The following is a 115343-nucleotide window of genomic DNA, read 5'->3' as shown; positions in this document are numbered from 1 at the left end:
CAGGCTGATCTCCCCCAAGAGTCCACATCGACGGGGAGGTTTGGCACCTCGATGTCGGCTCGTCGCATCCTGGGGCTGAAGTAGGTCCCAAGGGTTGGGCTGTTCGCCCATTAAAGCGGCACGCGAGCTGGGTTCAGAACGTCGTGAGACAGTTCGGTCCCTATCCGTCGCGGGCGTAGGAAATTTGAGAGGAGCTGTCCTTAGTACGAGAGGACCGGGATGGACTGACCTCTGGTGTACCAGTTGTTCCGCCAGGAGCACAGCTGGGTAGCTAAGTCGGGAAGGGATAAACGCTGAAAGCATCTAAGCGTGAAGCCCACCTCAAGATGAGATTTCCCATAGCATAAGCTAGTAAGACCCCTTGAAGAACACAAGGTTGATAGGTCAGAGGTGTAAGTATGGTAACATATTTAGCTGACTGATACTAATAGGTCGAGGGCTTGACCTAATTAACTTTATCTTAATGCTTAGTGTAGTTTAAAAAGAATATTTTTTAAATGAATATCTAGTGATTATGCTCTTTAAGGTAACACCCGTTTCCATTCCGAACACGAAGGTTAAGCTTTTAGAGGCCGATAGTACTGCATAGGGAACTGTGTGGGAGGGTAGGTGATTGCTAGGTTTATGTTCCTCTGTAGCTCAATGGTGGAGCACTCGGCTGTTAACCGATAGGTTGGAGGTTCGAGCCCTCTCGGAGGAGCCATATCTGGTGATAATGCGTTTTAAGGTAACACCCGTTTCCATTCCGAACACGAAGGTTAAGCTTTTTACGGTTGATGGTACTGCATGGGAGACTGTGTGGGAGAGTAAATGGTTGCCAGGTTTTAAAATTTATTTATATTAAAAATGTCTTGACAAAAATCATATTAATTAATATAATTTATAATGTGGTTTGTAAGGCTCGATAGCTCAGTCGGTAGAGCAGAGGACTGAAAATCCTCGTGTCACTGGTTCGATTCCAGTTCGAGCCACCATGGCGCTATAGCCAAGTGGTAAGGCAGAGGTCTGCAAAACCTTTATTCCCCAGTTCAAATCTGGGTGGCGCCTCCAAAAATCTCAGCTTAAGCTGAGATTTTTTGTTTTATAATAAATTATTATTTTTAACTTATTTAAATTTTTTATTTTAAGAGTTAGGATGCTTTCTATTTAAATATGGGCTCAATTGATATGATATTTTGCGAAAAATCTATTAAAATATTGCTTCCAAGTGGTAATGACACATTAGGATATGTATGACCGCTTGGAAAACCTAGTATAATAGGTTTATTTAAAGGTAAAAGTATGTTTTTTATTAAATTTAATGTATTGATATCATATGGGGTGAAATGTCCCAAAATAAAACCACAACATTTATCTAGCTTTTTAGACATAAGAAGTTGAGTTAGCATTCTATCTATTTTATATGCAGGTTCATTTATGTCTTCTAGCAAAAGAATTTTATTGTTCGTATCTATATCGTAAGGTGTTCCTAAAGCGCTACAAATCATAGAGAGATTTCCACCACATATTTTTCCGGTAATATTTCTACTGTTAAAAGTTTTTATGTTTTTAAAGTTTTTTAAGTTTATAGAAGTATATTTTTTAGTTAAAAGATTTAAAAAAAATGTTTGCGTTACAAAATCTTGAAGATTGGAATTTACCATAGGCGTGTGAAATGTAGGAATGTTTGATACCTTATTTATATAATTTAAGAGTAAGGTTATATCACTAAATCCACAAAATATTTTAGGATTGTTTTTTATTACATCCCAATTAACATAAGGCATCATTCGTATAGAGCCATAACCGCCTCTATAACACATGATAGCAGCTACTTCTGGGTCTTTAAACATATTCATAAAGTCAGATGCACGTTCTTTATCGGTGCCTGCAAAATAATTATTTATTTTTCTTAAATGTTTACCTTCTTTAATTTTAAAACCTAATTTTTTTAATTGATTTAAATTATAGTCTATTGAATTATTTTTTTCATAACCAGCTGGACTAATAACACCTATAGTATCATTAAATTTTAATTTATTTAATATATTAAAAACCTCCTTTTTATAGTTACTTGCATAAGATAAGATTATTTTAATTTTAGTAGTATTATATTATTTAATACTATATAAATAACACTTTATATTAAAATAAAAACTTATATTAAAAACTTATATAATAACAAGAAGTATAAATAAAATCTATAAATTCTATAACATGTCTTTTTTATAAAGTAGTAAGGCTACTAAAAAACATAATGCAAAAGATATACCCATAACTATAATAAAGGCATTAGGACTATCAGCAAAAGGAAGTTTAGATATGTTCATTCCATATATTCCAGAAACAACTGTAAAGATTGACATTAAAATAGTTACAGAAGCCATTACTTTCATAACAATATTTAAATTATTAGATATTACAGAAGCAAAAAAATCCATGGTACTTGAAAGAATGTTACCATAGATTTCAGTCATTTCTATAGCTTGTTTATTCTCTATTATTACGTCTTCTAGTATGTCTTTATCTTCTTCATATTTTTGAATTAGTTCTAATTTCAGCATTTTTTCTAACGTTATTTCATTAGATTTTAAAGATGTAGAAAAATATACCAAAGATTTTTCAAGCGAGTGTAATTGAATAAGTTCTCTATTTTTCATGGATTTATGGAGTCTTTTTTCTATCATTAAACTTTTTTTATCTATTTGTCTTAAATAAAGAAGATAATAGGTTGAAATTCTATTTAATATTTGTAAAGTAAATCGAGATTTTTTAAAAGTATAAAATGATTTTATTTTATTTCTAGTGAAATCTGTTAATATCTTACTATTTTTTAAACAGACGGTGATTAATACATTGCTAGTGTGAATTATAGATAATGGATAAGTATCATACGTTAATGAATTATCTTCCATCTCTGTAAAAGGAATATCAACAATGATTAAAAGATTTTCTCCTTCTATATCTATACGAGAAGTTTCTTCATCATCTAAAGAAGCTCTTAGAAACTGTAGTGGTATAGATGTTTTTTTAGAAATTAAAATTAATTCTTCTTGAGAAGGTGCAACTATATTAATCCAGCAACCATTCTCTATTGTGTCAATATTTTTTAATTCTCCAGTATTATTATAAGATTTATATATCTGAATCAAAATTTCACCTCCAACGTAATTATTATACTATTTAAATATTTATAGGTAAACATACTATCTAGAGTAAGTAGTATAATTAATTAAGTAATTTATCAGAAACATTTAATAAAAAAATAAAGGCAATATTAAATAAGTTTATTAATTAACATCGCTTTTATCTAGTATCACTTTATATAAAATTGATCTAAGTGTAATAAAAAAATAAGGATTTAGGTTATTAGTAAAGTGATGATTTCGCTTCATTTAACAGAGAATCATTTTCTATTAAATCTAAAGCAGTTTGAGCTAAGGCATAGGAAGCTTTTAATCCTTGTTCAAATCCAAAAGAAGATATTGTTTGTTCAGCGAATTCTTTGGTTCCGAAATAAATTACACCTTTTTCTATTATATTAATATAAGGATGAATACAGGGAACTATAGTACTTATGTTTCCAATACTTAATCTAGATTCTATATGTAAAGGAGGACATATTTCAATTACACCATTTTCTTTTAAATTATTTATAAAAAGCCTATTTAATGTTTTATTTGATAATAATTCTTCACTTGGGGGTTCATAAAGAGAATAGGAGCATTGAAGACCCATAAGTTTACTTACATACAGTGTTAGTTCTCTAATTCTTTCTTCAGCAAATTTGGCCATATCCATATTTTTAGCCTGTATATAAAATTTAGCTTCTGCCTCTTCAGGAACTAGCAAAGGTGTATTACATCCCCTAGATAGAATAAAATTTATAGATATATCTGGTGTTAAAGCTTTTAAAAGTGAATTTAATATATTAAATGATAATAGTATTCCATCTAAAGATGTATATGTTTTTGAATTTAGGAAGCTAAGTCCATTTCCACCTATAAATTTAACTTCTAAAGGAATAGTTGCTTTAGATAAGCCACTTTCTGCTGTGACTAATTCTGGTTGAACCATTAAAACTGCATCTATATTATCAAAAACTCCGAGTTTAGCAAAAATAGATTTAGAACCACCTAAGAATTCACCAGGAGAACCAATTACAGTTATGGTTCCAGTGAATTTATCTGTAAACTTACCAAGACCTATGGCTGATGAAATACTTATAGTGGTTAAAAGGTTATTGCCTGTAATATGACCTTGATCTTTTGTTGCATCATAATCACATAAAAAACAAATGTTAGGGTAACCTGAACCTTTAGTTGCTATGAAAGCAGTTTCAATATCGCAAAAATTTTTAGTAATATTGAATCCTCTTGTATTTAAAAAATCACAAATATATTTGCAAGATTCATATTCTTTATAACTTTCTTCAGGGTTATCATATAAGAATTTACATAATTTAAATAAGCTTTCTTTTTCAGTAGATAGATATGATAAGATTTCCTGTTTCATAAAAATTCCTCCTAAATTTTTTTATATTTAATAGTTTTATCAATAATAAAAAAAATATTTATTTTTATGAATAAAATCAAAAGTAAAGGAAAAAATTTTATATAAAAAGTATTTATTGTAAGGGTACAAACTATAAATTTAGGAGTGATTAAATGAGTAATAAAATATGTATTATATGCAAAAAACACGGATATGGTATAATTATAAAAGGTAAGCTTATTTGCAAAAGTTGTGAAACTAAAGTAATAGAATGTGATTTAGATAGTGAGTTTTATAAATTTTATAAAAACAGATTAAAAGAAGAAATTTACACTAGAAAATCTGTTTAATATACTAAAGAGGGGGATTTTATTTGAATAATGTTCCGATAATAAATAAAATCAGTGATTATCTAAAAGAAGATGTTGTCCCATTTTCTATGCCTGGTCATAAGATGGGAAGAGCGTTTAATGATGAATTAAAAAGCATTTTATTAGAAGGTGATTTAACTGAGGTTGAGGGATTAGATAATTTACATAACCCAGAGGGAATAATAAAAGATGCTCAGGATAAATTGACTCGATTATATAAAAGTAAACAAAGTTATTTTTTAATTAATGGAAGTACTTGTGGGAATTTAATAATGGTATTTTCAGCTTTTAATGAAGGAGATAAGGTTTTAGTCGAACGAAATTGCCACAGAAGCATAATGAACGGTGTAATACTTAGAAAATTAGAACCGATATTTATAAAGAATAAATATGATAAAAAATTAAAAGCACCTATAGGTATTGATTTGGATAGTTTAGATGAACTATTAAAGGTAGAAAATAATATTAAAGGAATAATACTAACGTATCCTAATTATTATGGTATAGGTCTTGGTATTGAAAATATAATAAAGTTGTGTAAGGAAAGAAACATAAAAGTTTTAATAGATTCGGCACATGGAGCTCATTATGGCTTTAATAAAAAATTACCTAAAAGTCCACAAGAATTAGGGGCGGATATGGTTATTATGAGTGCACATAAAACATTGCCAAGCTTAACTCAAACATCTTATCTTCATGTTAATAATTTAAAATATATAGGGAATGTAGAATTTTACAAGGGTATATTTATGAGCACTAGTCCATCATATATGCTTATGATGAGTTTAGATTATGCTAGAAATTATTTAGAAAATCATGGAGAGAATGATTATAATAAGTTAATAAAAATTATTAAAGAATTTAGGGAGAAAATTAAAGACATAAGTTATTTAAATATTGTAGATAAAGAATTTATATGTGAAAATTGCGAGGATGACAAGAATAAAGCATGTAGTCGATGCAATCTTCAGCATGACTTTAGTAGGATAGTTATAAATTTAAAATATGGTTATAATGGAAACAAGCTTTTAAAATATTTAAGGGAAAATCGTATCCAATGCGAAATGAGTGATAATAAAAATATAGTTTTAATACCAACACCTTTTAATAAGAAAGAAGATTTTGATATTTTATACAAGGTTCTTTTAAATTGTGATGTTGAAATGATAAAGTCAAAGGAACAAAATTTTTATAATATTGATATTCCCAAAAGAAAATTTATCCCTTATGAGATAATTGGAAAAGAAAGTGAAGAAGTGTGTTTAAGTGATTCTTTGGGAAGAGTTGTATTTGAAAATATAATACCTTATCCACCTGGAGTACCTATATTGCTTTCAGGAGAAATAATAGAGCAAGAACATATAAAATATATAGAAAATTATATAAATGAAGGTACAAATATCATAGGGGTTAACAACCATTATATAAAAGTGATAAAATCAGATGATAAAGTTTAGATATTGTGGGGGAAATGTAATGGGAAAAGTTTTTTGTATAATGGGTAAAAGTGGCTCAGGAAAAGATACTATTTTTAAAGAAATTATTAAAGATAATTCTTTAAATTTAAAAAAAATAGTTGGATACACTACTAGACCTAAGAGAGTGGAAGAGAACGATGGTGTAGAATATAATTTTATAGATGATAATATGATAAATAAATTTATACAAAAAAATAAAGTTATTGAACTTAGAAAATATGATACTGTAAATGGAATTTGGTATTATGGAACAATGGATGATGGGCAAATAAATTTACAGACTAATAGCTATATAGTTATATCAACTTTAGAATCTTATAGTAGTTTTAAAAAATATTTTGGATCTAATAATGTTATTCCTCTATATATAGATGTTGATGATGGAATAAGACTTCAAAGAATTTTAAATCGTGAGATGAGTGAGGATAGTCCAAACTATAAAGAGATTTGTAGAAGATTTATAGCAGATTCAGAGGATTTTAGCAATAAAAATTTAAAATTAAATGGTATTGAAAAAATATATTCAAATAATAATCTTGTAGAATGTATCGCAGATGTAAAAAATAATATTATTAAATACATAAAATAGGGATATATGATAAAATATCAACAAGTAAATACTGTTGATATTTTATTTTTCCTGTAGTTTATAAGCATGGATGTTATAATATTTGTAATAGAAATAATTTTAAGATTGTTTTTATAGTATTATTCTATTTTGGTTTAATGAGATAAAAATTTAAGATTAAATAAATATAAGAGGATTTTTATATGAAAATTATAGGTCATAAAGAAGTTATAAATAGTTTTAATAATGCTTTAAAAAATGATATGATTTCACATGCTCATCTTATAATTGGAGAAGATGGAATTGGAAAAAGTTTAATAGCTAAAAAATTTGCTATGAATATATTAGGAGTTAAAGTAGAAAAAAGTTATATAGATATAATAGAGTATAAGACTAATAAAGAGTCTTTTGGGATTGATAATGTTCGAGAAATAATTAATGAAGCTAATAAAAAACCTTATGAATTTGATAAAAAAGTAATAATAATATATGGTGGAGAAAAATTAACCAGTCAAGCTCAAAATGCTTTATTAAAAACAATAGAAGAGCCACCTAAAGGTGTATTTATAATATTGTTGTCTAACAATAGCGAAAGTATTCTAGATACTATAAAGTCAAGATGTCAAATTTATAGGCTTTGGCCTTTAAGCAAAGATGAAATGTATGAATTTATAAATATTAGTTATAACGATATAAAGACTGAACAAGCTGAGGTTTTATTATCGTTTTGTGAAGGTATTCCCGGAAGAATAGAAAAATTAATAAATGATGAATCTTTTAAGGAGATAAGATTAATTGTAGTAGAATTATTAAAAGAAATATCAACTAATAATTCAGAACTTGTATTAAAATATTCTGATATTTTTTGTAAATTTAAAGGAAGAGAAAATGATATTTTATCTGTTTTTAAAACTTTTATAAGAGATATAATTGTATACAAGGAAATCAAAGGTCATATGGATATATTAAATTTAGATAAAATAAATGACATTGAAGAGATAGCAAGTGTTATTTCTTATAAAAAGTTAGAAAAAATATCACAAATAATAGATAAGACAAGAAAAGATTTAAAGAGTAATATAAACTTATGGGCTGCATTTAGTAGCATGTTGATTAGCATATTGGAGGAAGAAAAATGGTAAATGTAATAGGGGTAAGATTTAAAAAAGCGGGGAAAATATATTATTTTGGACCTGATAAATACGACATAAATAAAGGAGATTTTGTTATAGTAGAGACTGCTAGAGGTATAGAATTTGGTGAATGTGTTATAGGAATAAAGCAAATTCCAGAAGAAAGTATTATATCTCCTCTAAAATTAGTATTAAGAATTGCAACTAAAGATGATATAAAAAAACATAAGGAAAATAAAGAAAAAGAAAAATCAGCATTTAAAATATGTTTAAATAAAATATCAGAACATGGACTTAATATGAAGCTTATAGATGTAGAGTATACATTTGATAATAATAAGGTGATATTTTATTTTACTGCGGAGGGAAGAGTTGATTTTAGAGATTTAGTAAAAGATTTAGCAACTATATTTAAGACTAGAATAGAACTTAGACAAATAGGGGTTAGAGATGAGGCTAAGATGTTAGGTGGTCTTGGACCATGTGGAAGACCACTTTGTTGTTCTACATTCTTAGGAGACTTTGCTTCTGTATCAATAAAAATGGCAAAAGAGCAAAATCTATCATTGAATCCCACTAAAATTTCTGGAATATGTGGTAGACTTATGTGCTGTTTAAATTATGAGCAAAGCACCTATGAGGATATAAGAAAGAGGCTTCCAAAGGTTGGATCATTAGTGGAAACTGAAAGGGGAAAAGGTGAGGTAGTAAGCAATAATTTATTAAAGGAAAAGGTAGCAGTTAAATTTAAGATTTCAAAAAATGAGGATGTAGTAGAAGATTTTAGAATAGATAATATAAAACTTATATCAGGTGGATATGAAGATGATATTGAAGATTCTGATATAAAATTAGAAATAGAAGATGAGGCAGATAAAAAATTGGTTAGGGATTTATTTAAGGGTAATTAATTTTATGACAATTTAAAAATTTCGCCAAACGCTTTTAAATGTTATTTAAATGTGGTAATATAGAGTTTGTACGAAGAACTATTTTTAAGGAGGTGTTTTTAATGGCATACAAAATAGAAGATTCATGCGTAAGCTGTGGAGCATGCGCTGCTGAATGTCCAGTTGAAGCTATATCTCAAGGAGATACTCAATACGTTATAGATGCTAGCACTTGCATTGATTGCGGAACTTGCGCTAACGTTTGTCCAGTTGGAGCACCAGTTGCTGAATAATTTATAAAAAAAGCTATCTTAAGAGGATAGCTTTTTTTATTATGTAATTTAATTAGAATAAATATCTATTAATATAATTTTTGATTTTGTGTGTAGTCCATCTTTATTTATTGAAAAGGTAGATACATTTTCAACTGGATACTCTTTCATCTCCATAAGAAATTTATCAACTCCTGCTAAAGGAATATTTAGTAACTTTGTTTTATAATGCATAGGAATTATGAATTTAGGATTTATCTTTTTTACAACTTTTGCAGCAGTTTTAACATCAAAAGTATATGTTTCTCCCACAGGAACAAAAAGAACATCTATTTTACCTAGTTCTTTTAGAGTTTCTTCATCTAAGTCATGCCCTAAGTCTCCTAAATGGCAAAGTGTTACAGAATCGATAATGTATTTAAATATTATGTTATCTCCTCTCTTAGTCCCGTTTGTTTCATCGTGGAAGGATTTTATTCCTGTAATTTCACAAAAATCACTATTATAATTTCCTAAAGATTTAATTATAGTAGGATTGTTTTTAATAAGTTTTGTAAAGTTATGATCATAATGGTCATGACTAATTGTTACTAAATCAACAGAACCCTCAAATGGTGTATAGCCTATACTATCATTAAATGGATCTATAAGAAGTCTTTTACCATTGCTTGTTTTTATTAAGTAAGAAGCTTGACCAAGCCAATAAATATTCATTAATATTTTCCTCCTAAATTAATTATAAATTTAATAAAATTGTAACATAAATTTAAAAAAATTATAACATAAGTTTAAAAAAGGTATTATATATGAGTTGAAAATACTTTTTGTGGATATAATCACTAATAAAGTTAATGTGTTTAAATATGATATAGGAGGATTAGAATGCTTTTCGATAAATTTACAGAACGAGGTAAGAAAGTAGTATTAAGAGCTAAGGAAAGTTCTAAGGAGCTTAAGCATGGATATATAGGAACGGAACATATATTAATAGGTTTACTAAAAGAAGGAGGGCAAAGCAAGGAATTATTAATAAGGTATGGAATAACAGAAAAAAAAGTATTAGAACTTATAAAGAAATTCTTAGGTGTTGGGGAAATTGAATATAATCAAGATGAAATACCAGTTACGCCAAGAGTTAAAAGTATATTAGAAGACGCGTCTTATGAAGCAAAATCCATGGGACAAAATTATGCAGCTCCTGAGCATATATTATTGTCTATGTTAAAGAATAATGATAGTTTAGGTTTTATAATTATATCTAAATTATTTAATGGAAACATAAAAACTTTAATAGAAATGATTACAGAGGATATTAAGAAAAATTATTATCAGCAAAATATAAATCAAGATAAATTAGATAGAAAGTATAACAGGGATAAAAGAAATGATACGCCTTCTTTAGATATGTATGGTGTAGATTTGACATGTATGGCAGAGGATGAAAAGCTAGACCCTGTTATAGGGAGAGATGATGAAACTCAAAGGCTTCTTGAAATACTTTGTAGGAGAGTTAAAAATAATCCATGCTTAATAGGAGAACCTGGGGTTGGTAAAACGGCAATAGTAGAAGGATTAGCTAGAAAGATAGTTGAAGGAAAGGTACCAGAAATACTTAGAGATAAAAAAATAGTTTCTTTAGATTTAACATCTATGATTGCTGGATCTAAATATAGAGGAGAATTTGAGGATAGATTAAAAAAGGTTATAAATGAACTTAAACAAGTAAATAACACAATATTGTTTATAGATGAAATTCATACAATTGTTGGAGCTGGAGGAGCAGAAGGGGCTATAGATGCATGTAATATACTAAAACCAGCTTTAGCTAGAGGGGAAATTCAATGCGTAGGAGCAACAACCATAGATGAATATAGAAAATATATTGAAAAAGATACAGCATTGGAGAGGAGGTTTCAACCTATAAAAGTTGAAGAGCCTTCAAAAGATGACGTTTTAAAAATATTAAAGGGAATTAAAAGCAAATATGAGATTCATCATAAGGTTGAAATAACAGAAAAAGCATTAAGTGGTGCTATATATTTATCAGATAGATATATAACAGATAGATTTATGCCAGATAAAGCTATTGATCTTATAGATGAAGCATCGGCAAGAGTTAGAATAAATAGTTTGAATACTCCAGAGTATATAGAAGATTTAGAGGAAGAATTAGAACTTTTAATAGCTGAAAAACAATGTGCTATAGAAAAACAAGATTTTGAAGTTGCAGCAAAGCTTAGAGATGAAGAATCAAAATTAAAATCAGAATTGGAATATGAAAAAAATAGATGGTTAGACGAAAACTCTGTAAATGTTGAAACTGTTGATTATGAAGATGTTGTAAATATAGTTTCTAGATGGACTAAGATACCTTTAGAAAAGATAAATGAAAGTGAGACGGATAGGTTATTAAATTTAGAAGATAGACTTAAGAAGAGGGTTGTTGGTCAAGAGGATGGAATAAAGGCTTTGGCAAAAGCTGTTAGAAGGGCTAGAGTTGGATTAAAAAACCCTAAAAGACCAATTGGATCATTTATATTTTTAGGGCCTACTGGAGTTGGAAAAACGGAGCTTTGCAAGGCTTTAGCAGATGTTATGTTTGGAGATGAAAATAATTTTATAAGAATTGATATGTCAGAATATATGGAACAGCATGGAGTATCTAAACTTATAGGTTCGCCACCAGGTTATATTGGGTATGAAGATGGAGGTCAGTTGACTAAAAAAGTTAGAAGTAATCCTTATTCTGTTATATTGTTTGATGAAATTGAGAAAGCAAATCCAGATATTTTAAATATACTTTTGCAAATATTAGATGATGGTATATTGACAGATGGAAAAGGAAAAACTGTAGATTTTAAAAATACGATAATAATAATGACCTCTAATATTGGTGCAGAGTGCTTAAAGAAAAAAAATTCTTTAGGATTTTCAATATTAGAAGAAGGTGAAGATGAGAGATATGAAAAGATGAAAAATGAAATGATTGAAAAGTTAAAAAAATCTTTTAGAGATGAGTTTTTAAATAGGGTAGATGATATAATAGTTTTTCATCAATTGCAACATAGGCATTTATTAAAAATTGTCGATATAATGTTAACAAATACCAAAGATATATTAAAATCAAAAGATATGGATTTAAATTTTACTGATGAGGTTAAGCAATTTTTAGTTGAAAAAGCTATAGATACAAATTATGGTGCAAGACCATTAAGAAGAGCTATAACTAAAAACATAGAAGATAAATTAAGTGAGGAAATATTAAAAGGAAATGTAACTAAAGGAAGTGTTTTAAAAGCTATCATTGAGAATAATGAAGTTGGTTTTATTAAAAATTAAAATTATAAGATAAAGATTTTCATAATTTATGAAAATCTTTATCTTATATTATTTAGAGCTTTGTCTATTTCTTCTTGTTTAAAGCCTATTATAATTTCATTATTTATTTCAAGTACAGGAACATGACCTTGTTTTGTTTTTTTAATCATTTCATTTCTAGCTTCCATGTCAGATTGAACATTTAGTTCCTTAAAATCAATGTTTAAAGATTTTAAATATTCCTTTGCTTTGGTACACCAAGGGCATGTACTTGTAGTATAAATTTTAACCATTATAGTATCACTCCTAAATTTTATTATGTATTATATCTTCATTACTAATCTTATCATTAATTAGTAAATTTGTCATAGAATCATAATCATTAACTGTATTAAACATATTGTTCTTATAATTTCTTAATGGATTTGATTTTATTTTTTCGGGATTATAGTTGTTGTATAATTTATCTTTAATATTCAATAATATCAACTCCTTATTAAAATAAAATTTAATATAATTTTAGTATTGTTAAAAGAGTTAAAAATATTCATTATGTACTTAATATAAAAGTACTATTGGCATTTATAAGATATAAAAAATTTTATTATATCTTGTAAATAAAAAAACATATATTTGATAAATAAAGGAAAATATAAAGAATAGTAAAAATTATATATAAATAGTCGTAACTATGTGCTATTATTAGTTTTATAGAAATTTTAATAAATAAGTATTTAATTTATGGTAAAGTTATTTTAATGTGATTTAAATTAATTTTATTTAAAATATAGTATTAGATAATGGTTATTTTAAGGGGGTTAACATAAGTGGCTAAACAAAAGAGTATATTTATATGCCAAAACTGCGGATATGAATCTCTTAAATGGCTTGGAAAATGTCCAGATTGTAATAGCTGGAATACAATGGTTGAAGAAATAAAAGATAATAATTTAAAATTTACTAATATTAATATAGAAAAAAAACTTGATGCAGTAAAAAAGATAGGTGAAATAAAATCAGGAGAGAAGGAGAGATACAATACAAAGATTACTGAGCTTAACAGGGTATTGGGTGGAGGTCTTGTTAAGGGATCTATGATACTAATATCAGGAGATCCTGGAATTGGAAAGTCAACATTGCTTTTACAAACTGCAAATAATATATCTAAAGAATATGGGAAGGTATTGTATGTTTCTGGAGAAGAATCAGAGGAACAAATAAAGATAAGGGGAGATAGATTAGGGATAGATGCAGATGAATTATATATAGTATCTGAAACAAATTTAGATGTTATTAATATATATATAGATCAAATTAAGCCTATTTTTGTTATAATAGATTCAATACAGACTGTATATAAAGATAGTGTTAGTTCTGCACCTGGAAGTGTTTCTCAGGTAAAAGAATGTTCGAATTCTATAATGAGAATAGTTAAGGGAAATAATATACCTCTTTTTATAGTTGCTCATGTAACAAAGCAGGGAGAATTAGCTGGTCCTAGGGTTTTGGAGCATATGGTAGATGCAGTATTATCATTTGAGGGAGAGAGAACAGAAGAATTTAGAATATTAAGAACTATGAAAAACAGGTTTGGAACGACATCAGAAATAGGGGTATTTGAAATGAGACAAGAAGGTCTTATAGAAATATATGATCCATCAAAAATGTTTTTAGAGGATACTTCGTTTAATCAAGAGGGCTCAATAGTAATTGGAATTATAGAAGGAACTAGACCTATTCTTGTAGAAATACAGGCCTTGGTGAGCGAAACCAAAGCCGTAATGCCAAGAAGAACAGCAGTTGGTATAGAGAATTCAAGATTAAGTTTAATTTTAGCTGTTCTAGAGAAAAAATTAAAAATTCCATTTTATAATACTGATATATATGTAAATGTAGTTGGTGGACTTGAGATAGAAGGTACTACCGCAGATTTAGGTATTGCAATAGCATTAATATCATCTGTTAGAGGTAGAGTGTCTAAATTGGAAAGATTATTAATTATTGGAGAAGTTGGATTAACAGGAGAAATTAGACCAATTGCCAATTGTGAAAGGATAATAAATGAAGCTGAGAAAATGGGATTTTTAAATGCCATAATACCTTATAGAAATTTAGAAAAAGTAAAGAATTCTAAATTAAATATAATTGGAGTTAAAACTTTAAAGGAAGCTATAAGTAAGATATTTTAATAGATAGGTGAGTATATGAGGATAGAACAAGATAGTGAAATAAAAAAAGTACTAAAGATAATAAGCCCTGGAACAGCGTTAAGAGAAGGTCTTGAAAATATTTTAAGAGCTAAAACTGGAGGACTTATTGTATTAGGGAATAATGAAAGTGTATTAGATATAGTGGATGGAGGATTTAATATAAATTCAGATTATAGTCCAGCTTTTATATATGAGCTTGCTAAAATGGATGGAGCGATAATTGTAAGCTCTGATTTAAAGAGGATATTGTATGCTAATACTCAACTTATGCCTAATCAATCAATTGCAACTTATGAAACGGGAACAAGGCATAGAACTGCCCAACGTGTTGCTAAACAAACGGGCAATATAGCTATTGCAATATCTCAAAGAAGAACAATGATAACAATATATAAAGGTGATATAAAATATGTGTTAAGAGATAGTAGTATTGTTCTAAGCAAAGCTAATCAGGCATTACAAACATTAGAAAAATATGTAGTTGTTTTAGATAGGGTAATAAATAATTTAAATATTTTAGAATTTCAAGATTTAGCTACATTATTTGATGTTACAACAGCTATTCAGCGTACAGAAATGATTATGAGAATAGTTCAGGAAATTGATGGTTATATTATAGAGCTTGGGAATGAAGGAAGACTTATATCGATGCAATTAAATGAATTGGTAAGAAATATAGAACAAGATGGATTGCTTCTTATAAGAGATTATTGTAGTAATAAAGATTTAGATTTAGAGGATATATATAAAAATATACAATTATTATCATCGGAAGATTTATTAGATTTAGAACAAATAGCTAAAGAACTAGGATATGTTGGAAAACCATTAATTGACACATTAGTGTCACCAAAGGGATATAGAATAGTCAATAAAGTGCCAAGAATACCTTCAAACGTAATAGAAAATTTAGTTAAGCATTTTAACAAATTAAAATACGTGTTAGAAGCAGGGACAGAAGAATTAGATAAGGTAGAGGGAATTGGTGAAGCGAGAGCAAAAGCTATAAAGAATGGGCTTAGAAGAATAAGGGAACAAGTATCTTTAAATAAAAATCTATAGCAAAAGTAGTGCTTGATAAATCAAGCACTAAAGATTATTTATCTAAGAGTAAATTTGCCTAATGTGTTCATTTTATCATATTCTTTTAGATAGATATCATAAAGATTTAAACCAAGAGCGTTACAAAGGGAAGCTAAATAGAACATATTGTTTCCTAACTCTCTTTCAATAACTTCTCTACAGTTGTCGCAAAGCTGTCCTTCTATACCGCTAGTTATGGTATTTAAGTTTTCTAAGTAGTTTTCATCATAGATTAAATCTTGCTTTTCGGCAGATACTTTGATGCAACCACAATTTGTAACTGCTTTACAAACTGCTCTAGAAGCTCTAGCTTGAGATTCTTGATATTTGCTTAAAATGTCTAAGATATTTCTATGTCTTAATAGAGAATCATTTACACTGTTTTGAAAATTATCAAAAATTATATCTCTCATAGTGTTACACTCCTTAGTAAAAGAATTTCATCATATATTTTTATACTAATTATAAGATTTGTATTTGTAAAAAGTCAATAAATTACAAAATATAGTTATAAAATTATTAGATTAACTTGAATATAATATTAAAACAAACTGTTTATTATTAATAGGGGGTGTTATTAAATAGTGATTTAATTATATTAAGATTCATGCTAACAACTAATTAATAGGAGGTGATATTAGTGGTAAAAAATTTTTTTAGAGGGACATTTACAGTTTTAGGGCTTTTAGCGGGGTATATAATAGGAGAATCTATAACCAAAAATAAATATATTGGTCAAAATGCTTATTTTTCCAATATAATTATACAGGCATTATTTTTAATTTTTATGACAGTTGCTGTTGGTGTTATACTGTTTTTAATTTCCCCAGCTATTTATAGATATATAAAAAGATTTATATCTTATATGGAAAGTGGCATTAGTAAGCTTTCTGCAAGTGAAGTAATATTTGGTGTTTTAGGAGCAGCAATTGGTATAATAATAGTATCAATATTTACTATACCGTTAAATTATATTTTAAGTAATATAGCAAACAGTGTTTTAGGATCAGTAGTTTTAATAGCAATTAATTTTATAGCAATGTTAGTTGGTATTGATTTAGCTATAAAAAAGAAAGATGACATATTGATATATATCGAGAATTTTAAGAAAAATTCACCTAAAGAAAAAAAATCAAAAATTAAGGTGGTTCCTAAAATATTAGATACATCAGTAATTATAGATGGAAGAATATTTGATATATGTCAAACAGGATTTGTTGAAGGACCATTGGTTATTCCAAGCTTTGTATTGGATGAACTTAGGCATGTATCAGATTGTTCAGATTCATTAAAAAGAACAAGAGGAAGACGTGGTCTTGATATATTAAATAAAATACAAAAAGAATTGCCAATAGAAGTTCAGATTTGGGAAGGAGATTTTCCAGAGATAAATGAAGTTGATAGTAAACTTTTAAAACTTACACAAAAGTTAGATGGAAAAGTTTTAACTAATGATTATAATTTAAATAAAGTAGCAGAGGTTCAAGGTGTTACTGTTCTAAATATAAATGAACTTTCTAATGCAATAAAGCCAGTTGTTCTTCCGGGTGAAGATATGAAGTTAACTATCGTAAAGGATGGTAAGGAATCTGGACAAGGAATAGCCTATTTAGATGATGGAACAATGATTGTAGTAGAAGGTGGAAGAAAGTATATTGGAGAAGAGATAAACGTGACTGTGACGTCAGTTCTTCAAACAGCAGCAGGAAGGATGATATTTGCTAAACAGAAGGGATAGGCATTATGAAAAAAACAATAGCAATTATTTTAGCAGGTGGAAAAGGAAAAAGAATGGGAGCTAATATTAGCAAACAGTTTATAGAGATAAATGGGAAACCTATAATATATTACACAATTAAATCTTTTGAACTTTGTGAAGGTATTGATGAAATAGTTTTAGTTTTACCTAAAGATGAGATTAGCTATTTTAAGAATAATATAATGAATAAATTCGATTTTAATATATCCAGCATAATTGAAGGTGGAAAAGAAAGACAAGATTCTGTTTACAATGCATTAAAAAGTATACAAGATTGTGAAGTAGTTTTGATACATGACGGAGCACGACCTTTTGTATCAAAGAAAATAATTGAAGATGGAATAAAAAAAGCTAAAGAGTATGGAGCAGCAGCACCTGGAGTTGTGCCAAAAGATACTATTAAAATTAGAGATAATAATGGGTTTTCAATAAAAACTTTGAAGAGGGACGAATTAGTTGCTATTCAAACGCCTCAATGTTTTGATTTTAATATAATAAAGAAGTGTCATGAAGAAATAAAGAAGAAGAATATACAAGTTACTGATGATACTATGGTAGTTGAGATGTTTGGAAATAAAGTTCTTATTTATGATGGAGACTATAAAAATATAAAAATAACAACCAAAGAAGATTTGATTATTTGCAATGAATTTTTAAATAATTAATTTGTAGATTAGTATTTTTTTAGAATATTGACATAAAATTTTTATAAGGATATAATGAAAAAGCAAAATCCATATAAAACGTTGAAGAAGATTAGTAAAAACTACCATTCAGAGAAAAAATCCTAGGCTGTAAGATTTTTAAAAAGTTTTGAACCTACTTCTGAGTTGTATTTAAAAATTACCGGTTTAATATCGTTAAAATTATAAGAGTACAAATTTAGGTGGTACCGCGACTTATTGCTCGCCCTAAAATATTTTTAGGGTGAGTTTTTTTATATTTGTTAAAAATAATAAAAAATATTAGTTATGATTTAAATATTATAAAATATTATAAATAATTTTTTAGGAGGTATTTTAAATGAGAGCATCAAAAATGTTAATATCAACGTTAAGAGAGGTTCCAGCAGAAGCAGAAATAGAAAGTCATAAGCTTATGTTAAGGGCTGGTATGATGAGAAAAATGGCAGCAGGTATATATAATTATATGCCACTTGGACTTAAAGTTTTAAAAAAAATAGAGGATATAGTGAGAGAGGAAATGGATAATGCAGGTGCTCAAGAATTTTTAGCATCAGCACTTTTACCATCAGAACTTTGGAAAGAATCTGGAAGATGGGATGCTTATGGGGCAGAAATGTTTAGATTAACTGATAGAAATAGTAGGGAATTTTGTTTAGGACCAACTCATGAAGAGGTATTTACTGACATAGCAAGAAATGAAATAAAGTCATATAAGCAACTTCCACTTAATCTTTATCAAATTCAAACTAAATATAGAGATGAGAGAAGACCAAGATTTGGTGTTATGAGATCTAGAGAATTTATAATGAAAGATGCTTATAGTTTTGACAAAGATCAAGAAGGATTAGATGTTTCTTATAATAAAATGTATGAAGCTTACGTTAAAATATTTAATAGATGTGGGTTAGATGCTAAATGTGTTGCGGCAGATTCAGGTGCAATTGGAGGATCAGGTTCTGCTGAATTCATGGTTAAATCAGAAGTTGGTGAAGATGATGTAGTATTTTGCACAAGTTGTGATTATGCAGCAAACATAGAAAAAGCGCCAGCAACATCAGAAATGGCTGAAAAAGAAGAATTAAAAGAATTGAATAAAATAGAGACTCCTCATACAAAAACTATAGAAGATTTAGCGAAATTATTTAACTGCTCAGAAAAGAAAATAGCTAAGACATTAATATATAGAGCAGATGATAAAGTTGTAGCTGTAATGGTTAGAGGTGATAGAGAAGTTAATGAAGTTAAAGTTTCTAATGCTTTAGGAGGAGTTATAGAGCTAGACATGGCAAGTGAGAGTATGGTTAAAAATGCTACAAATGCTGAAGTTGGTTTTGCCGGTCCTATAGGAATAAAAGTTGATAGATTATTAGTTGATACTGAAGTTGCTAATATGTTTAATTTTATAGTTGGTGCTAATGAAACAGGATTCCATATAGAAAATGTGAATTATGGAAGAGATTTTGAGGGAGAAGTTTCAGATTTTAGAAATATAACAGAGGGTGAAAAATGTCCTGTGTGCGGAAAAGAAATAACAATAGCAAGAGGAACTGAAGTTGGTCATATATTTAAATTAGGAACCAAGTATTCAGATGCTATGAATGCTACATTTATTGATGAGAATGGAAAAACTAAACCATTTATCATGGGTTGTTATGGAATAGGTGTAACAAGAACAATGGCTTCAATAATAGAGCAACACAATGATGAAAATGGAATTATATGGCCTTTATCAGTAGCCCCATATCATGTATCTATTATAATAGCTAATATGAAAGATGAAACTCAAATTACTTTAGCAGAAAAAATGCATGAAGAATTAGAAAATATGGGGATAGAAGTATTTTTGGATGATAGAAATGAAAGAGCTGGAGTTAAATTTAAAGATTCAGAGCTTATGGGTATTCCTATGAGAATTACTGTTGGGAAAAAAGTATCAGAAGGAATAGTTGAATTTAAGTTAAGAAATGGTGGAGAAAATGAAAATATATCCATTGAAGATGTATATAATAAAATTAAAGATGAGTTTAAAAAGGCATCAATAGAACTTAAAAGATAGGAGGAGTTTGCATTGATTAAGGTATATAATACTTTAACTAAGAAAAAGGAAGAATTTAAGCCTTTAGTTGCTGGAAAAGTTAAAATGTATGTTTGTGGTCCTACTGTATATAACTTTTTTCATATAGGTAATGGTAGAACGTTTATAGTATTTGATACGATAAGAAGATACTTTGAATACAGAGGATATGAAGTAGAATTTGTACAAAATTTTACTGATATAGACGATAAGATGATAAAAAGAGCCAATGAAGAAAATACTACTGTAAAGGAAGTTGGAGATAAATATATTAAGGAATATTATGAAGATGCTGATAATCTTAATATAGAAAGAGCAACAGTAAACCCTAGAGCAACAGAATATATAACGCAAATAATAGATTTTGTTAAGGGGTTAGTTGACAAAGGGTTTGCTTATGAAGTAGATGGAGATGTGTATTTTTCAACTAAAAAGTTTGGTGATTATGGAAAACTTTCTGGGCAAAATATTGAAGATTTACAATCAGGGGCAAGAATAAGCATAGATGAGAGAAAGAAAGATCCTATGGATTTTGCCATATGGAAAGCTCAAAAACCTGGTGAACCTGCTTGGAAAAGTCCTTGGGGAATGGGAAGACCTGGATGGCATATAGAATGTTCTTGTATGGCTAAAAATATATTAGGCGATACTATAGATATTCATGCTGGTGGTTCAGATTTAGCTTTTCCACATCATGAGAATGAAATAGCGCAAAGTGAAGCATTAACAGGAAAAACATTTGCAAATTATTGGCTTCATTCAGCTTTTGTTAATGTAAACAATCAAAAAATGTCTAAATCATTAAACAATTTTTTAACTGCAAGGGCTGCACTTGAAAAGTTTGATGCTGATGTAATTAGATTTTTAATGTTATCTGCTCACTATAGACAACAATTAAACTTTAGTGAAGAATTGTTATTATCTGCAAAGGCTTCAGTTGAAAGAATTTATAATACAATATATAATTTAGAAAACTTATTGGATGAAGTTAGAACTACTCATATTACAGATGAAGAAAAGAAATATTTGCAAAGCTTAAACAAATATAAAGAAAAATATATAGAAAAAATGGATGATGATTTTAATACAGCAGATGCTATAACAGCCATATTTGATCTTATAAAAGATGTAAATATTAATGTTAATATAGATTCGTCTAAGGAGTTAATTACAGGTTGTTTAAATTTAATAAGAGAGCTTGGAAAACCTCTAGGTATGTTACAAAAATCAACTAAAGTAAATTTAGATGATGAAATTCAAAAGCTAGTTAATGAAAGGCAACAAGCAAGAAAAGATAAAAATTGGGCTTTAGCGGATAAAATAAGAGATGATTTAAAAAGCAGGGGAATTGTTTTAGAGGATACCCCTCAAGGGATAAGATGGCATAAAATAGATGAATAAAAATTTATTATAGATATTATAAAAGGTTGAATTGTAGAAATAATTATAATTCGACCTTTTATTTTTAAAATTAATTTCTAAATTTAGATAAGTTATGATAAGATTGATTTGTAATAAATAAAACTAGGCCGCAATTCTTATAAAAGTGAAATTTTATATTTTATTGAGTAAAGTATATAAATAAAAGGAGCTAAAAATGGATTTTCAATTATTTAAAAACAAGTTTACAAAAGAAGAGGTAAGACAATTAAATCCTCTTGTACTTGCTTTTATTGGAGATGGAGTATATGAAGTTTTTATAAGAAGTTACATAATTGATAGAAATAGAAATATGCCTGTCCATAAACTTCATATAAAAACAATATCATACGTAAGAGCACATGAACAAAGTAATTTTATGAATCAGCTTATAGAATTATTAAACGAGGAAGAATTATTAATATATAAAAGAGGAAGAAATGCAAAATCAGGGACAATACCTAAAAATGCAGATGTTAGAGAATATAGAAATGCAACTGGGTTTGAAGCATTAATAGGATATTTATATTTAATAGATAATAAAGAACGATTAGAGGAACTATTAAATAGGTGTGTAGAGTAAAGAAAATGAGGAGAATATTATGAGTTTGAAGGTTAAATTAATACAATATACAAGAGAAGCAGAAAAGACTATAGCAGCTGCGGCTAAACTTTGTTATAGTGCAGTTGGGGTGGATGATATAGTTTCTAACTTGAATGAAGAAAATGTAGAAAAATTTTTAAATATGTTAATGTCGTATGGGCATCAATCTCCAATAGAACATGTAAGTTTTACATTTGCAGTAGAAGGAGTTTCAAGAAGTTTAACGCATCAATTGGTAAGGCATAGGATAGCTAGTTATTCACAACAAAGTCAAAGATATGTAAAACTAAATCAATTTGAATATATAGTTCCACCAGCTATAAATAATAATGAGAAATGTAAAGAAATATACGTAAATGCTATGAAAAATATTCAGAGAGATTATGATATTATTGTGGATAATCTTATGCAAGATTATTTAAAGCAAGGTTTAGATAAGAAAGTTGCTGAAAAAAAAGCTATAGAAGACGCAAGATATGTTTTTCCAAATGCTTGTGAAACAAAAATAATATTAACAATGAATGCGAGAAGTCTTATAAATTTCTTTAATCATAGATGCTGTGAAAGAGCACAATGGGAGATAAGAAATTTAGCGGATGAAATGTTAAAACAAGTAAAAGAAGTTGCACCGATTTTATTTAAGTATGCTGGTCCAAACTGTGTAAAAGGTGCTTGTCCAGAAGGAAAAATGACTTGTGGAAAGAGTAGTGAAAAAAGAGAGATATATTTAGGAAGTAAATAAAAGTGATTTTTAAGGAGAATTAATAATGACAAAATCAGAAAATAAATACAAACATTTAACTCGTAAACAAAAATATTTTGCAGATAGTGTAAATAAAGGACATGATAAGAGAAATAACAATGAAGAAAATTATATAAAACAAAGAGAAGATTTAGTAGAAGGTAGAAATGCAGTTATAGAATTATTAAAATCTAATAAAACTATAGAACAATTATTTATAGCTAATGGAAAAATGGAAGGATCTATAAATAAAATTTTAGGTTTAGCAAAAGATAAAGGTGTTATTGTAAAAGAAGTTGATAGAAAAAAGTTAGATTTAATGAGTGAAACTAAAGCACATCAAGGTGTTATTGCCCAAATTACACCGTTTAAATATAGTACAGTAGATGAGATTTTAAATTATGCAAAACAAAAAGATGAAGATCCATTTATAGTTATATTAGACGAATTGGAAGATCCACATAATCTAGGATCTATAGTAAGAACTGCAGAACTTTGTGGTGTTCATGGAATTATAATACCTAAAAGAAGAAATGTTGGAGTTACTGCCACAGTTTATAAGGCATCAGTTGGAGCTATAGAATATGTGAAAATAGCTAAAGTAATCAATGTAAATAGTACAATTGACGAATTAAAAGCAAAAAATATCTGGGTATATGGAGCTGATATAAATGGAGAAGAGTATAGTTATGATACTAACTTCAATGGAGCTTGTGCGATTGTTATAGGAAATGAGGGAAAAGGAATAAGCAAGCTTACTAAAAATAAATGCGATAAATTAGTAAAAATACCTATGGTAGGAAAAATAAATTCTTTAAATGCTTCTGTTGCCGGTGGTATAATGATGTATGAAGTATTAAAGGGAAGGATAAAAAAATAGAAAATGAGTGAGGAAAGTTGAGAAGAATTTTTGTAGATGGATATAATGTTATAAATAGTTGGTCAGAGCTAAACGAACGAAAGAAATATAGTTATGAAGCAGCAAGACAAAAACTTATAGAAATGCTTCAAAACTATGCAGCATATAAAAGTTGTAAAATTGTTTTAGTTTTTGATGCTCACAAAGTTTTAGGAAATTTAGAAAAACAAGATATCGTAGGAAACATAGTTGTTGTTTTTACAAAAGATGGAGAAACAGCAGACTCATATATAGAACGAGTTGTGGATGAGATTGGGAGAAAAGTAGAGGTTGTAGTTGTTACATCGGACTCACTAGAACAACAAACTATATTTCAAAGAGGCGCTATTAGAATGTCTTCTATAGAATTTCATAATGAAGTAGTAGAAGTTCAAAGAATTATAAGAAAAAAAACTGAAAAAAATAACATAAATACTAATAAAAATTTTTTGAGTGATAGAATAGATAGAGATATTTTTGAAAAATTAGATAAAATAAGAAAACAATAATGATAAATTATTGACTGTAAAATAAATGGGATTTATAATTTAATTAAATGGGTAAAAATGGAGGGGAATATGTTTGAAAAGGGTAGAAATAAGTAGAGAAATTGGTTATATAAATGAAATATCGGATGAAGAAATAGTTTTAAAAGCTAAAGGTGGAAATAAGTTAGCACAAGAAAAAATAATAAATAAATATGAGCAATTTGTAAGAAATAAAGCAAAATCTTATTTTTTAATTGGAGCAGATAAAGAGGATATATATCAAGAAGGAATGATTGGCTTATATAAAGCAATTATAGATTTTAATCCGGAAAAATTAACATCTTTCAAAGGATTTGCGGAATTATGCATAACTAGACAGATAATTACAGCTATAAAAACTGCTACTAGGCAAAAACATATTCCATTAAATACCTATGTATCTTTGAATAAACCTATGTATGAAGAAGAATCTGATAGAACATTGTTAGATGTTATTGAGGGGTTGACGGTAAGTGATCCTGAGGAACTTATTATAGGTAGAGAAGAAGTAAATCATATAGAAAAAGAGATAAGCAAAGTGCTTTCAGAACTTGAATTAGAAGTGTTAATGTCATATCTTGACGGAAAAACATATCAAGAAATTGCCTGTGATTTGGATAGACAGGCAAAGTCAATAGATAATGCACTTCAAAGAGTTAAAAAGAAATTAGAAAAATGTTTAAATATTAGATAATCAATTATATAAAATATATTGACAAAGAATTTTAATAGTAGTAAAATTTCTATGGTATAAAGAATACTTTACGTATTTAACTGCTCACATAGCTCAGTCGGTAGAGCGTCGCCTTGGTAAGGCGGAGGTCGTCGGTTCAATCCCGATTGTGAGCTCCATGAAATGGAAAGTAGAAAACGCTAGGTAGAGTTTATTTAATATAAGGAGGAAAAAACAATGTCAAAAGCAAAATTCGAAAGAAATAAGCCACACGTAAACATTGGAACAATAGGACACGTAGACCACGGTAAAACAACATTAACAGCAGCAATAACAACAGTATTAGCAAACAGAGGATATGCAGAAGCATTCAACTATGCTGATATAGATAAAGCACCAGAAGAAAAAGAAAGAGGAATCACAATTAACACAGCACACGTTGAGTATGAAACAGAAAATAGACACTATGCTCACGTTGACTGTCCAGGACATGCTGACTATGTTAAGAACATGATAACAGGAGCAGCACAAATGGATGGAGCTATATTAGTATGTTCAGCAGCAGATGGTCCAATGCCACAAACAAGAGAACATATACTATTAGCATCAAGAGTTGGAGTTGACTATATCGTAGTATTTTTAAATAAAGCAGATATGGTAGATGACGAAGAATTATTAGAATTAGTTGAAATGGAAGTTAGAGAATTATTAAATGAATACAACTTCCCAGGAGATGATATTCCAGTAATAAAAGGATCAGCATTAAAAGCATTAGAAAATCCAACAGATGAAGCTGCAATAGCTCCAATTTTAGAATTAATGGAAGCAGTAGATAGCTATATTCCAACACCAGAAAGAGCAACAGACAAACCATTCTTAATGCCAGTAGAAGATGTATTCACAATCACTGGTAGAGGAACAGTTGCAACAGGAAGAGTTGAAAGAGGAGTTCTTCATGTATCAGACGAAGTAGAAATCGTAGGATTAATGGAAGAAAAGAGAAAAGTAGTAGTAACAGGAATAGAAATGTTCAGAAAGTTACTAGACGAAGCGCAAGCTGGGGATAACATTGGAGCATTATTAAGAGGTATCCAAAGATCAGAAATCGAAAGAGGTCAAGTACTTGCAAAAGTTGGATCAGTAAACCCACACAAGAAATTTGTAGGTCAAGTTTACGTATTAAAGAAAGAAGAAGGTGGAAGACATACTCCATTCTTTGATGGATATAGACCACAATTCTATTTCAGAACAACAGACGTTACAGGAACAATTAAATTACCAGAAGGAATGGAAATGGTAATGCCTGGAGACCACATAGATATGAACGTTGAGTTAATCACTCAAGTAGCAATGGATGAAGGATTAAGATTTGCTATTAGAGAAGGTGGAAGAACTGTAGGTTCTGGTGTTGTTACTAAAATAATAGAATAATTTGATTTTTATATTATCATACTTGAGGGGACTGGGTTATATGACCTAGTCCTTTACATAGTGAACGGTTATGTTGACAGTGTTATGGATTTATGATAATGTAATTTAGTAATACTGGAAGTAAGTAATATTTACTTTATATATAAGAAAAACTGGAGGTGCTTACGGTGAGAGTTAAGGTTACTTTAGCATGCACAGAGTGCAAACAAAGAAATTACAACACAATGAAAAATAAAAAAAATGATCCTAATAGAATAGAAATGAAAAAATACTGTAAATTCTGTAAGAGTCATACTCTTCACAGAGAAACTAAATAGTTTTATTTAGTTAATGGTATAGGTATATAAGGATGTGAATTTATGCCTGAAAAGCAGAACGTACAACATTCAGAAAAAAAGTTTAGCTTAATAAATTTTTTTAGAGAGGTTAAGGCAGAGTTTAAACAAATAACTTGGCCTTCTAAACAAGAAACTAAGAAAAATTTAATTGCAGTTATAGTTTTTACTGTGATTTTTATATTAGTTATAGGTGGCATGGACTTAATTTTTAAAAACCTCTTTGAGTTAGTGTTTGGACTTAAATAATATAATGGAGGTTTGACGGTTTTTTAATCGTTAAGTAAAAAAATATGAGTGAAAATGAAGTAGCTAGATGGTATGTAATACACACATATTCAGGTTATGAAAATAAAGTTAAAGCCAACATAGAAAAAACTATCGAAAACAGAAATTTACAAGCATTATTTCAAGATATACAAGTACCTATGGAAGAATGTAGTGAAGAAAAAGATGGAAAGGTTAAAATAACTTTAAAGAAGAAATTCCCTGGATATGTTTTAGTAAAAATGTTAATGACAGATGACTCTTGGTATGTTGTAAGAAATACTAGAGGAGTTACTGGCTTTGTGGGTCCAGGATCAAAACCTGTACCACTTACTGATGAGGAGATTGAATCAATGGGTGTATGTGAAACAGCACCTGATATCGACTTGGAAGTAGGCGAAACTATAAATATTATTTCTGGTGCATTAAGCGGATTTTCTGCTTCAGTACAAGAAATTAATGTAGAGCAAAGAAAAATAAAAGCATTGGTTGATATGTTCGGAAGAGAAACAATCGCCGAATTAGAATTAAATCAAATACAAAAAATTTAAATTAAGAAAATTATTAGACGAAAGTCTTAATAAAGTGGGAGGGTAGAGCCCGAAATTACCACAGTATAGGAGGAATAACTCATGGCTAAGAAAGTAACAGGAATGATAAAGCTTCAACTTGCTGCAGGAAAAGCAACACCAGCACCACCAGTAGGACCAGCTTTAGGTCAACACGGTGTAAATATAATGGGATTTTGTAAGGAGTTTAATGCAAAGACTGCTGATAAAGCGGGATTAATTATACCAGTTGTAATAACTGTATATCAAGATAGATCATTTAGTTTTATACTAAAAACTCCACCAGCTGCAGTTTTAATTAAAAAGGAATTAGGATTACAAAGTGGATCTGGGGTTCCAAATAGAACTAAAGTTGGAAATATAACTAAAGAACAAGTTAGAAAAATTGCTGAATTAAAAATGCCTGACTTAAATGCAGCTACAATAGAATCTGCAATGAGTATGATAGAAGGTACTGCAAGAAGTATGGGTGTAGTAGTAGTAGAATAATTTATTCACAAATAGGTGGGAGGTATTAACCGTTAAGACCACGGAGGAGGATTACATTAATGGGAAAAAAATATATTGAAAGTGTAAAATTAATAGATAGAAGCGCATTATATACTCCATCAGAAGCATTAGAGCTTTCTGTTAAAACAGCAAAAGCTAAATTTGATGAAACTGTAGAATTGCATGTAAGACTTGGTGTAGATCCAAGACACGCAGATCAACAAGTTAGAGGAGCAGTTGTATTACCACACGGTACTGGTAAAACTGTTAGAGTTTTAGTATTTGCAAAAGGGGAGAAAGCTAAAGAAGCAGAAGCAGCTGGAGCTGATTTTGTTGGAGCTGATGAATTAGTTCAAAAAATTCAAGGAGAAAACTGGTTTGATTACGATGTTGTAGTAGCTACTCCAGATATGATGGGTGTTGTTGGTAGATTAGGTAGAGTTTTAGGACCTAAAGGATTAATGCCAAATCCAAAGTCAGGAACAGTTACATTTGACGTTGCTAAAGCTATAGCTGATATCAAAGCTGGTAAAGTTGAATATAGAGTAGATAAAACTGCTATAATTCATTGCCCAATAGGAAAAGCATCTTTCGGTTCAGAAAAATTAATGGAAAATTTCCATACACTAATGGATGCAATAGTTAAGGCTAAACCAGCTGCTGCTAAAGGACAATATATAAAATCTGTATCAGTTTCTTCAACTATGGGACCTGGTGCTAAGATTAATCCAACAAAAGTTTTAGACTAATTTTATTTAATTTAGTTGACATAACTATAATAGAATGATAAAATGAATGCTGTTGGAAAAAGTAAATAAGGCTTCCGTAGACAGTAGGTACCTTAGGGTTAAATAAAAATAGCCTACCGAGGATCATTAGTTTAGATAATGAGTCTTCCTATGTCTACGGGAAGGCTTTCTTAATATATAAAGCAGTTTCAAACTGTGAGGAGGTGGACACGGTGAACAAAAATAGACAATTAAAAGAAGCTAAAGTTGCAGAAATTAAAGAAAAACTAGAAAAAGCTCAAGGGATTGTTCTTGCTAAGTATCAAGGTTTAACAGTTGAACAAGATACTAAATTAAGAAAATCTTTAAGAGAAGCTGGTGTAGAATATAAAGTGTATAAAAATACTTTAGTTACATTAGCAGTTAAAGAATTAGGATATGAAGGTGTTGTTCCTTTTTTAGAAGGACCAGTTTCAATAGCATTTGGTTATGAAGATGCTACTGCACCAGCTAGAATACTTAATGATTTTGCTAAAGAAAACAAAAAATTAGAATTAAAAGCTGGTATAGTTGATGGAGAAGTTTATGATTCAGATAAGGTTAAACAACTTGCATCAATACCATCAAAGGAAGTTTTACTTGCAAAACTTCTAGGAAGCTTCAATGCTCCAATATCAAATTTTGCTTATTTAATTAAAGCTATATCAGATAAAAAAGAAGCAGAATCTGCTGAATAATCAAATAAATGAAAAAAAGTTTTGGAAAAAATTCGGAGGTGTAAATTATTATGAATAAAGAACAAATTATAGAAGCTATAAAAGGTATGACTGTTTTAGAATTAAATGAATTAGTAACAGCTTGTGAAGAAGAATTTGGAGTTAGCGCTGCTGCTCCTGTAGCTGTAGCTGGTGGAGTTGCTGGTGCTGGTGCTGCAGAAGAAAAAACTGATTTCGATGTTGTATTAACTAATGCAGGATCAAGCAAAATAAAAGTTATTAAAGTAGTTAGAGAATTAACTGGTTTAGGATTAAAAGAAGCTAAAGAAATAGTTGATGGAGCTCCTAAAACATTAAAAGAAGGCGTTGCTAAAGATGCTGCTGAAGAAATGAAAGCTAAATTAGCTGAAGTTGGAGCTGAAGTAGAGCTTAAGTAATTTAAGTTTTTAAAAATAAAAGAGATACTTTTTGAAGTATCTCTTTTTTTATGAAATTATTGGAGTTTTGCAACTTTGAAATATTTTTGTTAAAATATTTACAGATATATTGACAATATTCAAACTCTATGATACCATAACTAAATGTACTACGCTTTGATAGTACTTTTTTTATCATAAATTTAAAAGTATAACTAGATAAATTTTGGTTATAATTAGAAATAATGTGTGTGCGATCCGAAAGCATAAGTCCTTAGGGAAAGTATGCTTTTGGTTATTTTAGTTTATACAAGGGGTGAAAGTTGATGGTACATCCTGTCCAAGTTGGAAAAAGAACAAGAATGAGCTTTGGTAAAATTAAAGAAGTGGCAGAAATGCCAAATCTAATTGAGGTACAATTAGATTCTTATAATTGGTTCTTAAAAGAAGGTCTTGATGAAGTATTTGCAGATATAAATCCTATAACAAATTTTACAGGGAATCTTGTCCTTGAATTTATTGGATTTAAGCTAGACAAAGGAAATACAAAGTATTCAGTAGAGGAATGCAAAGAAAGAGATACTACTTATGCAGCACCATTAAAAGTTGCTGTACGACTTCAAAACAAAGAAACTGGTGAAATAAAGGAACAAGAAGTTTTTATGGGGGATTTCCCATTAATGACAGAACAAGGTACATTTATTATAAATGGTGCTGAAAGAGTTATTGTTTCACAATTAGTCAGATCACCAGGTGTCTATTATAATTACAGTGTTGATAAAACAGGTAAAAAATTATATTCAGCAACTGTAATCCCTAACAGAGGTGCATGGTTAGAGTACGAAACTGATTCTAATGATGTAATTTATGTTAGAATAGATAAAACAAGAAAATTACCTATAAGTATATTAGGTAGAGCTTTAGGTTTTGGAAGTGACCAAGAACTTTTAGAGTACTTTGGTGAAGAAGAAAGATTTAAAGCTACTATAGAAAAAGATAATACTAAAACAACAGAAGATGCTTTATTAGAAATCTATAAAAGATTAAGACCTGGTGAACCACCTACTGTAGATAGTGCTATATCTTTAATAGATACCTTATTCTTTGATGCTAAAAGATATGATTTATCAAGAGTTGGAAGATATAAGTTTAATAAGAAACTTGCTTTAAACTTAAGAATAGCAAATCAAATTGCGGCTGAAGACATAATAGATAGATTAACAGGTGAGGTTTTAGTTAGTAAAGGTGAAAAAATTTCTAGAACTGATGCTGAAGAGATTCAAAATAGAGGTATTAATTCTGTTGATGTTATTGTAGAAGACAGAATAATAAAGGTTATTGGAAATCATTTTGTAGATATTAATAGATATGTTAATTTTGATATATCTGACTTAAATATAAAAGAGCTAGTTCATTATCCTACATTGATGGAAATATTAGATGGTTGTAGTGATGATGATTCAATAAAACAAGAAATTAAGAAGAATATAACTAAACTTATACCAAAACATATAATTAAAGATGATATTTTTGCAACTATAAGTTATCAAATAGGATTAGTTTATGGAATTGGATATGTAGATGACATAGATCATTTGGGTAATAGAAGGTTAAGAAGTGTTGGTGAACTTTTACAAAATCAATTTAGAATTGGTTTGTCAAGAATGGAAAGAGTAGTTAAGGAAAGAATGACTATTCAAGACCAAGAAACTATTACACCTCAACAATTAATCAATATAAGACCTGTTGCAGCTTCTATCAAGGAATTCTTTGGAAGCTCACAATTATCACAATTCATGGATCAAACAAATCCTTTATCAGAATTAACTCATAAAAGGAGATTATCAGCATTAGGACCTGGAGGACTTTCAAGAGAAAGAGCTGGGTTTGAGGTTAGAGACGTACATCATTCTCATTATGGTAGAATGTGTCCTATAGAAACACCAGAAGGACCTAATATAGGACTTATAAATTCATTAGCAACTTATGCTAGAGTTAATGAATATGGATTTATAGAAACTCCTTATAGAATAGTTGATAAAAAAGCTGGAGTTGCTACTGGTGAAATACGATATTTTACAGCTGATGAAGAAGATCAATATTTAGTAGCACAAGCAAAAGAACCTTTAGATGAGGAAGGTCATTTTATAGATAAAAAGGTAACCGTTAGAGCTAAAGGTGATACAATAGTTGTTCCAAGAGAAGACGTTGATTTAATAGATGTATCTCCAAGACAGTTAGTATCAGTAGCGACAGCAATGATTCCTTTCTTAGAAAATGATGATGCTTCTAGAGCACTTATGGGATCTAACATGCAACGTCAAGCGGTTCCTTTATTAAAACCACAAGCTCCGGTTGTTGGAACAGGTATAGAATATAGAGCTGCTGTAGATTCTGGAGTTCTACCTAAGGCTAGAGAAGCTGGAACTGTAACTTATGTAAGTGCTAATGAAGTAAGAGTCAAAAATGATGTAGATGGTTCAACTCAGACTTATAGACTTCTTAAATTTAAAAGGAGTAACCAAGGTACATGTATAAATCAAAGACCAATAGTTTCTAAAGGTGAACATGTAGAAAAGGGTCAGGTTTTATCAGATGGACCATCAACTGATTTAGGTGAAATAGCATTAGGTAAAAATATCAGAATGGGATTCATAACATGGGAAGGATATAATTACGAGGATGCTATGCTAATTTCAGAAGAATTAGTAAGAGAAGACGTATTTACATCTATCCATATAGAAGAATATGAATGTGAAGCTAGGGATACTAAATTAGGACCAGAAGAAATAACAAGAGATATTCCAAATGTTAGTGAAGATACTCTTAAGGATATAGATGAAAGAGGAATAATTAGAATAGGTGCTGAGGTAAGATCAGGAGATATTCTAGTTGGAAAGGTTACTCCTAAAGGAGAAACTGAACTTACTGCAGAGGAAAGACTTTTAAGAGCTATTTTTGGGGAAAAAGCTAGAGAAGTTAGAGATACTTCACTTAGAGTTCCACATGGAGAAGCAGGTATAATTGTAGATGTGAAAGTATTTACAAGAGAAAACGGAGATGATTTATCACCTGGAGTTAATGAACTTGTAAGATGTTATATAGCTCAAAAAAGAAAAATATCTGTTGGAGATAAGATGGCTGGTCGTCATGGTAATAAGGGGGTTATCTCTAGAGTGTTGCCAGAAGAAGATATGCCATTTTTACCAGATGGAAGACCGCTTCAAATATGCTTGAATCCTCTAGGTGTTCCATCACGTATGAATATCGGTCAGGTATTAGAGGTTCATTTAGGATGGGCAGCTAGTGCGTTAGGGTGGCATATTGCTACTCCAGTTTTTGATGGAGCAACAGAAAGTGATATAGAAAAATGTCTAGAAGATGCAGGATATAACGCTAATGGAAAAACAGCGTTAAGAGATGGTAGAACTGGAGAAGAGTTTGATAATGATGTAACTGTTGGAATAATGTACATTTTAAAGTTGGCTCATTTAGTTGACGATAAAATACATGCAAGATCAACAGGACCATATTCACTAGTAACTCAACAACCATTAGGAGGTAAAGCACAGTTTGGTGGTCAAAGATTTGGAGAAATGGAGGTTTGGGCATTAGAGGCATATGGTGCTGCTCATACTCTTCAAGAAATACTTACTGTCAAATCAGATGATGTTGTTGGTAGAGTTAAAACTTATGAATCAATAGTTAAAGGAGAAAATATACCTGAACCAGGAATTCCAGAATCATTTAAAGTTCTTATAAAAGAACTTCAAGCATTATGTTTAGATGTTAAAGTACTAAATGATGATAATGAAGAAGTTAAATTAAAAGAATTTGTAGAAGATGATGTTGAAGAATTAGAAGTTAATATAGAAGGAACTGAAGAAAGAATAGTTTCAACACCAGTAAATGAGCCATCATTAACTACTGTTGAAGAAAGTAATGATGAGTTAGAAGAAGTAGTAGATTACGACAACATTAATATAGAAGATATTACTGGTGATTTAGAGTTAGATGATTTTAATTAACAATAGAATAATCCCTCACTTTTAATAGTGGGGGAATATTTATAATAATAAACTTAAATTTATGAAGGGAGGACACACCCTTGTTCGAGTTAAACAATTTTGATGCATTACAAATAGGTCTAGCATCTCCAGCTCAAATTAGAGAGTGGTCAAGAGGAGAAGTAAAAAAGCCTGAAACAATAAATTATAGAACTTTAAAACCAGAGAGAGATGGTCTGTTTTGTGAGAGAATATTTGGACCTATGAAGGACTGGGAATGTCATTGTGGAAAATATAAGAGAGTAAGATATAAAGGCGTAGTTTGTGATAGATGTGGTGTTGAAGTAACAAAATCTAAAGTAAGAAGAGAAAGAATGGCTCATATAGAATTAGCTGCACCAGTATCACATATTTGGTATTTTAAAGGAATACCATCAAGAATGGGATTAATTCTAGATATGTCTCCAAGAGCACTAGAAAAAGTTTTATATTTCGCTTCATATATAGTGATAGATCCAAAAGAAACTTCGCTATTAAAAAAGCAACTTTTAAATGAAAAAGAATATAGAGAAGCATGTGATAAATATGGTGATGATAGTTTCGTTGCAGGAATGGGAGCAGAAGCTATAAAATGTTTATTATCTGAAATAGATTTAGAAAGATCATCAGTTGAATTAAAAGAAGAACTTAAACAAAGTTCAGGACAAAAAAGAGTTAGAATAATAAGAAGACTTGAAGTTATAGAGTCATTTAGAAAATCAGGAAATAAACCAGAGTGGATGATTGTTGATGTTATACCAGTTATACCACCAGATTTAAGACCGATGGTTCAGTTAGATGGAGGAAGATTTGCAACATCTGACTTAAATGATTTATATAGAAGAGTTATAAATAGAAATAATAGACTTAAAAAGTTATTAGATTTAGGAGCTCCTGATATAATAGTAAGAAATGAAAAAAGAATGCTTCAAGAAGCAGTGGATGCTTTAATTGATAATGGTAGAAGAGGAAGACCGGTAACTGGTCCAGGAAATAGACCTCTTAAATCTTTATCTGATATGTTAAAAGGAAAACAAGGAAGATTTAGACAAAATCTTTTAGGAAAAAGAGTTGATTATTCTGGTAGATCTGTTATAGTTGTTGGTCCAGAATTGAAAATGTATCAATGTGGTCTTCCAAAGGAAATGGCATTAGAGTTATTTAAACCATTTGTAATGAAGAAGTTAGTTGAAGGTGGAATAGCTCATAACATAAAAAGTGCAAAAAGAATGGTAGAAAGAGTAATGCCACAGGTTTGGGATGTTTTAGAAGAAGTTATTGCAGATCATCCAGTATTATTAAATAGAGCACCTACTTTACACAGATTAGGAATTCAAGCATTCCAACCTGTTTTAGTTGAAGGTAGAGCTATCAAACTTCATCCGCTTGTTTGTACTGCTTACAATGCTGACTTTGATGGAGACCAAATGGCTGTTCACGTTCCGTTATCAGTTGAAGCTCAAGCTGAAGCTAGATTTTTAATGCTTGCTGCAGGAAATATAATGAAACCATCTGATGGAAAACCAGTTTGTGTACCTACACAAGATATGGTACTTGGATCTTATTATTTAACAATGGATAAAGATGGTGCAAAAGGTGAAGGAAGATATTTTTCATCAGTAGAGGAAGCTATAATGGCTTACCAAGTAAAAGACATAGATATACATGCTAAAATAAATGTCAAAGTGTTTAAGGAAATTAATGGAGAAATAAAATCAGGAATAATAAAGACAACTCCTGGATTTATTATTTTCAATGAATCAATTCCTCAAGATTTAGGTTTTGTTAATAGAGAAAATAAATCAGAAATGTTTGACTTAGAAATTAACTTTTTAATAACTAAAAAATCTTTAGGTAAAATTATAGATAAATGTTATTTAAAACACGGACCAACTAAAACATCAATTATGCTAGATAATATAAAAGCTACAGGATATCATTATTCATCAATTGGTGCAGTAACAGTTGCAGCATCAGATATGATAGTTCCTAAGAAAAAATATGAATTATTAGCAGAAGCAGATGCAACTGTTGATAAAATTGAAAAGATGTATAGAAGAGGTCTTATATCTGAAGATGAGAGATATGAAAGAGTAATTGAAAAATGGACTGATACAACAGAAGAGGTTGCTAATACTCTTATGAATAGTTTGGATAAATTTAATCCAATATTTATGATGGCAGATTCAGGAGCCAGAGGTTCTAAATCTCAGATTAAACAGTTAGCAGGTATGAGAGGACTTATGGCAAGTCCATCAGGTAAAATTATCGAACTTCCAATCAGAGCTTCATTTAGAGAAGGTCTTGATGTATTAGAATACTTTATTTCTACACATGGTGCTAGAAAAGGAAATGCCGATACAGCTTTAAAAACTGCCGATTCAGGTTACTTAACTAGAAGATTAGTAGACGTAAGTCAAGATGTTATAGTTAGGGAAGAAGATTGTGGTACAGATGAAGGATTATATGTAGAAGAAATCAGAGAAGGATTAGAAGTTATAGAAAGTTTAGCTGAAAGGCTAACAGGTAGATATGCTGCAGAGGATATATATGATTCAGAAGGTAAAGAACTTTTAGTCGCTAAAAATGGATATATGGATGCTAATTTAGCTGAAAAGATAGCTAGTACTGGTATAAAGAAAGTTAAAATTAGATCAGTATTTACATGTAATTCAAAGATAGGTGTATGTGCTAAATGCTACGGAATGAATATGGCTACAGCTCAAAAAATAAACATTGGAGAAGCAGTAGGAATAGTTGCAGCACAATCAATAGGAGAACCAGGAACTCAGCTTACAATGAGAACATTCCATACTGGTGGAGTTGCTGGAGCCGATATAACTCAAGGTCTTCCAAGAGTTGAAGAGCTTTTTGAAGCTAGAAAACCAAAAGGGTTAGCTATAGTAAGTGAGGTAGCAGGTTCTGTTAGAATAGAGGAAACTAAAAAGAAGAGAACCGTATTTGTGCTTACAGATTCAGGAGAAGAGCACACTTATGATATACCATTTGGTTCAAGACTTAAGGTACATGATGGTGATATTATAGAAGCAGGGGATGAGATAACAGAAGGTTCTGTAAATCCTCATGATATAATGAATATCAAAGGTGTTCATGGGGCTAGAGAATATCTTCTTTCAGAAGTTCAAAAAGTTTACAGACTTCAAGGTGTTGATATAAATGATAAACATTTAGAAGTTGTTGTAAGACAAATGACTAGAAAAATTAAGGTTTTAGAATCTGGTGATACTGATCTTTTACCAGGTGTGATGATAGATATGTTTAACTTTAGGGAAGAAAATGCTAGAATAGAAGCTTTAGGTGGTGAAAAAGCTACTGGAGAAGAAGTTTTACTTGGTATAACTAAAGCTGCTTTAGCAACAGAAAGTTTCTTATCAGCAGCATCATTCCAAGAAACAACAAGAGTATTAACAGATGCAGCTATAAAAGGTAAAATAGATCCACTTGTTGGGTTGAAAGAAAATGTGTTAATAGGTAAATTAATACCAGCAGGAACTGGAATGATAAGATATAGAAATGTTAAGCTTAATACTGAAAATAATGTTTGTGAAAAAGAAACAGCTATGGATTTAGAAGAATCAAATTAATTATGTTGACAGCATTATGCTTAAATGATAAAATACAGTTTGTGTGATTTGTAAAAATACTTAGTAATAAGTGTTTTAAAATTCAAATACTATTAAAAAATAGCCTACATTATAGTTAGGGCTAGAAGAATGTGTAAGAAGATATTTATCTGTTTACAACATTATTCTGGGAACATTAGTTAACATCTAACAATTAATTATAGATAGTTAAAAAAATTTAATCAGGAGGTGAAAATATGCCAACTATAAGCCAATTAGTAAGAAAAGGCAGAAAGACAGTAGCATCAAAATCAACTGCACCAGCACTTAAAGAGTGTCCACAAAAAAGAGGAGTTTGTACAGTTGTTAAAACAACAACTCCAAAGAAACCTAACTCAGCGTTAAGAAAGATTGCCAGAGTAAGATTAACAAATGGATACGAAGTTACAGCTTATATTCCTGGTGTTGGTCACAACTTACAAGAGCATAGCGTTGTTCTTATAAGAGGTGGAAGAGTTAAAGACCTTCCTGGTGTTAGATACCATATAGTAAGAGGAGCTTTAGACTCTGCTGGAGTAGCTAACAGAATGCAAGGAAGATCAAAGTACGGTGCTAAGAAACCAAAACAAAAATAGTGTTGTTTAAACTTAGTTGAAGTGCTTGACTTCAATTATTAAATAGATTAATTAATAGTTTATATATAGATGAAGCATGCACTTTACGGCAAATATTAAGTTATGTCGAGTACCGATGAACTTAAATTAAAATTGTTAAGGAGGGAAGAAAAGTGCCAAGAAAAGGACATATAGCAAAAAGAGATGTGTTACCAGATCCAGTATATGGTTCAAAAGTTGTTACTAAATTTATAAACAATATAATGGAAGATGGTAAAAAAGGAGTAGCGCAAAAAATATGCTACGATGCATTTGAAATAATTCAAGAAAAAACAGGAAAAGAGCCTGTTGAAGTTTTTGAAGAAGCAATGAATAATGTAATGCCTTTATTAGAAGTAAAAGCTAGAAGAATAGGTGGAGCTAACTATCAAGTACCTATTGAAGTTAGACCTGAGAGAAGACAGACTTTAGGAATAAGATGGATTCTTGCAGCAGCTGACAAAAGAGGCGAAAAATATGCTAGAGAGAGAGTAGCTGGAGAATTAATGGATGCAGCTAACAATACTGGAGCGGCAGTTAAGAAGAGAGAAGATACTCATAAAATGGCTGAAGCTAATAAAGCATTTGCTCATTACAGATATTAATAAAATAACAAAACTGTTTTGGTGTAAGCCAAAACAGTTTTGTCTAATTTAAAAAAACGATTAAATTGAAAGGGGAAATCAAGATGGCTAGAAAATATCCGTTAGATAAATTTCGTAATTTCGGAATAATGGCTCATATAGATGCAGGTAAAACTACTACTACTGAGCGTATATTATTCTACACAGGAAAAACTCACAAAATTGGTGAAACACACGAAGGTGAGTCACAAATGGACTGGATGGTTCAAGAACAAGAAAGAGGTATAACTATTACTTCTGCTGCAACAACTTGTTTCTGGAAAGAACATGAATTAAATATAATCGATACTCCAGGTCACGTAGATTTCACAGTTGAAGTTGAAAGATCATTAAGAGTATTAGATGGTGCTGTAACAGTTCTTGATGCAAAGAGTGGAGTTGAACCACAAACTGAAACAGTATGGAGACAGGCAGATAAATATGGAGTTCCTAGAATGATCTATGTAAATAAGATGGATGCTACAGGAGCTGATTTCTTCAGATGTATACAAACTGTAAGAGATAGATTAAAAGCTAATGCAGTTCCAATACAAATTCCAATAGGATCAGAAGATCAATTCAGAGGAATGGTTGACTTAATTACAAATAAGGCTATCTTAACTTATGATGATTTAGGAAAAGATGTAAGAATTGAAGAAATTCCTGTAGAATTAGTTGATCAAGCAGAAGAATATAGAGCAGCTATGATAGAATCAATAGCTGAAACAGATGAAGCTTTAATGGAAAAATACCTTGAAGGTGAAGAATTAACTGAAGATGAATTACATGCAGCTTTAAGAAAAGCTACAATAGCTAATGAAATAGTTCCATGTATATGTGGATCTTCATATAAAAATAAAGGTGTTCAAGAAATGATAAATGGGGTTGTTGCTTATTTACCATCACCTTTAGATATTCCAGCTGTTAAAGGAACAGATTTAGATGGTAATGAAGATTCAAGAGAAGCTTCAGATGAAGCTCCAATGTCAGCATTAGCATTTAAAATAGCTACTGACCCATTTGTTGGTAAATTAGCATTTACAAGAATCTATTCTGGTGTACTAAAAAGTGGATCATACGTTTTAAATTCAACAAAAGGTAAGAAAGAAAGAATTGGTAGACTAGTTAAAATGCACTCTAATACTAGAGAAGAAGTTGAAGAATTAGAAGCTGGAGAATTAGGAGCAATAATTGGATTAAAGAATACTACTACTGGTGATACTTTATGTTCTGAAGATAAGCCAATAATTCTTGAGTCAATGGAATTCCCAGAACCAGTTATATCTGTTGCTATAGAACCAAAAACAAAAGCTGGTCAAGAAAAAATGGGCTTAGCTTTAGCAAAACTTGCTGAAGAAGATCCAACTTTTAAGACTTATACTGATCAAGAAACCGGTCAAACAATTATAGCAGGTATGGGTGAACTTCACTTAGAAATCATCGTTGATAGATTGACAAGAGAATTTAAAGTTGAATGTAATGTAGGTGCTCCTCAAGTTGCTTATAAAGAAACAATTAAAGAAGCTGTTAAAGCTGAGGCTAAATATGCTAAACAGTCAGGTGGTAAAGGACAATACGGTCACTGTGTTATTGAAATGGAACCAACTGAAGGTGAATATGAATTTGAAAATAAAATTGTTGGAGGAGCTATTCCAAAAGAATATATTCCTGCAATAGATAATGGAATTCAAGAGGCATCTAAAAATGGTATAATAGCTGGATATCCAGTTATAAACTTCAAAGTAAGATTAGTTCATGGATCATATCATGAAGTTGACTCATCAGAAATGGCATTTAAAATAGCTGGTTCTATGGCATTTAAAAATGCTATGCAAAAAGCAAAACCAGTATTACTTGAACCAATGATGAAAGTTGAAGTTACAATTCCAGAAGAATATATGGGAGATGTAATGGGAGACATTAATTCAAGAAGAGGTAGAATTGAAGGAATGGAAGCTGTAAATGGAGCACAAGTTATAAGAGCTTTTGTACCATTATCAGAAATGTTTGGATATGCTACTACTTTAAGATCAAGAACTCAAGGTAGAGGTAATTATTCAATGGTATTTGATCATTATGAAGAAGTTCCTAAGAGCATTCAAGAAAAAGTTGCAGGTGAAAGAAGTAAATAAATTTTAAATATTTACTTTATATAAATTAAATTTTTATTTTAAGGAGGAAAAAACAATGTCAAAAGCAAAATTCGAAAGAAATAAGCCACACGTAAACATTGGAACAATAGGACACGTAGACCACGGTAAAACAACATTAACAGCAGCGATAACAACAGTATTAGCAAACAGAGGATATGCAGAAGCATTCAACTACGCTGATATAGATAAAGCACCAGAAGAAAAAGAAAGAGGAATCACAATTAACACAGCACACGTTGAGTATGAAACAGAAAATAGACACTATGCTCACGTTGACTGTCCAGGGCATGCTGACTATGTTAAGAATATGATAACAGGAGCAGCACAAATGGATGGAGCTATATTAGTATGTTCAGCAGCAGATGGTCCAATGCCACAAACAAGAGAACATATACTATTAGCATCAAGAGTTGGAGTTGACTATATCGTAGTATTTTTAAATAAAGCAGATATGGTAGATGACGAAGAATTATTAGAATTAGTTGAAATGGAAGTTAGAGAATTATTAAATGAATACAACTTCCCAGGAGATGACATTCCAGTAATAAAAGGATCAGCATTAAAAGCATTAGAAAATCCAACAGATGAAGCTGCAATAGCTCCAATTTTAGAATTAATGGAAGCAGTAGATAGCTATATTCCAACACCAGAAAGAGCAACAGACAAACCATTCTTAATGCCAGTAGAAGATGTATTCACAATCACTGGTAGAGGAACAGTTGCAACAGGAAGAGTTGAAAGAGGAGTTCTTCATGTATCAGACGAAGTAGAAATCGTAGGATTAATGGAAGAAAAGAGAAAAGTAGTAGTAACAGGAATAGAAATGTTCAGAAAGTTACTAGACGAAGCGCAAGCTGGGGATAACATTGGAGCATTATTAAGAGGTATCCAAAGATCAGAAATCGAAAGAGGTCAAGTACTTGCAAAAGTTGGATCAGTAAACCCACACAAGAAATTTGTAGGTCAAGTTTACGTATTAAAGAAAGAAGAAGGTGGAAGACATACTCCATTCTTTGATGGATATAGACCACAATTCTATTTCAGAACAACAGACGTTACAGGAACAATTAAATTACCAGAAGGAATGGAAATGGTAATGCCTGGAGACCACATAGATATGAACGTTGAGTTAATCACTCAAGTAGCAATGGATGAAGGATTAAGATTTGCTATTAGAGAAGGTGGAAGAACTGTAGGTTCTGGTGTTGTTACTAAAATAATAGAATAATTTGATTTTTATATAAATAAAAGAAGTAGGTAAATTTATCTACTTCTTTTATTTATATAAAAAATTTATTGAAATTTTAAAAAAAAGTAGTATAATAAAAAAATATGTAGAAGATGATAAATATTAGTTTAATAAATTTATAATGAGTAAATATTAATTTTGAAAAAATACTTGAAATAAAGTAATATGCATAGTATAATGAAGAAGTTGTAAAGCGAACAGTGATGAATCAAGAGGTTGCCGAACTTCCGGGGAATTCTTGATGAGTATGTCAGGATCTAGAATCCGACGACAGGGGTTCTAGTATTATCTTAGTTATGAAACACCAGGATAAGTTTATAGAACAAGCGCTGTTGTGCGTTAGAAGTAAAGCGTACATGAAAAGGAGGGAAATTAAATGTCAAAACAAAAAATAAGAATAAGATTAAAAGCATTTGATCATACAATATTAGATCAATCAGCTGAAAAAATAGTTGAGACTGCTAAATCTACAGGTGCTAGGGTTGCTGGACCAGTTCCACTACCAACTGAGAAAGATGTTATAACTATCTTAAGAGCTGTACATAAGTACAAAGATTCTAGAGAACAGTTTGAAATCAGAACTCATAAGAGATTAATCGATATAGTTAATCCATCACCTAAAACTGTTGATGCATTAATGAGATTAAACTTGCCTGCAGGTGTAGATATTGAAATAAAATTATAATGATTTATAAGATTGCAAAAATGAACTGTTATGATTGTATAACAATCCGCTAATAAGTTTAGGAGGTGTAGCTAAATGCAAAAAGCTATAATAGGAAAAAAGATAGGAATGACTCAAATATTTGATGAAAATGGGAAAGTTGTTCCAGTAACAGTTGTAGAAGCAGGTCCATGTGTTGTTGTTCAAAAGAAGACAGTAGAATCAGATGGATATGATGCAATACAAGTTGGATTTGGAGAAATAAGAGAAAAGTTAGTAAATAAGCCTAAAAAAGGACATTTTGCTAAAGCTGGAGTATCAGTTAAAAGAAAGTTAAAAGAATTCAGATTAGAAGATATATCAACTTATAATGTTGGAGATGAAATAAAAGTTGACATATTTGAAGCTGGAGATAAAGTTGATGTGTCAGGTATATCTAAAGGTAAAGGATTTGCCGGAGTTATAAAAAGATGGAACTTCAACAGAGGACCTATGTCTCATGGTTCTAAATTTAAAAGAGCTGTTGGTTCTATGGGAGCTTCATCAGATCCATCAAGAACTTTCAAAAATAAAAAAATGCCAGGACACATGGGTGCTGTAAATACTACTGTATTAAATTTACAAGTTGTTAGAGTAATGCCTGAAAAAAATGTTATTCTAATAAAAGGTGGAATACCAGGACCAAATAAAGGAACAGTAGTTATAAAAAATAGCGCTAGAGCTTAATTTTTATAGAAAGGAGGAACCCTAATGCCTACAATAGGATTATTTAATAAGGAAGCAAATAAAGTTGGAGAAATTCAATTAAACGATCAAATTTTTGCAGTTGAGGTGAATACTGATGCAATACATCAAGTAGTTGTAGCTCAATTAGCTAATAAAAGACAAGGAACTCAATCAGCTAAAACTAGAGCTGAAGTTAGAGGAGGCGGAATTAAGCCTTGGAGACAAAAAGGAACAGGTAGAGCAAGACAAGGTTCTATAAGAGCACCTCAATGGATAAAAGGTGGAGTTGTATTCGCACCAAAACCAAGAGATTATAGAATGTCTATACCTAAAACTATGAGAAGAGTTGCTATAACTTCTGCATTAACAAGCAAAGTTTTAGATAACAATATGATAGTTTTGGAAAGCTTAGAATTAGCTGCTCCAAAAACTAAAGAAATGGTTAATGTTTTAAATGCGTTTGAAGCTAAAAAGACTTTAATTGTAACAGCTGAATCAAATGAAAATGTATATAAATCAGCAAGAAATATTCAAGGAGTTGCTGTTTTACCAGTTAACAATATAAATGTTTATGATTTATTAAAATTTGAAAAGTTAATAATAACTAAAGAAGCTGTAAACAAAATTGAGGAGGTGTACGCATAATGAGATTAACAAGCCATGATATAATTAGAAGGCCAATGATAACTGAAAAAACTATGGCTGCTATGGCAGAAAATAAATACACCTTCATAGTTCATCAATCAGCTAACAAAGTTCAAGTAAAAAGAGCTATAGAAGAAATATTCAATGTAAAAGTTGAAGATGTAAAAACTATGAGAGTTGAAGGAAAAACTAAAAGAGTTGGCGTTCATATCGGAAAAAGAGCTGACTATAAAAAGGCTATAGTTAAATTAGCTGAAGGAAGTTCAATAGAATTCTTCGAAGGAATGCAATAATATTAAAGCATTTATTGGTTATATAACCAGATAAGCGAAAAAGAGGAGGGAATAAAATGGCAGTTAAAAAGTTTAAACCAACCACTCCATCTAGAAGACAAATGACTATGCCAACATTTGAAGAAATAACTACAAATGTTCCTGAAAAGTCACTTTTAGTTTCTTTAAATAAAACAGGTGGTAGAAATGGTCAAGGTAAAATAACTGTTAGACACCGTGGTGGTGGAGCTAAAAGAAAATATAGAATTATAGATTTCAAAAGAAATAAGGATGGTATAGTTGCTAAAGTTGCTTCTATAGAATATGATCCAAATAGATCTGCATATATCGCATTAGTTGTATATGCTGATGGAGATAAAAGATATATACTTGCTCCAGTCGGATTAAATGTTGGAGATAAGATAGTATCTGGTCCAGAAGCTGATATAAAACCAGGTAATGCACTTCCACTAAAAAATATGCCAGTTGGTACTGTTGTTCACAACATAGAATTACAAGCTGGAAAAGGTGGTCAAATGGTAAGAGCAGCAGGTACTTCAGCTCAATTAATGGCTAAAGAAGGAAATTATGCTACATTAAGATTACCATCAGGTGAAATGAGATATGTTAGAATAGAATGCAGAGCTACTATTGGAACTTTATCTAATACTACACATGATATAGTTAATATAGGTAAAGCAGGAAGAAAGAGACATATGGGATTCAGACCTACTGTTAGAGGATCTGTAATGAACCCTTGTGATCATCCACATGGTGGTGGTGAAGGTAGATCTCCTATAGGTAGACCAAGTCCAGTTACTCCATGGGGTAAACCAGCACTTGGATATAAAACTAGAAAAAATAAAAAATATTCAGATAGATTTATCATTAAGAGAAGAAACGACAAGTAATTTGGAGAGAATATATATTTCTCTTCATAGCTTGATCGCATAATTAGTAGATTTATGAAGGGAGGCAATTATAGTGAGTAGATCAATTAAAAAAGGACCTTTCGTACATGTTGGTCTTTTAAATAAGATAGAAGCAATGAACCAAAGTGGTGATAAGAAGGTTATTAAAACTTGGTCAAGAAGTTCAACTATATTTCCACAAATGATTGGCCATACAATAGCTGTTCATGATGGAAGAAAACATGTTCCTGTATATATATCAGAAGATATGGTAGGTCATAAATTAGGTGAGTTTGTATTAACAAGAACTTACAAAGGACATGATTACAACGAAAAAACATCAAAAAGAAAATAATAATCCCAGAAAGGAGGGCTTTAAATGGAAGCTAGAGCTATAGCTAAATATGTTAGAATGTCTCCAACTAAAGTAGGAGTTGTTCTTAATTTAATAAGAGGAAAAGATGTTAATGAAGCTTTCGCAATTTTAAAATACACTCCAAGAGATGCTGCAGAGGTAATATATAAAGTTTTAAAATCAGCAGTTGCTAATGCTGAAAATAATAATGATTTAGATATAAACAGATTATATGTTAGTGAAGCATTTGTAGGTCAAGGACCAACATTAAAGAGATTCAGACCTATGGATCACGGTAAAGCATTCAGAATAAATAAAAGAACAAGTCACATAACTGTAATAGTTAAAGAGAGAGCTTAATTAAGTAAGGAGGGAAACAGAGTGGGTCAAAAAGTAAATCCTCATGGACTAAGAGTTGGCGTTATTAAAGATTGGAATGCAAAATGGTATGCAGATAAGAAAAATTTCGCTGATAACTTAGTTGAAGATCACAAGATTAGAGAATTTGTTAAAAAAGAACTTTTTAACGCAGGAATATCTAAAGTTGAAATAGAAAGAGCTGCAAAAAGAGTTAAATTAAACATATATACAGCTAAACCAGGAGTTATTATAGGAAAAGGTGGTTCTGGAATAGAAAAATTAAAGAAACAATTATCTACTATAATAGCTGAAAAGAATATTTTAATAAATATTGTAGAAGTTAAAAATGTAGAAGTTGATTCTCAATTAATGGCTGAGAACATAGCAGCTCAATTAGAAAAGAGAATATCATTTAGAAGAGCTATGAAGCAAACAATACAAAGATCTATGAAATCTGGAGCTAAAGGAGTTAAAATAGCTTGTTCAGGTAGATTAGGTGGTGCAGAAATAGCAAGAACAGAACAATATCATGAAGGAACTATTCCACTACAAACTTTAAGAGCGGACATAGATTATGGATTTGCAGAAGCTGATACAACTTATGGAAAAATAGGAGTTAAAGTTTGGGTTTATAATGGAGAAGTTCTTCCAACAAAAAAAGTTGAAAAAGAAGAAGTTAGTGAATAGGATGTAATATAAGAAAGGAGGAATTTAATCATGTTAATGCCTAAAAGAGTAAAACATCGTAAGGTTCAACGTGGTAGAATGAAAGGTAAAGCTACTAGAGGAAATTTCCTTGCATATGGAGACTTTGGTATTCAAGCTACAACTTGTGGTTGGATAACAAGCAACCAAATAGAGTCTGCCAGAATAGCTATTAATAGATATATAAGAAGAGGCGGTAAGCTTTGGATAAAAATATTCCCAGATAAACCAGTAACTGAAAAACCAGCTGAAACAAGAATGGGTTCAGGTAAAGGTTCAGTAGAGTATTGGGTAGCAGTAGTAAAACCAGGTAGAGTTTTATTTGAGTTATCAGGAGTAGATGAAGAAAAAGCTAGAGAAGCTATGAGACTTGCTTCACACAAACTTCCTGTAAAGACTAAGTTTGTTACAAGAAGAGATTTTGAGGAAATGGGTGGTGAAGAGTAATGAAAGCTAGAGAGATAAAAGAACTAAGAACAAGTGCTCCTCAAGATTTAAAAGCTAAATTAGATGAATTAAAAGCTGAATTATTCAATTTAAGATTCCAATTAGCTACAGGTCAATTAGAAAACCCAATGAGAATAAGAGAAGTAAAGAAATCAATAGCTCAAATAAAAACTATTATAAGAGAAGAAGAGTTAAGAGTTGAGCTGTAATCCTGAAAGGAGGTTAAATCTGTGGAAAATAGAGGTTTAAGAAAGAACAGAATAGGTAAAGTTGTTTCAGATAAAATGGAAAAAACTATCGTAGTTGCAATAGAAACAAAGGTAAGACATCCATTATACGGAAAAACAGTTAATAGAACTACTAAGTTTAAAGTTCATGATGAAAATAACGAAGCTAAAATTGGAGATAGAGTTTCTATAATGGAGACTAGACCATTATCTAAGGATAAAAGATGGAGACTAGTTGAAATAGTAGAAAAAGCTAAATAGTATTTCAGAGTCTGAAAGGAGGTTAATTTCATGATACAACAACAAACCTTATTAAAGGTTGCAGATAATTCTGGTGCAAAGGAAATTATGTGTATCAGAGTTTTAGGCGGATCTAAAAGAAAGTATGGAAATATTGGAGATATAATAGTCGCTAGCGTTAAAAGTGCAACACCAGGCGGAGTTGTTAAAAAAGGTGACGTTGTAAAAGCAGTAGTAGTAAGATCAGTTAGAGGATTAAGAAGAGCAGATGGTTCTTATATAAAATTTGACGAAAACGCTGCTGTAATTATTAAAGATGATAAGCAACCAAGAGGAACTCGTATTTTTGGACCGGTTGCTAGAGAGCTAAGAGATAAGGAATTTAACAAAATATTATCATTAGCACCAGAAGTTCTATAATTATAAAAGATTAGGAGGTGGCTAAGATGAAGGTACATGTTAGAAAGAATGATACGGTAATAGTTATATCAGGAAAAGACAAAGGTAAAACTGGTGAAGTTTTAAAAGTTATTCCAAAAACAGGTAGAGTTATCGTTAAAGGTGTTAACATAGTTAAGAAACATCAAAAACCAAATAAACAAAACATGCAAGGCGGTATAGTTGAAATGGAAGCAGCTATAAACAGCTCTAAAGTTATGTTATATTGTGAAAAATGTAAAAAAGCTACAAGAATAAGCAATAAAATAATGGAAGATGGTTCTAAAGTAAGAGTATGTAAGAAGTGTGGAGAAACATTCTAAAATTTGAAAGGAGGTACTTTACATGTTAACAAGACTACAAGAAAGATATGAAAAAGAAGTAGTTCCAGCTATGATGGAAAAGTTCGGATACAAAAATATAATGCAAGTTCCAAAACTTGAGAAAATAGTTATAAACATGGGTGTAGGTGAAGCTAAGGATAATCCTAAAGTTTTAGAATCAGCTGTTAATGATTTACAATTAATAGCGGGACAAAAACCTATATTAACAAGAGCAAAAAAATCAGTTGCTAACTTTAAAATTAGAGAGAATATGGCTCTAGGATGTAAGGTTACATTGAGAAAAGCAAATATGTATGAATTTGCTGACAAATTAATGTCTATAGCTCTTCCAAGAGTTAGAGATTTTAGAGGAGTATCAAGCAAAGCTTTTGATGGTAGAGGAAATTATTCTCTAGGAGTTAAAGAACAATTAATATTCCCAGAAATTGAATATGATAAAATAGATAAAGTTAGAGGTATGGATATAATCTTCGTTACAACAGCTAATACTGACGAAGAAGCAAGAGAATTATTAAGATTCCTTGGTATGCCATTCGCTCAATAATAAGGAGGGGATACTATGGCTCGTAAAGCAATGATCGAAAAATGGAAAAAAGAACCTAAATATCAAACAAGAGCTTATACTAGATGTAGATTATGTGGAAGACCACATTCTGTATTAAAGAAATTTGGAATTTGTCGTATATGCTTTAGAGAATTAGCTTACAAAGGTGAAATTCCAGGATGCAAAAAGGCAAGTTGGTAATTACTAGTATAGTGAAAGGAGGCACAAAATAATGGTTATGACAGATCCTATTGCAGACTTACTAACTCGTATTAGAAATGCGAATGCAGTAAGACATGAAGTAGTAGAAGTACCTTCTTCAACAGTTAAGAAGGCTATAACAAACATATTATTACAAGAAGGTTATCTTAAAGAAATAGAGGAATACAATGATGGTGTTGTTCCTATGTTAAGATTATCTTTAAAATATGGATCAAATAAAGAAAGAGTTATTACTGGATTAAAGAGAATATCTAAACCAGGATTAAGAGTTTATTGTAAAAAGGATGAAGTTCCTAAAGTATTAAATGGATTAGGAGTTGCATTAATATCAACTTCAAAAGGAATATTAGTAGACAGAGAAGCTAGAAAAGCAGGATTAGGTGGAGAAGTTATCTGCTACGTTTGGTAATATAAAGAATATAATTTTATATTTAGATTGAGAAAAAATTAAAACATAAAAAAACATATTAGATGGATCCAAATTAACAGGAGGTGCAATTATGTCAAGAGTAGGTAAATTACCTATAGCTATCCCTTCTGGAGTAACTGTTGCTGTAACACCAGAGAATGTTGTTACAGTGAAAGGCCCAAAAGGTGAGTTAGTAAAAGCTATGCACAAAGACATTACAATAGCTGTTGAAGATGCTCAAGTAGTTGTTACAAGACCAAATGATGCTAAACAAAATAGAGCACTTCATGGTTTAACTAGAGCTTTAATCAATAATATGATTATTGGAGTTAACCAAGGTTTTAGTAAAACTTTAGAATTAATAGGTGTTGGATATAGAGCACAATTACAAGGAAAGAAACTTGTAATGAACTTAGGATATTCACATCCAGTAGAAATAGAAGCAGTAGATGGAATAGAGTTCAAATTAGATGGAACTACTAAGGTTATAGTTCAAGGTATAGATAAAGAAAAAGTTGGAGCTGTTGCTGCAGATATAAGATCATGGAGAAAACCAGAGCCATATAAGGGCAAAGGAATTAAGTATTCTGATGAAGTAATCAGAAGAAAAGAAGGTAAGACTGGTAAGAAATAATAGAAAGGAGTGAACCTTTATGTTTAAGAAAGCAGATAGAAAAGCATCAAGAGAAAAGCGTCATTTAAGAGTTCGTAAAAAAGTGTTTGGAACTACAGAAAGACCAAGACTTTCAGTGTATAGAAGTGAAAAAAATATTTATGCTCAAATAATAGATGATGTTAATGCTGTTACTGTAGTAGCCGCTTCAAGTTTAGATAAAACTATAGAAAAAGGAAGCAATAAAGAAGCTGCTAAATTAGTGGGAGAACTTGTTGCTAAAAGAGCTATAGAAAAAGGAATCACTGAAGTTGTATTCGATAGAGGCGGATACGTATATCATGGAAGAATTCAAGCTTTAGCTGATGGAGCAAGAGAAGCAGGCTTGAAATTCTAATCTAGAAGGAGGAAAATACATGAGAATCGATCCTAGTACACTAGACCTTAAAGAAAAGGTTGTTCATATAAATAGAGTTACTAAGGTTGTTAAGGGTGGTAGAAATTTCAGATTCAGCGCACTTGTAGTTGTTGGAGATGAAAACGGACATATCGGTGTTGGTACTGGTAAGTCAATTGAAATCCCTGAAGCAATAAGAAAAGGAATAGAAGATGCTAAGAAAAACTTAGTATCTGTTGCTATGGTTGGAACTACAGTTCCACACGAAATATATGGTAAATTCGGAACTGGTAAAGTTTTAATAATGCCAGCATCAGAAGGTACTGGAGTTATTGCTGGAGGTCCAGCAAGATCAGTTCTTGAATTATCAGGCTTAAAAGATGTTAGAGCTAAGTCTTTAGGATCTAACAATCCAAGAAACATGGTTAAAGCAACAATCAATGGATTAGCTAGCTTAAGAACAGCTGAAGATATAGCTAAATTAAGAGGAAAATCTGTTGAAGAGATATTAGGTTAGGAGGGATGGCGTCATGGTAAAAGTTACATTAGTAAAAAGCTTAATAGGTAGAAAAAAAGACCATATCGCTACTGCGCATGCCCTAGGACTAAAAAAAATTGGTAAAACAGTAGAGCATGAGGTAACTCCTCAAATAAATGGTATGTTAAATAAAATTAACTACCTATTAAAAATTGAAGAAGTATAAGAGGAGGTGTAGATGACTATGAAACTTCATGAATTAAAGCCTGCTGCTGGTAGTAAAAAAGCTCCTAAAAGAATTGGTAGAGGTACTGGTTCAGGTTTAGGAAGAAATGCTGGTAAAGGTGAAAAAGGTCAAAAAGCTAGATCAGGTGGTGGAGTAAGACCTGGATTTGAAGGCGGTCAAATGCCTTTATACAGAAGACTTCCAAAAAGAGGTTTTACAAATATATTTGCTAAAGAAATAGTTTCTATTAATGTTGATAGATTAAATGTATTTGAAAATGGAACAGAAGTTACTCCAGAATTATTACTTGAAAGAAGAGTAGTAAGTAAAGTAATGGACGGAATCAAAATATTAGGAAATGGTACTTTAGAAAAAAGTATTACTCTTAAAGGTTGTAAATTCTCAAAACAAGCAGCTGAAAAAATAGTTGCGGCTGGAGGAAAAGTTGAGGTGAATTAATCATGCTATCAACCCTACACAATGCCTGGAAGGTTCCAGATTTGAGGAAAAAAATATTATGGACAATATTTCTTGTAGCAATTTTCAGGATGGGAAGTTATATTCCTGTTCCTGGGATTGATACAGGAGCATTAAAAAATCTTACTCAATCTGGAGGCTTGATTAGTTTTTATGATTTAATTTCTGGAGGCTCTTTTAGTAGATTTAGTTTATTTGCATTATCCGTAACTCCGTATATTAATGCTACTATAATCATGCAATTATTACAAATTGCTATTCCTAAATTAGAACAATTGTCTAAAGAGGGAGACGATGGTAGAAAAAAAATACAAAAGATAACGAGATATGCAGCTATAGGTATTTCTATAATAATGGCTTATGGAAGTTACATTGTAATAGCAAAATATGGTGCTTTAAAATACAATTCTCCTATTGATATATTTTTAATAGTATTAAGCTTAGTGGTTGGATCAACTTTTCTTATTTGGTTAGGAGATCAAATAACAGTAAAAGGTGTTGGTAATGGAACATCAATAATAATATATGCTAATATAATATCAGCATTACCAATGACAGGATATCAAATATATTCTCTATTAATAGCAGGTAAAATAAATATTGTTGAAGTGATTTTATTTGTTGGAGCTGCAATTGCTTTATTAGCGGGAGTAATTTACTTATATCTAGCAGAAAGAAGAATACAAGTACAATATTCAAACAAGGCAGTAGGAAGTAGAATGGCTAGAGGTCAGTCACATATTCCTTTAAGTATAATAGGAACAGCGGTTATAGCAATAATATTTGCTATGTCAGTTATGAGTTTTCCAATGACTGTAGCAAACTTTTTCCCAAATGCTTCGTGGGCTCAGTGGATAACAGGATCTTCATATAGTCCATTTAATTCGGGAACATGGATGTATATAGTATTGTATTGCATTTTAACTATATTCTTTACTTGGTTCTATACGCAAATAACTTTTAAACCGGATGAAATGGCTGAAAATATGCACAAGTCATCAGGATTTATTCCAGGAGTAAGACCTGGTAAACCAACAGAGATTTATTTAGAAAAAGTGTTAAATAAGGTTGCTTTAATAGGAGGAATATTTGCGGCTATAATAGCAATAGCCCCTGTATTAGTTGCAAACTATACTAGTTTTCAAGATGTCCAATTTGGTGGAACATCAGTATTAATTTTAGTATCAGTTTCATTAGAAATTATGAGACAATTAAGTACTCAATTAACCATGAAACATTATCAAGGATTCTTGAATTAAATAAAATGAATTTGGAGATGATTGCCCGTGAAAATAGTTTTATTAGGTCCTCCGGGAGCAGGTAAAGGGACACAGGCAAAATCAATCAGTAATAGATACTCTATTCTTCATATATCAACAGGTGATATATTTAGAAAAAATATTTCAGAAAATACTCCTCTTGGAGTAGAAGCTAAAAGATATATGGATAATGGTCAATTAGTTCCAGATGAAGTTACTATCAATATGGTTAAGGATAGACTTAAACAAGATGATTGTAAAAATGGGTATCTACTAGATGGTTTTCCTAGAACAGTTCATCAAGCGGAAGCATTAGATGAATTTTTATGTTCAAGAGGAGAAAGTTTAAGTACATCTCTTTTAATAGAGGTGCCAACTGATTTTATTCTTGAAAGAATGACTGGAAGAAGAGTTTGTCCTTCATGTGGAGCTAGTTATCATGTGAAGTTCAATCCGCCAACAAAAGATGGAAAATGCAGTGTTTGTGGATCAGAAGTTATACAAAGAAAAGATGATACTGTAGAAACAGTACAAGAGAGATTAGATGTATATCAAAAACAAACTCAACCATTGATTGATTTTTATAAAGCTAAAAATAAACTTTCAGTAGTGGATGGAACAAAAGCAATAAATGAAGTTTTTGAAGATATCTGTAAGATATTGGATTAGGGAGCGATAATAATGATAATAATAAAAAATGATTTAGAAATCGACCTAATGAGGAAAGCCGGCAGAATTGTTGGAGAAACTTTAAATTTGTTAGAGGGCAAAGTGAAGCCAGGTATTACTACTGGAGAATTAGATAGAATAGCTGAAGAATTTATAACTAAGCATGGAGCTATGCCGTCTTTTAAAGGACTATATGGATTTCCTTCTTCACTATGTATATCTGTGAATGAGCAAGTGGTTCATGGTTTTCCAGGAAAAAGAAAGTTAAAAGAAGGCGATATAGTTTCAGTTGACTGTGGAGCTTTTATTAACGGATTTCATGGAGATGCTGCTAGAACTTTTGCGGTAGGAGAGATATCTGAAGAAGCTAAAAAACTTATAAGTGTTACTAAAGAAAGTTTCTTTAAAGGTATTGAAAAAGCTTATGTGGGAAATAGATTAACAGATATTTCTTGCGAAATACAAAGATTTGTAGAGGATAATGGATTTTCAGTGGTTAGAGACTATGTTGGACACGGCATAGGAAAAAAAGTTCATGAAGATCCAGAGGTACCTAATTTCGGTAGATCAGGTAGAGGTCCAAAACTTGTTTCAGGAATGGTTTTAGCCATAGAACCTATGGTTAACATTGGAAGTTATCATGTAAATACATTAGAAGATGGATGGACAGTAGTAACTCAAGATGGAAAGTTTTCAGCGCATTATGAAAATACAGTTGCAATTTTACCTAATGGTCCTGAAATATTAACACTTGTTAAGTAAATTAATGTGTGTTGCTTAGTTATAAATTTATGTTTACTTATATTAAAGTAAACTGTATATTTATGGCTAAGGTAATCTTTGAGGTGAATAATTTGCGAAATAATAACTCAATTGGCAGATTAGTAGTATCTAATAATGGGAGAGATAAAGGGAATTTTTATATTGTTGCTAATATAAAGGAAGAGTATTTATATCTTGTTAATGGTTCTACTAAAACGATAGAAAAGCCAAAGAAGAAAAAAAAGAAACATGTGATACTTACTAATGTGATTGATGTGAATATTAAAAATTCTATTGAATCTCAAGATAAGAATGCAAATTTAAAAATAAAAAGATTTATAAAACTTAATGGCACTGTCAAGGAGGTTTGATTACCTTATGTCAAAAGATGATATTATAGAAATGGAAGGTAAAGTTTTAGAAGCTTTACCAAATGCAATGTTTCAAGTAGAATTAGAGAGTGGGCATGTAATACTAGCTCATATTTCTGGAAAATTAAGAATGAACTTCATAAGAATTTTACCAGGAGATAAAGTTACAGTAGAGCTTTCTCCATATGACCTAACAAGAGGTAGAATTACTTGGAGAGCAAAATAAGGAGGGTTAGCGATGAAAGTAAGACCATCAGTTAAGCCTATTTGCGAAAAGTGCAAGATAATAAGAAGAAAAGGAAGAGTAATGGTAATCTGTGAAAATCCTAAGCACAAACAAAAACAAGGCTAATAGGTAAAAACATATAATAATTTTAGTCAATTAGTTAATTCTTATTGACTTTTATTAAAAACTCACATATTATTATATAGGCAAATAATAATGTGATTAAGTTTTAGGTGCGGCTGCAGTAAAAAATACTGGCCTAAAATTTTAAATATAAAAAACAATACATTGATTTACAAAATTTAAGACTTCAATTATCAGGAGGTGTAATTAATGGCAAGAATAGCAGGTGTAGACCTACCAAAAGAAAAAAGAGTAGAAATAGGTCTAACATATATATATGGTATAGGATTACCTACATCACAAAAGATTCTTAAAGATACAGGAATAAATCCAGACACAAGAGTTAAGGATCTTACAGAAGATGAAGTTAATTCAATAAGAAATATAGTTAAAGAAATGACTATAGAAGGTGACTTAAGAAGGGAAGTTGCTCTTAATATAAAGAGACTTGTTGAAATAGGTTGCTATAGAGGAATAAGACACAGAAAAGGTCTTCCAGTTAGAGGACAAAAAACTAAGACTAATGCTAGAACTAGAAAAGGTCCTAAGAAGACTATAGCTAATAAGAAGAAGTAGTTTAAGGAGGGAAGACAATGGCAGCTCAAAAAGTTAAAAAGACTAGAAGAAGAAAAGAGAGAAAAAATGTTGAGCATGGAGCAGCACATATCCAATCAACTTTTAATAACTCAATAGTTACTTTAACTGATGCTAGAGGAAATGCTTTATCATGGGCAAGTGCTGGTGGACTAGGATTTAAAGGTTCAAGAAAAAGCACACCATTTGCAGCTCAAATGGCAGCAGAAACAGCAGCTAAAGCAGCTATGGAACACGGTTTAAAAAGCGTTGAGGTTTACGTAAAAGGACCTGGTGCAGGTAGAGAAGCAGCAATAAGAAGTTTGCAAGCAGCAGGATTAGAAGTTACTTTAATAAAAGATGTAACTCCAATACCACACAATGGATGTAGACCACCAAAAAGAAGAAGAGTTTAGTAACATAATAGTAGGAGGTGTAAGTAATGGCAAGATATACTGGAGCTACATGTAGACTATGTAGAAGAGAAGGTATGAAATTATTCCTAAAAGGGGATAGATGCTTTACAGATAAATGTGCTTTTGTTAGAAGAAGTTATGCGCCAGGACAACATGGAGCAAGCAAAAAGAAAATATCTAACTATGGAACACAATTAAGAGAAAAGCAAAAAGCTAAAAGAATTTACGGAGTTCTTGAAAGTCAATTCAGAACAACTTATGAAAGAGCTGAAAAGATGAAAGGAATTGCCGGTGAAAATTTATTAAAATTACTAGAAATGAGATTAGATAACGTAGTATTTAGATTAGGTTTTGGTGCATCTAGAACAGAAGCTAGACAATTAGTTACTCATGGACATTTCTTAGTAAATGGTAAAAAAGTAGATATTCCATCATACAGAGTATCTGTTAATGATGTTATAACTGTTTGTGAAAAAAGTAGAGGAACTGAAAAGTTCAAAACTTTTGCTGAAAATCCAAAAGCTTTACCAAAATGGTTAACAGCTAATGTTGAAAATTTTGAAGGTAAAGTTATAGCTGAACCAGTTAGAGAAGATATTGATGTTCCAGTTAATGAAACTCTAATTGTTGAGTTATATAGTAAATAATAGCTAATATTAATTTGTTTAGTATTGGATCAGTTGCCCTCATATAAGGTTGCAATGGAAATTGAAGGAGGGTTTGCTAATGTTAGAAATAGAAAAGCCAGTTATTCAGTGTGTGGAGTCAAGCGATGATGGGACTTATGGCAAGTTTGTTATAGAACCACTTGAAAGAGGATATGGAATTACTCTTGGAAATGCATTAAGAAGAATACTACTTTCTTCTTTACCAGGAGTAGCACCATCATCAGTTAAAATAGATTCAGTTCTTCATGAATTTTCAACTATAAAAGGTGTTAAAGAAGATGTTACAGAGATAATCTTAAATCTTAAAGCTTTAGCCCTTAAAATGGAAGGTGAAGGACCAAAAACTATTTATATAGATGCACAAGGACCAGGAGTTGTTAGTGGTGCAGATATAAAAACAGATGGTGATGTAGAAGTTGTAAATAAGGATTTACATATAGCTACATTAGATAATGATGGTAAATTATATATGGAGATAGTTGTTAATAGAGGAAGAGGGTATGTTTCACAAAATAAAAACAAAACTGAAGATCTTCCATTATCAGCTATAGCAATAGACTCTATATATACTCCTGTGAAGAGAGTTAATTTTACTGTTGAAAATACAAGAGTTGGTCAAATTACAGATTATGACAAACTTACTCTTGAAATTTGGACTAATGGAACTATAAAAATAGAGGAAGCAATTTCTTTATCAGCAAAAATTCTTATAGAGCACTTCAAATTATTCATGACTTTAACAGACAATGCTAACGACGTTGAAATAATGATTGAAAAAGAAGAAGATAAAAAAGAAAAAGCATTAGAAATGACTATTGAGGAATTAGATTTATCAGTTAGATCTTATAACTGTTTAAAGAGAGCCGGAATCAACACTGTACAAGAGCTTGCAACAAAGAGTATGGATGATATGATGAAGGTTAGAAACCTTGGTAAGAAATCTCTAGAAGAAGTAGAGAGAAAATTAACAGAGTTAGGCTTAAATTTAAAGTTAAGCGATGAGTAGTTGAGGAGGTAAAGTCATGGCAGGATATCGTAAATTAGGTCGTCCTACTGATCAAAGAAGAGCTATGTTGAGAAATCTTGTTACAAGTTTTTTAAAACATGGTAAAATAGAAACAACAGAAACTAGAGCTAAAGAAACTAGAAGTATTGCAGAAAAAATGATTACTCTTGCAAAAAGAGGAGATTTACATGCAAGAAGACAAGTATTAGCTTATGTAACTGAAGAAGCAGTAGTTCAAAATTTATTTGATAATATCGCTCCTAAGTATGCTGAAAGAAACGGTGGATACACTAGAATGTATAAAGTGGGTCCAAGAAGAGGTGACGGAGCTGAGGTTGTTATACTTGAGTTAGTATAATAGCATTCTGGGATTAAGTTATGCTTAATCCCTTTTTTGCATTTTTAAACTTAATTATCTTAATGTTGAGGGGATTATAGAGTTGTATAGTTCTTCTTAGAAGTATTATTTGAGAAATTTTAAAATTAAAATATAAATTGATGATATAATTAATTAATCTTAAATTTATATAATTATAAAATAATATTATTGATGTGATAAGATTAAATTGTTAATATTATTTTATAATTATATAAGAATAATATTTTAATTTATGTAAAATAGGAGGTGTTTGAATGAAAGAAAAAATGATTTTTTGTAAGGATTTATTTTTTAAATATATGAACTATGAAGACAAAACTGAAAAAATAGCTATAGATAATGTTAGTATGGATGTAAAAGAAGGAGAATTTCTAGTTATTTTAGGACAAAATGGTTCAGGAAAATCAACAATTGCAAAACATATGAATGCACTTATTTTGCCAAGTGGCGGAAAAATGTTTGTAGATAATTTAGATACGTCAAATAACAGTAATTTATGGGATATAAGAAGCAAGGCAGGGATGGTATTTCAAAATCCTGATAATCAGTTAGTTGCAACAGTAGTAGAAGAAGATGTTGCTTTTGGTCCTGAAAACTTGGGAGTTGAGCCTTTAGAAATAAGAAAAAGAGTTGATGAAAGTTTAAAATCAGTTGGGATGTATGAATATAGAAAGCATGCACCGCATTTATTATCAGGAGGACAAAAGCAAAGAATTGCAATAGCAGGTATACTTGCTATGATGCCTAAGTGCATTATATTAGATGAGCCCACAGCAATGTTAGATCCTATTGGAAGAAAGGAAGTAATAAGTACTATAAAATCTATAAATAAAAATAATAAAATAACAATAGTGTTAATAACACACTATATGGATGAAGCAGCACAAGCTGATAGAATTATAGTTATGGATAATGGTAAAAAAACCATGGAGGGAACTCCTAGAGAAATTTTTTCTCAGGTAGAAAAAATGAAAAAAATTGGATTAGATGTTCCACAAGTAACAGAACTAGCTTATGAACTTAATAAGGAAGGTGTAAACATATCGACAGATATTTTAAATATAGATGAAATGGTGAGTGAATTATGTCAATTAAAATAGAAAATTTAAGTTACACATATATGCCTAAAACGCCTTTTGAAAAAAAAGCTTTAATAAACATTAATTGTGAATTTTATGATGGTGAGTTTATAGTCTTAATCGGGCATACTGGATCTGGAAAATCTACTTTAATACAACATTTAAATGGTCTTTTAAAACCAACAGAAGGAAAAATAATAGTAGATGGTATAGATATCACAGATAAAAAAGTTAAATTAACTAATATCAGAAAAAATATTGGATTAGTATTTCAATATCCAGAATATCAATTGTTTGAAGAAACAATTGAAAAGGATATAGAATTTGGTCCAAGGAATTTAGGCTTATCTGAAGAAGAAATAACAAGAAGAGTAAAAAGAGCAATGAAGATGGTTGATTTAGATTATGATACATATAAAGATAAATCTCCTTTTGATTTAAGTGGTGGTCAAAAAAGAAGAGTAGCAATAGCTGGAGTTATAGCTATGGAACCTAAGGTTTTGATACTAGATGAACCAATAGCAGGTTTAGATCCTAAGGGTAGAGATGATATTTTGAATCAAATAAGGAAATTACATGATGATTATAAAATAACTACTATAATGATAAGTCATAGTATGGAAGATGTAGCTAAAGTTGCAGATAGAGTTGTTGTTATGAATCATGGAAGCATTATTCTTGATGGAAAAGTTTCTGATGTCTTTAAGGAAGTTGATGTTTTAGAGGATATAGGGCTTGGGGTTCCGCAAGTGACTTATTTACTCAGAGAACTTAGAAAAAAGGGATTTGATATATCAGATGATATATATACAATTAAAGATGCTAAGAAAGCCATACTTGAATATTTAAATAAAAATTAGCAGAAAGGGCTTTAAGATATGTTAAAGGATATAAATATAGGGCAGTATGTTCCAGGTAGCTCATTTATACATAAATTAGATCCACGAACAAAGATACTTATAACTTTTTTCTTTATAATAACTCTATTTTTTATAAATAAGTTTTATGGATATATTTTTGTGGTTATTTTTCTTGGAATAGTAATATTGTTATCTAAATTAAGTTTTAAATATATATATAAAGGGGTAAAGCCAATATTTATATTAATACTTATTACTGCAGTTCTTAATGTATTTTTAGTAACGGGGACTCCAGAAACATTAGTATTTAAATTGGGCTTTATATCTATATATACACAGGGTATAAAAACAGCAATATTTATGGCTTTGAGACTTATATTTTTAATAATGGGTACATCAATAATGACTCTTACAACATCACCAATAGAGTTAACTGATGGAATAGAAAAATTATTAGCTCCATTTAAAAAAGTAGGTTTGCCAGCTCATGAGTTAGCAATGATGATGACAATTGCTTTGAGATTTATACCAACTCTTATAGATGAAACAGATAAGATAATGAAAGCACAACAGGCAAGGGGGGCAGATTTTGAAACAGGAAACTTAGTGCAAAAGGCTAAAAATTTAATTCCACTTTTAGTTCCTCTTTTTATAAGTTCATTTAGAAGAGCAGATGAATTGGCAATGGCTATGGAGGCTAGATGTTATAGAGGTGGAGAAGGTAGAACTAGGATGAAACAATTAAAATTAGAGAAGAAAGATGCTGTTGCATTTGTAGTATACATAGTATTTTTAATTCTATGTATTGTTTCAAGATTTGGACCTAGTTTAGTATTATAGTTTAAAAATTGTATTATAGGATAGATTATGTGTAATCTTAGCATAATCTATTTTTATACTAAAATTATAAGATTTCAAGGAGCAATAAATGAGAAATATAAAGCTTACAATAGAGTATGATGGAACAAGGTACTATGGATGGCAAAGACAACCTATAGGAAATACAATTCAACAAGAATTAGAGAAAGCTATATCTAAAGTAATCAAGGAGTATGTAGAAGTCATAGGAAGTAGCAGAACTGATTCTGGTGTTCATGCTAAAGGATATGTAGCTAATTTTAAAACAAATGTAAAAATGCCAGCTGAAAAGTTTAGAGATGCCATAAATTGCAAATTACCTCGAGATATAGTTATAATAAAATCAGAAGAGGTTGATTTAGATTTTCATGCTAGGTATTCTAGTAAAGGAAAAACGTATTGTTATACCATATTAAATAGGGAATATCCATGTGCTATAGATAAGGATTATGTATATTATTATAGGTGGAAGCTTAATGTTGAGGAGATGAAAAAGGCGTGTAAATATTTTTTGGGAACTCACGATTTTAAAGCTTTTCAAACTCCTGGAGGCTCTGTTAAAACATCAATAAGAACAATAAGTGACTTACATATAGAAACAAACGTAAATAATATAAAAATATATATATCTGCAGACGGTTTTTTATATAATATGGTAAGGATAATAGTAGGAACATTAATTTTAGTTGGAAGTAATAAAATAAAAGAAGATTTTGTAAAAAATATTATAGAGTCTGGAGTAAGACAAAATGCCGGAAAATGTGCTCCTGCTAATGGACTTTGCTTAGAGAAAGTTTTTTATTAAATTATATTAAAAATATGTTGACACGCCCGTAAGCGTGTATTATAATGATATATGTTTGTAAGAGAAGTATGTATAGATTTTTATTCATAGATCTTAACATAGAGCACGATTAATTAAAATTAACCTATTCGAAATTTTTAGGGAGGGAAAAACATGAAATCATACATTGCGAAAGCACAAGACGTTGAAAGAAAATGGTATGTTGTTGATGCTGCTGGAAAGCCACTAGGAAGAGTTGCTAGCCAAGTTGCAACAATATTAAGAGGAAAGAATAAGCCAACATTTACACCAAATGTTGATTGCGGAGATTTCGTTATAATAATAAATGCTGAGAAAGTTGTTTTAACTGGTAAAAAGTTAGATCAAAAAATGATGAGAAAACATAGCCTATATCCAGGTGGATTAAAAGAAACTCCATACAGAGAAGTATTAGAAAAGAAACCTGAATTTGCTTTTGAAGAAGCTGTAAGAAGAATGCTTCCATCAGGAGTTTTAGGAAGAAAAATGTTAAAGAAATTAAAAGTATATAGAGGTTCTGAGCATAATCATGCAGCTCAAAATCCAGAAGTACTTGAATTAAGATACTAATATAATAGTCTCGGGAGGAGGAATAGTAATGGCAAAAGTTCAATATATGGGAACTGGTAGAAGAAAAAAATCAGTTGCAAGAGTAAGACTTGTACCAGGTGAAGGTAAAGTTATAGTAAATAAAAGAGAAATCGAAACATATTTCGGATTAGAAACTTTAAGAGTTATAGTTAATCAACCATTAGTATTAACTGCAACTAAAGATAAATTTGACGTTTTAGTTAATGTATATGGTGGTGGATTATCAGGTCAAGCAGGAGCTATAAGACATGGTATATCAAGAGCTTTATTAAAAGCTGATGAAAATTTAAGACCAGAATTAAAGAAAGCTGGATTTTTAACTAGAGATCCAAGAATGAAAGAAAGAAAGAAATACGGTCTTAAAAAAGCAAGAAGATCTCCACAATTCTCAAAGAGATAGTTTGTGGTTTAAAAAAAGAGAGGAAATTTCCTCTCTTTTTTTATTTACATTGATTATTATTAATGCTAAACTTTTAGTGAATTAAGGATTTAGTACATACTATAATACTTTTTGGAAAAAATAAATATAGGTTTTTTAAGTATTTAAATAATGGATGTTAGGAATAGGTAAAAAATGATATTTAATTTTGTTATGGAAAGGAACTATTATGGTATGAAAGTTAAAAGATTTATTAAGAGTATATCAATGGTAGCATTAACTTTAGTATTAATTTTATGTTTTTTAATAACAGGAACTTTGGTTAAAGCTGAAGAAAAGGAAGAGGGTAGTAGTGAAAAAATAATACTTATAGATCCTGGTCATGGAGGAATGGATGGTGGTGCTAAGGGTAATGATGGAACGTTGGAGAAAGATATAAACTTAGCAATATCTTTAAAATTAAAATCTACTTTAGAAGAAAAGGGATATAGAGTAGCAGTAACTAGAGAAGCAGATGCTGATTTACACACTAAGGGAGATACGGTAAGAGAAAAAAAAAGAGATGATTTGGCTAATAGAGTTAAAATGAAAGAGGAAACAAAGTGTGATATTTTTATAAGTATTCATCAAAATATGTTTCCACAAAGCAACTGCAAAGGTGCACAGGTTTGGTATGCAGCAGATGATAGCAGTAAGCTTTTAGGGGAGGCTTTGCAAGAAAGTTTTAAACTTAATTTAGATGGGAATAATCATAGAGTAGCAAAGCAAGCTAAAGAGGAGTATAGAATACTTAGAAATAACAAAGGGTGTGCTGCGGTCATTGCAGAATGTGGATTTTTATCCAATCCAGAAGAGTTAGAGTTATTACAGAGTGATGATTATCAAAATAAAATAGTCTATTCTTTAGTTCAAGGAATTGATAAGTATTTTTTACAAAATAAATAAGAGCTTGTATCGATTTAGATACAGCTCTTTTCATTATATAGAATTTCTAAAACCTTTTCCACGAACTTCAGATACATTCATAACAGTAATAAATGCCTTAGGATCTATTAGATGGATTGTATTTTTAAGTTCAATCATTTGTCTTGGTGTAACAAGGCAATAGAGCATTTTTTTCTTATCATGTGTATATTCTCCTTCTGCCAAAAGAGATGTAACACCTCTATGAAGGTCATTTATTATATAACTTATAACAAGTTGCTCTTTTTCGGTTATTATAAATAATAATTGTTTGTTATTAGTACCCTTTATAACCTTGTCTAAAACCATGCCTTGTATAAACATACTTATAAGAGTGTATAGAGCCATAGGAACCCCAAAAAATGTTGATGCAACAGCTACAATAATTAAGTTTATAGCAAATCCTAAGCTTCCAATATTAAAATTAGAATATTTTTTTCTAATAAGCATATTGACAATATCTGTTCCACCGGTAGAACCATTTCTTGAAAAGACGATTCCATAACCTAGACCACAAAGAATTCCTCCATATATGCAATAAAGTAATGTATCATTTAGTGATACAAGACTTGAAAGTGGTGATGTAATTATAAGGCATGCGGATAAAGAAATCATTCCAATACCAGTATATAGTGTGAATTTTTTTGGTAATTTGAAATAACTAAGAATGAATAATGGTATGTTTATTATAAATACAGTTATACCAGAATTTATTCTAGTAAGATATTGAATTATAAGTCCAACTCCAGTAGCTCCACCACTTATTAGCTGAGCATTAGCTAAAAACATATTAACTCCTAGAGATGATATGAAACATCCTAAAAAGATTAATATGCAGTCAAGAATAAAGCCACTTGTGCTCTTCATAAATTTCATAAAATTATCTCCTTAACTTAATTATGAAATGATATAGATGTAATTATAATAGATATTATTGTAATATTAAATATTTTTTTATTAAAATTTAATTAATATTAATATTTTGCTCAATAGTATTAAAATGAGTAATTGTTTATAAAGTAAATTTAGACAATTATATTGGTAAGTCATAATAAAAATATAAATTATATTTGTAACTTTTATATTTTATTATAAAATATATATAGAAAGTTAAAGAGGTGTTTATTAATGGATAAATTCAATGTATTAGTTGTAGATGATGAAAAAGAAATAAGAGATGCTATAGATATATATTTAAGGGGGGAGGGGATAAATGTAATAAAGGCTAAGGATGGTCTTGAAGCTTTAGAAGTTTTAGATAAAGAGGATGTTCATTTAGTTGTTTTAGATTTAATGATGCCAAGATTAGACGGTATGCAGACATGTATGAAAATAAGGGAAACCAGAAATATGCCGATTATAATGTTATCTGCAAAATCCGAGGATAGCGATAAAATATTAGGATTAAATATAGGAGCAGATGATTATGTTACAAAACCTTTTAATAATTTAGAATTGGTTGCTAGAGTAAAATCACAACTTAGAAGGTATGAGAAACCTTTAAGCATAGAAAATTCACAAGATACGATAATTATAAAAGATTTACTAATAGATAATATAAATAAAAAAGTAGTTTTGAGAGGTAATGAAGTAAAACTTACTGCTACTGAATATAAAATATTAATTCTTTTAGCTTCACATCCAGGAAGAATCTTTTCGATAAAAGAAATTTATGAGAAAGTATGGGAAGAGGCTTTTTATAAGAGTGAGAATACAGTAACTGTACATATAAGAAGAATGAGAGAGAAGATAGAGATAAACTCAAAAGACCCTGAATATATAAAGGTGGTGTGGGGTATTGGTTATAAAGTGGATAAATAAAATAAGGTTTTGGTGGCGTGATTATAGAATTTGGGTTAGAAATGTAGAAAATATATTTATAATAGGTTCTTTGATAATATTTCCAGCGATGTTGATTATTTTATTTGGAGGAAATTCATATCAAAGTTTAGTCAAGATAAATTATACTCAAGGATCTTATATAGAACCAAGGGTAAATTATGTGGATGCTTTAATAAATCCTAAAAAGTATGAAGAAGGGAAGCTTTTAGAAAGATCAGCAGAGTTATCTAATGTAATTTATAATCAGACAGATTATTTAAAGGATATAAAAAATGCTACAACAAAAGATGAACAAGATATTGTAAAGCAAAAAATATTACAGTTATCCACGTATTATATTGGAGTTGTAATAATTGATAAAACAACGGGAGATTATTATTCAAATAGAAGTTGGTTTTATGATCCGCCATACGCTTTATCCACTCCAAAAAATATTATACAAGAGTTAGCTAAGAATGAAAATTTAACTTATATAACTTTAAATCCTGCTGAAGATATAGAAGAAATATATTTTTATCAAGGTGAAATGTATATACAAGAAGTTAATGCTATTAGAACATCTTTTTTTATATTATTAATATGTACAATAATTTTAGTTGTTTTTCTTGTAAAAAAAATATATATGATAAAGAATCTTGGATTTAAAAAATATAAAATTAGTTTAAAACAAGGATATTTATTTAAATTATTTAGAGCTATTAGGGCTATATTTAAAACTAGGATAATAGTAGAGGAAATAATAAAAGATAAAGTATTTTTATTTATTATTTTTGCTACAATAATATATCTTTTATTTTGGTGGATTGCAAGTGCTATTGATTTTTGGCTTGGGTATCCAAGTGGATATTCATATATTTATTATGTAGGAATAGGTGTTGGAATTGCAATTATTGTATTTCTATTTGTACATTTTGTAATAAAATATATATTAAAATATGATTCGCTAGCAACTATTATATATGATATAGATGAAATAAAAAAAGGTAATATGGAACTTGAAGTTGAATATGGAAATGACAAGCAGATATCAGAGCTTGCAAAAGGGATAAATGATTTGAGGTTAAATTATAAAGATTCTATTGAAGAGGGAATAAGAAATGAAAAACTAAAAACTGAGCTTATATCAAATGTTTCTCATGATTTAAAAACTCCATTAACTTCCATAATAAATTATGTAAACATACTTCAAAGAGATGATATAAGTGAAGATGAGAAAAAAGAATGTATAAAAATATTAGAAACTAAATCGCATAGATTAAAGAGATTAATTGATGATCTTTTTGAAGTGTCAAAAATGAATTCAGGAAAAGTTGATTTATATGAAATGGATATAGATATAATTCAACTTATATACCAGTCTATTATGGAGGTTGAAGATTTATATATAGAGAAGAAAATGGAATTTAAGGTTAAAGCTCCAGATGAGTTGAAAATAAATGTAGACCCTGAAAAGATGTCTAGGGTATTTCAAAATCTTGCGACAAACTCTTTAAAATATGGTTTGGAAAATACAAGGATATATGTGGATATAAAAGATTTTGATGATAGAGCCGAAATATCTTTTAAGAATGTATCTGCTTTTGAATTAGATTTTAATGAAAGTCAAATATTAGAAAGATTTGCAAGGGGAGATAAATCAAGGAATTCAACTATAGAGGGTTCTGGGCTAGGCTTAGCTATAGCTAAAACTATTGTTGAACTTCATGAAGGATTGTTTAAAGTAGAATGTGAGGGAGATTTGTTTAAGGCATATGTAATACTTCCAAAAACAAAACTTAAATAATAGTTAAAAGAATTGGTTAATCCAATGTTCAAACAGGATTATAATTGATACTTTAAAAAAATTAAATAAGGAAACATGAAAAAATTATATTAAGTTCATAAGAAATTAGGAGATACAAAGAGTATTAATTAGAATATAAATGATAAATTTATTTTAATGGTTAAAAAGATAATGATAATCATTTTCAATTAATCAATATATATGATATTATAATATCATAAAATGAACATTAGGAGGTTTAATATGGCTAAGATGATGGAACCTCGTTTCAAGATGTGCAGAAGGCTTGGATTAAATGTAATAGGGCATCCAAAGGCCATGGAACGAGCATTTAAAGGAACAAGTAGGGCAGATAAAAAATTATCCGATTACGGAACTCAATTATTAGAAAAGCAAAGATTAAGAGCTTATTATGGTGTTATGGAAAAGCAATTTGCTAGATATGTAGAAAAGGCATTTAATAGCAAAGAACAGCCAGGTGAAGCTTTACTTATGATATTGGAATCTAGATTAGATAATATGGTCTATAGAATGGGTTTTGCTAATTCTATAAGGCAAGCTAGACAAATGGTGAATCATGGACATTTTTTAGTTAATGGAGAAAAGGTAAATATACCTTCTTTTAGACTAAAAGTAGAAGATGAGGTTGTTTTAAGAGAAAAATCAAGAAAAACAGAAATGTTCACAAACAACTTTATAAATAATATAGGAAATGAAGTTCCATATATATCTAAAGATGAAAATAGTTTTAAAGGAATATTTATTAGAAAACCTAAGAGAGAAGAACTTCCAATAATCATACAAGAACAGTTAATAGTTGAGTTTTACTCTAAATAATAATTGAATACTTCTTAAATACATTTTGTTCTTTTAGAAATATCTTGCAAGTTATACTTCTGATGTTACTAAACTCTTAAATACTTGAAGGGGTGCTGACCTTCAAGTATTTTTTATTTAATTTTTAATTTTTTTTACGTCAATATTATATTTTTTGCATTTTAAAGATATGGTTCTATGGGTTAATCCTAAAGCTTTTCCAGCTTTATTAAATGTTTTATATTTTTCAATAGCCATTTTTATTATTTGCTTTTCATATTCTTCAAAAGGAAGAATATTGTCTTTATCTAAATCAAATTTATTAGGATTCTCTATTGTAGGTTTTAAATATGATGGTAAATAAAAACTTGAAATATATTTTTCATCACAAAAATTCATAGCTCTTTCTATTATATTTTCAAGTTCTCGTATATTTCCAGGCCATTGATATTGTTGAAGCAGATTTAATGCGTCATTAGATATTCCTAAGATATTTTTGTTTAATTTGATATTTAATTTTTTTATAAAATATTCAACCAAATCAGGAATGTCTTCTTTTCTTTCTCTAAGAGCAGGCAGATTAATTCCTATTACATCTAATCTGTAATACAAATCTTGCCTAAATGTTTTTTCTTTTATCATTTCTTCGAGATTTCTATTAGTAGCAGCAATAACCCTAACATCAATAGAAATTGGATTTATTCCTCCTATAGGATCTATTTCCATTTCTTGAAGTACTCTTAAAAGTTTAACTTGCATAGAAAGAGGCATGTCTCCTATTTCGTCTAAGAATATTGTTCCACCATCAGCAATTAAGAATTTACCTGGTTTACTTTTGGTAGCCCCTGTAAAAGAACCTTTTTCATACCCAAAAAGTTCACTTTCTAAAAGATTTTCAGGGATAGAGGCACAGTTAACTCGTACAAAAGGTTTGTCATGCCGAGTACTATTGTTGTGCACAGCCTTAGCAATTAATTCTTTACCAGTGCCACTTTCACCTCTTATTAAAATTGTAGAAGTTGTTTTTGAGGTCTTTTCGCATATATATAGAATGTCTTTTAGAGTTCTGCTAGAACCTATGATGTTATTAAAAGATGAATTATTAGAAATTTGTTTAAAGAATTCTTCTTTATAATAGTTAAGCTCTTCTTGTGATTTATTTAGTTTTCCTATAAGCTCTTTTAGTTCATTAATAGGTCTTGCTGTTGATATAACTCCAACAAACTCGTTATCTATAAATAATGGTTCTATATTACCTATTACATTAACATTATTAATAGAATAAATAGCATCATTGAATTTTGATTTATTTTTAAATGATTTACCAATATAGCCATTAGGTTCTATATCTGTGATATGTTTACCAAGAATATTTTGAGCCTTTAAATTGCTATGTTTAATGTATGCTGGATTAATATAATTTATAATTCCATTTTTATCCAAAAAACAAATCATATCTTGAGAATTTTCTAAAATTTTAGTAAATTTTTCATTTAATTCTTTTATACCAACTAAATTAGAGACATCTTGTATAACAGCAACAGCGCCTATTATTTTATTGTTCATAAAAAGAGGAGATCTATTTACAAGTGCTGATTTATTTTTTATATGCAGTACTTGTCCGAATTGTTTTAAGCCTTTTTTTAAAATCATTGGTAAATCAGAATAAGGAATAATATCCTTAATATTTTTTCCTATAACATCCTTAAAACTTTTTTCTAAAAATTTTAATGCATATTCATTTATTGTTGTTATATTTTCATAGGAATCTATAACTAATATACCAATTGGAACATTTTCTAATACCTGTTCTTTAGCTATTATTGTTTCATCTATAAATTCATCAATTTTAACATTAGCAGATGGATTTATAGAATTTATAAACTCATCTATATATTGAATTAATGACATTACAGCTATTTTCCCTAGCATACCTTCTTCGTTACAACCAATACTTATTTTATCATTATTTGAAATTTTTAAAGAAAGAATAGCTAACATGCTCATACCAAGCCATTGGGAATATTCTTTTTTCTTTATATATAAAGTAACTTTGTATTTTGATTGAATTTCTGAAGCTTTATTAACTATCATAGCTGAATATCTTGTATGAAGACCTTGGCGATTTTTAAAGGTTATTTCTTGAAAAAACATATTATGATACTCCTTATAAGTAATTATTGATAAAAAATATCAATTTTAAAATATATTGATATTTTTTATCAATGATTATAAATAACATTATTAATAGGTTTATATCAATATTATACATTATAAAATAAAAAAAATATAAAAGTTGATAAAAAATATCAAAAAATTAAATTATTATTTTATATTGTAACAAAAAATTCTCTATAATAACAAAATAATAAAAAGATTTTGAATTTTATTAATTTATTAGTAAATATAAGATGTTTTCAAGGAAATATTATTTCTAATTTTAACTTTAAATAAAAAAATACATTAATTTTTTTAAGTTGGCATGTTTATTGCTAATAAAAATAAATAAAGTTTATTTTATTGAATTTTAATATAATTTAAATAAATTATGTTTGTTTTAGGAGGCAGTTATGATAAAAAGTGGTATTGCAGCATCAAAAGGATATGCTATAGGAAAAGTGTTTATACAAGAGCATGAAGAAATAATTATAAATGATAATAAAATTTCAGATATAGAAGCAGAAAAAAATTTATTGAGAGTATCATTACAGGCTTCAAGGGAACAGTTAACTAAGATTAAAGAAAAAACTTTAAATGAAATTGGTCAACATGAGGCTCAAGTTTTTGAAGCTCATTTAATGTTGTTAGATGATGTTGAATTTACAGGTCAAATGGAAATGACTATAGAAAATGAGAGTTTAAATGCTATGAAGGCTGTACAAAATGTTACAGATACTTTTGTTATGATATTTGATTCTATGGACGATCCATATATGAGAGAAAGAGCAGCTGATATAAAAGATGTTTCAAAAAGAATAATTTCTAATTTAGCAGGAAAAGGTGGAAGTGATTTTGCTATAACAGAAGAAAATACAGTAATTGTTGCCCATGATTTAACTCCATCTGATACAGCACAATTAGATAGAAGTAAGGTTATAGGTTTTTTAACTAACATTGGAGGGAGAACATCTCACTCAGCTATAATGGCTAGAACGTTGGAAATTCCAGCAGTAGTAGGGTTAGGAGATATAACAGCTTCAGTGAATAATGGAGATATGATTATAGTAGATGGTATGGAAGGACTAGCAATAATAAATCCAGATCAACAAACTATAAATGAATATATTTCTAAAAAAGAGAAATTTCATACAGAACAAGAAGAGTTAAAGAAACTTATAGATGTTAAAACTATGACTAAGGGTGGAAGAAGAGTTGAGGTTTGTGGTAACATAGGTAAACCACAAGATATAGACCAAGTATTAGCTAACGGTGGAGATGGTGTTGGTCTATTTAGAACTGAATTCTTATATATGGATAGAGAATCTGCACCAACTGAAGAAGAACAATTTGAAAGCTATAAATATGTTTTAGAAAAAGCATGTGGTAAGCAAGTAGTTATAAGAACATTAGATATAGGTGGAGATAAAACACTTCCATATTTACCATTGCCAGAAGAAATGAATCCATTCTTAGGATATAGAGCAATAAGACTTTGCTTAGATAGAAAAGATATATTTAAGGTTCAAATAAGGGCTTTACTTAGAGCGTCTGTATATGGAAATCTTGCTGTAATGTTTCCAATGATATCAGGTTTAGAAGAATTCCAAGCAGCAAAAGAATTTGTTGAGGAATGTAAAGCAGAATTAAAGAATGAAGGAATATCATATTCAGATTCAATTCAATGGGGTATCATGGTTGAAATTCCAGCAGCAGCAGTTTATGCTGATGAACTAGCAAAATACGTTGATTTCTTCTCAATAGGAACCAACGATTTAATACAATATACTTTAGCAGCAGATAGAATGAGTGAAAAAGTATCTTATCTTTACAACCCAATGCATCCATCAGTTTTAAGATTAATAAAAATGACTATAGATGGAGCACATAAACATGGTAAGTGGGTTGGAATGTGTGGAGAAATGGCAGGGGATGAAACTGCTATACCAACATTAGTTGAATATGGATTAGATGAATTTTCAATGAGTGCTACATCAATTTTATCAGCTAAAAAAATAATAATGGAACAAGAATAATTTAATTTGTAACAATACTTATTAACCCTAAGTTTTGTAAAGGTGTAGACAATTTGTCTACACCTTATTTAATAGTAAAATATTGACTAGAATATTTAAATATAATATAATAATTTGATATTTTAATAAGTTAGATTGGAGGAACTTATTATGGTAATGCATGTAAGTGCTAGCGATTTTGAAGAAGAGGTTTTAAAAGAAAAAGGTGTAGTTGTTGTAGATTTTTGGGCAACTTGGTGTGGACCATGTAAAATGATAGCTCCTATAGTAGAAGAACTAGATGAGGAAATGTCAAATGTTAAATTTGTAAAAGTAGATGTTGATAAAAATCCACAAATAGCTAATCAATATAAAATAGTAAGTATACCAACTTTAAAAATATTTAAAGATGGTAAGCTTATAAATACTTTAATAGGATTTAAAACTAAAGATGCATTAAAAATTGATGTAGAAGCATGTTTATAAAATGAAAAAAGAACTGTTTCATTATTTGAAACAGTTCTTTTTTTTATTGTGTTACATTAAAAAAAACATGCTGACCAATGGTTGTTACATTACATTTTTCTATTTCCTTCATCCAAGAACAAGTTGCTATTTTAGGATTGTAAAAATATAGGGCATTTTCTGTTGGATCTAAACCTTTAATAGCATCTTTAACTGCATTATAGCTATCACTATTTGGAGTTGCATTTATAACACCATTTACAACGCAAGAAAATGCATTTTTTTGTGTTATAACTCCTTCAACCGTATTTGGAAAGTTAGGACTAGTAACTCTATTTAGTATTACAGAAGCAACTGCAATTTTGCCAGTGTAAGGTTCACCTTTGCTTTCAGCAAAAACTACTTTTGCCATTAAATCTATATCTGATTTTGTTAAATAAACTTTTTTTGATGATGAATTAAAAACTTCAATTATTTCATCAGATTGAGAGAATAAATCAGTTTCTGTTAAAGGTTCATTAGTTATTTCGTCTTGAGTATGATTTAAATTTAATTCGCTTGTGTATATATAGTTATTTGTGATATTTTCCTTGTTAAAATTTTCTAGTCCTAAGGCATTTTTTTGACATATATTAGTGATAACAACAAAAATGAAGGTTAATAAAAAACATATATAAGTTTTCTTTTTCATATTGTCCTCCTAATATTAGTTTTATTTTACCTTGTATATTGTATCCATAAAGAGAAAGTTAATTCATGTAAATATTATTTTTTTAAATCATTTAGTAAGGTTTGTAAATTTCTCAATGAATTATTCATATTTTCATATTCTGATTTAGCATTTATATAATATTCATTATTTGAATTATTATTTTTATTTTCTTCTGTAACTCCTTTTAATAATAAATTAATGTAATTACTATAATGGTTTAAAACTTCATTAAATGAGATAAAAATATCGTTGCTGTCTTCTGGGATAGATAAAATATAAAATTTTTTCTTAATAGTTTCAAAATTATTCATTTTATTATGAATATCAGTAATAATTGTATTTAAGCTTCTATTGTTGTTTCTAATAGCCGATATTGTTTCGAATAGATTTTCTGTTAAATCATCAAATTCTAATAGAAGAGAATCTAAAGTAACTATAAATTCATTCATTTGTGTAGTTTTAATATCTGAATCCCTATTTAATTTTATAATTTCATTTATATAGCTCAATATATTATTTAGTAATTTACTATCATTAGATATTAATGAAACAGATATATTATTTTTGTTACAAGTTTCATAAATATTTATAATGTCATTTTTTAAAGAAGTAGTTTCTTTATACTTGTTGTATAAATCATCTGTGGTAGGATCATTTAAAATATCAATTAAAGAAGTGTAAAAGGTTATATTCATGTTTAAACCTTTTTTTAGAGTTTCGTGTATATCTTTATATTTTTTAGATGTTTGTATATCTTTTAATGTATTTGATAGAGTTGTTAGATTATCAATTTTATCTTCTAATATATTTACATATTCATTAGAATTTGCTGTGTCTTCTAAAGGTTCATCTAAATTTATGCTTGTAATTGACTTTCCTAAATTATTTAATGTAATTAAGTCATTAGATTTGACACATGTAATAACAATAATAAAAATTAAAAGTAAAATGAGTATTATTGTAGAAATAAAAAATTTATTTTTATAAAAATCTTTATAGTTAAATTTCAAAATATCCCCCCTGTAAAAGAATTAATAAAAGCTTACACAATAAAAATATATGAAAGCTTTATAAATAACATTACTTATAATATGTAAATTAAAAAATTATCATTAACTTTGTATTTAAGTTAAAAGTTTTATTGTATAATATTAAAGAGTATTTATAACAACTGGAGTGAAGCGATATGCAGACTATAATTAATATGATTTTAAGTGATATTCAAAACATAACTATTTGGTCTGTTGTAGATATATTAGTAGTAGCTTTTATTTTTTATAAAGGTTATATGTTAATTAAGGAAACTAGAGCAGAACAATTATTAAAAGGTATTTTACTTATATTAATATTAATACCTGTTAGTTATATATTAAAATTGGATATTTTGTACTTTATATTAAGTAAAACAATAACTATTGGGGTTATTGCTGTTATTATAATATTTCAGCCTGAAATAAGAAGAGGATTAGAACATATAGGAAGAAGCACATTTGATGATTTTCATATAATACAAAACGATGAGGAAATTGAGAAAGTAATAATTAATATATGCGAAGCTGTTGAAAATATGGCAAAGACAAAAACAGGGGCATTAATAGCTATAGAACAAGGAACAGGGCTTGGGGATATAGTATCCACAGGAATAAAAATGGATTCTTTAGTGTCTAGAGAGCTTATAGAAAATATATTTGTAAAAAATACTCCGCTTCATGATGGTGCAACTATTATAAAAAATGATAGGATATTAGCATCAGCTTGTGTATTGCCTTTAACCAATAATAACAATATAAGCAAACAACTTGGAACTAGGCATAGGGCTGCTATTGGACTTTCGGAAGCATCAGATGCACTAATAATAATAGTGTCTGAAGAGACTGGTGCAATTTCATTAGCCATTAAAGGAAGATTAACTAGGAATTTTGATGGGGATAAATTAAAATCAATATTATTAAAAATAATAAAGAGTAAAAATCAAAGAAAAAGTAAGTCGTTTGGTCAGAAGGTGAAGGCGTGGGTAAAAATAATAAAAAGAGAAAAATAATTTCTCAAGTATTAAAAATAGTTAAAGAAAAGAATTTAATGGTTAAGCTTGTTTGCTTACTCCTATCTTTTGGTCTTTGGATATATATATCTAATATTGAAAATCCAATTAAGCAGTATACTATAACGAATATACCTGTTCAGATAGTAAATTTAGATGTTTTAAAAGAGGATAATTTAACTCTAGCTCCGGATCAAAATTTTACTATTTCTTTAACTATACAAGGAACTTCAACCAATATTTATAGTATAAATAAATCTCAATTTACAGTAGTTGCAAATTTATCTAATTATACGTTAAAATCAGGGGATAATAGTATACCAGTAGAAATAACGAATTCGCCTAATAATGTAAATATAAAAAATAATGGAGTATTAAGAATTAATATTAAATTAGAAAATATTACTGAAAAAACAATGCCAGTGAAATCAGAACTTAATGTTACGACTAGTAATAGCACCTATGTTAAGAATATTTCTTTTTCTACGAATCAAATTACAGTATCTGGCCCCGAAGAAACAGTAAATGAAGTTTCTAAATTAGTTGTAAGAGGTAATGTTACTGCAAATAATAGCACGACCACAGCAAGTTTTCCAGTAGTAGCCGTTGATTCAAGTGGCAATGTTGTTAATGATGTTGTGCTATCAACTAATAATGTACAGACAACAATAACAGTAGAAAAAGGAAAATTAGTACCTATAAAAGTTCAAACTACGGGAGAACTTAGGGCAGGACTTACACTAGAGAATATAATAGCAAATCCTAATACAATAAAAATATTGGGTAGTGAGAGTGTATTAGATAGCACTAATGAGATTTTATCTGAACCTATAAATTTAAATTCTATAACTGGGAATGAAACGATAATAACTAATCTTATAGTTCCTAGAAACATTACATTATTGCCTAATGAAAATGAGATTAATGTGGATGTAAAAGTTTCAGGAGCAGATGAAAATAATTCGGAAAATGTTATAAATGGAAACAAAGAAACTACAAAAACTTTTGAAATTCCAATAATTATAGAAGGAAATTTAAGTGGCTATACTGCAAATTTAAGTAGTAATACTGTAACTGTTGTCTTAAAAGGGACAAAAAAAGAATTAGATAATTTACAAGCATCTAACTTATCATGCAAGGTTGATATTTCAAAATTAACAAAAGAAGGTGGAGTTGTGAGTCCAACTGTAGACATAAATAATGAGAATAATGTTTTAGTGGATAGTCAAAATCCACAAACTGTAGATGTTACATTTACTAAAGCAGAAGAATAAAATATAATTTTAAATTACCACAGAGATATTTATGTAATAAAAATTTCTGTGGTAAAATAATTTTACAAAAGTTTAGAAAAAAGGAGTTTAGTGTATGACTATAAGAGTAAATAATATAAGTTTAAGTATAGATGAAGATATATCTTGTATAGAGAAAAAAGTTTCTAAAAAATTAAATGTACCTGTTAAAGATTTGGGGAAAATAAAAATATTAAAAGAATCAATAGATGCTAGAAAAAAAAATAATATTAGGTTTAATTATGCGATTAGTTTAGAATGCAAAAATGAAAAGAAAGTTGTATCTAGGGCTAATAGTAATGATGTACAGATAGATGGTACACTAAATACAGAGGAGTTTAAATTTGGGAATAAAGTTTTAGAGCATAGACCGGTAGTTATAGGGCTTGGGCCTGCAGGGCTTTTTGCAGCATTAACTTTAGCAAGACAAGGATATAATCCAATAGTGTTTGAGAGAGGTGAGAATGTAGACAAAAGAAGTGAAACTGTTGAAAAATTTTGGGATACAGGTATTTTAAATACAGAATCTAATGTACAATTTGGTGAAGGAGGAGCAGGAACTTTTTCAGATGGAAAATTAACTACTAGAATAAAAGATGCACGATGTAATATTGTTTTAGAAACTCTAGTAAAACATGGTGCAGATGAGTCTATAATGTACGTTGGTAAACCACATGTTGGAACTGATGTATTAAAGGGAGTTGTTAAAAATATTCGTGAAGAAATAAAATCTCTAGGTGGGGAGGTATATTTTAATTCAAAATTTGAAGGAATTATAAAACATAATAATAAGTTAAAGGCGATTATAGTAAATGGAGAAGAGATTCCTTGTGAAGTTTGTATTTTAGCATTAGGACATAGTTCAAGAGATACATATGAGTTGCTTTTTAGGGAAGGAATATTTATGACCCCTAAGCCATTTGCAATTGGAGTTAGAATAGAGCATCCTCAAAGCTTAATAAATGTAAATCAATATGGCAATTATGCAAATCATAAAAGATTAAATGCAGCAGATTATAGATTAACATATCAAAGTGAAAAGATGCAAAGGGCAGTATATTCATTTTGTATGTGTCCAGGTGGGGTAGTTGTTAATGCATCGTCAGAGGATGAAAGGCTTTGTGTAAATGGAATGAGTTATAATTCTAGAGATAAAGAAAATGCTAATTCAGCTTTAGTTGTTACTGTTTCTAGTAAAGATTTTAAAAGTGATAAACCTTTAGCAGGGATGGAATTTCAAAGGCATTATGAAAATTTAGCATATAAGATAGGTGGCGGTAATTTTAAAACACCAATTCAACTTTTAGGAGACTTTTTAAATGATAGAAAAACTACCAAACTAGGAAAAGTTAATCCAAGTGTGTTAGCTAATGATTATACTTTAGCTAGTATAGGGGAAGCATTGCCAAGTTATGTGGTTGATTCTTTGAAAGAGGGAATAGAAAGCTTTGATAAAAAAATAAATGGATTTGCAGATTATGATGCTATTTTGACAGGAATAGAAACTAGAACATCTGCACCAGTTAGAATAGAAAGAAATAAGAATTTAGAGAGTATATCTTTAACAGGATTATATCCAGCTGGTGAAGGTGCAGGATTTGCTGGTGGAATAATATCTGCTGCAGTAGATGGAATAAAAGTAGCAGAAAGTATTATGGGATACTTTTGTAAATAAGGTAAAAATTAATTAAAATTTTCAGAAAATTTATGTTTTCTGAATTTTTTTTGTTAAAATAATATATATATGTTAATAAAATAACAAATCTATAAAGAATAGGGAGTAATATGTTATGAATAAAAATTTTAATGAATTATTTACTAAAGTTAAATGTATAAATAAAAAGAGAGTTTCTGTAGCTGTAGCACAAGATGAACCAGTTTTAGAAGCTATTAAAGAAGTAGTTCGTGAGGGACTAGTTGAGGCTATATTAGTTGGAAATAAAGAAGAAATACAAGATATAGCTAAAAAAATAGATATGAATTTAGAACAAGTTCAAATAATTAATGAAAAAGATGTAAAAAGGGCAACCTTAAAGGCAGTTGAGATAGTTTCAAATGGACAGGCAGATATGGTTATGAAAGGGCTAGTGGATACTGCAACGTTTTTGAGAAGTGTGTTAAATAAGGAAGTAGGTTTAAGAACAGGTAAACTTATGTCACATGTATCTGTTTTTGATGTGGAAAAAATGAATAGATTACTGTTACTAACAGATGCGGCTTTTAACACATATCCAGACGTAAAGGCAAAGAAAGATATGATAGAAAATGCAGTACAAGTTGCTAAATCTTGTGGAATAGATACTCCAAAAGTTGCGGTGGTTGCTCCGGTTGAAGTGGTAAATATGGATATGCAGGCAACGGTAGATGCAGCAATTCTTGCAAAAATGAATGATAGAGGGCAAATAAAAGGGTGCATAGTAGATGGTCCGTTTGCTCTTGATAATGCTATATCAGTAGAATCTGCACATCATAAAGGAATATCAAGTGAAGTAGCTGGAAAAGCAGATATATTGTTATTACCTAATATTGATGTGGCGAATGTTATGTATAAGACATTAACTTATATGTCAGATTCAAGAAATGGAGGAGTTTTAGTAGGAACGGCAGCACCAGTAATTTTAACATCTAGAGCAGATAGTTTTCATACAAAAGTTAATTCAATAATTTTAGCAGCATTAATTGCTGAAGCAAAATAAAAATATATATTAAATTAAGTTTTTAAGTAAACATTTAAAATTAATGGAGAGTGGTTTAAATGTCATATAAATTATTAGTAATAAATCCGGGTTCTACATCAACTAAAATAGGATTATTTGAAGGAGAAAGAGAGCTGTTTCAAGAAACAATAAGACATACAAATGAAGAATTAAAAGGATATAATGCTATTTATGATCAGTTTAAATTTAGAGAAGACCTTATATTAAATGTACTTAAAGAAAAAAATTTTGATATAAAAAAATTGAATGCAGTAGTTGGAAGAGGTGGTATGTTAAAACCTGTTGAGGGTGGAACGTATATAGTTAATGACATTATGATTGAAGATTTGAAGAGTGGGGTGCAAGGTCCTCATGCATCGAACTTAGGTGGAATATTAGCAAGGGCAATAGGGGATGAATTAAATGTACCATCTTATATAGTAGATCCAGTAGTTACTGATGAATTAGAAGATGTAGCTAGATTGTCAGGAATTTTAGAAATCCAAAGAAAGAGTAAATTTCATGCTTTAAATCAAAAAGCAGTTGCTAAAAGATATGGTAAAGAAACAGGAAAAGGATATGAAAATTTAAATTTAATTGTTGTTCATATGGGTGGAGGAATATCTGTTGGAGCTCATAAAAAAGGGAAAGTTGTAGATGTAAATAATGCATTAGATGGAGATGGACCGTTTTCACCAGAAAGAGCAGGAAGCGTACCAGTTGGAGATTTAATAAAAATGTGCTTTAGTGGAAAATATTCTCAAAATGAAGTTTATAGAAAGATAGTTGGAAAAGGTGGTTTTGTTGGATATTTAAATACTAATGATGCGAGAGGAATAATTGATAAAATGAAAAAGGGAGATAAAAAATGCGAAAAAGTTTATAAAGCATTTATTTATCAAATAACAAAAGAAGTTGGGAAAATGGCTGCTGTATTGAATGGACAAGTAGACCAAATACTTTTGACAGGTGGAATTGCGTATTCAAATGTATTAGTGCCAGATTTAAAATCTAATATAGAGTGGATATCAGATGTTACTGTATATCCAGGAGAAGATGAACTTCTTGCATTGGCACAAGGAGCTATAAGAGTATTAAGTGGGGAAGAAAAAACGAAAGAATATAAGTAATTATATAAAGTGAGAGTTGTATGCTAAGTAATGATTACAGTATACAACTTTTTAATGTAATAAATTTATATGAATATACAAAAAAATATTAATATATTTGTGTTTTTTTATTATTTATTAAATTTTATAAGAATTGTATAATATTACTATAAAAATATTATTTTAAATAATGAGGGGGATTTTATGGCTAATTTATCATTAAGGCATATCTATAAAATATATCAAGGGGATGTAGCTGCTGTTAAAGATTTTAATTTAGAAATAGAAGATAAAGAGTTCATAGTATTTGTTGGACCATCTGGTTGTGGAAAATCGACTACATTAAGAATGGTTGCAGGGCTTGAGGAGATATCAAAGGGAGAACTTTATATAGGAGATAAGTTAGTAAATGACGTTGAACCAAAGGAAAGAGATATAGCAATGGTTTTTCAAAGTTATGCATTATACCCACATATGAGTGTATACGATAATATGGCTTTTGGATTAAAATTGAGAAAAGTTCCAAAGGTAGAAATAGATAAAAAAGTTAAAGAAGCGGCTAGAATTTTAGATATAGAGCATTTGCTAGACAGAAAACCAAAAGCATTGTCTGGTGGGCAAAGACAAAGGGTTGCTCTTGGAAGAGCTATTGTTAGAGAACCTAAGGTGTTTTTGATGGATGAACCATTATCTAATTTGGATGCTAAATTGAGGGTTCAGATGAGAACGGAAATATCTAAGTTACATCAAAGATTACAAACTACATTTATATATGTAACTCATGACCAAGTTGAAGCTATGACAATGGGAACTAGGATTGTTGTTATGAAAGATGGTGTAGTTCAACAAGTTGCAACACCTCAAGAAATATATAATAATCCAGCGAATATATTTGTTGCAGGATTTATAGGAAGTCCACAAATGAACTTCATTGAAGGAAGTGTAATTGAAGAAGGTGGGAAGTATTTTGCTAAGTTCCAATCTGAAAAAATAGAAATTGGAAATGATAAAGGAAAAAAATTAAAAGACAAAGGTTATATTGGGAAAATGGTTACGTTTGGAATAAGACCAGAACATCTAGATGATAACATAAATTTAGTAAAAGAGAATCTAAATAAAATAATTCATGTAAAAACAGAGGTTGTAGAACTTATGGGGGCTGAGAGTTATATATATACTAAATGTGGAAATCAAAATATAACTATAAGAGTAAACGGAAGTACTAAATTAGGAAATGGCGATAATGCTAAAGTGTACATTAATACAGATTATTTACATGTGTTTGATAAGGATAGTGAAAATAAAATAATTTAATTAACAAAAGAATTTTGGGGTGAATTTATGAGAAATTTTCATGATTTTTTTAGTGAAATATATTATAGCACAAAAATTCCTTTTAATATAAAATTAAATAATAATCAAGAAATAAAGTTTTTATCAGATAATTTAAGCAAAGATGATATTGTAGAAGAAAGTATAAATTTAAATAAAGAATTTAAAATTATAACAAGTAAAAGTTATAAAAATTGTATTCCGTTGCTTAGATATATAATAGAAAATAGAATAGATAAAATTGAAACTGATAAGGAAAAAATATTATTAGATTTAATAAAGAATGATATAGTAGATTTAGAATATATAAAAGCTAATTTACCGTGGATTTTAGAGAAAGTTGAGCTAGTAACCATATTTTCAAGTAGCAACAATGAAGATATATTATCTATAATAAAACAAAGTTACTCTAATTATGATATTATAGTTTGGCAATATAATAATTATGTCATGATGTTATGTAATTTAAATGATATTAAAGATCATGTGGAAGGTATTAGAGATTTACTATATTCAAATCTTTATATTAAATGTTATATAAGTTATTGTGTTATAGATACGATAAAAGATATAAAAAATAAAATACATGAAAATATAAGGATAATAAATTTGGTCAAAAAGTATAATTTGTCCGAAGGAGTGTATAATGAAAAAAATCTTATAATTGAAAATATAGTAGATGGTATTAATAAAGAGATAAAAAAAGAAATAATAAAAAATTTTAGTCATGGATTCTCTAAATTAGATAGGCATACAATTAAAACGATAGATGTTTTTTTAAAATCTGGTTTAAATATAACAGATGCTTCTAAAAAGCTTTATATTCATAGAAATACTTTAATTTATAGATTAGATAAGATAGAAAAGTATACAGGATATGATATAAGAAATTTTAATGAAGCTATGATTTTTAAAATAGCGTTCCTTTTATGCTTAGAGAAAAAAGTGTAAAAAGATAATGCAATATATCTTAATGGTATATTGCATTATTTAATTTTAGATAAATTAATAATTGAAATTTTTTAATTATTTACATAAATAATTACTTATTTAATTAAAATAGTAAAAAAAGAAAATAAATGTTGAAAATAAATGAGATGAATATTATAATAATAATTGGAAACGATACACAATAAAATTAAAAAATGGAATTTTAAAAATATTATGATTTTTAGAGTATTTTAGGGGGTATTTATGAGTAAACGTACAAAGGTTTTAGCAGCATTAATGTCTACAATAATGGCAGGATCAATTGTTGGTTGTGGAAGTAGTGATACTACTACAAGTTCAAATGATGATTCAAAGAAGGAACTTACAATATGGTCTCATTTAAAGACTGGAGAGATTAAAGCAATTGAGGAATTAGCTAATAAATGGGGAGAAGAAAATGGATACAATGTAAAGGTTGTAGATGATCAAGGAGAACCTCAAGATTATATACAAGCAGCAAATAGTTCTAAAGGACCAGATATATATTTTGGAGTTGCTCATGATAATTTAGGAACATTCCAAAAAGCAGGACTTTTAGCAGAGGTTCCAGAGGGAGTTATAGATGAAGGGGCTTTAGCATCAGAGCAATTAGTAGATGCTGTAACTATAGATGGAACACAATATGCAGTTCCGATAGCGCAAGAAACAACAGCATTATTTTATAATAAAGATTTAGTTTCAGAAGTTCCAGAAACTATGGAAGAATTAGTAGAAGTGGCAGCAGAAAAAGGATTTAAGTATGCAATTGGAGATTTTTATAGATCTTATGGATTTATAGCTGCTAATGGTGGATACGTATTCAAAAATAATGATGGTGTATTAGATTCAACAGATATAGGTTTAAACAATGAGGGTGCAATAAAGGGATATGAGTTTCTTGAAGATTTAGTTGTTAATAAGAAGCTTATGGCATCAGATATAAATGGTGATGCTGCAATAGGAGAGTTTACATCTGGGAATACAGCATTTTTTATATCAGGACCTTGGGATGTAGCAGCATTTGAAGAGTCTGGTTTAAATTTTGGAGTGGCTAAAATACCTAGCTTAAACGGGAATGAGGTTACGCCGTTTATGGGAGTACAAGCAGCTTTTGTAAGTTCTAAATCAGATAAACAAGAAGATGCTTGGGAACTTGTTAAATATTTAGCTGAAAATTCAGGAGACATAGTTTTAGAAGAAGGAAACAGAATACCGGTTTACACAGATTCTTTTGAAACAGAGGCATTTAAGAATAATAAGTATATGGGAGCTTTTGTTGAACAAGCAAAAGTAGCAGATCCAATGCCTAATATACCAGAAGTTCAAGCAATGTGGAAGCCAGGAGAAACAAATATATTACTTATGATTCAAGGTCAACAAACAGCAAAAGAAGCTGCAGATAAAACAGTTGAACAAATTAAAGAAGGAATAGCACAACAAAAATAATTTGATATAAGGGGGGGATTTCTCCCCTGATTAAATTAAACGTTATATAAAATTTAATTTATTATTTTGGTATAAGGGGGAAAGATTATGCAAATTTCATTAAAAAATAAAAGTAAAAAGACTACGTTAAAATCTATACCATATCTTTTACCAGCTATGATATCAATATTTATATTTACGATATGTCCTATAATTTATACAATTATCATAGCTTTTACTAATAAAACTTTGATACAAAGTGAACCATTTAAGTTCGTAGGATTTAGTAATTTTATAGAAGTTCTTACTGGCCCTTTTAAAGATGTGTTTTTCCCAGTTTTTATATGGACTATAGTCTTTGCTCTATGTTCAACTTTGGGAACGTTTTTATTAGGGCTTATAGTAGCTATATTATTAAACAATCCTAATATAAAGGAAAGAGGGATATATAAAGCTATACTTATTCTTCCTTGGGCTCTTCCAGCAACAGTTGCTATTTTATCATGGCAAGGTTTATTAAATGGAAGTTATGGAGCAATAAATAATCTTCTTATGAATATTAATCTAATATCAGAACCAATTCCATGGCTTACTGATCCAATGTGGGCTAGGTTTGCTCTTATAATGGTTAATATATGGCTTGGATTTCCATATATGATGAATGTATGTTTAGGATCATTAGCTGCAATACCAGATTCTTATTATGAAGCAGCAGATGTTGATGGTGCGAGTAAAATGCTTCAATTTTTTAAAATTACATTACCTTCATTAGCACAAACTGCTTATCCATTAATAATTTCATCTTTTGCATTTAACTTTAACAATTTTGGTTCAGCATATCTTATAACAGGAGGAAATCCAGCGAGATTAAACACTCAATTTGCTGGATATACGGATATTTTAGCTTCTGTAAATTACAAATTAGCAACTACCTTTGGTAGATTTGAAATAGCATCAACAATAAGTATTATAATATTTGTAATTTTAGCGACTATTTCATATTTTCAAATGAAATTATCAGGACAGTTCGAGGAGGTAGAATAACATGCAAATAGTAGAAAAAGAAAGAATAAGCAAGTCATCAACATTAAAATATAAAAAAAAATTAAGACCAGGAGAAGTAAGAAAAGCTTGGATTTCAAGAATACTTCTTTGGGTAATGATGGCAATAGTTTTATTTCCGGTTTTAGCTATAGTGTCTGCATCAATGGCGAAAGGAAATGCATTTACTCAATCAACAATTTTCCCAACGTCTTGGACATTAGAAAACTACAAAAAGGTTATAACTAATACAAATTTTTTAATATGGGTTAAAAATTCATTAATAGTTTGTTTTGTTACAGCAATAATGCAATTAGCAATGACTATACCAGCATCATTTGCTTTTTCAAAGCTTAAATTTAAAGGAAGAAGAAAAGGGTTAATGTTTTTATTGCTTCTTCAAATGTTTCCAACAACTATGGCACTTCCAGCTATACTTGGAATAGCTTATAAATTGAATGGAATGGATAAAATAATTACATTAATAATAATAGGTTGTGGTGGAAGTGCATATAACATATGGCTTCTTAAAGGATTTTTAGATGGTATACCAAAAGAACTTAGTGAAGCAGCATTTGTTGATGGTGCGACTACTTTTCAAACCTTTGTAAAAATAATATTACCTTTAACTAAAAATATGTTAGTAGTTATATTTTTATTTAGTTTTATAAGTTCTTATGGAGAGTATATATTTGCTTCAGCTCTTTTAAAAAATCCAGATAGTCAAACACTTATGGTTGGTCTTAGAAGTTTTATAAATAATAAATTTTCTGCCAATTGGCCTCAATATTCAGCAGCTGCTGTAATGGCGTCAGCACCAATTGTTGTACTATTTTTAATGTCACAAAAATTTATATCAAAGGGATTAGTGTCAGGTGCTGTAAAAGGTTAAAATATGAAAAATAGATAATTTAAAGATAAAAAATATATATACAAAAAATATTTGGATGATTTTGTGATTACATGCGTATTTTTAGGAGGTAGCTAAATAATGAACATTAAAGATATAGCAAAAATAGCAGGAGTGGGTGTTAGTACAGTATCTCGAGTGTTAAATAATCATTCTGATGTTAAGGATGAAACCAGAGAAAAAATACTTAAGATTATAAAAGATAGTAATTATGTACCTAATAATAGCGCTAGGATTTTAAAACAAAATAATACTAAAAATATAGGAGTATTAGTTAAAGGTGTATTTAACCCTTTTTTCTCAGAGATGATAAATATAATAGGAAATAAAATACATGAATATGGATACACTATGGTTCTTCAACAAAATGATTATACATTTGACGAAGATATGGACACATTGCTAGGGTTTATTAAAGAAAAAAGATTACAAGGAGTTATTTGTCTTGGGGGGAATTTCATTGATATTAAAGAAGATAGTTTTGATTCAGTTGATGCACCCATAGTATTAACTTCTGTAAACACTATATCAGATCTTGGAAAGAGTAAATATTCATCAATAGGAATTGATAATAAAAAATCTGCATATCATGCAACTAAATATCTTATAAATTTAGGTCATAAAAACATAGCTATAATGCTAGGAGAAAAGGATGATTTAGGAATTGGATGGTGGAGACTTAAAGGTTTTAAAGAGGCATTACTAGAATATAATTATAATTTTTCAGAAGAGCATATATTAATCGGAAATTATGAGGTAGAAAGTGCATATAAAACAACTAAAAATTTATTGATGGAAAAACCTGATATAAGCGCTATATTCGCAATATCAGATGCGATGGCAATAGGAGTTGCAAAAGCTATAATAGATAGTGATCTTAAAATAGGACAAGATATTTCTATCATAGGTTTTGATGGAATGAATATAAGTGAATTTTATAATCCTAGCATAACTACAGTAAAACAACCTAAAGAATTGATGGCAGTAATGAGTATAAATCATTTATTTGATTTAATAAATAAAAAAGAAGGTCATAAACATATATTATTAGATACAGAATTAGTTAAAAGAGAATCATCTAAAGAAGTTAAAATAGTAGAAAATATTTTAGCATAAAATATTTTAATAAACGTGGTAATTTTGGGGGGAGAATAAATGAAAAGACGAAGTGGAATAATAATGCATATATCATCATTGCCAGGAAAATATGGTATTGGCACATTTGGAAAAGAGGCTTATGATTTTGCAGACTTTTTAAAGAAAGCAGGGCAGAGTTATTGGCAAATATTGCCTTTAAATCAAACTAGCTATGGAGATTCACCATATCAATCATTTTCGGCTTTTGCAGGAAATCCTTATTTTATAGATTTGGATATGTTGAATAAAGAAGGATTTTTAGATGAGAAGGACTATATTAATACAAATTTTGGAGATGATGATGAAGATGTAGATTATGGCTTATTATTCATTGAAAAATTAAAAGTTTTGAGGATAGCTTATGAAAAATCAAAGTATAAATTAGGTGAAGATTATGAAGAATTTAAGAGAGAACAGAGTTTTTGGTTGCATGATTATGCCTTATACATGGCAATAAAGGGACGTTTCAATCTTAAATCATGGCAAAATTGGGCAGAAGATATTAAAAAAAGATATGCCTACTCTATGGATTATTATAATAGAGAATTAGCAAGTGATATTGAGTATTGGAAGTTTATTCAGTATATATTTTTCAAACAATGGTATAAACTAAAAAAATATGTTAATTCCTTAGGAATAGATATAATTGGAGATATGCCTATTTATGTCGCTGAGGATAGTGCTGATGTTTGGTCAAATCCACAAGCCTTTTTATTAGATGAAAATCAAATTCCAATAAAGGTTGCAGGGTGTCCTCCAGATGCATTTTCTAAAACTGGTCAACTTTGGGGAAATCCTATTTATGATTGGGATTATTTAGAGAAAACAGGATATAAATGGTGGGTAGATAGAGTTAGAGAGAGTTTTAAAATATATGATGTAGTGAGAATAGACCATTTTAGAGGGTTTGAATCGTATTGGGAAGTGCCTTATGGAGAAAAAACGGCGATTAATGGGCAGTGGACTAAAGGACCTGGAATGAAATTATTTAAAGCAATAGAGAGTGTATTAGGTAGAGTCAATGTTATTGCGGAAGATTTAGGGTATTTAACTGATGAGGTTCTAGAATTTAGAGATGAAACAGGATTTCCAGGAATGAAAATTTTGCAGTTTGCGTTTGATTCTAGAGAAGAAAGTGATTATTTACCTCATAAGTATATAAAAAATTGTATAGCTTACACAGGAACTCATGACAATGATACTTTTAGAGGGTGGTATGAGCTTACTGGTAATAAAAAAGATATAGAATATTGTAAAAAGTACTTAAAACTAAATGATAAAGAAGGATATAATTGGGGATTTATAAGGGGGGTTTGGAGTAGCGTTGCGGATACATCAATAGCATTAATGCAAGATTTTTTAAATTTAGGAAATGAATCAAGAATGAATATGCCATCAACTACGGGAACCAATTGGAGATGGAGATTAAAGAAAGAAATGCTTACAGATGAGCTTGCAAATGAGATATATAATATAACCAAACTATATGGTAGATGCTGATTAGATTTTTATATGGAATTTTAAACAAATTCCATATAAAAATTGACATTTATAGAATAATATAATAAAATATAAATAGAGAGTAAATTAATTCTCTGAAAAATGGAAACGTTTCTAAAATAAAAATACAATCTCTTTTATTAGTATAGTTAGGATAAGGCTATCCCAAAAGTCTTATCTTTTTTTTTATATAAAAATTAAGTATAATAGTAACATATTAAAAAAGGAGATGAGAGGATTTGAAGGAATTTGAATCTAAGCTAAAATCAAAGGAATTGGATTATTTTTTTACTGCTATTTTAAATATTAAAGATATAGAGGAATGCTATAGATTTTTTGAGGATGTTTCAACAATAAGTGAATTAAAGGCTTTATGCCAAAGATTTCAGGTAGCAAAAATGCTAAGAGAAAAGAAAACTTACATTGAAATAGGGGAAGTAACAGGTGCCTCAACAGCAACTATAAGTAGAGTCAACAGATGTTTAAATTATGGAAGTAATGGATACAATACTATATTAGATAGATTAGAAGTAGAAGAAGAAAAAGAGCAATAAAAATACTGCTCTTTTTTGTTATTTTAAATTATCTATTTGTTTTTTAAATCAAATATTTCACTTTGAACTTGTTTGATTTTTGCCTTGTTACTTTCAAGTCTAGATTTTATATCTTCAACGATATTTTGCATATTTTCTATTCTCTCTATAGAAGTAGGTCTTCCATTAAATAATCTATCGGTAAAATCATTTAATCTTTCTTCATCATTTTTAATGAATGTTTTTAATTTTTTTATAAACTCTTCTTTTTTGTCTATAAGACCTTGTAAAAATTCTTCTTGTTTATGAGCTCTAGCAGAATTGATTTTATCAAAATAGTCTTGTCTAAGAGCATAAAATTCATCTCTTGCCTCTTTAAATTCGTTTATAATATTTTCATTTTCTTCTTTACCACAAAATCCTATGTGGAAGAATTTTTCACTTAAAGCTTTTACTTTTTCAGATGCTTCTTTCCAATTTTCATTTTCATAAAGACCTTTTAATTCTTCTATAATAGCACGTCTAGCCTCTAAATTAGCTCTATTTCCAGCTTTAAGCTCATCAAAATATTCTTGTCTTTTAGAGAAAAATTCGTTTTTAGCATTTGCATAACCTTCACTTATCTCATCATTGCCTTCTTTTCCTGAGAAACCAATACTTTTAAACTCGTTACATAAAGCTGTAAATTCTTCTGTAGCTTTTTTCCAATTTTCATTATTAACTAATTCTTTAAGCTTTTTAATAATTTCTTTTTTTCTTTCAGCTTTAACAGCAAAATCTTTTTGAAGATTTTTAACAGTTTCTTTTCTCATTGAATAAAGATTTGACTTTATTTCTTTAAATTCATGGAATAATTTATCGTTTATATCTTTTCCTGCAAATCCTATTTCGTAGAATTGTTCACTATATTTTTTTAAAAGTTCATCAGTTTCTTTTAATCCATTAGAGTAAGATAGGTCTTTTAGTAAGTTTATTAATTCTAGTTTTTTATTTTCGTTTTCTTTGAAATGTTCTTTAGATTTATCATAAAATTCTTGTCTAGCCTTAAAGAAACAATCCTTTGCTTCTTTTAATTCTTCGTTTAGCATATTGTTTTCTTTTTGATCGTAGTAAGGAATATTTTTATATTCTTCAAGTAAAGCATCTAATTTGATTTTAGCTTCTTTCCAGTTTGTTGAATTTTGTGCAAGTTCCTTTATTGAATTTATAATTTTTCTTTTTTCATCGGAAGTTTCTTTTTCATGTTCCATTAGAAGATCTCCGAAATTTTCTGTGCTTTTTTCAGTATTTTCTTCTATGTAAATAGATTCATTGTTTGACATATATAAAGTCCCCTTTCTTAAATTAACACTTAATATAATTTTAAGATGTTATTAACATTATGTCTATAAAAAAAATAATTTAATAGTTGCAATTAATATATATTAATAACTATAAAATTTTATGAGCAATTAAAACAAATTATTCTTATATAACATTATTTTGTTATACGGAGAATATAAAATTATTAACAGCTAGTAATATATGTGATATTATAAGTTGAAGAACAAAATATCAATAAAAGAGAAAGGGTGCTGAAATTTGTCAAGATTATTCGGAACAGATGGAGTTAGAGGAATTGCAAATACAGAGTTAACATCAGAGTTAGCATATAATTTAGGAAGAGCAGGAGCTTATGTATTAACAGAAGGAACTCATAAGCCTAGAATAATAGTAGGAAAAGACACTAGAATATCAAGTTATATGCTAGAATCAGCATTAATTGCGGGAATACTCTCTGTAGGTGCTGAGGTATTATGTGTTGGAGTGATACCAACACCAGCTGTTGCACATTTAACAAGAGTTTATGGTGCTGATGCTGGAGTAATGATATCAGCTTCTCACAACCCTGTTGAATATAATGGAATTAAGTTTTTTAATAATAAAGGATATAAATTATCAGATGATTTAGAGGATCAAATACAAAAAGTAATAGAGAATGGATTTAAAGATGTGCCATCTCCAACAGGAATTGCTTTAGGTAGAAAGATAGAAGAATTAGGAGCTCTAGATGATTATGTAGAATTTGCTAAAAATACTGTAGGAATAGATTTAAGCGGATTAAAGATAGCATTGGATTGTGCAAATGGAGCTTCATATCAAGCTGCTGTAAGAGGATTTAGAGAACTTGGAGCTGAGGTTTTTGTAGTAAATGATAATCCAGATGGGACAAACATAAATGAGAACTGTGGTTCAACCCATCCAGAAGAATTAATGGATTATGTTACAAGAAAAAAATGCCATATGGGATTTGCTTTTGATGGTGATGCAGATAGATGTTTAGCTGTTGATGAAAAGGGAACTTTAATAAATGGAGATTATATTTTAACTATTTGTGGAAAGTATTTAAAGGATTTAGGTAGATTAAAAGACGATACAGTAGTTGTTACTGTTATGAGTAACTTAGGAATGATGTTAGCTTGTGAAAAAGAAAAAATTAAAACGGTTAAAACTAAAGTTGGGGATAGGTATGTCTTAGAAGAAATGATTAATAACGGTTATACTCTAGGAGGAGAGCAGTCAGGGCATATAATATTCTTAGAGCATAATACAACAGGTGATGGATTAGTTACAGCTCTTCAAATGGCATCTATAGTTAAAAAGACAGGGAAAACATTAAGTGAATTAGCATCAATAATGAAAGAACTTCCTCAAGTTTTAGCTAATGCTAAAGTACCTAATAATATGAAAAATATTCATCAAGAAGATGAGGAAATAAAAAATGAAATAGCTAAAATAGAAAAAGCATTAAATGGAGTTGGACGAGTTTTAATAAGACCTTCAGGTACAGAACCTTTAGTTAGAGTTATGTTAGAGGGAGAAAATCAAGAAGAGATAAATAAAATGGCTCATGATTTAGCAAATTTAATAATAAAAAAGGCAAATAAATAGTTTGTAAGCTTTGTGTGGGGAGATGTTAAGTCTCCTCTAAGATTACTAGAGTAAAAATTAAAAAAATATCTTTTATAAGATATAGTATAAATATAGATTAAATTACTTGAAAAAAAGTTTTTTGATGGTAGAATATTAAATTGTAAGCAATAATATGCTAAAGCACAATATAACATAGTAGCATATTATATTAGTATAGGACTAAATAGTAAAAATAAAAGCGCCAGAGCTCTAAAATTAAGAGTTGACGAGGATGAGGAGTATCGAATTTTCGGCGGATACCTCACGGTAAGACACTATCGTAAAAGTTGGACAAAACTTAAAAGTGATTTTAAGGACAAAGCCAATAAGGTGTTATAAATAAATTTTATTTAGTCCTTTCTTTAAAAAATTAAAAAAAGGAAGGTATTTCACATGTGCGGAATAGTTGGATATGTAGGCAATGAAGAGGCTACGAAGATACTGATAGAAGGTCTATCTAAATTAGAGTATAGAGGGTATGACTCAGCAGGAGTTGCTGTACTTGAAAATGAAAAGATTAATGTTAGAAAGTGCAAAGGAAGACTTTTAAATCTTGAGGAAAAATTAAAAGATAAGCCGTTAAATGGGAAAATAGGAATAGGTCATACTAGATGGGCGACTCATGGAGAGCCATCAGATATAAATTCACATCCTCATAGTAATAAAGATGTTACTTTAAGTGTGGTTCATAATGGTATAATAGAAAATTATGCTAAGTTGAAAGAAATGTTAAAAGCAAAGGGATATGAGTTTTTCTCACAAACTGATACAGAGGTTATACCTAATCTTATAGATTATTATTATGAAGGTGATTTATTAGATGCGGTTATGAAAGCTACATCTAAGATGGAAGGTTCTTATGCAATAGGGGTTATTTGTAACAATGAACCAGATAAAATAGTGGCTGTTAGAAAAGATAGTCCATTAATAGTTGGTGTTGGACAAGATGAATTCTTTATAGCATCTGATATACCAGCAGTTTTAAATCATACAAAAGATGTGTATCTTTTAAATGATAAAGAATTTGTTGTTTTAACTCAAAATGGTGTAACTTTATACGATGAAGATAAACAAGTTATAAAAAAAGATATTTATCATGTAACATGGAATGCAGATGCTGCTGAAAAAGGTGGCTATGAAGACTTTATGATAAAAGAAATTTATGAGCAACCAAAAGCCATAAAAGATACAATGACTTCAAGAATAGTATTAGGACAGCCTATAACTTTAGACGATATTCATATAACTAAAGAAAATTTAGAAAATATTGATAGAGTTTATATAGTGGCTTGTGGAACAGCGTATCATGCCGGAGTTATAGGGAAATATGCAATAGAAAAATTAGCTAGAATATCAGTTGAAACTGATATTGCTTCAGAATTTAGATATAGAGATCCTGTGATAACGGATAGAAGTTTAATAATAGTTTTAAGTCAATCAGGAGAAACAGCTGATACTTTAGCAGTTTTAAGAGATGGTAAAGCTAAGGGTGCAAGAATTTTAGCTATAACAAATGTTGTAGGAAGTTCAGTATCTAGAGAGGCTGATGATGTTTTATATACTTGGGCAGGTCCGGAAATTGCAGTTGCATCAACTAAAGCTTATGTAACTCAGCTTATTGCAATGTATACAGTGGCATTACACTTTGCAACTTTAAGAGGAACGCAATCTAATGAAAAAATTGAGAGTATAAAAAAAGAAATGTTAACTCTTCCTGAAAAGGTAGAAAAAATACTATCAAATAAGGATGAAATACAAAAATTTGCTGCTAAGCATTATGGTGAAAAAGATATGTATTTCTTAGGAAGAGGCTTGGATTATGGTGTTGCTATGGAAGGTTCTTTAAAGCTTAAAGAGATAACTTATATACATTCAGAAGCATACGCAGGTGGTGAATTAAAACATGGTCCAATAGCGTTGATTGAAAAAAATGTTGTGGTTATAGGGCTTTTAACACAATCAGAACTTGTTGATAAAATGGTAAGTAATATTCAAGAAGTTGTTACAAGAGGAGCTAGAGTTTTAGGAGTTATGTGTGAAAAAGATAAACATTATGCTGAATCTTTAGATGCTTCAATAATAATACCAGATACAATAAGTTTATTAACACCAGTATTAAGTGTAGTACCATTACAACTATATTCTTATTATATAGCAAAACAAAAAGGATTAGATGTAGATAAGCCAAGAAATTTAGCAAAATCAGTTACGGTTGAATAATTTTATAATAAAAATGTGCATAGAATTTTTTTCTGTGCACATTTTTGTTTTGAAGAATTATTATAAAAGGGGTAGATATTTCTTATATTAATAAATTTTAAATTGCTAATAATTTAGTGTAAAATTGAAGGAGTTGATAAACTAATAAAAGAATTATAGATAGGAGAGATTGTAATATCATGGGAGATAAATTTATGAGGAAACAAGATATAAGAAAGATAATTAAAAGAAAAAGACAGGAATTAAATAAAGATATAAAGCAAGAATTAGATAAGAGAGTGATAGATAATTTCTTTAACAGTGAATATATAAAAGATAGTAATATAATATTTATTTATGTGGGAATGGATAGTGAGATAAATACTATTAATATAATAAATAAACTTTTAGATATGGGAAAGAGAGTTGCAGTACCTAAAGTATTATCGCAAAATAAAGAGATGGTATCTCTTGAAATCAAATCAATTTTAGATTTAAATGAGAGTGGGGCATTTGGTATACTTGAGCCAGATATAAGTAAAAAAGATGTAGGGAATGAGATTGATTTGATAATTGTTCCAGGATTGGCTTTTGACAAAAGAGGATATAGGATAGGTTATGGCGGAGGGTTTTATGATAAATTTTTAGAGAAGCATAATAAAATTAAAAGAATATCTTTGTGTTATAACTTTCAGATAATAGAGAATGTACCTAATGAAGAATTTGATAAGAGAGTAGATACTATAATAACAGAAGATGAAATAATAAAAATTAATTTTTAATAAATAGAATATTTTTAACTACTAGCTTAAATTATTGACATCATTAGTTTTAGTTATTATAATAAAAATGCTTATAGCCTCAAATTCCTATAAAAATACTAGGGATAATAGTCAGAAATTATTGATGTCTATATAAAATAAAAACGTAGTATTTAATAAAAGATGATAGGAGAATCAACATGAGTAAAAAAATTATTGGAATATCAGCAAATATAGAAATAGCTACAGACAGCATTTGTTTTGCAGGATGTAAGAGATTGAAATTGTATGATGAGTACGTTAGTTCGGTTATAAAGGCAGGAGCTATTCCTATGATTATACCAGTAGTTACTGATAAAAAAATTTTAGAGGAACAACTTAATATTATAGATGGATTAATAGTTTCAGGTGGATATGATATAGATCCTTTAAGATATAATGAGGAACCACATCCACTTCTTGGACAAGTCTTTCCTGAAAGAGATGAATTTGAATTTACTTTAACAAAACTTGCTATGGAAAAACAAATTCCTATACTTGGGATTTGTAGAGGACATCAAGTATTGAATGTTGTTAATGGTGGAACTTTATATCAAGATATATCTCTTAAGGAAGGAAATAATTTAAAGCATATTCAAGGAGGGCATGGTTCAATAGTTTCTCATAAAATTAAAATACAAAAAGATTCTATTCTTTATAATATATTAGGGGAAAATACATTTGTAAACTCTCTTCATCACTTAGCTGTTAAAGATGTAGCTAAAGATTTTAAAGTTAGCGCTATCGCAAGTGATGGAGTTATTGAAGCTATAGAAAGAAAATCTGGTTCTTTTGCTATGGGGATTCAATGGCATCCAGAAATTTTAGCTGATAAGAATGAAGATATGTTAAATTTGTTTAAATATTTTATAAAAGAAATAAACTAAACATATAATAAATTTATTTTAAATTATTAATACAAATGAAGATAAAAGAAAGAGGTTAGAATTATGAAGTCACGGAAATCAAAAATAGGATTTCTTAGTATTATTCTTTTAGGTTTTAATGCTATTGTTGGAAGTGGAATTTTTTTACTGCCAAATCAGGCAATGAAACTTATAGGACCTACAAGCTTATTTGTAATATTGTTTGATGCTTTTTTAGCTGTTACAATAGCTTTATGCTTTGCAGAAATGGGAGGAATTTTTAAAAAAAATGGTGGTCCTTATGTATACACACGAGAGGCTTTTGGGAGTTTTGCAGCATTTGAAGTTGGAATAATGACTTATGCTATATGTGTTATAGCATGGGCTACTATGGCGGTAGGGTTTACAACAGCTTTATCGGTATTTTGGCCTGGAGCAGATAAGGGTGTAACTAAAGATATTTTAGTTACTGCTTTTATAATTGCATTAGGAATACTTAATATACTTGGAGTAAATTTTACTAAAATAATAATGAATATAGCTACTGTGGGGAAAATAATTCCTCTTGTTATTTTTATAGTAATTGGTGTTTTTTTTATGAAAATTAATAATTTTACCCCAATGTTACCTCATGGAACATATATTTCAGGCTCTTTTGGAGCGGCAGCACTTTTAATATTTTTTGCTTTTACTGGATTTGAAAGTATTGCTCTTGCAGCAGAGGATATGGAAAACCCATCTAAAAATATACCTAGAGCAATTATTATTGTTATGATTTTGGTTTCAGCTGTATACATACTTATTCAAGCTGTATCTATTGGGGTATTAGGTTCAGCACTAGCAAATGATGTAACACCAGTAGCGACTGCATCATCTAGATTTCTTGGTTCAGGAGGGGGTATATTAGTAAGTCTTGGAATATTAGTATCTATCATAGGTATTAATATAGCTTCATCTTTCTCTTCACCAAGAATGGCGGTTGCCCTTGCAAATGATGGGTTATTGCCTAAAGTTATTGGGAAATATAATAAATTAAATACACCATACGTAGCTATAATACTTACAGTTATATTAACAATACCAATAGCATTATCAGGTTCATTTACAGAACTTGCTTTAATAAGTGCAATATCTAGATTTGCTCAATATTTGCCAACATGCTTAGCGGTACCAGTATTAAGATGGAAGAAGCCAGGTATTAAACGTTCATTTAAAATACCATTTGGCCCAGTAATTCCTATAATAGCAGTTCTGGTAAGTATATGGATATTATTTCAATCTAGCACTCAAGAAATAATTTGGGGACTTGGTGGACTTATAATAGCAATACCACTATATTTTATTATGAAAGCATATAATAAAAGGCAAAGTAATGCTTAAATTTAATTAAGAAAAATTGGAATAGATAAATATTATAGAGATTATAATAAAAATATATTGTAGAAGATTATATTTAAAGTTTTAAGAAATGATTTAAATATAATCTTTTATTTTTTAAATATTAATAAAGTGTTAAAATTATTAAAAGAATATATTAAAGGGGATAAAGATATGAAATTTAATGATTTTAAATATGAAAGACCTAATTATAACAATGTAAAAAATATTTTAGAGGACTTGATATTAGAACTTGAAAAAGCAGATACTTGGAATGATGCAAAAAACGCAATAAATAAAATATATGATGTTAGAAGTGAAATAGAATCAGCAAGAGAAATAGCAACTATTCGTTATACTATAAATACAAAGGACGAATTTTATGAAAAGGAAAATGAATATTGGGATGAATATTCTCCCTTGTATGAAGAAATTAATTCTAAATTTTATGAAGTGCTAGTGAATTTAAAATACCAAGATGAAATAGAAAAATGTTATGGAAAACAAATACTTAATATAGCAAAGTATTCTTTAAAAGCTTTTTCTAATAATATAATTTCAGACATGCAACTTGAAAATAAATTAGCATCTAGTTATCAAAAACTTATTGCTTCTGCTAAAATACCATTTAATGGAGAGGAAAAAACATTATCTGAGTTAACTCCATTTATTTTATCTAAAGATAGAGAGATAAGAAAAGAAGCAAATAAAGCTAAGTATGAATTTTTTACTAAAAATGAAGAAGAAATAGATAGAATATATGATAAATTAGTGAAGGTAAGAGATACTATTTCTAAAAAATTAGGATATAAAAACTTTGTAGAACTTGGCTATGTTAGAATGAATAGATTTGATTATAATGAGGAAATGGTAAAGAAATTTAGAAAACAAGTTGAGGAATTTATTGTACCAGTAAATAATAAGTTATATGAGAGGCAAAGAAAAAGATTAGGATTGGAAAAATTAAATTACTATGATGAAAAGTTTGAATTCCTATCAGGAAATCCAACTCCAAAGGGAGGAGAGAAATGGATAATAAATAATGGAATGAAGATGTATACAGAATTATCTACTGAAACTAAAGAGTTTTTTAATTTTATGGTGGATAATAATTTGATGGATTTAGTGTCTAAAAAAGGAAAAGCAAGTGGTGGTTATTGTACGTATATACCAAACTATAAAGCACCATTTATATTTTCAAACTTCAATGGGACATCAGGAGATGTTGATGTTTTAACACATGAAGCAGGACATGCTTTTCAAGTATACAGAAGTAGTTATATAAATGTTTTGGAATGCAACTTTCCAACTTATGAAAGTTGTGAAATTCATTCTATGAGCATGGAGTTCTTTGCTTGGCCTTGGATGAATTTATTTTTCAAGGAGGATACAGAAAAGTATAAATATCTTCACTTAGGTTCAGCACTTAAATTTATTCCATATGGAATAACAGTAGATGAATTCCAACACTTTGTATACAAAAATCCAAATACAACGCCAAAAGAAAGAAAAGAGTATTGGAGAAGTCTTGAAAAAAAATACCTTCCACATAAAAACTATGAAGAATGTGATTTTTTAGAAAGAGGAGGTTGGTGGTTTCAACAAGCCCATATATTCTTAGACCCATTTTATTATGTAGATTACACATTAGCACAAATATGTGCCCTACAATTTTGGAAAAAAGATAGGGAAAATCACAAAGAAGCTTGGGAAGATTATTTAAGATTATGTAGTATAGGTGGATTAATGCCTTTTCAAGAACTTGTTAGATATGCCAATTTAAAATCACCATTTGAAGATGGCTGTGTAAGTGAAATAATCAAAGATATAAATAGCTATTTAGAAAGTATTGATGATAGTATTTTATAAATAAAAGGTCATGAATTTTCATGACCTTTTATTATTGTAGATATATTTTAGTTATATTTCTTTATTGTAAACTTCGTTAGCAATTCTATTAACTAAAGTATCTAGAGCTATTGCTCCTTCTTCACCATTTTTTCTACTTCTAACTGAAACTTCATTATTTTCAGCTTCTTTTTCTCCTACAACTAAAATATAAGGAGTTCTTTCAAGTCTAGCTTCTCTTATTTTATAACCTATTTTTTCAGCTCTATAATCAGTTTCAACTTTTAAGCCTCTATTTCTTAATTCATTGGCAACTTTATCTGCATAGTCATTATATTTATCAGAGATAGGAAGAATTTTTGCTTGAACAGGACATAACCAAGTTGGTAGAGCTCCAGCATATTTTTCTATAAGCATAGCTAAAGTTCTTTCATAACATCCTATTGAAGATCTATGAATGATATAAGGACGTTTCTTTTCACCATCTTTATCAACGTAAGTCATGTTAAATCTTTCAGCTAAAGCAAAATCTATTTGTACAGTTATTATTGTATCTTCTTTTCCATGAACATTTTTAAATTGAATATCAAGTTTTGGACCATAGAATGCTGCTTCATCATCAGCTTCAACATAATTTATATTTAAATGATTTAATATATTTCTCATTATATCTTGAGTGCTTTCCCAAGCTTCTGGATTATTTATATATTTTTCAGTATTGTTTGGATCCCATTTAGAGAATCTATAAGAAATATCACCAGCTATTCCTAAAGTGTTCATGATATAATCAATTAAGCTTACAACACCTTTGAATTCTTCTTCTAATTGTTCAGGTGTACATACTATATGACCATCTGCTAAAGTAAATTGTCTAACTCTTATAAGACCATGCATTTCTCCAGATGCTTCTTTTCTAAATAAAGTAGAAGTTTCAGCATATCTTATAGGTAAATCTCTGTAACTATGTTGTTCTGCATTATATATAGTATATTGGAATGGGCATGTCATAGGTCTTAATGCTAAAACCTCATCATCCTTTTCTTCATCTCCTAGAACGAACATTCCATCTTTGTAATGATCCCAGTGACCTGAAACCTTGTATAAATCGCTTTTAGCCATTAAAGGAGTTTTAGTTAAAACATAACCTCTTTTTTCCTCTTCATCTTCTACCCATCTTTGAAGAGTTTGAATTATTCTAGCTCCTTTTGGCATTATTAGAGGTAGTCCTTGACCTACATTTTCATCAGTCATAAAATATTTTAATTCTCTACCTAATTTATTATGATCTCTTTTTTTAGCTTCTTCTAAAGCTTCTAAATGAGCATCAAGATCTGATTTTTTTTGGAATGCAGTGGCATATATTCTAGATAACATCTTATTTTTTTCATTACCTTTCCAATAAGCACCTGTACAACTTAAAAGTTTAATAGCTTTTAGAGGTTTTAAAGACATTATATGCGGACCTGCACAAAGATCTACAAAATCACCTATTTGGTAAAAAGATATTATTTCATCTTTGCCTAAGTCATTTATAAGTTCAAGTTTATAAGGTTCATCTTTCATAAGTTCTAAAGCTTCATTTCTAGGAAGTTCAAATCTTTTTATTTCAGGATTTTCTTTTATTATTTTTCTCATTTCATCTTCAATTTTAGCTAAATCTTCAGAAATGAAAGATTTTTCACTATCAAAATCATAGTAGAATCCATTTTCAATAGAAGGTCCTATAGCAAGCTTTACATTTGGGAATAATCTTTTAACAGCCATTGCAAGTACATGAGATGCAGTATGTCTAAATGCATTCTTTCCTTCTTGAGAATCAAAAGTACATATTTCAAGTGTTGAATCTTTATCAACAACAAATCTTAAATCTTCAACCTTTCCATTAACAATACCACAGTAAGCATTTCTAGCTAAGCCTTCACTTATGCTTTTAGCTATGTCTAAAACAGAAATAGCGTTATTAAATTCTTTTACAGAGCCATCTTTTAAAGTAACTTTTATCATATTAACAATCTCCCTTCAAAAATAAGTTTATAAAATAAAAAACTCTCATCCCTAATCTTATTAAAAGAAAAAGGGACGAGAGTGTATATTCCCGTGGTTCCACCCAAATTGCAAAATTGTTTTGCCACTTAATAAATCGTAACGTGATTTAAACGTACTGTATTAAAGTCGCTCAGAGGTGGTTTTCAGCTAATTATATTTAAAAATACTCACACCAATGTATTTTCTCTCTGAAAAAATATTAAAAAAGCTTACTCTTCTCATCATAGCTTTTAACTATTGTTTAAACAATAAATATTAAATTGATACTATATATTATAGATAGATTAAATAAAAGTGTCAATGAAAAATAAAATTAAAAGTTGTAGTTATATATGAGTTTGAATTTCATTATAATTTAAGGATAAATTTATAAAAAATAGAAAAAAATATTGATTAATAAGTGGATAAGAGTGATAATAGATATAGGTTATCAATTATATATTTTAAGTGTTTTGAAAATGATTAACCTAAAGAGCAAATAAGAATTAACTTAAAATGAAAAGGAGAGTTTTTTATGAGTAATAGTCCTAATTTAGATTGGTTAGAGAATCCAGAAATTTTTAGAGTAAATAGAATAGATGCACATTCAGATCATTTATATTATGAAGATAAAGAGCATATAAAATTAAAAGATAATATGCCACTTAGACAATATTTAAATGGAAAATGGAAATTTTCTTATGCAGAAAATCCAGATAAAAGAATAAAAGATTTTTATAGAGAAGATTTTAATTGTGGAAATTTTGATGAGATAAATGTTCCAGGGCATATACAACTTCAAGGATATGATAATTTACAATATATAAATACTTTATATCCTTGGGATGGACAAGAAGAACTTAGACCTCCATATGTTTCTAAAGAATATAACCCTGTTGGAAGTTATATTAAATATTTCGAATTAAAAGACGAATTGAAAAATAAAAAAATATTTATTTCATTCCAAGGAGTGGAAACTGCTTTTTATTTTTGGTTAAATGGAAAATTTATAGGTTATAGTGAAGATAGTTTTACGCCATCAGAGTTTGAATTAACAGAATATTTAAAAGATGGTGAAAATAAATTAGCAGTTGAAGTATATAAAAGAAGTAGTGCTAGTTGGATTGAAGATCAAGACTTTTGGAGATTTTCAGGAATATTTAGAGATGTTTATTTGTACGCGACTCCAAAATGTCATGTGAAGGATTTATTTGTAAAGCAAAATTTAGATGATACTTATAAAAATGGACAATTAAATGTTAACATAAAGTTAGATAGTTTGGAAAAGTGTATAATTAAGGGATACTTAAAGGATAAAGATGAAAAGCTAATATGTGAATTTAAAGAAGTGCAAGGAAAAGAAAATGTAGAATTTAGTAAAACTATAGAAAATGTTAATTCATGGAGTGCTGAAAATCCATATCTTTATACTTTATATATTGAAGTTTTAGATGAAGAAAATAATTTAATAGAAATAATACCTCAAAAAATTGGTTTTAGAAGATTCGAGTTAATAGATAACATAATGCATTTAAATGGAAAAAGAATTGTGTTTAAAGGTGTTAATAGGCATGAGTTTAGTTGTAAAACTGGACGAGCTATAAGCAAAGAAGATATGATTTGGGATATTAAATTTTTAAAACAAAATAATATAAATGCTGTTAGAACTTCTCATTATCCAAATCAAAGTTATTTCTATGATTTATGTGATGAATATGGAATTTATTTAATAGATGAGGCTAATTTAGAAAGTCACGGTTCATGGCAAAAATTAGGCAAGTGTGAGCCAAGTTGGAATGTACCTGGTTCGTTGAAAGAGTGGAGAAATGTTGTTGTAGATAGAGCTGAATCTATGCTTCAAAGGGATAAAAATCATCCATCAATTCTTATTTGGTCTTGTGGAAATGAATCGTATGCTGGTGAAAACATTTTAGAGATGACTAAATATTTTCATGAAAATGATAACAGTCGTTTGGTTCATTATGAAGGAGTATTTTGGAATAGAGAGTTTAATGATATAAGTGATATAGAAAGTAGAATGTATGCAAAACCAAATGAGATAGAAGATTATTTAAATAGTAACCCTAAAAAACCTTATATAAGTTGTGAGTATATGCATGCTATGGGAAATTCATGCGGAGGAATGAATCTTTATTCTGAACTTGAAGATAAGTATGAAATGTATCAAGGTGGATTTATATGGGATTATATAGATCAAGCTATAGAAACAACAGACAAAAATGGAAATAAAATTCTAGCATATGGTGGAGATTTTAATGATAGATCAACTGACTATTGTTTTTGTACAGATGGGATAATTTATGCAGATAGAACAGTATCACCAAAAGTTCAAGAAGTTAAATATTTATATTCAAATGTTAAAATAGTTCCAGATACCGAAGGAATACTTATAAAAAATAACAATTTATTTGTAGGAACAGAAGAATATGATTTTATAGTTTATATAGAAAAAGAAGGAAAAAAAATATTTCAATATACCATGGATGTAGATGTAAAGCCTCAATCTCAAGAATATGTAAAATTTGATTATCCAAAGATAAAAGAAAATGGGGAATATACTATAAATGTATCAATGAAATCTAAAAATGATACATCTTGGGTAAATAAGGGGCATGAAGTAGCTTTTGGGCAACATGTGTTTAATGTATCTAATTTTAAAGAGGATATTTATGAAGAAAAAGATAGATTCAAGGTTATTCGTGGAGATGGAAATATAGGAGTTAAAGGGGAGAACTTTTACTTCATGTTTTCATTAAGCGAAGGTGGAATTATTTCTTTATGTTATGATGGTAAAGAATATATAACAAGAGCACCTAAAACATCTTACTTTAGAGCAACAACAGATAATGATAAAGGAAATGCTCATAATTTTAGATGTGCACAGTGGCAAATTGCAGGTGCAAATCAAAAGCTTATTGATTTTAATTTAGAAGAAAGAGAAAATGAGGTTTCATTAACGTATACTTTTGCATTGCCAACAGCTATTGCAACTAATAATATAGTTAAGTATACAGTGAAAAAACATGGAGATATAGATGTAAACATTAAATATAAAGGGGTAGAAGGATTATCTGAAATTCCTTTAATTTCTATGGATTTTAAACTTAAAAAAGAATTTGAAAACTTTAAGTATTATGGTTATGGTCCAGAAGAAAATTATATCGACAGAAAAGAAGGTGCAAGACTTAATGTATTTGAAAGCACAGCAAGAGAAAATATGTCAAGATATTTAATACCTCAAGAATGTGGAAATAGGACAAATGTGAGATGGGTAAAAGTAACTAATAAAGATGGAGAGGGATTAACATTTAAATATAAAGATACTCCATTTGAATTAAGTGTGCTTCCATATAGCGCATATGAAATTGAAAATGCAATGCATATATATGAGTTACCATATGTAAATTATACGTGGGTTCGTATAATTGGAAAACAAATGGGTGTTGGTGGAGATGATAGTTGGGGAGCTCCGGTTCATAATGAATATCTAATTCCATCAAATGAGGATATAGAGTATACATTTACTATTTCAAAAATATAAAAAAGATTTAATTTAGTTTGTTTAAACAGTTATTGATTTTAGGTAAATATGAGATATTTTTAGAGTTAAAATATTTTTCATTTTTATTTAAAATCAATACTGTTATTTTAAAGTAGAGAGTTAAAATTTTAATCATTTAATTAGATGCAGATAAGGTGTAAGAATGAAAGTTAATTTATTTTTATACTTGCAAATACTATAGTTATTTGATAAAATATAAATAAGATGCAGATGTGGCGGAATTGGCAGACGCACTAGACTTAGGATCTAGCGCCTTTGGCGTGGGGGTTCGACTCCCTTCATCTGCACCAATTTTAAATTAATATGCGGAAGTGACTCAATGGTAGAGTGTCACCTTGCCAAGGTGAAAGTTGCGGGTTCGAGTCCCGTCTTCCGCTCCAATTTATAAGAGTAGTTTTATAACTACTTTTTTATTTTTTAATAAAAAAATTTTAACAATTAAAGTGTTAATGATTATAAATGTGAAAACAATTCTTCAATTAATAAATCTTCTATATATTCTTTAGAATATTTTTTTCTACCCATAAGTTCAAATATTATATCCTTAGACATATAACCTTCTTTATATAATTTCAAATTCTTACTAAGTTTTTTCAATTGGTTTTTTTTAATATGAGTTAGTTCGTATATTTCATCTAGTGAGTAAAATTCTTTTTTTAGAGTTGATTCTAGGGCTATTTGCATTTCTAATTTATAGTTTAAATCTACAAATTTATTTTTGTGAGGTCCATTTTTACCCCTATGATGGTTTGGACATAAATATTTATAATTTAATTTAAAGTCTAACCCACCTTCGCTTCTATGAACTATATGATGGATATCACCATCTTTTTTGCATATTTCACAAGAATAACTCAAATAATCACCTCTAAATAAATATAAAAAATAAATATATATATAAACTATCATAAAGAATAAACTGAATCAATAAATTATTATAATTAATAGAAATAATTAAAGGTGTTTTTATTAAGTTTATGGAAGTAAATAGTGATTTTATTATATATAGGGGGAGAGTTTGTGAAAAATTATAATTCTATATCTTATTGGGAGCCTTTTATACGAAAGAATAAAACTTTAAGAGAACGGGTGTTTAGATATGACTATATAACAGATAAAACTATATATCTCCATTATACTATTTTCACTAAAAAATCTGGGGTAGAAAGTGGATGGGTGCCTGCTCCAAATATAGATGCTTTTTTGGGATATGTACAGTATTGCTTTTTGCCACAAGCTTATTATATGTGGATTTATGGAAGAGAAAAAACTATTACTAAAATTCCGATAGCAACAGTAGATTCTATACTTAATGATGCGGTGATAAAGAATAAAGTTACAGATGATGAAAGAAAATATATAGAAGACGATATAAAGGAAATTAAAAATTTATGGAGATTTAAAAATGAAGATTGTCATAGAAAAATTATAAGTTTTTGTAGTAAATTTAACTCTAATTGGATAGGTGATGCTAATTCGTTTTTATATATGAAAGCATTTTTTAGTTCTAAGGAATTAGGTGAATTTGTTATAAAAACGATTTCTCAGACGAATTATACGAAATGTTTTAAACAAGAAACGTCTATGACTAGAGATGAATGGTTAAATTTTTGTGAGCAGGCAAGTAAGGATAGGCAAAAAGGAGAACAGTTAAAGCAATATTTATTCAAAGAACTAAAGGAAATAATTTAATATTTATCATGTTGTATATATAAAATAAAAATAATAAAATGTATTGACAAGATAAATTACATGTTATATAATTTATCTTGTCGTTGAAAAACGTACAAGCAAAAACGTGTATCTTTAGCTCAGCTGGATAGAGCAACGCCCTTCTAAGGCGTGGGCCTGGGGTTCGAATCCCTAAAGGTACACCATTTTGGGATATCGCCAAGCGGTAAGGCAACGGACTTTGACTCCGTTACTCGTAGGTTCGAATCCTGCTATCCCAGCCATGCGGGTGTAGTTCAATGGTAGAATGTCAGCCTTCCAAGCTGAACACCCGGGTTCGATTCCCGGTACCCGCTCCATTAAAATTAAAAACAGTTTTGTGCATTATTAGCTCAGTTGGTAGAGCACCTGACTCTTAATCAGGGTGTCCAGGGTTCGATCCCCTGATGATGCACCATATGCGGGTGTAGTTCAATGGTAGAATGTCAGCCTTCCAAGCTGAACACCTGAGTTCGATTCTCAGTACCCGCTCCATTAAAAATTAAAAACAGTTTTGTGCATTATTAGCTCAGTTGGTAGAGCACCTGACTCTTAATCAGGGTGTCCAGGGTTCGATCCCCTGATGATGCACCATATGCGGGTGTAGTTCAATGGTAGAATGTCAGCCTTCCAAGCTGAACACCTGAGTTCGATTCTCAGTACCCGCTCCAAATAAAGAACAGTTTGATAAGCTATTATCAAACTGTTTTTGTTATATAAAAATGAAAATATGTAAGAAAGGATTGTCTAAAATAAGGCTAGAGTAAAAAATATGAATTATATAAAAAGAATTGCAGCCATACATGATATGTCCTGTTTTGGGAAAGCATCATTAACTACAATAATACCTATTTTATCTGTTATGGGAAATGAAGTTTGTCCTATGCCAACGGCTATTTTATCTACACATACAGGTGGGTTTGGCAAACCGGCTTTTGTTGATTTGAGTGATTTTATGCAAGAGGCTAAAAAACATTGGGAAGGTTTAGAAATAAATTTTCAATGTATTTATAGTGGGTATTTAGGAAACTCTAATCAAGTTAATTTTGTAATTGATTTTATAAGAAGTTTTAAAAAAAATGATACACTTGTAGTTGTTGATCCTGTTATGGGGGATAATGGGAAACTTTATATTGGAATAGATACTAAGATGGTAGAAAGTATGAAAAAGCTTATAGCATTTTCTGATATTATAACACCTAATATAACAGAGGCTTGTTTTTTACTTGGAAAAGAATATAAAGAGTTTTTCACAAATGAAGAAGTTGAAGAATATGCTATAGAACTTAGTAAGTTAGGGATAAAAAAAGTTATCATAACTAGTGTAGTAAATGAGTATAATAAGGAGTATATAAATACTATAGCTTATGATAAAGAAGAAAGGAAGATTATTAAAATAAAAAACAAAAGGATAAATGCTTCTTACTCTGGAACTGGGGATGCATTTACTTCGATTGTAATAGGCTCAATGATGCAAAACAAATCTTTTGAGGAATCTGTAAAAAAAGCTTGTGATTTTCTACAAAAAGTAATTAAAAATAGTTCTAAACTTGATTATCCTAAAAATCAAGGGATAATTTTAGAAAAATTTTTAAAGGATATTTAGAAAAAAATTTAATAAAATGTAGAAAATATATATAAATTTATGATTGACAAATTTTATAATAGATGTTAATATAAATAAAAATCGAATAATTCTTATCAAGAGAGGCGGAGGGACTGGCCCTGTGAAGCCCAGCAACCAATATTATTAATTTGCTTTTAATAAGTGTATTTAGGCTTTTATTAGTAATATTAAAATATAGTGGTGCTAATTCCTGCAGATTTAACTGAGAGATAAGTGATAAACACGTATATGTAGCTTCTGTCTAAATCGGCAGAAGTTTTTTTATTTTATAAATGCTATTATAAGGTTTGAAACTTTATTAACTTAGGTTTACTGCTTTTAAGATTATTTGGTTTAATTATTTTAGGGAGTGATTTTAAATGGAAAAAAGTAAGGGAAATGCCTTAGCATTATTGCCATTAATTCTTTTTATGGCTATATATTTAGGAGGAGGTATATTATTAAATGATTTTTATGCTATGTCTGTTTTGGTTCCAGGAATAATTGCAGCAGTTGTAGCTATTTTCATGAATAGAAAAAAAGGTTTTAATAATAGTTTAGAAACATTTTGCAAGGGGGCTGGACATTTAGATATTATCTTAATGGTGTTTATATTTATTTTAGCTGGAATTTTTGCTCAAGTTGCAAAATCAATGGGTGCTGTTGAAGCTACAGTAAATTTAGGGCTTACAGTTATTCCAAGCAATATCTTAGTTGCAGGGATATTTGTTATTTCGGCTTTCATTGCCATATCTTTAGGTACATCTATGGGAACAATCGCGGCTGTTGCTCCAATAGCTGTTGAAATAGCGGCTAAAACAGGACTTGCTACTCCTTTAATAGTTGGTGCAGTAGTTGGAGGAGCTATGTTTGGAGATAACCTATCAATGATTTCTGATACAACAATTGCGGCAACAAAAACTCAAGGTTGTGAAATGAAGGATAAATTTAAAACTAATTTTAAAGTTGTTTTACCTGCAGCTATTATAGCTATTATAGTTTATATTGTTTTAGGAAATGGGGCGCAAGTTGCATCTGCTTCTTATGATTACAATCTTATAAAAGTTATACCTTATTTAGGTATTTTAGTAGCAGCATTGTTAGGTGTTAATGTAATAATGGTGTTAACAGGTGGAATTGTATTAGCTTCAGGAATAGGCTTTTTAACAAATTCTTTAACTGTAAATACATTTTTAGATTCTGTATCTTCTGGTATATCAGGAATGAGTGAGACAATTATAATTGCTCTTTTAATAGGAGGTATAGTAAATGTAGTTAAAGAAAATGGTGGAATAGATTTTATATTAAATTTAATAACAAGCAGAATAAAAACAAAAACTGGAGCAGAACTTGGAATTGGAGCTTTAGTTGGAATTGTTGATGCGTGTACAGCTAACAATACAATAGCAATAGTTACGGTAGGTCCAATAGCTAAAAATATATCCAATAAATATGGGTTAGAATCTACAAGAATTGCAGGGATACTAGATATGTTCTCTTGTGCAATGCAAGGAGTTATACCATATGGAGCACAACTTTTATCAGCAGCAGCAATAGCTTCTGTATCCCCAATAGAAATAATGAAATATCTTTTCTATCCATATTTAATGGGGATTTGTGCAGTGATATTTATTACTGTATTTAAATCAAGAAGTAAGGCAAGTGTTCTTAAAAAAGAGTTAGCATAAAACAAAAAAGGGGTTGTATCAAATGTTTGATATAATCCCTTTTTTATTTTAAAATAATGTGCTAAAAAGTAAAAATTTTTACTTTGCAATATATTATTTTAATATTAAAGGTTAAGGAATTATTATTTTTTTAGTAAAAGACAGATACTTTGTGAAGAAATACCTTCTTTTTTACCAGTAAACCCTAAACCCTCTTCTGTTGTTGCTTTTACATTTATTTGATTCATACCTATATTAAGAGCATTTGATATATTCTCTCTCATGGTGGTTATGTGAGGCGCCATTTTAGGTGCTTGTGCAATAATTGTAGAATCTATGTTTAATATTTCAAAGTTATTTTTTTTAAGTAATTCACCTACATAAGTTAATAGCTTTATGCTACTTATTCCTTTATACTTTTCGTCAGTATCTGGAAAATGCTTACCTATGTCTCCTAGGGCGGCTGCACCTAAAAGACTATCCATAATTGCATGAAGTAAGACATCAGCATCTGAATGTCCTAAAAGCCCTTTGTCATAAGGAATATTAACACCGCCAATTATTAAATCTCTATTTTCTGTAAGTTTATGAACATCATAGCCCATTCCTATTCTCAAAAAAATCACCTCTTTTAAAATTTTACATTATTTCAATTTTCAAGAACTTAATATAAATGTATAATATAAATATATAATATTAATTTAATTTTAGAAAGGGAGAATTTTATGTTTTATGTATAAATTAAAAAACGTGATTGGTATTACTTTTATGGGTATAGGTATTTTGTTAATTTCAGTTACTATTTTTATGAAATATGATACTTATAAAAGACAACAGGATAGTTTAGAAAGTTTTAAAAATTTAAATTTTTATGATGAAGATGATGAGCAAGTTGAGATAGAGAATAATGTGGATAAGCCTATGGCGGTTTTAAATATACCAAAAATAAATTTGGAGATAGCTGTAGTTGAGGGGGTAGAAAAAGAAAATATAAAATATCTTGTGGGGCATTTTAAAGATAGTGTTATGCCAGGTGAGGTAGGTAATTTATGTATTGCAGGGCACAGAACGTCTAATTATGGTCAACCATTTAAAGAAATAGATAAATTGGAAAATGGAGATGAAATTATATTTACTTATAAAAATAAAGAATATATATATTTGGTAAATTCAAGTTTTGTAGTCACTCCAGATGAAACTTATATATTAGATAATACTGAAAATGAATCTATTGTAACAATAGTTACTTGTACATTAGACAGCAAGAATAGGTTGATAATAAGAGGAAGATTGAAATAACAAAGGGTTAAATGGGGGATTAAATATTTATGGATACACAAAGTATAGATTTTATGAGAGATAAATATATTTTTTCAAAGGAAAGACATATAAGAAAGGTTAGAAAAAATATTTCTAAAGAGCGTATACGCCTTTTTATAAATGAACTAAAAAAATATAAAATATCATTGCTTAAATTAAGTAGAAAAGAAATTAGTCAAAGAGATAGAAATTTATTGTTAAATATAGCTTTATATATTTATGAGGATGATAGAATGTTAAAATTAATAAGAAAGAATAAAACTTTACCTTTTAACAAACTATCCAAACAAACCAACATAAATATGGATTTTTTAATAAAGTGGAGGGGTTATATATTAGCTTATGTTATATTAGCTTCGGATAATAAATATGTAGACATTTATGATTATCTTGATGTAAACTTTAAAGAGTTAGAAAATAATAATACTAGAAGAACTTATGTAGACATTGATATATATAGAGGTGTTGTTCTTGAAGTGTATAAAAATAGTGCTGTAATATTAACAAGTTCAGGTGAATTTATTAATATAAATAAAAGAAATGAGATTATAGGTGCTGATATATGCGGGAGAAGAAAGTTAGGACTTAAACCATATAAAAAATTAATAATTTGCATTTCTTTATTATGTTTTATAGTGGGGGCTTTAGGTTTTTATTCTTATGGGAGAGAAAGGTCTACAATAGTAATTCAAGGGACATCACGAATAAAGTTTACAGTAAATAGTTTTAATAGGATAACTTATGGGTATTCTGCTACGGAAAAAGGAAAATTGCTTTTAAATGAAGCAAAATGGAAAAATAAAAGTGTAACTTCAGCTCTAGATGATATTTTTAGTTTCATGAGCGAACTTGATATGATTCCTAATAATAGGAAAATTGAGATAATAGTTACAGGAGAGAGCTTAAAAGAATCTAATATAGACAATATTTCTGAATATGTTTCGTGTATAAATAGTGATGGTGATTTAAGTAATGATATAAGAGTGATCATAAATAATTCTGGAAATGAAAAAATATTAAAATAAACTAGAGAAAGGTTTGTTAATATGGATAAATGTTTAAAGAACAAACGAAAAGAAGAAGTAAGATTAAATAAGTATATAAGTGATACAGGCTTTTGCTCAAGAAGAGAGGCTGATAAATTAATTGAAGAGAATAGAGTGAAAGTAGATGGCATTAAAGCTACTATGGGGAGTAAAGTTTTTAGAGGGCAAAAGGTTACAATAGATAATAAAGAATTAAAAGTAGAAAATAAATTAATTTATATAGCATTAAATAAACCAAGAGGAATAACGTGCACTACTGAAAAGAAAATAAAAGGGAATATAGTAGACTTTATAAATCATGAGAAAAGAATATTCCCTATAGGAAGATTAGATAAAGATTCAGAAGGATTGATATTTTTAACTAATGATGGAGATATTGTAAATAAAATATTAAGAGCGGGAAATAATCATGAAAAGGAATATATCGTAACTGTAAATAAAAATATAAATGATAAATTTGTAAGAGGAATGGCAAATGGAGTACCTGTTTTAGATACTATAACAAAAAAATGTTATGTTGAGAAATTAGGGAAAAATAAATTTAAAATAGTTTTAACTCAAGGGCTTAATCGTCAAATAAGAAGAATGTGTGCGTATTTTGGATATAATGTTATAAAACTTGAAAGAGTAAGAATAATGAATGTAAAATTAGATAATTTGAAGACAGGAAGTTGGAGATATTTGAGTGAAAAAGAGTTAAAAGAAATAATTAGGCTTACATCAAATTCTATAAAAACAGAAGAGGCTTCTAAAATAAAAAAATAGGAGATTTTTAATCAAAAATCTCCTATTTTTTTATAAATACTTTTAACATATATATTTATCTGTGTCGTTTAAAGCATTTTGAATGAAATCAGATATTTTTCTAGAATAAAGTTCTTTGTTGACAATTACGGACTCTGCATGAGCTGCATTATCTACAAGAAAAATTTGTTTAAGACCTTTCGTCTTAGCATTATAAAGTTTTTCACACATATAAGAGGGCACAAAAGTATCCTTGCTTCCATGGATAAATAGTATAGGTATGGATGTATTTTTTACTATGTTTATAGGACTAACATCTTGAAATCTAAATTTAGCCTTAAATTTTATAATTAAATTTGTAATATTAAGAGTTAGTAATAATGGATAGTAAGAAATTTTATTAGCATGACATGATACCTCATATTTCATAAGTTCATATAAGTCACAATAACCACAATCTTCAATTACAAATTTTATGTTGTTATTTAATGGGATAGTTTGAAGAACTGTACTAGCCCCCATTGATTCACCATGTAATCCTAGAATTATATTCTTCCCAAATCTGTGTACTAGATAGTTTATCCAAAGATTAACATCTTGTTTTTCAAAATAACCATAAGTAGAATATTTACCTTCACTTTTACCATGCCTTCTTTGATGTATAATAAGTACGTTAAATCCATTATTAAAAAATATATCAAAGTATTTTAAAGATCCAATATATCCAATAGATATTCCATGAACCAAAATTATAAATTTATTTGTATGTTTTTTATTTAGAAGCAACATGGCAGATAATTTTAAATTATCAATAGATGTTATTTCTATATTTTCTTTTTTTAGAGATTTGTATAAATCATCATTTATAACTCTTTTTTTTAAGAGAAAATCATAGCTTTCATTTTCATTTCTTAATTTGCGAGTTATAGAGGATTTAAATATAAATATAGAAAAATATATGACGAATAAAATAAATAGAATTAGAAATATACATAAACATATTTCAAAATAAATCATAAAAAAATCCTCCTTGTATAATATAATAATTATCATTATATTATACTTTAAACAATATAGAAACATAGAATAAAAATTTTATACACTTCTATATTTATTAAATTTGAACACGATAACAATAAAATAAGATATAGATTATGAATTATCTTACAAAATAATTACAAATAATGTTATTCACGTGTTCAATAAATGATATAATAGAATAAATTAAGATTTGTTAATACTTAGAAAATTTGTTTTAAATAAAAAATAAGTTTTAATATTAGGGGGATTTTTATGAGATTAAATAAAGGATTATTTCAAAGCTATAAAACTTATCCAGAAAAAATTGTACAATTTGGAGAAGGAAATTTTTTAAGAGGTTTTGTTGATTGGCAGGTTCAAAAGATGAATGAAAGAGCGGATTTTAATGGTAGTGTTGTAGTTGTACAACCATTAGAGAATGGAATGGTACAAATGTTAAACAATCAAGATTGTTTATACACATTATATTTACAAGGAATGAAAAAAGGTGAAGCTGTTAGAGAGCATGAGGTGATAAATAGTATAAGTAGAGGTCTAAATCCTTACAAAGAGTATGAGCAATATTTAAAGATAGCTGAACAATCTGAAATAAGATTTGTCATATCAAACACAACTGAGGCTGGTATTGCATTTGATGAAAAC

The 115343-nt window shown here is 29.2% G+C and carries 119 protein-coding genes, 13 tRNA genes, 3 rRNA genes, 1 riboswitch and 2 other annotated features (2 of these 138 running past the window's edge); of the genes, 119 read left to right on the top strand and 16 right to left on the bottom strand.

The genetic code is table 11. The annotated features are described in order from the left end of the window. The 6 genes from HH195_RS09990 to HH195_RS09965 all read left to right on the top strand — a co-directional run. Positions 1-448 (top strand): 23S ribosomal RNA (locus HH195_RS09990) (it extends 2456 nt beyond the left edge of the window). Positions 449-504: 56 nt separating this feature from the next. Beyond that, positions 505-622: ribosomal RNA gene (gene rrf, locus HH195_RS09985) — 5S ribosomal RNA — on the top strand. 6 nt (positions 623-628) lie between these two features. After that, positions 629-703: transfer RNA gene (locus tag HH195_RS09980), tRNA-Asn, on the top strand. A gap of 2 nt (positions 704-705) precedes the next feature. After that, positions 706-823, top strand: a 5S ribosomal RNA gene (gene rrf, locus HH195_RS09975). A 75-nt stretch (positions 824-898) separates the two neighbouring features. Beyond that, positions 899-974: transfer RNA gene (locus tag HH195_RS09970), tRNA-Phe, on the top strand. A gap of 1 nt (position 975) precedes the next feature. Next, positions 976-1050 (top strand) — tRNA-Cys (locus HH195_RS09965). Positions 1051-1142: 92 nt separating this feature from the next. Here HH195_RS09965 and HH195_RS09960 read toward each other — a convergent pair. The 3 genes from HH195_RS09960 to HH195_RS09950 form a co-directional block, all read right to left on the bottom strand. Beyond that, positions 1143-1988, bottom strand: a complete 846-nt coding sequence (locus HH195_RS09960; protein WP_371811693.1) for a S66 peptidase family protein — start codon at positions 1986-1988, stop codon at positions 1143-1145. A 201-nt stretch (positions 1989-2189) separates the two neighbouring features. After that, on the bottom strand, positions 2190-3131 hold the full coding sequence (locus tag HH195_RS09955) for a magnesium transporter CorA family protein (protein WP_055260187.1): 942 nt from the start codon (positions 3129-3131) through the stop codon (positions 2190-2192). Between the two features lie 217 nt (positions 3132-3348). Further along, complete coding sequence (locus HH195_RS09950) at positions 3349-4494, bottom strand: zinc-binding metallopeptidase family protein (RefSeq protein WP_196370983.1); 1146 nt, start codon at positions 4492-4494, stop codon at positions 3349-3351. 152 nt (positions 4495-4646) lie between these two features. On the opposite strand from HH195_RS09950, the gene HH195_RS09945 reads away from it, so the two are divergent. The 6 genes from HH195_RS09945 (at position 4647) to HH195_RS09920 (ending at position 9206) form a co-directional block, all read left to right on the top strand. Continuing rightward, positions 4647-4823 carry a sigma factor G inhibitor Gin gene (locus HH195_RS09945; RefSeq protein ID WP_196370982.1) on the top strand — a complete coding sequence of 59 codons (177 nt, stop codon included), beginning with the start codon at positions 4647-4649 and terminating at the stop codon, positions 4821-4823. Positions 4824-4846: 23 nt separating this feature from the next. Further along, positions 4847-6301, top strand: a complete 1455-nt coding sequence (locus tag HH195_RS09940; protein ID WP_196370981.1) for an aminotransferase class I/II-fold pyridoxal phosphate-dependent enzyme — start codon at positions 4847-4849, stop codon at positions 6299-6301. A gap of 19 nt (positions 6302-6320) precedes the next feature. Then, complete coding sequence (locus HH195_RS09935) at positions 6321-6911, top strand: nucleoside/nucleotide kinase family protein (protein WP_196370980.1); 591 nt, start codon at positions 6321-6323, stop codon at positions 6909-6911. Between the two features lie 182 nt (positions 6912-7093). Then, positions 7094-8032: a DNA polymerase III subunit delta' gene (locus HH195_RS09930; protein WP_243278501.1), complete on the top strand. Its 939-nt coding sequence runs from the start codon at positions 7094-7096 to the stop codon at positions 8030-8032. Continuing rightward, positions 8026-8934 (top strand): PSP1 domain-containing protein, encoded by a 909-nt coding sequence (locus HH195_RS09925; protein ID WP_196370979.1) that lies wholly within the window; start codon positions 8026-8028, stop codon positions 8932-8934. Before HH195_RS09930 ends, HH195_RS09925 begins: the two co-directional genes overlap by 7 nt. Before the next feature lie 101 nt (positions 8935-9035). Further along, the gene (locus HH195_RS09920; protein ID WP_055260192.1) at positions 9036-9206 is read left to right on the top strand and encodes a DUF362 domain-containing protein; all 171 of its coding nucleotides are present in this window, start codon (positions 9036-9038) and stop codon (positions 9204-9206) included. A 48-nt stretch (positions 9207-9254) separates the two neighbouring features. Here HH195_RS09920 and HH195_RS09915 read toward each other — a convergent pair whose 3' ends face one another. Beyond that, entirely contained in the window at positions 9255-9899 is a 645-nt protein-coding gene (locus HH195_RS09915; RefSeq protein WP_196370978.1) for an MBL fold metallo-hydrolase, read from the bottom strand. A gap of 168 nt (positions 9900-10067) precedes the next feature. Here HH195_RS09915 and HH195_RS09910 point away from each other — a divergent pair, with 168 nt between their 5' ends. Further along, a complete protein-coding gene (locus HH195_RS09910; RefSeq protein WP_055260194.1) occupies positions 10068-12524 on the top strand; it encodes an ATP-dependent Clp protease ATP-binding subunit in 2457 nt (818 codons plus the stop codon). A gap of 38 nt (positions 12525-12562) precedes the next feature. Here HH195_RS09910 and HH195_RS09905 read toward each other — a convergent pair whose 3' ends face one another. Together HH195_RS09905 and HH195_RS09900 are read right to left on the bottom strand one after the other, a co-directional pair. Beyond that, the gene (locus tag HH195_RS09905) at positions 12563-12796 is read right to left on the bottom strand and encodes a glutaredoxin family protein (protein ID WP_055260195.1); all 234 of its coding nucleotides are present in this window, start codon (positions 12794-12796) and stop codon (positions 12563-12565) included. A 13-nt stretch (positions 12797-12809) separates the two neighbouring features. After that, positions 12810-12983, bottom strand: coding sequence for a hypothetical protein (locus HH195_RS09900; protein ID WP_195926319.1), 174 nt, complete (start codon positions 12981-12983; stop codon positions 12810-12812). Between the two features lie 347 nt (positions 12984-13330). Between HH195_RS09900 and radA the strand changes: the two genes are divergently transcribed. After that, positions 13331-14692, top strand: coding sequence for a DNA repair protein RadA (radA, locus tag HH195_RS09895; RefSeq protein ID WP_196370977.1), 1362 nt, complete (start codon positions 13331-13333; stop codon positions 14690-14692). A gap of 15 nt (positions 14693-14707) precedes the next feature. Next, positions 14708-15775: a DNA integrity scanning diadenylate cyclase DisA gene (gene disA, locus HH195_RS09890; protein ID WP_055260197.1), complete on the top strand. Its 1068-nt coding sequence runs from the start codon at positions 14708-14710 to the stop codon at positions 15773-15775. A 38-nt stretch (positions 15776-15813) separates the two neighbouring features. On the opposite strand, the gene HH195_RS09885 is transcribed toward disA, so the two are convergent. Then, positions 15814-16209, bottom strand: coding sequence for a nucleoside triphosphate pyrophosphohydrolase family protein (locus tag HH195_RS09885; protein ID WP_055260198.1), 396 nt, complete (start codon positions 16207-16209; stop codon positions 15814-15816). Between the two features lie 227 nt (positions 16210-16436). Here HH195_RS09885 and HH195_RS09880 point away from each other — a divergent pair, with 227 nt between their 5' ends. From HH195_RS09880 to cwlD, 63 genes are all read left to right on the top strand, one after another. Beyond that, positions 16437-17534, top strand: a complete 1098-nt coding sequence (locus tag HH195_RS09880) for a PIN/TRAM domain-containing protein (RefSeq protein WP_196370976.1) — start codon at positions 16437-16439, stop codon at positions 17532-17534. A gap of 5 nt (positions 17535-17539) precedes the next feature. Beyond that, complete coding sequence (gene ispD, locus HH195_RS09875) at positions 17540-18220, top strand: 2-C-methyl-D-erythritol 4-phosphate cytidylyltransferase (protein WP_055260200.1); 681 nt, start codon at positions 17540-17542, stop codon at positions 18218-18220. Between the two features lie 358 nt (positions 18221-18578). Continuing rightward, positions 18579-20297, top strand: a complete 1719-nt coding sequence (locus HH195_RS09870; RefSeq protein WP_196370975.1) for a proline--tRNA ligase — start codon at positions 18579-18581, stop codon at positions 20295-20297. 15 nt (positions 20298-20312) lie between these two features. Continuing rightward, on the top strand, positions 20313-21716 hold the full coding sequence (cysS, locus tag HH195_RS09865) for a cysteine--tRNA ligase (RefSeq protein WP_055260209.1): 1404 nt from the start codon (positions 20313-20315) through the stop codon (positions 21714-21716). Positions 21717-21912: 196 nt separating this feature from the next. Continuing rightward, a complete protein-coding gene (locus HH195_RS09860; protein ID WP_196370974.1) occupies positions 21913-22317 on the top strand; it encodes a Mini-ribonuclease 3 in 405 nt (134 codons plus the stop codon). A gap of 19 nt (positions 22318-22336) precedes the next feature. Then, entirely contained in the window at positions 22337-23080 is a 744-nt protein-coding gene (thyX, locus tag HH195_RS09855) for an FAD-dependent thymidylate synthase (protein WP_196370973.1), read from the top strand. Between the two features lie 25 nt (positions 23081-23105). After that, positions 23106-23960, top strand: a complete 855-nt coding sequence (rlmB, locus tag HH195_RS09850; RefSeq protein WP_196370972.1) for a 23S rRNA (guanosine(2251)-2'-O)-methyltransferase RlmB — start codon at positions 23106-23108, stop codon at positions 23958-23960. A 17-nt stretch (positions 23961-23977) separates the two neighbouring features. Then, positions 23978-24487 carry an NYN domain-containing protein gene (locus HH195_RS09845; RefSeq protein ID WP_196370971.1) on the top strand — a complete coding sequence of 170 codons (510 nt, stop codon included), beginning with the start codon at positions 23978-23980 and terminating at the stop codon, positions 24485-24487. A gap of 73 nt (positions 24488-24560) precedes the next feature. Continuing rightward, positions 24561-25199: an RNA polymerase sporulation sigma factor SigH gene (gene sigH, locus HH195_RS09840; protein ID WP_243278500.1), complete on the top strand. Its 639-nt coding sequence runs from the start codon at positions 24561-24563 to the stop codon at positions 25197-25199. Between the two features lie 82 nt (positions 25200-25281). After that, positions 25282-25357: transfer RNA gene (locus HH195_RS09835), tRNA-Thr, on the top strand. 58 nt (positions 25358-25415) lie between these two features. Continuing rightward, positions 25416-26609, top strand: a complete 1194-nt coding sequence (gene tuf, locus HH195_RS09830; RefSeq protein ID WP_058991536.1) for an elongation factor Tu — start codon at positions 25416-25418, stop codon at positions 26607-26609. A gap of 167 nt (positions 26610-26776) precedes the next feature. Continuing rightward, positions 26777-26926, top strand: a complete 150-nt coding sequence (rpmG, locus tag HH195_RS09825; RefSeq protein WP_055260249.1) for a 50S ribosomal protein L33 — start codon at positions 26777-26779, stop codon at positions 26924-26926. A 42-nt stretch (positions 26927-26968) separates the two neighbouring features. Further along, positions 26969-27193, top strand: a complete 225-nt coding sequence (gene secE / locus HH195_RS09820; RefSeq protein WP_055260250.1) for a preprotein translocase subunit SecE — start codon at positions 26969-26971, stop codon at positions 27191-27193. Between the two features lie 44 nt (positions 27194-27237). Further along, complete coding sequence (gene nusG / locus HH195_RS09815; protein ID WP_055260251.1) at positions 27238-27762, top strand: transcription termination/antitermination protein NusG; 525 nt, start codon at positions 27238-27240, stop codon at positions 27760-27762. A gap of 81 nt (positions 27763-27843) precedes the next feature. Then, positions 27844-28269: a 50S ribosomal protein L11 gene (gene rplK / locus HH195_RS09810; RefSeq protein WP_055260252.1), complete on the top strand. Its 426-nt coding sequence runs from the start codon at positions 27844-27846 to the stop codon at positions 28267-28269. Between the two features lie 59 nt (positions 28270-28328). Beyond that, entirely contained in the window at positions 28329-29018 is a 690-nt protein-coding gene (gene rplA, locus HH195_RS09805; protein ID WP_055260253.1) for a 50S ribosomal protein L1, read from the top strand. Between the two features lie 56 nt (positions 29019-29074). After that, positions 29075-29199 (top strand) — a sequence feature (ribosomal protein L10 leader region). A 31-nt stretch (positions 29200-29230) separates the two neighbouring features. Beyond that, positions 29231-29734, top strand: coding sequence for a 50S ribosomal protein L10 (gene rplJ, locus HH195_RS09800; RefSeq protein WP_055260254.1), 504 nt, complete (start codon positions 29231-29233; stop codon positions 29732-29734). Between the two features lie 50 nt (positions 29735-29784). Then, positions 29785-30150, top strand: coding sequence for a 50S ribosomal protein L7/L12 (gene rplL, locus HH195_RS09795; RefSeq protein WP_055260255.1), 366 nt, complete (start codon positions 29785-29787; stop codon positions 30148-30150). Positions 30151-30455: 305 nt separating this feature from the next. Further along, a complete protein-coding gene (rpoB, locus tag HH195_RS09790) occupies positions 30456-34157 on the top strand; it encodes a DNA-directed RNA polymerase subunit beta (protein WP_055260256.1) in 3702 nt (1233 codons plus the stop codon). An 80-nt stretch (positions 34158-34237) separates the two neighbouring features. Continuing rightward, on the top strand, positions 34238-37780 hold the full coding sequence (rpoC, locus tag HH195_RS09785) for a DNA-directed RNA polymerase subunit beta' (RefSeq protein ID WP_055260257.1): 3543 nt from the start codon (positions 34238-34240) through the stop codon (positions 37778-37780). Positions 37781-38016: 236 nt separating this feature from the next. Continuing rightward, a complete protein-coding gene (gene rpsL / locus HH195_RS09780; RefSeq protein WP_055260258.1) occupies positions 38017-38394 on the top strand; it encodes a 30S ribosomal protein S12 in 378 nt (125 codons plus the stop codon). A 152-nt stretch (positions 38395-38546) separates the two neighbouring features. Next, positions 38547-39017, top strand: coding sequence for a 30S ribosomal protein S7 (gene rpsG, locus HH195_RS09775; RefSeq protein WP_055260259.1), 471 nt, complete (start codon positions 38547-38549; stop codon positions 39015-39017). 83 nt (positions 39018-39100) lie between these two features. Next, entirely contained in the window at positions 39101-41167 is a 2067-nt protein-coding gene (fusA, locus tag HH195_RS09770) for an elongation factor G (protein ID WP_196370970.1), read from the top strand. A 55-nt stretch (positions 41168-41222) separates the two neighbouring features. Then, entirely contained in the window at positions 41223-42416 is a 1194-nt protein-coding gene (gene tuf / locus HH195_RS09765) for an elongation factor Tu (RefSeq protein ID WP_058991536.1), read from the top strand. A gap of 397 nt (positions 42417-42813) precedes the next feature. Then, entirely contained in the window at positions 42814-43122 is a 309-nt protein-coding gene (rpsJ, locus tag HH195_RS09760; RefSeq protein ID WP_055259925.1) for a 30S ribosomal protein S10, read from the top strand. Positions 43123-43197: 75 nt separating this feature from the next. Further along, the gene (gene rplC, locus HH195_RS09755; protein WP_055259927.1) at positions 43198-43827 is read left to right on the top strand and encodes a 50S ribosomal protein L3; all 630 of its coding nucleotides are present in this window, start codon (positions 43198-43200) and stop codon (positions 43825-43827) included. Positions 43828-43851: 24 nt separating this feature from the next. After that, a complete protein-coding gene (rplD, locus tag HH195_RS09750) occupies positions 43852-44472 on the top strand; it encodes a 50S ribosomal protein L4 (protein ID WP_055259929.1) in 621 nt (206 codons plus the stop codon). Then, entirely contained in the window at positions 44472-44765 is a 294-nt protein-coding gene (rplW, locus tag HH195_RS09745) for a 50S ribosomal protein L23 (RefSeq protein ID WP_196370969.1), read from the top strand. The genes rplD and rplW overlap by 1 nt, the downstream gene beginning before the upstream one ends. Positions 44766-44821: 56 nt before the next feature. Then, complete coding sequence (gene rplB / locus HH195_RS09740) at positions 44822-45655, top strand: 50S ribosomal protein L2 (RefSeq protein ID WP_055259933.1); 834 nt, start codon at positions 44822-44824, stop codon at positions 45653-45655. Between the two features lie 73 nt (positions 45656-45728). Beyond that, entirely contained in the window at positions 45729-46010 is a 282-nt protein-coding gene (gene rpsS, locus HH195_RS09735) for a 30S ribosomal protein S19 (RefSeq protein WP_055259935.1), read from the top strand. A 24-nt stretch (positions 46011-46034) separates the two neighbouring features. Further along, positions 46035-46370, top strand: a complete 336-nt coding sequence (gene rplV / locus HH195_RS09730) for a 50S ribosomal protein L22 (RefSeq protein ID WP_055259937.1) — start codon at positions 46035-46037, stop codon at positions 46368-46370. Positions 46371-46391: 21 nt separating this feature from the next. Further along, positions 46392-47057 (top strand): 30S ribosomal protein S3, encoded by a 666-nt coding sequence (gene rpsC / locus HH195_RS09725; RefSeq protein WP_055259939.1) that lies wholly within the window; start codon positions 46392-46394, stop codon positions 47055-47057. A gap of 30 nt (positions 47058-47087) precedes the next feature. Next, the gene (rplP, locus tag HH195_RS09720; protein ID WP_055259941.1) at positions 47088-47522 is read left to right on the top strand and encodes a 50S ribosomal protein L16; all 435 of its coding nucleotides are present in this window, start codon (positions 47088-47090) and stop codon (positions 47520-47522) included. After that, complete coding sequence (rpmC, locus tag HH195_RS09715) at positions 47522-47731, top strand: 50S ribosomal protein L29 (protein ID WP_055259943.1); 210 nt, start codon at positions 47522-47524, stop codon at positions 47729-47731. The genes rplP and rpmC overlap by 1 nt, the downstream gene beginning before the upstream one ends. A 21-nt stretch (positions 47732-47752) precedes the next feature. Beyond that, entirely contained in the window at positions 47753-48010 is a 258-nt protein-coding gene (gene rpsQ / locus HH195_RS09710; protein WP_082412354.1) for a 30S ribosomal protein S17, read from the top strand. A 30-nt stretch (positions 48011-48040) separates the two neighbouring features. Beyond that, positions 48041-48409, top strand: a complete 369-nt coding sequence (rplN, locus tag HH195_RS09705; protein WP_196370968.1) for a 50S ribosomal protein L14 — start codon at positions 48041-48043, stop codon at positions 48407-48409. Between the two features lie 26 nt (positions 48410-48435). Further along, a complete protein-coding gene (gene rplX, locus HH195_RS09700) occupies positions 48436-48750 on the top strand; it encodes a 50S ribosomal protein L24 (protein ID WP_055259947.1) in 315 nt (104 codons plus the stop codon). Positions 48751-48772: 22 nt separating this feature from the next. Further along, positions 48773-49315 carry a 50S ribosomal protein L5 gene (gene rplE / locus HH195_RS09695; RefSeq protein ID WP_055259949.1) on the top strand — a complete coding sequence of 181 codons (543 nt, stop codon included), beginning with the start codon at positions 48773-48775 and terminating at the stop codon, positions 49313-49315. Between the two features lie 15 nt (positions 49316-49330). Further along, the gene (locus HH195_RS09690; protein WP_055259951.1) at positions 49331-49516 is read left to right on the top strand and encodes a type Z 30S ribosomal protein S14; all 186 of its coding nucleotides are present in this window, start codon (positions 49331-49333) and stop codon (positions 49514-49516) included. A 31-nt stretch (positions 49517-49547) separates the two neighbouring features. Next, positions 49548-49946, top strand: a complete 399-nt coding sequence (gene rpsH, locus HH195_RS09685; RefSeq protein ID WP_055259953.1) for a 30S ribosomal protein S8 — start codon at positions 49548-49550, stop codon at positions 49944-49946. Positions 49947-50037: 91 nt separating this feature from the next. Continuing rightward, a complete protein-coding gene (rplF, locus tag HH195_RS09680) occupies positions 50038-50580 on the top strand; it encodes a 50S ribosomal protein L6 (RefSeq protein ID WP_196370967.1) in 543 nt (180 codons plus the stop codon). A gap of 19 nt (positions 50581-50599) precedes the next feature. Then, the gene (gene rplR, locus HH195_RS09675) at positions 50600-50956 is read left to right on the top strand and encodes a 50S ribosomal protein L18 (RefSeq protein ID WP_055259957.1); all 357 of its coding nucleotides are present in this window, start codon (positions 50600-50602) and stop codon (positions 50954-50956) included. A gap of 19 nt (positions 50957-50975) precedes the next feature. Beyond that, the gene (rpsE, locus tag HH195_RS09670; protein WP_055259959.1) at positions 50976-51473 is read left to right on the top strand and encodes a 30S ribosomal protein S5; all 498 of its coding nucleotides are present in this window, start codon (positions 50976-50978) and stop codon (positions 51471-51473) included. Positions 51474-51486: 13 nt separating this feature from the next. Continuing rightward, positions 51487-51660 carry a 50S ribosomal protein L30 gene (gene rpmD, locus HH195_RS09665; protein WP_195926303.1) on the top strand — a complete coding sequence of 58 codons (174 nt, stop codon included), beginning with the start codon at positions 51487-51489 and terminating at the stop codon, positions 51658-51660. An 18-nt stretch (positions 51661-51678) separates the two neighbouring features. Beyond that, positions 51679-52119 carry a 50S ribosomal protein L15 gene (rplO, locus tag HH195_RS09660; RefSeq protein WP_055260073.1) on the top strand — a complete coding sequence of 147 codons (441 nt, stop codon included), beginning with the start codon at positions 51679-51681 and terminating at the stop codon, positions 52117-52119. Between the two features lie 2 nt (positions 52120-52121). Further along, a complete protein-coding gene (secY, locus tag HH195_RS09655) occupies positions 52122-53396 on the top strand; it encodes a preprotein translocase subunit SecY (RefSeq protein ID WP_196370966.1) in 1275 nt (424 codons plus the stop codon). 27 nt (positions 53397-53423) lie between these two features. Next, positions 53424-54065 carry an adenylate kinase gene (locus HH195_RS09650; RefSeq protein WP_055259965.1) on the top strand — a complete coding sequence of 214 codons (642 nt, stop codon included), beginning with the start codon at positions 53424-53426 and terminating at the stop codon, positions 54063-54065. A 12-nt stretch (positions 54066-54077) separates the two neighbouring features. Further along, positions 54078-54827 (top strand): type I methionyl aminopeptidase, encoded by a 750-nt coding sequence (gene map / locus HH195_RS09645; protein WP_195926302.1) that lies wholly within the window; start codon positions 54078-54080, stop codon positions 54825-54827. A gap of 83 nt (positions 54828-54910) precedes the next feature. Next, positions 54911-55198 (top strand): KOW domain-containing RNA-binding protein, encoded by a 288-nt coding sequence (locus tag HH195_RS09640; RefSeq protein WP_321207688.1) that lies wholly within the window; start codon positions 54911-54913, stop codon positions 55196-55198. Between the two features lie 7 nt (positions 55199-55205). Beyond that, the gene (gene infA / locus HH195_RS09635) at positions 55206-55424 is read left to right on the top strand and encodes a translation initiation factor IF-1 (protein ID WP_055259969.1); all 219 of its coding nucleotides are present in this window, start codon (positions 55206-55208) and stop codon (positions 55422-55424) included. Between the two features lie 12 nt (positions 55425-55436). Next, complete coding sequence (gene rpmJ, locus HH195_RS09630; protein ID WP_003448032.1) at positions 55437-55550, top strand: 50S ribosomal protein L36; 114 nt, start codon at positions 55437-55439, stop codon at positions 55548-55550. A gap of 207 nt (positions 55551-55757) precedes the next feature. Beyond that, on the top strand, positions 55758-56123 hold the full coding sequence (gene rpsM / locus HH195_RS09625; RefSeq protein WP_055259971.1) for a 30S ribosomal protein S13: 366 nt from the start codon (positions 55758-55760) through the stop codon (positions 56121-56123). Between the two features lie 17 nt (positions 56124-56140). Further along, a complete protein-coding gene (rpsK, locus tag HH195_RS09620) occupies positions 56141-56536 on the top strand; it encodes a 30S ribosomal protein S11 (protein ID WP_055259973.1) in 396 nt (131 codons plus the stop codon). Between the two features lie 26 nt (positions 56537-56562). Then, positions 56563-57183 (top strand): 30S ribosomal protein S4, encoded by a 621-nt coding sequence (gene rpsD, locus HH195_RS09615; protein ID WP_055259975.1) that lies wholly within the window; start codon positions 56563-56565, stop codon positions 57181-57183. Between the two features lie 79 nt (positions 57184-57262). Further along, a complete protein-coding gene (locus HH195_RS09610) occupies positions 57263-58210 on the top strand; it encodes a DNA-directed RNA polymerase subunit alpha (RefSeq protein ID WP_055259977.1) in 948 nt (315 codons plus the stop codon). 16 nt (positions 58211-58226) lie between these two features. Beyond that, a complete protein-coding gene (gene rplQ / locus HH195_RS09605; protein ID WP_055259979.1) occupies positions 58227-58568 on the top strand; it encodes a 50S ribosomal protein L17 in 342 nt (113 codons plus the stop codon). 275 nt (positions 58569-58843) lie between these two features. Continuing rightward, entirely contained in the window at positions 58844-59689 is an 846-nt protein-coding gene (locus HH195_RS09600; RefSeq protein WP_055259981.1) for an energy-coupling factor transporter ATPase, read from the top strand. Then, the gene (locus HH195_RS09595; RefSeq protein ID WP_055259983.1) at positions 59674-60528 is read left to right on the top strand and encodes an energy-coupling factor transporter ATPase; all 855 of its coding nucleotides are present in this window, start codon (positions 59674-59676) and stop codon (positions 60526-60528) included. The genes HH195_RS09600 and HH195_RS09595 overlap by 16 nt, the downstream gene beginning before the upstream one ends. Before the next feature lie 18 nt (positions 60529-60546). After that, on the top strand, positions 60547-61368 hold the full coding sequence (locus HH195_RS09590; RefSeq protein WP_196370965.1) for an energy-coupling factor transporter transmembrane component T family protein: 822 nt from the start codon (positions 60547-60549) through the stop codon (positions 61366-61368). Positions 61369-61456: 88 nt separating this feature from the next. Then, on the top strand, positions 61457-62191 hold the full coding sequence (gene truA, locus HH195_RS09585) for a tRNA pseudouridine(38-40) synthase TruA (protein ID WP_196370964.1): 735 nt from the start codon (positions 61457-61459) through the stop codon (positions 62189-62191). 153 nt (positions 62192-62344) lie between these two features. Continuing rightward, the gene (gene rplM, locus HH195_RS09580; RefSeq protein WP_055259989.1) at positions 62345-62779 is read left to right on the top strand and encodes a 50S ribosomal protein L13; all 435 of its coding nucleotides are present in this window, start codon (positions 62345-62347) and stop codon (positions 62777-62779) included. A gap of 28 nt (positions 62780-62807) precedes the next feature. Next, the gene (gene rpsI, locus HH195_RS09575; RefSeq protein ID WP_055259991.1) at positions 62808-63200 is read left to right on the top strand and encodes a 30S ribosomal protein S9; all 393 of its coding nucleotides are present in this window, start codon (positions 62808-62810) and stop codon (positions 63198-63200) included. 192 nt (positions 63201-63392) lie between these two features. After that, a complete protein-coding gene (cwlD, locus tag HH195_RS09570; RefSeq protein ID WP_243278499.1) occupies positions 63393-64124 on the top strand; it encodes an N-acetylmuramoyl-L-alanine amidase CwlD in 732 nt (243 codons plus the stop codon). Positions 64125-64157: 33 nt separating this feature from the next. Here the strand turns inward: cwlD and HH195_RS09565 are convergent, their stop codons facing one another. After that, a complete protein-coding gene (locus HH195_RS09565; protein ID WP_196370963.1) occupies positions 64158-65018 on the bottom strand; it encodes a YitT family protein in 861 nt (286 codons plus the stop codon). A gap of 252 nt (positions 65019-65270) precedes the next feature. Between HH195_RS09565 and HH195_RS09560 the strand changes: the two genes are divergently transcribed. From HH195_RS09560 to rpsD (HH195_RS09550), 3 genes are all read left to right on the top strand, one after another. Continuing rightward, positions 65271-65963 carry a response regulator transcription factor gene (locus HH195_RS09560; RefSeq protein ID WP_055259995.1) on the top strand — a complete coding sequence of 231 codons (693 nt, stop codon included), beginning with the start codon at positions 65271-65273 and terminating at the stop codon, positions 65961-65963. Next, on the top strand, positions 65941-67767 hold the full coding sequence (locus HH195_RS09555; protein WP_243278498.1) for a sensor histidine kinase: 1827 nt from the start codon (positions 65941-65943) through the stop codon (positions 67765-67767). The genes HH195_RS09560 and HH195_RS09555 overlap by 23 nt, the downstream gene beginning before the upstream one ends. Before the next feature lie 243 nt (positions 67768-68010). Next, complete coding sequence (gene rpsD / locus HH195_RS09550) at positions 68011-68604, top strand: 30S ribosomal protein S4 (protein ID WP_196370962.1); 594 nt, start codon at positions 68011-68013, stop codon at positions 68602-68604. A 117-nt stretch (positions 68605-68721) separates the two neighbouring features. On the opposite strand, the gene HH195_RS09545 is transcribed toward rpsD (HH195_RS09550), so the two are convergent. Next, complete coding sequence (locus HH195_RS09545) at positions 68722-70737, bottom strand: sigma 54-interacting transcriptional regulator (RefSeq protein ID WP_196370961.1); 2016 nt, start codon at positions 70735-70737, stop codon at positions 68722-68724. A gap of 419 nt (positions 70738-71156) precedes the next feature. Here HH195_RS09545 and ptsP point away from each other — a divergent pair, with 419 nt between their 5' ends. Together ptsP and trxA are read left to right on the top strand one after the other, a co-directional pair. Further along, positions 71157-72776: a phosphoenolpyruvate--protein phosphotransferase gene (gene ptsP, locus HH195_RS09540; RefSeq protein ID WP_196371931.1), complete on the top strand. Its 1620-nt coding sequence runs from the start codon at positions 71157-71159 to the stop codon at positions 72774-72776. A gap of 150 nt (positions 72777-72926) precedes the next feature. Next, complete coding sequence (trxA, locus tag HH195_RS09535) at positions 72927-73241, top strand: thioredoxin (protein WP_055260003.1); 315 nt, start codon at positions 72927-72929, stop codon at positions 73239-73241. A gap of 43 nt (positions 73242-73284) precedes the next feature. On the opposite strand, the gene HH195_RS09530 is transcribed toward trxA, so the two are convergent. Beyond that, positions 73285-73911, bottom strand: a complete 627-nt coding sequence (locus tag HH195_RS09530) for a cell wall hydrolase (RefSeq protein ID WP_196370960.1) — start codon at positions 73909-73911, stop codon at positions 73285-73287. A gap of 74 nt (positions 73912-73985) precedes the next feature. Further along, positions 73986-74942 (bottom strand): hypothetical protein, encoded by a 957-nt coding sequence (locus HH195_RS09525; RefSeq protein WP_196370959.1) that lies wholly within the window; start codon positions 74940-74942, stop codon positions 73986-73988. A 176-nt stretch (positions 74943-75118) separates the two neighbouring features. Between HH195_RS09525 and cdaA the strand changes: the two genes are divergently transcribed. The 13 genes from cdaA (at position 75119) to HH195_RS09460 (ending at position 89938) form a co-directional block, all read left to right on the top strand. Further along, on the top strand, positions 75119-75973 hold the full coding sequence (gene cdaA / locus HH195_RS09520) for a diadenylate cyclase CdaA (protein ID WP_196370958.1): 855 nt from the start codon (positions 75119-75121) through the stop codon (positions 75971-75973). Further along, a complete protein-coding gene (locus HH195_RS09515; RefSeq protein ID WP_196370957.1) occupies positions 75943-77247 on the top strand; it encodes a CdaR family protein in 1305 nt (434 codons plus the stop codon). The genes cdaA and HH195_RS09515 overlap by 31 nt, the downstream gene beginning before the upstream one ends. A 94-nt stretch (positions 77248-77341) precedes the next feature. Beyond that, entirely contained in the window at positions 77342-78940 is a 1599-nt protein-coding gene (locus HH195_RS09510; RefSeq protein ID WP_196370956.1) for an NAD(P)/FAD-dependent oxidoreductase, read from the top strand. A 115-nt stretch (positions 78941-79055) separates the two neighbouring features. Next, positions 79056-79961 carry a phosphate butyryltransferase gene (gene ptb, locus HH195_RS09505; protein WP_196370955.1) on the top strand — a complete coding sequence of 302 codons (906 nt, stop codon included), beginning with the start codon at positions 79056-79058 and terminating at the stop codon, positions 79959-79961. 59 nt (positions 79962-80020) lie between these two features. Beyond that, a complete protein-coding gene (gene buk / locus HH195_RS09500) occupies positions 80021-81091 on the top strand; it encodes a butyrate kinase (protein ID WP_196370954.1) in 1071 nt (356 codons plus the stop codon). A 183-nt stretch (positions 81092-81274) separates the two neighbouring features. Continuing rightward, positions 81275-82384, top strand: coding sequence for an ABC transporter ATP-binding protein (locus tag HH195_RS09495; RefSeq protein ID WP_196370953.1), 1110 nt, complete (start codon positions 81275-81277; stop codon positions 82382-82384). A gap of 27 nt (positions 82385-82411) precedes the next feature. Continuing rightward, a complete protein-coding gene (locus tag HH195_RS09490) occupies positions 82412-83353 on the top strand; it encodes a PucR family transcriptional regulator (protein WP_196370952.1) in 942 nt (313 codons plus the stop codon). A gap of 243 nt (positions 83354-83596) precedes the next feature. Continuing rightward, positions 83597-84817: a sugar ABC transporter substrate-binding protein gene (locus tag HH195_RS09485; RefSeq protein ID WP_196370951.1), complete on the top strand. Its 1221-nt coding sequence runs from the start codon at positions 83597-83599 to the stop codon at positions 84815-84817. A gap of 87 nt (positions 84818-84904) precedes the next feature. Further along, positions 84905-85840, top strand: a complete 936-nt coding sequence (locus HH195_RS09480; RefSeq protein WP_196370950.1) for an ABC transporter permease subunit — start codon at positions 84905-84907, stop codon at positions 85838-85840. A 1-nt stretch (position 85841) separates the two neighbouring features. Further along, positions 85842-86729: a sugar ABC transporter permease gene (locus HH195_RS09475; protein WP_196370949.1), complete on the top strand. Its 888-nt coding sequence runs from the start codon at positions 85842-85844 to the stop codon at positions 86727-86729. Between the two features lie 99 nt (positions 86730-86828). Continuing rightward, on the top strand, positions 86829-87863 hold the full coding sequence (locus HH195_RS09470; RefSeq protein ID WP_196370948.1) for a LacI family DNA-binding transcriptional regulator: 1035 nt from the start codon (positions 86829-86831) through the stop codon (positions 87861-87863). Between the two features lie 39 nt (positions 87864-87902). Further along, positions 87903-89384, top strand: a complete 1482-nt coding sequence (gene malQ / locus HH195_RS09465) for a 4-alpha-glucanotransferase (protein ID WP_196370947.1) — start codon at positions 87903-87905, stop codon at positions 89382-89384. Between the two features lie 239 nt (positions 89385-89623). Further along, positions 89624-89938 carry a YerC/YecD family TrpR-related protein gene (locus tag HH195_RS09460; RefSeq protein ID WP_058993773.1) on the top strand — a complete coding sequence of 105 codons (315 nt, stop codon included), beginning with the start codon at positions 89624-89626 and terminating at the stop codon, positions 89936-89938. A gap of 32 nt (positions 89939-89970) precedes the next feature. Here HH195_RS09460 and HH195_RS09455 read toward each other — a convergent pair whose 3' ends face one another. Beyond that, positions 89971-91239, bottom strand: a complete 1269-nt coding sequence (locus HH195_RS09455; RefSeq protein ID WP_196370946.1) for a DUF349 domain-containing protein — start codon at positions 91237-91239, stop codon at positions 89971-89973. Positions 91240-91498: 259 nt separating this feature from the next. On the opposite strand from HH195_RS09455, the gene glmM reads away from it, so the two are divergent. From glmM to HH195_RS09425, 6 genes are all read left to right on the top strand, one after another. Continuing rightward, entirely contained in the window at positions 91499-92848 is a 1350-nt protein-coding gene (glmM, locus tag HH195_RS09450) for a phosphoglucosamine mutase (protein WP_055260022.1), read from the top strand. Positions 92849-93262: 414 nt separating this feature from the next. After that, entirely contained in the window at positions 93263-95089 is a 1827-nt protein-coding gene (gene glmS / locus HH195_RS09445) for a glutamine--fructose-6-phosphate transaminase (isomerizing) (protein ID WP_196370945.1), read from the top strand. A gap of 194 nt (positions 95090-95283) precedes the next feature. Continuing rightward, positions 95284-95850 (top strand): 5-formyltetrahydrofolate cyclo-ligase, encoded by a 567-nt coding sequence (locus HH195_RS09440; protein ID WP_196370944.1) that lies wholly within the window; start codon positions 95284-95286, stop codon positions 95848-95850. A 179-nt stretch (positions 95851-96029) separates the two neighbouring features. Beyond that, positions 96030-96755, top strand: coding sequence for a gamma-glutamyl-gamma-aminobutyrate hydrolase family protein (locus HH195_RS09435; RefSeq protein WP_196370943.1), 726 nt, complete (start codon positions 96030-96032; stop codon positions 96753-96755). A 63-nt stretch (positions 96756-96818) separates the two neighbouring features. Continuing rightward, positions 96819-98114, top strand: coding sequence for an APC family permease (locus HH195_RS09430; RefSeq protein ID WP_196370942.1), 1296 nt, complete (start codon positions 96819-96821; stop codon positions 98112-98114). Between the two features lie 171 nt (positions 98115-98285). After that, entirely contained in the window at positions 98286-99980 is a 1695-nt protein-coding gene (locus HH195_RS09425) for a M3 family oligoendopeptidase (RefSeq protein ID WP_196370941.1), read from the top strand. A 51-nt stretch (positions 99981-100031) separates the two neighbouring features. Here the strand turns inward: HH195_RS09425 and thrS are convergent, their stop codons facing one another. Next, a complete protein-coding gene (gene thrS, locus HH195_RS09420; protein WP_196370940.1) occupies positions 100032-101963 on the bottom strand; it encodes a threonine--tRNA ligase in 1932 nt (643 codons plus the stop codon). Between the two features lie 68 nt (positions 101964-102031). Next, positions 102032-102239: a binding site (T-box leader), on the bottom strand. A 280-nt stretch (positions 102240-102519) separates the two neighbouring features. Here thrS and lacZ point away from each other — a divergent pair. The 3 genes from lacZ to HH195_RS09405 all read left to right on the top strand — a co-directional run bounded on the left by lacZ (position 102520) and on the right by HH195_RS09405 (position 105947). Further along, positions 102520-105546: a beta-galactosidase, LacZ type gene (gene lacZ / locus HH195_RS09415; protein ID WP_196370939.1), complete on the top strand. Its 3027-nt coding sequence runs from the start codon at positions 102520-102522 to the stop codon at positions 105544-105546. A gap of 227 nt (positions 105547-105773) precedes the next feature. Then, a tRNA-Leu gene (locus HH195_RS09410) sits at positions 105774-105857 on the top strand. A gap of 15 nt (positions 105858-105872) precedes the next feature. Next, a tRNA-Gly gene (locus HH195_RS09405) sits at positions 105873-105947 on the top strand. Between the two features lie 73 nt (positions 105948-106020). Here the strand turns inward: HH195_RS09405 and HH195_RS09400 are convergent. Further along, complete coding sequence (locus HH195_RS09400) at positions 106021-106425, bottom strand: HNH endonuclease signature motif containing protein (RefSeq protein WP_055260030.1); 405 nt, start codon at positions 106423-106425, stop codon at positions 106021-106023. 162 nt (positions 106426-106587) lie between these two features. Between HH195_RS09400 and HH195_RS09395 the strand changes: the two genes are divergently transcribed. From HH195_RS09395 to HH195_RS09350, 10 genes are all read left to right on the top strand, one after another. After that, on the top strand, positions 106588-107259 hold the full coding sequence (locus HH195_RS09395; protein ID WP_196370938.1) for a hypothetical protein: 672 nt from the start codon (positions 106588-106590) through the stop codon (positions 107257-107259). 108 nt (positions 107260-107367) lie between these two features. Continuing rightward, positions 107368-107444, top strand: a tRNA-Arg gene (locus HH195_RS09390). Positions 107445-107447: 3 nt separating this feature from the next. Beyond that, a tRNA-Gln gene (locus HH195_RS09385) sits at positions 107448-107522 on the top strand. 1 nt (position 107523) lies between these two features. Further along, a tRNA-Gly gene (locus tag HH195_RS09380) sits at positions 107524-107597 on the top strand. A 22-nt stretch (positions 107598-107619) separates the two neighbouring features. Then, positions 107620-107695 (top strand) — tRNA-Lys (locus HH195_RS09375). Between the two features lie 3 nt (positions 107696-107698). Next, positions 107699-107772, top strand: a tRNA-Gly gene (locus tag HH195_RS09370). Between the two features lie 23 nt (positions 107773-107795). Then, positions 107796-107871 (top strand) — tRNA-Lys (locus HH195_RS09365). A 3-nt stretch (positions 107872-107874) separates the two neighbouring features. After that, positions 107875-107948, top strand: a tRNA-Gly gene (locus tag HH195_RS09360). 101 nt (positions 107949-108049) lie between these two features. Then, positions 108050-108883, top strand: a complete 834-nt coding sequence (locus HH195_RS09355) for a pyridoxamine kinase (protein ID WP_196370937.1) — start codon at positions 108050-108052, stop codon at positions 108881-108883. An 89-nt stretch (positions 108884-108972) separates the two neighbouring features. After that, positions 108973-109120, top strand: a riboswitch (SAM riboswitch). Positions 109121-109263: 143 nt separating this feature from the next. Continuing rightward, on the top strand, positions 109264-110571 hold the full coding sequence (locus HH195_RS09350) for a Na+/H+ antiporter NhaC family protein (protein ID WP_196370936.1): 1308 nt from the start codon (positions 109264-109266) through the stop codon (positions 110569-110571). A gap of 122 nt (positions 110572-110693) precedes the next feature. On the opposite strand, the gene ispF is transcribed toward HH195_RS09350, so the two are convergent. Further along, on the bottom strand, positions 110694-111167 hold the full coding sequence (ispF, locus tag HH195_RS09345; RefSeq protein ID WP_196370935.1) for a 2-C-methyl-D-erythritol 2,4-cyclodiphosphate synthase: 474 nt from the start codon (positions 111165-111167) through the stop codon (positions 110694-110696). A 115-nt stretch (positions 111168-111282) separates the two neighbouring features. Here ispF and HH195_RS09340 point away from each other — a divergent pair, with 115 nt between their 5' ends. From HH195_RS09340 to rluF, 3 genes are read left to right on the top strand one after another with little or no spacing between them, the layout of a single operon-like run. Next, the gene (locus HH195_RS09340; protein WP_196370934.1) at positions 111283-111849 is read left to right on the top strand and encodes a class D sortase; all 567 of its coding nucleotides are present in this window, start codon (positions 111283-111285) and stop codon (positions 111847-111849) included. 29 nt (positions 111850-111878) lie between these two features. Next, a complete protein-coding gene (locus tag HH195_RS09335) occupies positions 111879-112895 on the top strand; it encodes an anti-sigma factor domain-containing protein (protein ID WP_196370933.1) in 1017 nt (338 codons plus the stop codon). Positions 112896-112916: 21 nt separating this feature from the next. Continuing rightward, complete coding sequence (gene rluF / locus HH195_RS09330; RefSeq protein ID WP_196370932.1) at positions 112917-113681, top strand: 23S rRNA pseudouridine(2604) synthase RluF; 765 nt, start codon at positions 112917-112919, stop codon at positions 113679-113681. A gap of 42 nt (positions 113682-113723) precedes the next feature. Here rluF and HH195_RS09325 read toward each other — a convergent pair whose 3' ends face one another. Next, positions 113724-114677: an alpha/beta hydrolase gene (locus HH195_RS09325; protein ID WP_196370931.1), complete on the bottom strand. Its 954-nt coding sequence runs from the start codon at positions 114675-114677 to the stop codon at positions 113724-113726. A 276-nt stretch (positions 114678-114953) separates the two neighbouring features. Between HH195_RS09325 and HH195_RS09320 the strand changes: the two genes are divergently transcribed. Then, positions 114954-115343: the 5' end (the start) of a tagaturonate reductase gene (locus tag HH195_RS09320; RefSeq protein ID WP_196370930.1), read on the top strand. The gene runs 1065 nt beyond the window's last position; 390 of the gene's 1455 nt are visible here — the first part of the coding sequence; it begins with the start codon at positions 114954-114956; its stop codon lies beyond the right edge, outside the window.

The organism is Candidatus Sarcina troglodytae, assembly GCF_015708635.1.
Lineage (GTDB): Bacteria > Bacillota > Clostridia > Clostridiales > Clostridiaceae > Sarcina > Sarcina ventriculi.
This window is presented reverse-complemented; position numbering and strand designations above follow the sequence as displayed.

Coding starts and splice junctions, on each gene's coding strand:
- HH195_RS09950 (WP_196370983.1), bottom strand. CDS start 4,494: ATGAAACAGGAAATCTTATCATATCTATCTACTGAAAAAGAAAGCTTA.
- HH195_RS09945 (WP_196370982.1), top strand. CDS start 4,647: ATGAGTAATAAAATATGTATTATATGCAAAAAACACGGATATGGTATA.
- HH195_RS09935 (WP_196370980.1), top strand. CDS start 6,321: ATGGGAAAAGTTTTTTGTATAATGGGTAAAAGTGGCTCAGGAAAAGAT.
- HH195_RS09930 (WP_243278501.1), top strand. CDS start 7,094: ATGAAAATTATAGGTCATAAAGAAGTTATAAATAGTTTTAATAATGCT.
- HH195_RS09925 (WP_196370979.1), top strand. CDS start 8,026: ATGGTAAATGTAATAGGGGTAAGATTTAAAAAAGCGGGGAAAATATAT.
- HH195_RS09920 (WP_055260192.1), top strand. CDS start 9,036: ATGGCATACAAAATAGAAGATTCATGCGTAAGCTGTGGAGCATGCGCT.
- HH195_RS09915 (WP_196370978.1), bottom strand. CDS start 9,899: ATGAATATTTATTGGCTTGGTCAAGCTTCTTACTTAATAAAAACAAGC.
- HH195_RS09910 (WP_055260194.1), top strand. CDS start 10,068: ATGCTTTTCGATAAATTTACAGAACGAGGTAAGAAAGTAGTATTAAGA.
- HH195_RS09905 (WP_055260195.1), bottom strand. CDS start 12,796: ATGGTTAAAATTTATACTACAAGTACATGCCCTTGGTGTACCAAAGCA.
- disA (WP_055260197.1), top strand. CDS start 14,708: ATGAGGATAGAACAAGATAGTGAAATAAAAAAAGTACTAAAGATAATA.
- HH195_RS09885 (WP_055260198.1), bottom strand. CDS start 16,209: ATGAGAGATATAATTTTTGATAATTTTCAAAACAGTGTAAATGATTCT.
- ispD (WP_055260200.1), top strand. CDS start 17,540: ATGAAAAAAACAATAGCAATTATTTTAGCAGGTGGAAAAGGAAAAAGA.
- HH195_RS09870 (WP_196370975.1), top strand. CDS start 18,579: ATGAGAGCATCAAAAATGTTAATATCAACGTTAAGAGAGGTTCCAGCA.
- HH195_RS09860 (WP_196370974.1), top strand. CDS start 21,913: ATGGATTTTCAATTATTTAAAAACAAGTTTACAAAAGAAGAGGTAAGA.
- thyX (WP_196370973.1), top strand. CDS start 22,337: ATGAGTTTGAAGGTTAAATTAATACAATATACAAGAGAAGCAGAAAAG.
- rlmB (WP_196370972.1), top strand. CDS start 23,106: ATGACAAAATCAGAAAATAAATACAAACATTTAACTCGTAAACAAAAA.
- tuf (WP_058991536.1), top strand. CDS start 25,416: ATGTCAAAAGCAAAATTCGAAAGAAATAAGCCACACGTAAACATTGGA.
- secE (WP_055260250.1), top strand. CDS start 26,969: ATGCCTGAAAAGCAGAACGTACAACATTCAGAAAAAAAGTTTAGCTTA.
- nusG (WP_055260251.1), top strand. CDS start 27,238: ATGAGTGAAAATGAAGTAGCTAGATGGTATGTAATACACACATATTCA.
- rplK (WP_055260252.1), top strand. CDS start 27,844: ATGGCTAAGAAAGTAACAGGAATGATAAAGCTTCAACTTGCTGCAGGA.
- rplA (WP_055260253.1), top strand. CDS start 28,329: ATGGGAAAAAAATATATTGAAAGTGTAAAATTAATAGATAGAAGCGCA.
- rplL (WP_055260255.1), top strand. CDS start 29,785: ATGAATAAAGAACAAATTATAGAAGCTATAAAAGGTATGACTGTTTTA.
- rpoB (WP_055260256.1), top strand. CDS start 30,456: ATGGTACATCCTGTCCAAGTTGGAAAAAGAACAAGAATGAGCTTTGGT.
- rpsL (WP_055260258.1), top strand. CDS start 38,017: ATGCCAACTATAAGCCAATTAGTAAGAAAAGGCAGAAAGACAGTAGCA.
- fusA (WP_196370970.1), top strand. CDS start 39,101: ATGGCTAGAAAATATCCGTTAGATAAATTTCGTAATTTCGGAATAATG.
- tuf (WP_058991536.1), top strand. CDS start 41,223: ATGTCAAAAGCAAAATTCGAAAGAAATAAGCCACACGTAAACATTGGA.
- rpsJ (WP_055259925.1), top strand. CDS start 42,814: ATGTCAAAACAAAAAATAAGAATAAGATTAAAAGCATTTGATCATACA.
- rplC (WP_055259927.1), top strand. CDS start 43,198: ATGCAAAAAGCTATAATAGGAAAAAAGATAGGAATGACTCAAATATTT.
- rplD (WP_055259929.1), top strand. CDS start 43,852: ATGCCTACAATAGGATTATTTAATAAGGAAGCAAATAAAGTTGGAGAA.
- rplW (WP_196370969.1), top strand. CDS start 44,472: ATGAGATTAACAAGCCATGATATAATTAGAAGGCCAATGATAACTGAA.
- rplB (WP_055259933.1), top strand. CDS start 44,822: ATGGCAGTTAAAAAGTTTAAACCAACCACTCCATCTAGAAGACAAATG.
- rplV (WP_055259937.1), top strand. CDS start 46,035: ATGGAAGCTAGAGCTATAGCTAAATATGTTAGAATGTCTCCAACTAAA.
- rplP (WP_055259941.1), top strand. CDS start 47,088: ATGTTAATGCCTAAAAGAGTAAAACATCGTAAGGTTCAACGTGGTAGA.
- rpmC (WP_055259943.1), top strand. CDS start 47,522: ATGAAAGCTAGAGAGATAAAAGAACTAAGAACAAGTGCTCCTCAAGAT.
- rplN (WP_196370968.1), top strand. CDS start 48,041: ATGATACAACAACAAACCTTATTAAAGGTTGCAGATAATTCTGGTGCA.
- rplX (WP_055259947.1), top strand. CDS start 48,436: ATGAAGGTACATGTTAGAAAGAATGATACGGTAATAGTTATATCAGGA.
- rplE (WP_055259949.1), top strand. CDS start 48,773: ATGTTAACAAGACTACAAGAAAGATATGAAAAAGAAGTAGTTCCAGCT.
- HH195_RS09690 (WP_055259951.1), top strand. CDS start 49,331: ATGGCTCGTAAAGCAATGATCGAAAAATGGAAAAAAGAACCTAAATAT.
- rpsH (WP_055259953.1), top strand. CDS start 49,548: ATGGTTATGACAGATCCTATTGCAGACTTACTAACTCGTATTAGAAAT.
- rplF (WP_196370967.1), top strand. CDS start 50,038: ATGTCAAGAGTAGGTAAATTACCTATAGCTATCCCTTCTGGAGTAACT.
- rplR (WP_055259957.1), top strand. CDS start 50,600: ATGTTTAAGAAAGCAGATAGAAAAGCATCAAGAGAAAAGCGTCATTTA.
- rpsE (WP_055259959.1), top strand. CDS start 50,976: ATGAGAATCGATCCTAGTACACTAGACCTTAAAGAAAAGGTTGTTCAT.
- rpmD (WP_195926303.1), top strand. CDS start 51,487: ATGGTAAAAGTTACATTAGTAAAAAGCTTAATAGGTAGAAAAAAAGAC.
- rplO (WP_055260073.1), top strand. CDS start 51,679: ATGAAACTTCATGAATTAAAGCCTGCTGCTGGTAGTAAAAAAGCTCCT.
- secY (WP_196370966.1), top strand. CDS start 52,122: ATGCTATCAACCCTACACAATGCCTGGAAGGTTCCAGATTTGAGGAAA.
- map (WP_195926302.1), top strand. CDS start 54,078: ATGATAATAATAAAAAATGATTTAGAAATCGACCTAATGAGGAAAGCC.
- infA (WP_055259969.1), top strand. CDS start 55,206: ATGTCAAAAGATGATATTATAGAAATGGAAGGTAAAGTTTTAGAAGCT.
- rpmJ (WP_003448032.1), top strand. CDS start 55,437: ATGAAAGTAAGACCATCAGTTAAGCCTATTTGCGAAAAGTGCAAGATA.
- rpsM (WP_055259971.1), top strand. CDS start 55,758: ATGGCAAGAATAGCAGGTGTAGACCTACCAAAAGAAAAAAGAGTAGAA.
- rpsK (WP_055259973.1), top strand. CDS start 56,141: ATGGCAGCTCAAAAAGTTAAAAAGACTAGAAGAAGAAAAGAGAGAAAA.
- rpsD (WP_055259975.1), top strand. CDS start 56,563: ATGGCAAGATATACTGGAGCTACATGTAGACTATGTAGAAGAGAAGGT.
- HH195_RS09610 (WP_055259977.1), top strand. CDS start 57,263: ATGTTAGAAATAGAAAAGCCAGTTATTCAGTGTGTGGAGTCAAGCGAT.
- rplQ (WP_055259979.1), top strand. CDS start 58,227: ATGGCAGGATATCGTAAATTAGGTCGTCCTACTGATCAAAGAAGAGCT.
- HH195_RS09600 (WP_055259981.1), top strand. CDS start 58,844: ATGAAAGAAAAAATGATTTTTTGTAAGGATTTATTTTTTAAATATATG.
- HH195_RS09595 (WP_055259983.1), top strand. CDS start 59,674: ATGTCAATTAAAATAGAAAATTTAAGTTACACATATATGCCTAAAACG.
- HH195_RS09590 (WP_196370965.1), top strand. CDS start 60,547: ATGTTAAAGGATATAAATATAGGGCAGTATGTTCCAGGTAGCTCATTT.
- truA (WP_196370964.1), top strand. CDS start 61,457: ATGAGAAATATAAAGCTTACAATAGAGTATGATGGAACAAGGTACTAT.
- rplM (WP_055259989.1), top strand. CDS start 62,345: ATGAAATCATACATTGCGAAAGCACAAGACGTTGAAAGAAAATGGTAT.
- rpsI (WP_055259991.1), top strand. CDS start 62,808: ATGGCAAAAGTTCAATATATGGGAACTGGTAGAAGAAAAAAATCAGTT.
- cwlD (WP_243278499.1), top strand. CDS start 63,393: ATGGAAAGGAACTATTATGGTATGAAAGTTAAAAGATTTATTAAGAGT.
- HH195_RS09565 (WP_196370963.1), bottom strand. CDS start 65,018: ATGAAATTTATGAAGAGCACAAGTGGCTTTATTCTTGACTGCATATTA.
- HH195_RS09560 (WP_055259995.1), top strand. CDS start 65,271: ATGGATAAATTCAATGTATTAGTTGTAGATGATGAAAAAGAAATAAGA.
- rpsD (WP_196370962.1), top strand. CDS start 68,011: ATGGCTAAGATGATGGAACCTCGTTTCAAGATGTGCAGAAGGCTTGGA.
- HH195_RS09545 (WP_196370961.1), bottom strand. CDS start 70,737: ATGTTTTTTCAAGAAATAACCTTTAAAAATCGCCAAGGTCTTCATACA.
- trxA (WP_055260003.1), top strand. CDS start 72,927: ATGGTAATGCATGTAAGTGCTAGCGATTTTGAAGAAGAGGTTTTAAAA.
- HH195_RS09530 (WP_196370960.1), bottom strand. CDS start 73,911: ATGAAAAAGAAAACTTATATATGTTTTTTATTAACCTTCATTTTTGTT.
- cdaA (WP_196370958.1), top strand. CDS start 75,119: ATGCAGACTATAATTAATATGATTTTAAGTGATATTCAAAACATAACT.
- HH195_RS09510 (WP_196370956.1), top strand. CDS start 77,342: ATGACTATAAGAGTAAATAATATAAGTTTAAGTATAGATGAAGATATA.
- ptb (WP_196370955.1), top strand. CDS start 79,056: ATGAATAAAAATTTTAATGAATTATTTACTAAAGTTAAATGTATAAAT.
- buk (WP_196370954.1), top strand. CDS start 80,021: ATGTCATATAAATTATTAGTAATAAATCCGGGTTCTACATCAACTAAA.
- HH195_RS09495 (WP_196370953.1), top strand. CDS start 81,275: ATGGCTAATTTATCATTAAGGCATATCTATAAAATATATCAAGGGGAT.
- HH195_RS09490 (WP_196370952.1), top strand. CDS start 82,412: ATGAGAAATTTTCATGATTTTTTTAGTGAAATATATTATAGCACAAAA.
- HH195_RS09485 (WP_196370951.1), top strand. CDS start 83,597: ATGAGTAAACGTACAAAGGTTTTAGCAGCATTAATGTCTACAATAATG.
- HH195_RS09480 (WP_196370950.1), top strand. CDS start 84,905: ATGCAAATTTCATTAAAAAATAAAAGTAAAAAGACTACGTTAAAATCT.
- HH195_RS09475 (WP_196370949.1), top strand. CDS start 85,842: ATGCAAATAGTAGAAAAAGAAAGAATAAGCAAGTCATCAACATTAAAA.
- HH195_RS09470 (WP_196370948.1), top strand. CDS start 86,829: ATGAACATTAAAGATATAGCAAAAATAGCAGGAGTGGGTGTTAGTACA.
- malQ (WP_196370947.1), top strand. CDS start 87,903: ATGAAAAGACGAAGTGGAATAATAATGCATATATCATCATTGCCAGGA.
- HH195_RS09455 (WP_196370946.1), bottom strand. CDS start 91,239: ATGTCAAACAATGAATCTATTTACATAGAAGAAAATACTGAAAAAAGC.
- glmS (WP_196370945.1), top strand. CDS start 93,263: ATGTGCGGAATAGTTGGATATGTAGGCAATGAAGAGGCTACGAAGATA.
- HH195_RS09440 (WP_196370944.1), top strand. CDS start 95,284: ATGAGGAAACAAGATATAAGAAAGATAATTAAAAGAAAAAGACAGGAA.
- HH195_RS09435 (WP_196370943.1), top strand. CDS start 96,030: ATGAGTAAAAAAATTATTGGAATATCAGCAAATATAGAAATAGCTACA.
- HH195_RS09430 (WP_196370942.1), top strand. CDS start 96,819: ATGAAGTCACGGAAATCAAAAATAGGATTTCTTAGTATTATTCTTTTA.
- HH195_RS09425 (WP_196370941.1), top strand. CDS start 98,286: ATGAAATTTAATGATTTTAAATATGAAAGACCTAATTATAACAATGTA.
- thrS (WP_196370940.1), bottom strand. CDS start 101,963: ATGATAAAAGTTACTTTAAAAGATGGCTCTGTAAAAGAATTTAATAAC.
- lacZ (WP_196370939.1), top strand. CDS start 102,520: ATGAGTAATAGTCCTAATTTAGATTGGTTAGAGAATCCAGAAATTTTT.
- HH195_RS09355 (WP_196370937.1), top strand. CDS start 108,050: ATGAATTATATAAAAAGAATTGCAGCCATACATGATATGTCCTGTTTT.
- HH195_RS09350 (WP_196370936.1), top strand. CDS start 109,264: ATGGAAAAAAGTAAGGGAAATGCCTTAGCATTATTGCCATTAATTCTT.
- HH195_RS09340 (WP_196370934.1), top strand. CDS start 111,283: ATGTATAAATTAAAAAACGTGATTGGTATTACTTTTATGGGTATAGGT.
- HH195_RS09335 (WP_196370933.1), top strand. CDS start 111,879: ATGGATACACAAAGTATAGATTTTATGAGAGATAAATATATTTTTTCA.
- rluF (WP_196370932.1), top strand. CDS start 112,917: ATGGATAAATGTTTAAAGAACAAACGAAAAGAAGAAGTAAGATTAAAT.
- HH195_RS09325 (WP_196370931.1), bottom strand. CDS start 114,677: ATGATTTATTTTGAAATATGTTTATGTATATTTCTAATTCTATTTATT.